Annotated in this window: 104 protein-coding genes, 1 tRNA gene and 2 rRNA genes (1 of these 107 running past the window's edge); 35 read left to right on the forward strand and 72 right to left on the reverse strand. The window is 66.9% G+C overall.

What is annotated here, in order from left to right; genetic code table 11:
* The 5 genes from leuS to QZM15_RS08050 all read right to left on the reverse strand — a co-directional run.
* Positions 1-1550, reverse strand: partial view of a leucine--tRNA ligase gene (gene leuS, locus QZM15_RS08030; protein WP_302106153.1) — the 5' portion only. 1045 nt of this gene lie to the left of the window's left edge; only the first 1550 of its 2595 coding nucleotides appear in the window; its start codon is at positions 1548-1550; the stop codon falls past the left edge of the window.
* Positions 1551-1732: 182 nt separating this feature from the next.
* On the reverse strand, positions 1733-2188 hold the full coding sequence (locus tag QZM15_RS08035) for a biopolymer transporter ExbD (RefSeq protein ID WP_302106154.1): 456 nt from the start codon (positions 2186-2188) through the stop codon (positions 1733-1735).
* Between the two features lie 24 nt (positions 2189-2212).
* Entirely contained in the window at positions 2213-2881 is a 669-nt protein-coding gene (locus QZM15_RS08040; protein ID WP_059581034.1) for a MotA/TolQ/ExbB proton channel family protein, read from the reverse strand.
* A 19-nt stretch (positions 2882-2900) separates the two neighbouring features.
* Positions 2901-3698, reverse strand: coding sequence for a 4-hydroxy-tetrahydrodipicolinate reductase (dapB, locus tag QZM15_RS08045; protein WP_059581032.1), 798 nt, complete (start codon positions 3696-3698; stop codon positions 2901-2903).
* Positions 3699-3763: 65 nt separating this feature from the next.
* Positions 3764-4561, reverse strand: coding sequence for an outer membrane protein assembly factor BamE (locus QZM15_RS08050; protein ID WP_059581029.1), 798 nt, complete (start codon positions 4559-4561; stop codon positions 3764-3766).
* 141 nt (positions 4562-4702) lie between these two features.
* Between QZM15_RS08050 and fur the strand changes: the two genes are divergently transcribed.
* Positions 4703-5131 (forward strand): ferric iron uptake transcriptional regulator, encoded by a 429-nt coding sequence (gene fur, locus QZM15_RS08055; RefSeq protein WP_006400349.1) that lies wholly within the window; start codon positions 4703-4705, stop codon positions 5129-5131.
* A gap of 88 nt (positions 5132-5219) precedes the next feature.
* Here fur and QZM15_RS08060 read toward each other — a convergent pair whose 3' ends face one another.
* From QZM15_RS08060 to QZM15_RS08070, 3 genes are all read right to left on the reverse strand, one after another.
* A complete protein-coding gene (locus QZM15_RS08060; RefSeq protein WP_059581027.1) occupies positions 5220-5753 on the reverse strand; it encodes an ureidoglycolate lyase in 534 nt (177 codons plus the stop codon).
* A 14-nt stretch (positions 5754-5767) separates the two neighbouring features.
* Positions 5768-6775, reverse strand: coding sequence for an allantoicase (gene alc, locus QZM15_RS08065; RefSeq protein ID WP_059581025.1), 1008 nt, complete (start codon positions 6773-6775; stop codon positions 5768-5770).
* Positions 6776-6905: 130 nt separating this feature from the next.
* The gene (locus QZM15_RS08070) at positions 6906-8225 is read right to left on the reverse strand and encodes a C4-dicarboxylate transporter DctA (protein ID WP_059581022.1); all 1320 of its coding nucleotides are present in this window, start codon (positions 8223-8225) and stop codon (positions 6906-6908) included.
* Between the two features lie 210 nt (positions 8226-8435).
* On the opposite strand from QZM15_RS08070, the gene QZM15_RS08075 reads away from it, so the two are divergent.
* On the forward strand, positions 8436-9158 hold the full coding sequence (locus tag QZM15_RS08075; protein WP_179231710.1) for a FadR/GntR family transcriptional regulator: 723 nt from the start codon (positions 8436-8438) through the stop codon (positions 9156-9158).
* 240 nt (positions 9159-9398) lie between these two features.
* Here the strand turns inward: QZM15_RS08075 and QZM15_RS08080 are convergent, their stop codons facing one another.
* Together QZM15_RS08080 and QZM15_RS08085 are read right to left on the reverse strand one after the other, a co-directional pair.
* The gene (locus tag QZM15_RS08080) at positions 9399-10457 is read right to left on the reverse strand and encodes an L-idonate 5-dehydrogenase (RefSeq protein ID WP_302106155.1); all 1059 of its coding nucleotides are present in this window, start codon (positions 10455-10457) and stop codon (positions 9399-9401) included.
* 15 nt (positions 10458-10472) lie between these two features.
* Entirely contained in the window at positions 10473-11246 is a 774-nt protein-coding gene (locus tag QZM15_RS08085) for an SDR family NAD(P)-dependent oxidoreductase (protein WP_302106156.1), read from the reverse strand.
* 152 nt (positions 11247-11398) lie between these two features.
* Between QZM15_RS08085 and QZM15_RS08090 the strand changes: the two genes are divergently transcribed.
* On the forward strand, positions 11399-12265 hold the full coding sequence (locus QZM15_RS08090) for a LysR family transcriptional regulator (protein WP_302106157.1): 867 nt from the start codon (positions 11399-11401) through the stop codon (positions 12263-12265).
* Positions 12266-12446: 181 nt separating this feature from the next.
* Positions 12447-13136: a hypothetical protein gene (locus QZM15_RS08095; protein ID WP_302106158.1), complete on the forward strand. Its 690-nt coding sequence runs from the start codon at positions 12447-12449 to the stop codon at positions 13134-13136.
* 245 nt (positions 13137-13381) lie between these two features.
* On the opposite strand, the gene gap is transcribed toward QZM15_RS08095, so the two are convergent.
* Positions 13382-14392 carry a type I glyceraldehyde-3-phosphate dehydrogenase gene (gene gap / locus QZM15_RS08100; RefSeq protein WP_060312631.1) on the reverse strand — a complete coding sequence of 337 codons (1011 nt, stop codon included), beginning with the start codon at positions 14390-14392 and terminating at the stop codon, positions 13382-13384.
* 87 nt (positions 14393-14479) lie between these two features.
* Positions 14480-16552, reverse strand: coding sequence for a transketolase (gene tkt, locus QZM15_RS08105; RefSeq protein WP_059581007.1), 2073 nt, complete (start codon positions 16550-16552; stop codon positions 14480-14482).
* 217 nt (positions 16553-16769) lie between these two features.
* Between tkt and speE the strand changes: the two genes are divergently transcribed.
* From speE to QZM15_RS08120, 3 genes are all read left to right on the forward strand, one after another.
* The gene (gene speE, locus QZM15_RS08110; protein WP_104012447.1) at positions 16770-17627 is read left to right on the forward strand and encodes a polyamine aminopropyltransferase; all 858 of its coding nucleotides are present in this window, start codon (positions 16770-16772) and stop codon (positions 17625-17627) included.
* Between the two features lie 88 nt (positions 17628-17715).
* Positions 17716-18132, forward strand: a complete 417-nt coding sequence (locus QZM15_RS08115) for a glyoxalase/bleomycin resistance/extradiol dioxygenase family protein (RefSeq protein ID WP_059581002.1) — start codon at positions 17716-17718, stop codon at positions 18130-18132.
* A gap of 17 nt (positions 18133-18149) precedes the next feature.
* Positions 18150-18917 (forward strand): 16S rRNA (uracil(1498)-N(3))-methyltransferase, encoded by a 768-nt coding sequence (locus tag QZM15_RS08120; RefSeq protein ID WP_302106159.1) that lies wholly within the window; start codon positions 18150-18152, stop codon positions 18915-18917.
* A gap of 307 nt (positions 18918-19224) precedes the next feature.
* On the opposite strand, the gene QZM15_RS08125 is transcribed toward QZM15_RS08120, so the two are convergent.
* The 3 genes from QZM15_RS08125 to QZM15_RS08135 all read right to left on the reverse strand — a co-directional run bounded on the left by QZM15_RS08125 (position 19225) and on the right by QZM15_RS08135 (position 22954).
* Positions 19225-19788, reverse strand: a complete 564-nt coding sequence (locus QZM15_RS08125) for a barstar family protein (protein ID WP_059581000.1) — start codon at positions 19786-19788, stop codon at positions 19225-19227.
* A gap of 16 nt (positions 19789-19804) precedes the next feature.
* The gene (locus QZM15_RS08130; RefSeq protein WP_060312627.1) at positions 19805-20236 is read right to left on the reverse strand and encodes a ribonuclease domain-containing protein; all 432 of its coding nucleotides are present in this window, start codon (positions 20234-20236) and stop codon (positions 19805-19807) included.
* Between the two features lie 375 nt (positions 20237-20611).
* Positions 20612-22954 carry an NADP-dependent malic enzyme gene (locus QZM15_RS08135; protein ID WP_367033070.1) on the reverse strand — a complete coding sequence of 781 codons (2343 nt, stop codon included), beginning with the start codon at positions 22952-22954 and terminating at the stop codon, positions 20612-20614.
* A gap of 134 nt (positions 22955-23088) precedes the next feature.
* On the opposite strand from QZM15_RS08135, the gene thiL reads away from it, so the two are divergent.
* From thiL to QZM15_RS08150, 3 genes are read left to right on the forward strand one after another with little or no spacing between them, the layout of a single operon-like run.
* The gene (gene thiL, locus QZM15_RS08140; RefSeq protein WP_302106160.1) at positions 23089-24087 is read left to right on the forward strand and encodes a thiamine-phosphate kinase; all 999 of its coding nucleotides are present in this window, start codon (positions 23089-23091) and stop codon (positions 24085-24087) included.
* On the forward strand, positions 24077-24622 hold the full coding sequence (locus QZM15_RS08145; RefSeq protein WP_124658329.1) for a phosphatidylglycerophosphatase A: 546 nt from the start codon (positions 24077-24079) through the stop codon (positions 24620-24622). Before thiL ends, QZM15_RS08145 begins: the two co-directional genes overlap by 11 nt.
* A gap of 31 nt (positions 24623-24653) precedes the next feature.
* A complete protein-coding gene (locus QZM15_RS08150) occupies positions 24654-25154 on the forward strand; it encodes a CinA family protein (RefSeq protein ID WP_059580979.1) in 501 nt (166 codons plus the stop codon).
* 33 nt (positions 25155-25187) lie between these two features.
* Here the strand turns inward: QZM15_RS08150 and QZM15_RS08155 are convergent, their stop codons facing one another.
* From QZM15_RS08155 to mpl, 18 genes are all read right to left on the reverse strand, one after another.
* Positions 25188-26246, reverse strand: a complete 1059-nt coding sequence (locus QZM15_RS08155) for a haloacid dehalogenase-like hydrolase (RefSeq protein WP_302106161.1) — start codon at positions 26244-26246, stop codon at positions 25188-25190.
* Between the two features lie 198 nt (positions 26247-26444).
* Positions 26445-27272 carry an orotidine-5'-phosphate decarboxylase gene (gene pyrF, locus QZM15_RS08160; protein WP_006483119.1) on the reverse strand — a complete coding sequence of 276 codons (828 nt, stop codon included), beginning with the start codon at positions 27270-27272 and terminating at the stop codon, positions 26445-26447.
* A gap of 39 nt (positions 27273-27311) precedes the next feature.
* Positions 27312-28373 carry an aldose 1-epimerase gene (locus tag QZM15_RS08165; RefSeq protein WP_059580975.1) on the reverse strand — a complete coding sequence of 354 codons (1062 nt, stop codon included), beginning with the start codon at positions 28371-28373 and terminating at the stop codon, positions 27312-27314.
* Between the two features lie 50 nt (positions 28374-28423).
* Positions 28424-29233 (reverse strand): SDR family NAD(P)-dependent oxidoreductase, encoded by an 810-nt coding sequence (locus tag QZM15_RS08170; protein WP_059638071.1) that lies wholly within the window; start codon positions 29231-29233, stop codon positions 28424-28426.
* 23 nt (positions 29234-29256) lie between these two features.
* On the reverse strand, positions 29257-30273 hold the full coding sequence (araH, locus tag QZM15_RS08175) for an L-arabinose ABC transporter permease AraH (protein WP_089434525.1): 1017 nt from the start codon (positions 30271-30273) through the stop codon (positions 29257-29259).
* An 88-nt stretch (positions 30274-30361) separates the two neighbouring features.
* Entirely contained in the window at positions 30362-31873 is a 1512-nt protein-coding gene (gene araG / locus QZM15_RS08180) for an L-arabinose ABC transporter ATP-binding protein AraG (protein ID WP_302106162.1), read from the reverse strand.
* Between the two features lie 67 nt (positions 31874-31940).
* Positions 31941-32936 (reverse strand): arabinose ABC transporter substrate-binding protein, encoded by a 996-nt coding sequence (locus QZM15_RS08185; protein WP_302106163.1) that lies wholly within the window; start codon positions 32934-32936, stop codon positions 31941-31943.
* Positions 32937-33047: 111 nt separating this feature from the next.
* Positions 33048-33827, reverse strand: coding sequence for an SDR family oxidoreductase (locus tag QZM15_RS08190; RefSeq protein WP_059638179.1), 780 nt, complete (start codon positions 33825-33827; stop codon positions 33048-33050).
* Positions 33827-34504, reverse strand: a complete 678-nt coding sequence (locus QZM15_RS08195; protein ID WP_302106164.1) for a 2-dehydro-3-deoxy-6-phosphogalactonate aldolase — start codon at positions 34502-34504, stop codon at positions 33827-33829. The genes QZM15_RS08190 and QZM15_RS08195 overlap by 1 nt, the downstream gene beginning before the upstream one ends.
* 22 nt (positions 34505-34526) lie before the next feature.
* On the reverse strand, positions 34527-35552 hold the full coding sequence (locus tag QZM15_RS08200; RefSeq protein WP_099316058.1) for a 2-dehydro-3-deoxygalactonokinase: 1026 nt from the start codon (positions 35550-35552) through the stop codon (positions 34527-34529).
* On the reverse strand, positions 35549-36448 hold the full coding sequence (locus QZM15_RS08205; RefSeq protein ID WP_059580957.1) for an IclR family transcriptional regulator: 900 nt from the start codon (positions 36446-36448) through the stop codon (positions 35549-35551). Before QZM15_RS08205 ends, QZM15_RS08200 begins: the two co-directional genes overlap by 4 nt.
* Before the next feature lie 350 nt (positions 36449-36798).
* Complete coding sequence (locus QZM15_RS08210) at positions 36799-37197, reverse strand: EF-hand domain-containing protein (protein ID WP_099316057.1); 399 nt, start codon at positions 37195-37197, stop codon at positions 36799-36801.
* 76 nt (positions 37198-37273) lie between these two features.
* Positions 37274-38884, reverse strand: coding sequence for a S10 family peptidase (locus QZM15_RS08215; RefSeq protein ID WP_302106165.1), 1611 nt, complete (start codon positions 38882-38884; stop codon positions 37274-37276).
* A 423-nt stretch (positions 38885-39307) separates the two neighbouring features.
* Positions 39308-40045, reverse strand: a complete 738-nt coding sequence (mtgA, locus tag QZM15_RS08220) for a monofunctional biosynthetic peptidoglycan transglycosylase (protein ID WP_302106166.1) — start codon at positions 40043-40045, stop codon at positions 39308-39310.
* A gap of 12 nt (positions 40046-40057) precedes the next feature.
* Positions 40058-40924 carry a shikimate dehydrogenase gene (gene aroE, locus QZM15_RS08225; RefSeq protein ID WP_089464529.1) on the reverse strand — a complete coding sequence of 289 codons (867 nt, stop codon included), beginning with the start codon at positions 40922-40924 and terminating at the stop codon, positions 40058-40060.
* Positions 40921-43005 (reverse strand): RNB domain-containing ribonuclease, encoded by a 2085-nt coding sequence (locus QZM15_RS08230; RefSeq protein ID WP_060312609.1) that lies wholly within the window; start codon positions 43003-43005, stop codon positions 40921-40923. The genes aroE and QZM15_RS08230 overlap by 4 nt, the downstream gene beginning before the upstream one ends.
* Before the next feature lie 80 nt (positions 43006-43085).
* Positions 43086-43655 (reverse strand): YqiA/YcfP family alpha/beta fold hydrolase, encoded by a 570-nt coding sequence (locus QZM15_RS08235; protein WP_060965552.1) that lies wholly within the window; start codon positions 43653-43655, stop codon positions 43086-43088.
* Positions 43652-45037 (reverse strand): UDP-N-acetylmuramate:L-alanyl-gamma-D-glutamyl-meso-diaminopimelate ligase, encoded by a 1386-nt coding sequence (mpl, locus tag QZM15_RS08240; RefSeq protein ID WP_124861671.1) that lies wholly within the window; start codon positions 45035-45037, stop codon positions 43652-43654. Before mpl ends, QZM15_RS08235 begins: the two co-directional genes overlap by 4 nt.
* A gap of 248 nt (positions 45038-45285) precedes the next feature.
* Here mpl and QZM15_RS08245 point away from each other — a divergent pair, with 248 nt between their 5' ends.
* The 10 genes from QZM15_RS08245 (at position 45286) to QZM15_RS08290 (ending at position 53593) form a co-directional block, all read left to right on the forward strand.
* Positions 45286-45930, forward strand: a complete 645-nt coding sequence (locus tag QZM15_RS08245; protein ID WP_059580939.1) for a hypothetical protein — start codon at positions 45286-45288, stop codon at positions 45928-45930.
* A gap of 7 nt (positions 45931-45937) precedes the next feature.
* Positions 45938-46489 (forward strand): TlpA disulfide reductase family protein, encoded by a 552-nt coding sequence (locus tag QZM15_RS08250; RefSeq protein WP_059638048.1) that lies wholly within the window; start codon positions 45938-45940, stop codon positions 46487-46489.
* Positions 46490-46683: 194 nt separating this feature from the next.
* Positions 46684-47136, forward strand: a complete 453-nt coding sequence (gene aroQ, locus QZM15_RS08255; protein WP_040143361.1) for a type II 3-dehydroquinate dehydratase — start codon at positions 46684-46686, stop codon at positions 47134-47136.
* 66 nt (positions 47137-47202) lie between these two features.
* Positions 47203-47676 carry an acetyl-CoA carboxylase biotin carboxyl carrier protein gene (accB, locus tag QZM15_RS08260; protein ID WP_059638044.1) on the forward strand — a complete coding sequence of 158 codons (474 nt, stop codon included), beginning with the start codon at positions 47203-47205 and terminating at the stop codon, positions 47674-47676.
* Positions 47677-47761: 85 nt separating this feature from the next.
* Positions 47762-49129, forward strand: a complete 1368-nt coding sequence (gene accC, locus QZM15_RS08265; protein ID WP_059638042.1) for an acetyl-CoA carboxylase biotin carboxylase subunit — start codon at positions 47762-47764, stop codon at positions 49127-49129.
* Positions 49130-49131: 2 nt separating this feature from the next.
* Positions 49132-50034, forward strand: coding sequence for a 50S ribosomal protein L11 methyltransferase (prmA, locus tag QZM15_RS08270; protein WP_099316055.1), 903 nt, complete (start codon positions 49132-49134; stop codon positions 50032-50034).
* A gap of 45 nt (positions 50035-50079) precedes the next feature.
* The gene (locus tag QZM15_RS08275) at positions 50080-51501 is read left to right on the forward strand and encodes a zinc-ribbon and DUF3426 domain-containing protein (protein ID WP_302106167.1); all 1422 of its coding nucleotides are present in this window, start codon (positions 50080-50082) and stop codon (positions 51499-51501) included.
* 71 nt (positions 51502-51572) lie between these two features.
* Positions 51573-52076, forward strand: coding sequence for a thiol peroxidase (gene tpx / locus QZM15_RS08280; protein ID WP_050013872.1), 504 nt, complete (start codon positions 51573-51575; stop codon positions 52074-52076).
* Positions 52077-52161: 85 nt separating this feature from the next.
* Positions 52162-53100, forward strand: a complete 939-nt coding sequence (locus QZM15_RS08285) for a carbohydrate kinase family protein (protein WP_059580925.1) — start codon at positions 52162-52164, stop codon at positions 53098-53100.
* Between the two features lie 19 nt (positions 53101-53119).
* Positions 53120-53593, forward strand: coding sequence for a glycine zipper 2TM domain-containing protein (locus QZM15_RS08290; RefSeq protein ID WP_059580922.1), 474 nt, complete (start codon positions 53120-53122; stop codon positions 53591-53593).
* Positions 53594-53835: 242 nt separating this feature from the next.
* Here QZM15_RS08290 and QZM15_RS08295 read toward each other — a convergent pair whose 3' ends face one another.
* The 7 genes from QZM15_RS08295 to ccsA all read right to left on the reverse strand — a co-directional run bounded on the left by QZM15_RS08295 (position 53836) and on the right by ccsA (position 61767).
* Entirely contained in the window at positions 53836-54483 is a 648-nt protein-coding gene (locus QZM15_RS08295; RefSeq protein ID WP_081059044.1) for a histone H1-like DNA-binding protein, read from the reverse strand.
* A gap of 28 nt (positions 54484-54511) precedes the next feature.
* Entirely contained in the window at positions 54512-54838 is a 327-nt protein-coding gene (locus QZM15_RS08300; protein WP_081059043.1) for a hypothetical protein, read from the reverse strand.
* Positions 54839-54920: 82 nt separating this feature from the next.
* Positions 54921-56132, reverse strand: a complete 1212-nt coding sequence (locus tag QZM15_RS08305) for a ribonucleotide-diphosphate reductase subunit beta (protein ID WP_006476978.1) — start codon at positions 56130-56132, stop codon at positions 54921-54923.
* Positions 56133-56497: 365 nt separating this feature from the next.
* Positions 56498-59512: a ribonucleoside-diphosphate reductase subunit alpha gene (locus tag QZM15_RS08310; protein WP_059580916.1), complete on the reverse strand. Its 3015-nt coding sequence runs from the start codon at positions 59510-59512 to the stop codon at positions 56498-56500.
* Between the two features lie 452 nt (positions 59513-59964).
* A complete protein-coding gene (gene ampD / locus QZM15_RS08315; RefSeq protein WP_059580913.1) occupies positions 59965-60555 on the reverse strand; it encodes a 1,6-anhydro-N-acetylmuramyl-L-alanine amidase AmpD in 591 nt (196 codons plus the stop codon).
* A complete protein-coding gene (locus QZM15_RS08320) occupies positions 60552-60860 on the reverse strand; it encodes a PP0621 family protein (RefSeq protein ID WP_060965545.1) in 309 nt (102 codons plus the stop codon). The genes ampD and QZM15_RS08320 overlap by 4 nt, the downstream gene beginning before the upstream one ends.
* A 13-nt stretch (positions 60861-60873) precedes the next feature.
* Positions 60874-61767, reverse strand: a complete 894-nt coding sequence (ccsA, locus tag QZM15_RS08325; RefSeq protein WP_059580909.1) for an inner membrane protein YpjD — start codon at positions 61765-61767, stop codon at positions 60874-60876.
* A gap of 89 nt (positions 61768-61856) precedes the next feature.
* On the opposite strand from ccsA, the gene ffh reads away from it, so the two are divergent.
* Positions 61857-63224: a signal recognition particle protein gene (ffh, locus tag QZM15_RS08330; RefSeq protein WP_059580906.1), complete on the forward strand. Its 1368-nt coding sequence runs from the start codon at positions 61857-61859 to the stop codon at positions 63222-63224.
* A 94-nt stretch (positions 63225-63318) separates the two neighbouring features.
* Entirely contained in the window at positions 63319-63870 is a 552-nt protein-coding gene (locus QZM15_RS08335) for a hypoxanthine-guanine phosphoribosyltransferase (protein WP_059580903.1), read from the forward strand.
* 92 nt (positions 63871-63962) lie between these two features.
* Here QZM15_RS08335 and QZM15_RS08340 read toward each other — a convergent pair whose 3' ends face one another.
* Both QZM15_RS08340 and QZM15_RS08345 read right to left on the reverse strand, forming a co-directional pair.
* Complete coding sequence (locus tag QZM15_RS08340) at positions 63963-64565, reverse strand: MarC family protein (protein WP_059638023.1); 603 nt, start codon at positions 64563-64565, stop codon at positions 63963-63965.
* A 20-nt stretch (positions 64566-64585) separates the two neighbouring features.
* Complete coding sequence (locus QZM15_RS08345; RefSeq protein WP_059580899.1) at positions 64586-66322, reverse strand: proline--tRNA ligase; 1737 nt, start codon at positions 66320-66322, stop codon at positions 64586-64588.
* A 228-nt stretch (positions 66323-66550) separates the two neighbouring features.
* Here QZM15_RS08345 and QZM15_RS08350 point away from each other — a divergent pair, with 228 nt between their 5' ends.
* Complete coding sequence (locus QZM15_RS08350; protein WP_059580896.1) at positions 66551-67195, forward strand: RNA pyrophosphohydrolase; 645 nt, start codon at positions 66551-66553, stop codon at positions 67193-67195.
* 13 nt (positions 67196-67208) lie between these two features.
* Positions 67209-67817, forward strand: coding sequence for a CNP1-like family protein (locus QZM15_RS08355; RefSeq protein WP_059580894.1), 609 nt, complete (start codon positions 67209-67211; stop codon positions 67815-67817).
* Positions 67818-67913: 96 nt separating this feature from the next.
* Here QZM15_RS08355 and proB read toward each other — a convergent pair whose 3' ends face one another.
* The 4 genes from proB to rplU all read right to left on the reverse strand — a co-directional run bounded on the left by proB (position 67914) and on the right by rplU (position 71022).
* Positions 67914-69032 carry a glutamate 5-kinase gene (gene proB, locus QZM15_RS08360; protein WP_059580892.1) on the reverse strand — a complete coding sequence of 373 codons (1119 nt, stop codon included), beginning with the start codon at positions 69030-69032 and terminating at the stop codon, positions 67914-67916.
* Positions 69033-69123: 91 nt separating this feature from the next.
* Complete coding sequence (gene obgE / locus QZM15_RS08365) at positions 69124-70236, reverse strand: GTPase ObgE (RefSeq protein ID WP_059580889.1); 1113 nt, start codon at positions 70234-70236, stop codon at positions 69124-69126.
* Positions 70237-70422: 186 nt separating this feature from the next.
* A complete protein-coding gene (gene rpmA, locus QZM15_RS08370) occupies positions 70423-70686 on the reverse strand; it encodes a 50S ribosomal protein L27 (RefSeq protein ID WP_006476999.1) in 264 nt (87 codons plus the stop codon).
* Between the two features lie 24 nt (positions 70687-70710).
* Entirely contained in the window at positions 70711-71022 is a 312-nt protein-coding gene (rplU, locus tag QZM15_RS08375) for a 50S ribosomal protein L21 (protein WP_006025184.1), read from the reverse strand.
* A gap of 210 nt (positions 71023-71232) precedes the next feature.
* Here rplU and QZM15_RS08380 point away from each other — a divergent pair, with 210 nt between their 5' ends.
* From QZM15_RS08380 to QZM15_RS08420, 9 genes are all read left to right on the forward strand, one after another.
* On the forward strand, positions 71233-72228 hold the full coding sequence (locus QZM15_RS08380; protein ID WP_059580886.1) for a polyprenyl synthetase family protein: 996 nt from the start codon (positions 71233-71235) through the stop codon (positions 72226-72228).
* Between the two features lie 148 nt (positions 72229-72376).
* Positions 72377-72453 (forward strand) — tRNA-Pro (locus tag QZM15_RS08385).
* Between the two features lie 140 nt (positions 72454-72593).
* Positions 72594-73886, forward strand: coding sequence for an HlyC/CorC family transporter (locus tag QZM15_RS08390; RefSeq protein WP_081066450.1), 1293 nt, complete (start codon positions 72594-72596; stop codon positions 73884-73886).
* An 83-nt stretch (positions 73887-73969) separates the two neighbouring features.
* Positions 73970-75232 carry a GspE/PulE family protein gene (locus QZM15_RS08395; RefSeq protein WP_059580879.1) on the forward strand — a complete coding sequence of 421 codons (1263 nt, stop codon included), beginning with the start codon at positions 73970-73972 and terminating at the stop codon, positions 75230-75232.
* Between the two features lie 2 nt (positions 75233-75234).
* A complete protein-coding gene (locus QZM15_RS08400; protein WP_302106168.1) occupies positions 75235-76440 on the forward strand; it encodes a type II secretion system F family protein in 1206 nt (401 codons plus the stop codon).
* A 46-nt stretch (positions 76441-76486) separates the two neighbouring features.
* Complete coding sequence (locus tag QZM15_RS08405) at positions 76487-77398, forward strand: A24 family peptidase (RefSeq protein ID WP_302106169.1); 912 nt, start codon at positions 76487-76489, stop codon at positions 77396-77398.
* Position 77399: 1 nt separating this feature from the next.
* Positions 77400-78005 carry a dephospho-CoA kinase gene (gene coaE, locus QZM15_RS08410; RefSeq protein WP_124658339.1) on the forward strand — a complete coding sequence of 202 codons (606 nt, stop codon included), beginning with the start codon at positions 77400-77402 and terminating at the stop codon, positions 78003-78005.
* 109 nt (positions 78006-78114) lie between these two features.
* On the forward strand, positions 78115-78870 hold the full coding sequence (zapD, locus tag QZM15_RS08415; protein ID WP_059580870.1) for a cell division protein ZapD: 756 nt from the start codon (positions 78115-78117) through the stop codon (positions 78868-78870).
* Between the two features lie 28 nt (positions 78871-78898).
* A complete protein-coding gene (locus QZM15_RS08420; RefSeq protein ID WP_021159902.1) occupies positions 78899-79099 on the forward strand; it encodes a DNA gyrase inhibitor YacG in 201 nt (66 codons plus the stop codon).
* A 57-nt stretch (positions 79100-79156) separates the two neighbouring features.
* Here the strand turns inward: QZM15_RS08420 and QZM15_RS08425 are convergent, their stop codons facing one another.
* The 4 genes from QZM15_RS08425 to secA form a co-directional block, all read right to left on the reverse strand.
* Entirely contained in the window at positions 79157-79600 is a 444-nt protein-coding gene (locus QZM15_RS08425) for an NUDIX domain-containing protein (RefSeq protein WP_059580864.1), read from the reverse strand.
* Positions 79597-80466 (reverse strand): ATP-binding protein, encoded by an 870-nt coding sequence (locus tag QZM15_RS08430; protein ID WP_027783462.1) that lies wholly within the window; start codon positions 80464-80466, stop codon positions 79597-79599. The genes QZM15_RS08425 and QZM15_RS08430 overlap by 4 nt, the downstream gene beginning before the upstream one ends.
* A 19-nt stretch (positions 80467-80485) precedes the next feature.
* A complete protein-coding gene (argJ, locus tag QZM15_RS08435; protein WP_302106170.1) occupies positions 80486-81727 on the reverse strand; it encodes a bifunctional glutamate N-acetyltransferase/amino-acid acetyltransferase ArgJ in 1242 nt (413 codons plus the stop codon).
* Between the two features lie 144 nt (positions 81728-81871).
* Positions 81872-84670 (reverse strand): preprotein translocase subunit SecA, encoded by a 2799-nt coding sequence (gene secA, locus QZM15_RS08440; RefSeq protein ID WP_059580857.1) that lies wholly within the window; start codon positions 84668-84670, stop codon positions 81872-81874.
* Positions 84671-84926: 256 nt separating this feature from the next.
* Here secA and QZM15_RS08445 point away from each other — a divergent pair, with 256 nt between their 5' ends.
* Entirely contained in the window at positions 84927-85403 is a 477-nt protein-coding gene (locus QZM15_RS08445; protein WP_059580855.1) for a DUF721 domain-containing protein, read from the forward strand.
* Positions 85404-85483: 80 nt separating this feature from the next.
* Here QZM15_RS08445 and lpxC read toward each other — a convergent pair whose 3' ends face one another.
* The 18 genes from lpxC to coq7 all read right to left on the reverse strand — a co-directional run bounded on the left by lpxC (position 85484) and on the right by coq7 (position 105855).
* Positions 85484-86401 carry a UDP-3-O-acyl-N-acetylglucosamine deacetylase gene (gene lpxC, locus QZM15_RS08450; protein WP_059580853.1) on the reverse strand — a complete coding sequence of 306 codons (918 nt, stop codon included), beginning with the start codon at positions 86399-86401 and terminating at the stop codon, positions 85484-85486.
* Between the two features lie 240 nt (positions 86402-86641).
* Entirely contained in the window at positions 86642-87148 is a 507-nt protein-coding gene (locus QZM15_RS08455) for a peroxiredoxin (protein ID WP_059580848.1), read from the reverse strand.
* 188 nt (positions 87149-87336) lie between these two features.
* On the reverse strand, positions 87337-88533 hold the full coding sequence (gene ftsZ / locus QZM15_RS08460; RefSeq protein WP_021159911.1) for a cell division protein FtsZ: 1197 nt from the start codon (positions 88531-88533) through the stop codon (positions 87337-87339).
* Positions 88534-88649: 116 nt separating this feature from the next.
* The gene (ftsA, locus tag QZM15_RS08465) at positions 88650-89882 is read right to left on the reverse strand and encodes a cell division protein FtsA (protein ID WP_006487138.1); all 1233 of its coding nucleotides are present in this window, start codon (positions 89880-89882) and stop codon (positions 88650-88652) included.
* 26 nt (positions 89883-89908) lie between these two features.
* Positions 89909-90661, reverse strand: a complete 753-nt coding sequence (locus QZM15_RS08470; protein WP_034186356.1) for a cell division protein FtsQ/DivIB — start codon at positions 90659-90661, stop codon at positions 89909-89911.
* A 19-nt stretch (positions 90662-90680) separates the two neighbouring features.
* Positions 90681-91622: a D-alanine--D-alanine ligase gene (locus tag QZM15_RS08475; RefSeq protein WP_034206326.1), complete on the reverse strand. Its 942-nt coding sequence runs from the start codon at positions 91620-91622 to the stop codon at positions 90681-90683.
* A gap of 84 nt (positions 91623-91706) precedes the next feature.
* Positions 91707-93104 (reverse strand): UDP-N-acetylmuramate--L-alanine ligase, encoded by a 1398-nt coding sequence (gene murC, locus QZM15_RS08480; RefSeq protein WP_059580845.1) that lies wholly within the window; start codon positions 93102-93104, stop codon positions 91707-91709.
* Positions 93101-94204, reverse strand: coding sequence for an undecaprenyldiphospho-muramoylpentapeptide beta-N-acetylglucosaminyltransferase (gene murG, locus QZM15_RS08485; protein ID WP_059580842.1), 1104 nt, complete (start codon positions 94202-94204; stop codon positions 93101-93103). Before murG ends, murC begins: the two co-directional genes overlap by 4 nt.
* A 121-nt stretch (positions 94205-94325) precedes the next feature.
* Positions 94326-95609 carry a putative lipid II flippase FtsW gene (ftsW, locus tag QZM15_RS08490; protein ID WP_059580840.1) on the reverse strand — a complete coding sequence of 428 codons (1284 nt, stop codon included), beginning with the start codon at positions 95607-95609 and terminating at the stop codon, positions 94326-94328.
* The gene (murD, locus tag QZM15_RS08495; protein ID WP_089464521.1) at positions 95606-97114 is read right to left on the reverse strand and encodes a UDP-N-acetylmuramoyl-L-alanine--D-glutamate ligase; all 1509 of its coding nucleotides are present in this window, start codon (positions 97112-97114) and stop codon (positions 95606-95608) included. Before murD ends, ftsW begins: the two co-directional genes overlap by 4 nt.
* 28 nt (positions 97115-97142) lie before the next feature.
* The gene (mraY, locus tag QZM15_RS08500; protein ID WP_006477019.1) at positions 97143-98312 is read right to left on the reverse strand and encodes a phospho-N-acetylmuramoyl-pentapeptide-transferase; all 1170 of its coding nucleotides are present in this window, start codon (positions 98310-98312) and stop codon (positions 97143-97145) included.
* 16 nt (positions 98313-98328) lie between these two features.
* Complete coding sequence (gene murF, locus QZM15_RS08505) at positions 98329-99735, reverse strand: UDP-N-acetylmuramoyl-tripeptide--D-alanyl-D-alanine ligase (protein WP_302106171.1); 1407 nt, start codon at positions 99733-99735, stop codon at positions 98329-98331.
* Positions 99732-101270 (reverse strand): UDP-N-acetylmuramoyl-L-alanyl-D-glutamate--2,6-diaminopimelate ligase, encoded by a 1539-nt coding sequence (locus QZM15_RS08510; RefSeq protein ID WP_059580831.1) that lies wholly within the window; start codon positions 101268-101270, stop codon positions 99732-99734. Before QZM15_RS08510 ends, murF begins: the two co-directional genes overlap by 4 nt.
* Complete coding sequence (locus QZM15_RS08515) at positions 101267-103114, reverse strand: penicillin-binding protein 2 (protein ID WP_302106172.1); 1848 nt, start codon at positions 103112-103114, stop codon at positions 101267-101269. Before QZM15_RS08515 ends, QZM15_RS08510 begins: the two co-directional genes overlap by 4 nt.
* Positions 103111-103452 carry a cell division protein FtsL gene (gene ftsL, locus QZM15_RS08520; protein WP_059580826.1) on the reverse strand — a complete coding sequence of 114 codons (342 nt, stop codon included), beginning with the start codon at positions 103450-103452 and terminating at the stop codon, positions 103111-103113. Before ftsL ends, QZM15_RS08515 begins: the two co-directional genes overlap by 4 nt.
* Positions 103449-104390 carry a 16S rRNA (cytosine(1402)-N(4))-methyltransferase RsmH gene (rsmH, locus tag QZM15_RS08525; RefSeq protein ID WP_059581194.1) on the reverse strand — a complete coding sequence of 314 codons (942 nt, stop codon included), beginning with the start codon at positions 104388-104390 and terminating at the stop codon, positions 103449-103451. The genes ftsL and rsmH overlap by 4 nt, the downstream gene beginning before the upstream one ends.
* Before the next feature lie 23 nt (positions 104391-104413).
* A complete protein-coding gene (gene mraZ / locus QZM15_RS08530; RefSeq protein WP_006487094.1) occupies positions 104414-104842 on the reverse strand; it encodes a division/cell wall cluster transcriptional repressor MraZ in 429 nt (142 codons plus the stop codon).
* A 386-nt stretch (positions 104843-105228) separates the two neighbouring features.
* Positions 105229-105855, reverse strand: a complete 627-nt coding sequence (gene coq7 / locus QZM15_RS08535; protein WP_060312576.1) for a 2-polyprenyl-3-methyl-6-methoxy-1,4-benzoquinone monooxygenase — start codon at positions 105853-105855, stop codon at positions 105229-105231.
* Between the two features lie 276 nt (positions 105856-106131).
* On the opposite strand from coq7, the gene QZM15_RS08540 reads away from it, so the two are divergent.
* Positions 106132-107283 carry a porin gene (locus QZM15_RS08540; protein ID WP_302106173.1) on the forward strand — a complete coding sequence of 384 codons (1152 nt, stop codon included), beginning with the start codon at positions 106132-106134 and terminating at the stop codon, positions 107281-107283.
* Positions 107284-107569: 286 nt separating this feature from the next.
* Here the strand turns inward: QZM15_RS08540 and QZM15_RS08545 are convergent, their stop codons facing one another.
* The 4 genes from QZM15_RS08545 to QZM15_RS08560 form a co-directional block, all read right to left on the reverse strand.
* On the reverse strand, positions 107570-109243 hold the full coding sequence (locus tag QZM15_RS08545; RefSeq protein WP_302106174.1) for a long-chain fatty acid--CoA ligase: 1674 nt from the start codon (positions 109241-109243) through the stop codon (positions 107570-107572).
* Positions 109244-109380: 137 nt separating this feature from the next.
* The gene (locus QZM15_RS08550; RefSeq protein WP_302106175.1) at positions 109381-111456 is read right to left on the reverse strand and encodes a molybdopterin-dependent oxidoreductase; all 2076 of its coding nucleotides are present in this window, start codon (positions 111454-111456) and stop codon (positions 109381-109383) included.
* Positions 111457-111833: 377 nt separating this feature from the next.
* Positions 111834-111946 (reverse strand): 5S ribosomal RNA (rrf, locus tag QZM15_RS08555).
* A 227-nt stretch (positions 111947-112173) separates the two neighbouring features.
* A 23S ribosomal RNA gene (locus QZM15_RS08560) occupies positions 112174-112412 on the reverse strand; the annotation flags it as partial.

Consider the following 112412-nt stretch of genomic DNA (forward strand, 5'->3'; position numbering starts at 1 on the left):
ATGGTCTCGGCGTCCGGCGCCGTGTAGCGCGAGAAGTACCACGACGAATCGACGAAGGTGTCCATCGTGTCGGTTTCGCGCTTCGCCGCCGCGCCGCACTTGGGACACGTGCAGTTCAGGAACGCTTCGGACTTCGCGAGCGGGTTGCCCGTGCCGTCCGGCACGAGGTCTTCCGGCAGCACGACCGGCAGGTCGGCCTCCGGCACCGGCACGTCGCCGCACGACGGGCAGTGGATGATCGGGATCGGCGTGCCCCAGTAGCGCTGGCGCGACACGCCCCAGTCGCGCAGGCGCCACGTGACCTGCTTGTCGCCGAAGCCGCCGGCCTTCAGGTCGGCCGCGACCGCGTCCACCGCTTCCGTGTAGCGCAGGCCGTCGTACTTGCCGCTGTTCACGCAGACCGCGGTTTCCTTGTCGCCGTACCACTCCTGCCAGGCATCCAGCGAGTACGTCTGCCCTTCGCTCGCGATCACCTGCTTGATCGGCAGATCGTATTTCTTCGCGAACGCGAAATCGCGCTCGTCGTGGCCCGGCACGCCCATCACCGCGCCTTCGCCATAGCTCATCAGCACATAGTTGCCGATCCACACCTCGACCGGCTCGCCGGTCAGCGGGTGCTTGACCGAGAAGCCGGTCGCGACGCCCTTCTTCTCCATCGTCGCGACGTCGGCCTCGGCGACGCCGCCGCGCTTGCATTCGTCGATGAACGCGAGCAGCTCCGGCTTGTCCTGCGCGAGACGCGTGGCGAGCGGGTGCTCGGCCGCGATCGCGCAGAACGTGACGCCCATGATCGTGTCGGCGCGCGTCGTGAACACGCGCAGCAGCTTCTGCTCGCCGTCGAGTTCGTACGGGAAGCCGAAGTTCACGCCGAAGCTCTTGCCGATCCAGTTCTGCTGCATGATCTTCACGCGCTCGGGCCAGCCGAGACCCTCCAGATCGTTCAGCAGCTCATCCGCGTACTGCGTGATGCGCAGGTAGTACATCGGGATCTCGCGCTTCTCGACGAGCGCGCCGGAGCGCCAGCCGCGGCCGTCGATCACCTGCTCGTTCGCGAGCACGGTCTGGTCGACCGGATCCCAGTTCACGGTGCCCGTCTTCTTGTACGCGATGCCCTTCTCGAGCATCTTCAGGAACAGCCACTGGTTCCACTTGTAGTAGTCGGGCTTGCACGTCGCGATCTCGCGCGACCAGTCGATCGCGAGGCCCATCGACTGCATCTGGCCCTTCATGTAGTCGATGTTGTCGTAGGTCCACTTCGCGGGCGGCACGCCGTTCGCCATCGCGGCGTTCTCGGCCGGCATCCCGAACGCGTCCCAGCCCATCGGCATCAGCGTGTTGTAGCCGTTCATCCGCAGATAGCGGTACATCACGTCGTTGATCGTGTAGTTGCGCACGTGACCCATGTGCAGCTTGCCGGACGGGTACGGCAGCATCGACACGCAGTAGAACTTCGGCTTCTGCGAATCTTCCTTCGTCTTGTAGGCATCGGCTGCGCGCCAGTCGCCCTGGGCGGCGGCTTCGACGTCGGCGGGTACGTATCTCTCGTGCATGGTGTGGTTCGGGCTAGGCTTTAAGCGGCGCGACGGCTCGCGCGCAGGATTGGATCGAAATCGTGCGTGCCCGGCGCGGGAACGGGCTGAGCGGTTCCGGGCCGGGAAAAACGTCGATTATACCGCCCGTGCGGGCCCGCACGGCCGGTCTCTCGCGGGCCGGGGCCCGCAACGACGGCGTATCAGGGTTTCGCGCCGGCGGCGGGCGGCACGGCGCCGCCGGCCGGCGGCACGTCGGTCACGAAGCCGATCCGCGTGAGGCCCGCGGCCTGCGCGGCGCCCATCACTTGCGCGATCACGTCGTAGCGCGTCGCGGGCGACGCGCGCAGCCGCAACTCGGGCGGCGCGGCGCCCGCGGCGGCGGCCCGGAAGCGCGCGGGCAGCGCGTCGAGCGCCACGGGCGCGTCGTCCCAGTAAAGCTTGCCCGCGTCGTCGATCGACAGCGTGACGGATTGCGGCGTGTCGCGCGCGACGCTCGCCGCCACCTTCGGCAGGTCGAGCCGGATCGCGTGCGTCATCAGCGGCGCGGTGATGATGAAGATGACGAGCAGCACGAGCATCACGTCGATCAGCGGCGTCATGTTGATCTCCGCCATCGGCGCGGACGTCTTGTGGTGCTCGAGCCCGCCGAATGCCATGGTCGTTCCTCCGGGGCCGGCGCGTCAGGCGCCCTGCGCGCACACGAATACGTGCAGATCGCGCGCGAAGCCGTCGAGTTCCTCGGCGAGCTGCCGGACGAGCCGGCCGAGAATGTTGTACGCGAGCACCGCGGGAATCGCGACGACCAGCCCGAACGCCGTCATGATCAGCGCCTCGCCCACCGGGCCCGCGACGTTCTCGATCTGCGCCTGCCCGCTCGCGGCGATGCTGCCGAGCGCGTGGTAGATACCCCACACGGTGCCGAGCAGCCCGACGAACGGCGCGGTGCTGCCGATCGACGCGAGCAGCACCTGGCCGAATTCGAGGCGCCGCTGCGAGCGCAGCATCGCGTGCCGCAACGCGCGCAGCACGCGTTCGCCGCGCTCGACGCGCGCGGCCAGCGCGGCCGGATCGTGGTCGTCGGCCGCGTCGCGCGCGGCTTCGGCGAGCGGCACGAACACGCGCTCGCGATCGGCGCCGGCCAGTGCGGCGATGCCCGCGTCGAGCGACGGCGCGCGCCAGAACGCGGCGAGCGCGCGCGGCCCCTGCCGCTTCGCGCGGACGAGCAGCCAGGCTTTCATGAAGAGGAAGCACCAGCTGGCGACGGACATCGCCAGCAGCACATAGGCGACGGCGTGCGTGATCGCATCGCCGCTTTCGAGGTAGTGGACAACGCCGGTGGGAATCGCCATCGGAGTTTCCTCGCGGGTGTCAGCGCAGGCCGAGCACGTCCTGCATGTCGAACAGGCCGGCGCCGCGCGCCGACAGGAAGCGCACCGCACGCAACGCGCCCTGCGCGTACGACACGCGGCTCGACGACTTGTGCGTGATCTCGATGCGCTCGCCGATCCCGGCGAACAGCACGGTGTGATCGCCGACGATATCGCCGCCGCGCACCGCCGCAAAGCCGATCGACGACGGATCGCGCTCGCCCGTCACGCCGTGGCGGCCGTACACCGCGCAGTCGTCGAGCGAGCGGCCGAGCGCGCCGGCGACGGCTTCGCCCATCATCAGCGCGGTGCCCGACGGTGCGTCGACCTTGTGGCGGTGATGCGCCTCGATGATCTCGATGTCGTAGCCGTGCGAGAAATGCTTCGCCGCGAATTCGAGCAGCTTCAGCGTGACGTTCACGCCGACGCTCATGTTCGCCGCGAACACGATGCCGATCTTGCCCGCGGCGGCCTGCAACTCGGCCTTCTGCTCGGCGGTGAAGCCGGTCGTGCCGATCACGAGCTTCACGTCGTGGCGCAGCGCGGCCTCGATGTGGGCCATCGTGCCTTCCGGACGCGTGAAATCGATCAGATAGTCGGCCTGCGCGAACACGGCGTCGAGATCGTCGGTCAGCTTGATCCCGGTGTCCTTGCCGAGAAACGCACCGGCGTCCTGGCCGAGGAACGGCGAACCGGCGCGGTCGAGCGCGCCGACGAGCTGCGCGTCGGCATCGTTGAGAACGGCTTCGATCAGCATCCGGCCCATTCGGCCCGATGCGCCGGCAATCGCAATCTTCATGGCTTTCTACACGACAGGTCTAAAGGCGGGCGGCGCATGCCGCCCCGTTTCCGCACGCCGGCCGCTTACTGCGCCGGTGCGGTGAGCGGCTGGTTCTGCAGGTTGTCCGAGCCTTGCGGGCCGACCGGCGGCGACGCCTCGTTCGACACGTTCGGCTGCGGCGGACGATGGAACTGGAACTGCGGCTGGATCGCCGGCGCGGCGCCCGGCGGCTGGCCGCCCGGCACCGGCGCGCCGCCCGAGGCCTGCGCGGCCGGCGTGAACCGGCGCGACGCCGCACCCTGCCCCGACACCTGGTTGGTCGCGCGGTTCGCCGCGCGCGCCGCCTGGGCGTTCGCATCCTGGTCGACCACCGCGCCCGGCGCCGGCTCGGTGGCCGGGCTCGCGGCGGCGGCAGCCTGCGCGGCGCTCGCGGCCGCAGCGGCTTCGGACGCCTTCTTCGCCGCGGCAGCGGCCTTCGCCTTCTTGCCGCCGCGGTCGCCGTCGATGTCGGCCAGCAGGTCGAGCTCGGACGGCAGGTTGTCGGCGCCGCTCCAGCTCGCGACGCGATCGCCCGAGAAGTTGATGACGAGGTCGCGCTGCTGGACGATCGACGTCGAGCCGCGCTTGAAGTAGAAGAGGTAATCCCAGCGATCCGCGTGGAACATGTCCGCCAGCAGCGGCGTGCCGAGCAGCGCGCGGACCTGCTCGCGCGTCATGCCGACCTGCAGCTGGGCGGCCTTCTCCTGCGACACGAAGTTGCCTTGCACGACGGTGATCCGATACGGCGTGATGCTCTGCGCGATGCGCTGCGTCACGCTGTCGTACGACGAACAACCCGCCAGCGCGACAACGGCGGCGGCAGCGATGATGGCACTCCGCATGCGACTCCTCTGAAAGTGCGAAAGCGATTCTGGGATCATTTCCTTCACCGTGCTGGCCCGCGTACAGGCCGCGCGTATATCTGGAACGGCGAAAAGCCGGTAACATTGAAGCCCTGCATTGTACTCTAGGGATGCCTAGCCATGACCAATCCGACGGATCTCAAGAATATCGGGCTAAAGGCCACCCTACCGCGCCTCAAGATTCTCGAGATCTTCCAGCAGAGCCCCGTGCGCCACCTGACGGCCGAAGACGTCTACCGCAACCTGCTCAACGAACAGCTCGACATCGGGCTCGCCACCGTCTATCGCGTGCTCACGCAGTTCGAGCAGGCCGGCCTGCTGTCGCGCAGCAACTTCGAATCCGGCAAGGCGGTGTTCGAGCTGAACGAAGGCTCGCACCACGACCACCTCGTGTGCCTCGATTGCGGCCGCGTCGAGGAATTCTTCGACGCCGAGATCGAGAGCCGCCAGCAGGCGATCGCGAAGGAGCGCGGCTTCCGGCTCCAGGAGCACTCGCTCGCGATGTACGGTTCGTGCACGACCGAGAACTGCCCGCACCGCAAGCACTGAATCGCGCCACCCGCGCACGCGGCCCGGCCGGCATCTCGCCGCCCGGGCCGTGTGCTTTTTCGGCGCGCCTGCCGCGCGCCGGGAAGGCTTACGAAAGCCCTTCTACTCCCTCGCAGACCGGCTCGAACGCCAGCGTCCACGCGTGCTCCAGCGGGATCTCGTCGCAGTTCGGCTGCGGCCCGCCGCGATCGACGATCACGAAATCGCTGACCGCGTCGAGCGCGAGCAGCGGATGATGCCAGACGCCCTTCGCATAATTGACGCCCTGCCAGCCCTCGGCCAGGAACGCGCGCATCGCATCGGGCCGGAACTCGCCGGCCGGCGCGACGACGATCGCATAACGCGACACCGCCGCGAGCGGGATGAACGCCTGGCTGCCGTGCGGATGGCGCTCCATCAGCGTGATCGCCACCGGCAGCGCGCGCGGCTGCGCGCGAAACACGCTGACGAGCGGCCGGCCGCCGTCCGCGCACACGTCGATCGTCGCGAGATCGTGAAAGCGCTCGGTCGTGCCGCCGTTGATCGGGAAATGCCGCGCGCCTTCGAGCGCGATCACGTCGCCGAACGGCGCGAACGCTTCGCGGGTCAGGCGCTCGACGCGCAGGATCGGAGTTCCGCTCATGCCGCCCCCCTCCCTCAAGCCGGCTCGCCCCACAGACGCAGGCGCGACACGCCGCCGTCCGGGAAGATGTTGAACCGCACGTGCGTGACGGGGCCGAGCGCCGCGAGCGCGTCGAACGTGTGCACGTGGTCCATCTGCAGCTTCTGCTCGCCGAGCAGTTCGGCCCAGAACATCGCCTGCGTGACGAGCGAATCGTCGGTGCCGCCCGTGACGTGCGCGGCCTGCAGCGAGCAGCGGTCGGGGAAATTGCCCTTGAAGAACGCCGTATCGACCTCGACGCGCCGGATGATGCCCGGCCGCGCGAGCGCGACGATCGCCCAGTCGTTGCCGGGCTCGCGGCGGCGCCGCGTTTCCCAGCCGTCGCCCATGTTCGCGCCGCGCCCCGGCATCAGCATCTGCGAGGCCGGGCCGAAGTGCTGGTTGTTCGCGGCCACGAGATAACCGCCGTTCTCGATCGCCGCGAGATCGACGAGCTCGCCGGCCGGCACGTGGCGCCAGTCGCGCTGCGGCTGGCCGTACACACGCAGCCGCGCAAGCCCGCCGTCCGGGTACAGGTTCACGCGCAGATGCGTGACCGGCCGCGCATCGTCGACGCTCACGTAATGGTGCGAATTGCCCTGCAGCGTCGTCGCGGGCACGATCGTGCGCCATTCGGCGTCGTCGGGCGGCGTGTCGCCGTCCACCGCGCAGGCCTCGATCGACGCGGCCGGCGGAAAGTTGCCGGTGAAGTGGCTCGTATCGAGGTCGACGCCGTAAATCACGCCCGGCCGCGCGAGGCGCACCACGCAAAAGTCATGGCCGGTCGTGCGCTTGCGGCGCGTTTCCCAGCCGTCCATCCACTTGCCGTGGTCGTCGTACTTGCCGGGAATGAACACGGCCGGCTCGGGATTGAGCATGCGCTCCTTGGGCGCGAAGAATTCGTCGCTGGCAAAGAGCGCCTGCGCGCCCAGGCGCGGGTCGGCGAGGTTCATGTAGCGCCGCGTGAAAGCCGGCGCGTTCGGATCGAGGATGGGGGCTGCCATGTCGTCTCCATTGTTTTGAGAAGCGCCGGCGCGTCGGCGCGCCGGTCGCGTGAAGGTCGGTCGCACGGGGTGGCCGGGGGGCCGGCCAAGGGCGCCCGGCCAGGGAAGCCGCGCCGCACGAGCGTCGGGGTCAGAGCGCGTGGGCCTGGTCGCCGGCGACGGGGGCGGCGCTGCCGGGCGCGTCGGCCACGTAGCGCAGTTCGCGATTCAGCACGCGCGTCGCGCGGGCGCGGTCGATGTCGTTCTCCCACACCGCGACCACCACCGTCGCGACGCAGTTGCCGATCAGGTTGGTCAGCGCGCGGGCGATGCCGACGAACCAGTCGACCGGCAGGATCAGCACGAGGCCGAGCACGGGAATCGCGGGAATCGCCGACAGCGTCGCCGCGAGGATCACGATGGCCGAGCCCGGGATGCCGTGCGCGCCCTTCGACGTGACGAGCGACACGAGCAGCACGACGATCAGATCGTGCGTGGACAGCGGCGTGTTGGTGGCCTGCGCGATGAACAGCACGGCGAGCGTCAGGTAGATCGAGAAGCCGTCGAGGTTGAACGAATAGCCGGTCGGGATCACGAGGCCGACGGTCGAATCCTTGATGCCCATGTATTCGAGCTTGCTCATCACCTGCGGCAGCACCGCGTCCGACGACGCCGTGCCGAGCACGATCGACAGTTCCTCGCGCAGGTAGCGGATCAGCTTGAACACGGAGAAACCCGCGAGCCGCATCACGACGCCGAGCACGACGGTGACGAACACGAAGCAGCTCAGGTAGAACACCGCGACCAGATAGCCGAGCTGCTTGAGCGACGCGACGCCGTACTTGCCGGTCGTGAACGCGATCGCGCCGAGCACGCCGAGCGGTGCGAGCTTGATGATGAAGCCGATGATCCGGAAGAACACGTGCGACAGCTCCTCGATCAGCGAATTGACGCGCTGCGCCTTGTCGCCGAGCAGCGACAGCGCGGAGCCGAACAGCACCGCGAACACGAGGATCTGCAGGATGTCGCCCTTCGCGAACGCGTCGATCGCGGTGTCGGGGATGATCTTCATCAGGTAGCCGGCCGTGTCCTTCAGGCTTTCGGCGTTCTTCGCGTACGTCGACAGCGACGCCGCGTCGAGCGAGCGCAGGTCGATGTTCATCCCGACGCCCGGGCGCGTGAACCACGCGAGCACGAGCCCGATGCCGAGCGCGAGCGTCGTCATCACCTCGAAGTAGACGACGGCCTTCAGGCCGACCCGGCCGACCTTCTTCAGGTCGCCCGCGTTGGCCATCCCGCTCACCACGACGCAGAAGACGATCGGGCCGATCACCATCTTGATGAGCTTCAGGAAGCCGTCGCCGAGCGGCCGCAGCGACTCGGCGAAGTGCGGGAAGAACGCGCCGAGCGCGACCCCCAGTATCAAGGCGACGACTACCCGGCCAAACAGCGAATTAAGGAATTTCGACACGGCGCTCTCCCGATCCAACGGTTGCAGTTTCGTCTGTTCATACTGGTAAGACCAGTGATGTTATGGTGGATAGTAGGAAGCCGATATAGTGGCGTCAAGGACGGACAAAATAGGGATTTCCCGCCCCTGCGCGCGCGCTTCCGGGGCCCGAAAGGGGGCGGATCGTGGCTTTCCCGTACGGCCGCGTGCACCGCCTGCGTGCGGATTACAATGCCGGTCAGACCGGCCATCGTTCACATCATGAGAAATGTTCCGCATACCGTGACCGACGCCGCCATCGCGACGATCCGCGACCGGATCGAGGCAGGCGTGTATCCGGTCGGCAGCCTGCTGCCGGCCCAGCGCCAGCTCTCCGAGGAGCTGGAGATCAGCCGCGCGTCGCTACGCGAGGCGCTGTCGACGCTCGAGGCGCTCGGGATGCTGCGCATCCGCGCGGGCAAGGGCGTGTACGTCGAAAGCGCGCAGGCGTCGGCCGCGCATCCGTGGCAATTCGCCGAGCAGTCGTCGCCGCCCGACACCTACCAGATGCGCTATGCGCTCGAAGGCTTCGCCGCGCGGATGGCCGCGCACGTCGTCAGCGACGCAGACATCGCATGGTTCGAGGACAACCTCGCGGACCTGCACGTCGCGCTGACCGACAGCGCGCTCGACGAGGCATCGCGGCTCGACTTCGACTTCCACATGCGGATCATCCATCTGGCCGGCAACGCGGCGATCGAGTCGATCCTGCGCAGCAGCGCGGACATCATGAAGGAAAGCCAGCGCATGCCGTTCTACCGGCGCGAGCTGCTGCTGTCGACGTGGCACGAGCACCGCGCGATCGTCGACGCGCTGATCGCGCGCGACGCGGCCGCCGCCGGCACCGCGATCGAAACGCACATCGCGAACGCCGCTCAGCGCGCGGGCGTCTTCTTCCCGACACCCGGCGCGTAACCCTTCCGCGCCGCCGCGCGGCCGTACCGGTCACCGCTCTGACCGATCGCGATGCGCCAGCATGCGGTCGATGAACGCGCGCGCCGCGACGCTGCGGCACGCGGCGGGTCACGCAGTGATGCGGCGGGCCGGCAATCCGGCAGTCCGTTTCCACCGCACGACAAAAAGGCACGCACCGCGCATCGCGGGCGTGCCTTTTTGCCAAGGGCGCTGCTGCCGTCGCGCGCTAACGCTGCCCCGTCACGCGGCCTCGTTCGCGAAATCGATCAGCACCTTCATCGCGCGCTGCCGGTCGCCTGCCAGTTCGAACGCGCGGTTCGCGTCGCGCATCGGAAACACGCGCGTGACGGCCGGCCGCAGGTCGACGCGCCCGGCGTTGATCAGCTGCACCGCGAGCGCGAACTCCGCGTGGAAGCGGAACGAGCCGCAGATCGACAGTTCCTTCGCGACCACGACGTTCTGCGGCAGGCTCACGTCGCCGCCGAGCCCGAGCTGCACGACGACGCCGCGCGGCCGCATCACGTCCAGCCCGTCGCGCAGCGCGCGCGCATTGCCCGAACACTCGATCATCACGTCGAACGTGCCCTTGTCGGCGCTGTAGCGCTCGACCCAGCCGGCATCGGCGGCCGCGTTGATCGTGCGGTCCGCGCCGAGCGCGCTCGCCACCGCGAGCGGCGCGTCGACGACATCGGTCGCGACGATCTCCGCGGCGCCGTGCACGCGCGCGGCCGCGACCGCCAGCACGCCGATCGGCCCGCAACCCGACACGAGCACGCGCTTGCCGATCAGCGGGCCCGCGCGCGACACCGCATGCAGCCCGACCGCGAACGGTTCGGCGAGCGCCGCGAGCGACAGCGGCACGTGATCGGCGACCTTCACGCACTGCACCGCGTCGCACACGAGCGCATTGCGGAACGCACCCTGCACGTGCGGCATCCGCATCGCGCTGCCGTAGAAGCGCATGTCGAGACACTGGTTCGGCAGCCCTTCGAGACAGTAGCGGCAGGCGCCGCACGGCCGGCTCGGGTTGACCGCGACGCGATCGCCGACTTTCACCGACGTCACGTCCGGAGCCACCTCCGCGACGGTGCCGGCGACCTCGTGGCCGAGCACCATCGGCTGCTGCAACCGGATCGCGCCGAAGCCGCCATGTCGGAAGTAATGCAGGTCGGAGCCGCAGATGCCGCCCATCGCGACGTCGACGCGCACCTGGCCCGGGCCGATCTCGCCGGCATCCTGCTCCTCGACCCGCAGGTCGTTCGGCCCATGGATCACGACACACATGCAACGCATACGCATGACACGCTCTCCTCGTTAGACGGCGCTGGTCAGGCCGCCGTCGACGAACAACGTCTGGCCGTTCACGAAATCGGACGCGGCCGACGCGAGGAAGATCGCCGCGCCGCACAGCTCGTCGACCTGCCCCCAGCGGCCGGCCGGCGTGCGCTTGCACAGCCAGTCGGAAAACGCCGCGTCGTCGACCAGCGCGCGATTCAGCTCGGTTTCGAAATAGCCGGGCGCGAGGCCGTTCGCCTGGATGCCGTGGCGCGCCCAGTCGGCGCACATTCCTTTGGTCAGCATTCGCACCGCGCCCTTGGTCGCCGCATACGGCGCGATCGTCGGCCGCGCAAGCTCGCTCTGCACCGAGCAGATGTTGATGATCTTGCCGCGACCGCGCGCGATCATGTGCCGCGCGACCGCCTGCGCGACGTTGAACACGCCGTCGAGATTCACGCGCATCAGCGCATGCCAGTCGTCCGGGTCGAATGCGTCGAGCGGCGCACGGCGCTGGATGCCCGCGTTGTTCACGAGGATGTCGATCGCGCCGACGCGCGCCTCGAAGTCGTCGATCGCCGCGCGTACCTGCGCGTGCTCGGCCACGTCGAACACCGCATGGTCGGCCGCGACGCCTTCGTCGCGGAACTGGCGCGCGAGCGTCGCCGCCTTCTCTTCATTGCGATCGTTGATGACGATCGCCGCGCCGGCTTCCGCGAGCCCGCGGGCGAGCGTCAGCCCGATCCCGCGGCCGGAACCGGTAATCAGCGCGCGGCGGCCGTCGAGGCGGAACCGGTCAAGCGCGTTAGCCATGGATGTCTCCTCGTGCCGGTCGAGCCGGCTGCCCATCGCGGCCGGTCTCGCATCGACGGTATCTTCGGCCGCCGGCCGGGTCCGCGCCAATGGTCTTTTTTGATCCGGTTATCATGAAAACTGATTACCGCCTTCTCGTACCCGCCGCCCCAATGGAACTCAAGCAATTGCGCGCCTTCGTCACGCTCGCGGAAGAGCTGCATTTCGGGCGCGCCGCGCAGCGCCTGTGCATCGTGCAGCCCGCGCTGAGCATGCAGATCAAGGCGCTCGAGGCGGAGCTCGGCGCGCGCCTGTTCGAGCGCGACCGGCACAAGGTCGAATTGAGCGACACCGGGCGCGTGTTCCTGCCCGAAGCGCGGGCGACGCTGCAGCAGGCCGCGCGCGCGGAACAGATCGCGCGGCGGTCGAGCCGCGGCGAAATCGGCACGCTGCGGATCGCGTTCGTGTCGTCGGTATTGCCGGCACTGTTGCCGGCCGTGCTGCGCACGATGCGCGAGCGCTATCCGTTGATCGCGCTCGAGCTGAAGGACATGCCGACGCCCGACCAGATCGCCGCGCTGCGCGAGCGCCGGATCGATTTCGGGATGATCCGGCTGCCGGCCGCCTACGCGGGCATCGACACGCGCGTGGTGCTCGAGGAAGGGTTCGTCGTCGCGCTGCCGCTGGACCATCCGCTGGCCGCGCACGACGCGATTTCACCGGCCGCGCTGCGCGGCGAGCCAACGTTCGTGCTCGCGCGCCGCTACGCGCCCGGCTTTCACGACGACATGCTGCTCGCGCTGAGCCGCGCGGGCACGACGCTCGAGATCGCGCAGGAGTTCGGCGAATTCACGACGATGCTCGCGCTCGTCGCGGCCGGGATGGGGATCGGGCTGATCCCGGCGCAAGCCGCGAGCGCGCTGCCGCCGAACGTGCTCGCGCGGCCGCTCGACCTGGCCGGTCACCGCAGCGGCATCGGGCTCGCGTGGACGGATCTCGACAGCCCGCTCAAGCGCGCGTTCGTCGATGCGATCGGGTAGGTGACGGCGGATTCTCGGCCAGAAAAAGAGCGTGCTCAAATTTCCGTAGATGTCGCGCACCGATGCACGTCAATCGTCCAAGTAAGCACAAGTGTCGCCTACGCACGAAAACGGCCACGGTGCATATGAACTTCATTCGGTATCGGTACGGCGATCTCACTCGAAAAAGCATAGGTCTAACATGGCAACCAACGAAAACATCAGAGAGCGAAATTTTTACTCAGGTTCCGAATCCCAGTTACCGTATTTAGTTAAACAGTACAGTACGTTCCAACTTCCTCATCCCCCTAGCATCCCTGGCTTAATCAACGGCGTGCTGGTTGCAGTCGAAATCGAGAATCGCCTCCGACATCTGGCCATGTTAGTTGACGCGGCAACCGATGCCTATCAAGCCAAGGAAATATTCAAATACTTTTTCACGGTCGAAGCGGTGCTCCTGTCCATGCGCCGAGTAATCGACGATCTTGTGATGTCGCTTTACTGCAGATCCCGATCAGAAGAAATAGCGAGAACTCGGCGCATTGAGGTTGACGGATATGGGATGCTATTTCGTTCCGGCAGGCCGACCGCGTTTGGCGCTGAAATTATCCGTGAGTACATTCGACCGAATGAAGAAATCGCCGAGATCCTCATAGAGTTATCGAATTCGTATAAGCACAGCTATCTACTGCCCGAAGCACGCGCATGGGGCGCCGACGTTCCGACAGTACTTGCTATCCATGCCCATCGAAACGACTATTCAAAGTCCATAACCATTCACAATCACAGCTTGGGGCAACTGGTAATTGGTTTCAATTCACTAATTCAACGAATCGTACAAAACTCGCGCAAGCATAACGTCTCGGAAAATGGAGACAAGGACGCTATCTAACGCTTAGCTGTCAACCGATGCCGATGATTATCGGCAGACCTACGCCCCGTTTCTGTCCGCCGGTCACCTTGGCGTCAAATGTTCGTTCTTCTAGGCGACCACCATCAATTTTTGACCGAACGCGGACGACCAGCCCCATGCTCTCCGAGAGGTTACGCCGGGCAATAAAAAACCCGGCCGGGAAACCCCGGGCCGGGTTCGTTCGCCACGCCGGCCGCCTTGCGGCGGCCGCGCAACGTGCTGGATTACTTCGCGTTCGCGAATGCGATTGCCGTATCGAGCATGCGGTTCGAGAAACCCCACTCGTTGTCGTACCAGCTCGACACCTTCACGAGACGGCCCGACACCTTGGTCAGCGTCGCGTCGAACGTCGACGAAGCCGGGTTGTGGTTGAAGTCGATCGACACCAGCGGTGCGTCGTTGTAGCCGAGGATGCCCTTCAGCGCGCCTTCCGATGCTTCCTTCATGATCGCGTTGACTTCCTCGACCGTCGTGTCGCGCTTCGCGATGAACGACAGGTCGACGATCGACACATTGATCGTCGGGACGCGGATCGCGTAGCCGTCGAGCTTGCCGTTCAGTTCCGGCAGCACGAGGCCGACGGCCGATGCGGCACCCGTCTTCGTCGGGATCTGGCTGTGCGTGGCCGAACGCGCGCGGCGCAGGTCTTCGTGATAGACGTCCGTCAGCACCTGGTCGTTCGTGTACGCGTGGATCGTCGTCATCAGGCCGGTTTCGAGGCCGATCTTGTCGTTCAGCGGCTTGACGAGCGGCGCGAGGCAGTTCGTCGTGCACGATGCGTTCGAGATGACCGTGTGCTCGGCCTTCAGCACGTCGTGGTTCACGCCGTAGACGATCGTCGCGTCGACGTCCTTGCCGCCCGGCGCCGAGATGATCACCTTCTTCGCGCCGCCCTTCAGGTGCGCGCTCGCCTTTTCCTTCGTCGTGAAGAAGCCCGTGCATTCCATCACGACGTCGACGCCCAGCTCGCCCCACGGCAGTTCGGCCGGGTTGCGGTTCGCGAGCACGCGGATCTTGTCGCCGTTCACGACGAGGTAGTCGCCGTCGACCGACACGTCGCCCGGGAACTTGCCGTGCGCGGTGTCGTACTGGGTCAGGTGCGCGTTGGTCTTCGCATCGCCCAGGTCGTTGATCGCGACGATCTCGAGATCGTGCTTCTTGCCGTTTTCATAGAACGCGCGCAGCGTGTTGCGGCCGATACGGCCGTAGCCGTTGATTGCGACGCGAATCGTCATGGTCTATCTCCTGATGGCTGAAAAAATTCGTTTCGTGCAGCTTCACGGTGCGACGCGCGCAACGGGTGGCGCGCGTCGCGTATGCTTTCAGGCCAGCACGGCCTTCACGGTCTCGACGACGTGCTCGACGGTGAAACCGAAGTACTTGAACAGCACGCCGGCCGGCGCCGATTCGCCGAACGTGTCGATCCCGACGACGCCGCCCTCGAGGCCGACGTACTTGTGCCAGAAGCTCGTCACGCCCGCTTCGATCGCGACGCGGCGCACGCCGTGCGGCAGCACGCGTTCGCGGTATTCGGCGTCCTGGCGATCGAACACGTTGGTCGACGGCATCGACACGACGCGGGCCGCGATGCCCTGTTGCGCGAGCGGCTCGACGGCCTTCATCGCGAGTTCGACTTCCGAGCCCGTCGCGATCAGGATGATCTTGCGCGCGACGATTTCCTCGTCCCAGTCCTTCAGCACGTAGCCGCCCTTCTCGATGTTCGCGATCTGCGCATCGGTACGCGGGTTGAACGCGAGGTTCTGACGGCTGAAGATCAGGCTCGACGGACGATCGGCGGCGACCGCGTGGGTCCACGCGACGGCCGTCTCGACCGTGTCGGCCGGACGCCAGACGTCGTGGTTCGGGATCAGGCGCAGGCTCGACACGTGCTCGATCGACTGGTGCGTCGGGCCGTCTTCGCCGAGGCCGATCGAATCGTGCGTGAACACGAAGATCGACGGCACCTTCATCAGCGCGGCCACGCGCAGCGCGTTGCGGCTGTAGTCGGAGAACGTCAGGAACGTGCCGCCGAACGGCTTGTGGCCGCCGTGCAGCGCGAGGCCGTTGATCGCGGCGCTCATGCCGAATTCGCGCACGCCGTAGTTGATGTGGTTGCCGAGCAGCACGCCCGCGCCTTCCGGATTCGCGCGCACCGCCTTCGACGCCTTCCAGTTGGTCAGGTTCGAGCCGGTCAGATCGGCCGAGCCGCCGAGCAGCTCGGGCAGCGCGGCGGCGAGGCCTTCGATCGCCTGCTGCGACGCCTTGCGGGTCGCGACCGTCTCGGCGCGCTCGTTCGCGCCGGCGATGATCGCCGCGGCCTTCTCGGCCCAGTCGGCCGGCAGCTTGTTCGCCATCCGGCGCTCGAATTCGGCCGCTTCCGCCGGGAACTTCGCGCGATAGGCCGCGAACGTCGCGTCCCATTCGGACTCGGCGCGCTTGCCGGCTTCCTTCGCGTCCCAGGCCGCATAGACTTCCTGAGGAATCACGAACGGCTCCCACTTCCAGCCGAGCGCTTCGCGCGTCTTCGCGATTTCTTCTGCGCCGAGCGCCGCGCCGTGCACGTCGTGGCCGCCGGCCTTGGTCGCCGCGCCCTTGCCGATCACCGTCTTGCAGCAGATCAGCGTCGGTTTGTCCGACAGCTTCGCCTTCGCGATGGCCGCGTCGACCGCGTCGACGTCGTGGCCGTTCACGTTCGGGATCACGTTCCAGCCGTACGCTTCGAAGCGCTTCGGCGTGTCGTCGTGGAACCAGTTCACGACGTCGCCGTCGATCGAGATGCCGTTGTCGTCGTACAGCGCGATCAGCTTGTTCAGCTTCAGCGTGCCCGCGAGCGAGCAGGCTTCGTGCGAGATGCCTTCCATCAGGCAGCCGTCGCCGAGGAACACGTACGTGTGGTGATCGACGATCTTCGCGCCGTCACGGTTGAACTCGTCGGCCATCAGCGCTTCGCCGAGCGCCATGCCGACCGCGTTCGCGAGACCCTGGCCGAGCGGGCCGGTGGTCGTCTCGACGCCCGGCGTGATCCCGTATTCCGGGTGGCCCGGCGTCTTCGAGTGCAGTTGGCGGAAGTTCTTCAGCTCTTCGATCGGCAGGTCGTAGCCGGTCAGGTGCAGCAGCGAGTACAGCAGCATCGAGCCATGGCCGTTCGACAGCACGAAACGGTCGCGGTCGGCCCAGTGCGGGTTCGCCGGGTTGTGCTTCAGATGGCGCGACCAGAGCGCGACGCCGATTTCGGCCATGCCCATCGGCATGCCCGGGTGGCCGGAGTTCGCTTGCTGGACGGCGTCCATCGCGAGCGCACGGATCGCGTTGGCCATCAAGGTGGTGGAGGCGGGAGACGAAGTCGTCATGTCGAGTCCGGAGAACGAGTCGAGGAAACGGGGGCACGGCGGCATCCGGAAGCTCGAGCGTCAATCGTTCCCGGCGCGCGGTGCGGCGCCTGACGGACGCGAAGCGGACGGAGCCAACGGACGGGGCTGCAAAGCTCGTCATTTTAACAGATGGGCCGGCATTTCCCTTGTCGGCGCGTCGTGTTCCGGCACGGTTTTCCGCCAAACCGCCCGCCTCCTATAATTCAGGCGTCGGAACTGCCCGCCTCCCGCGGCCCCACCCGTGAGCACGACCCTTCTCTTCCATCCCACGCCCAACGCCGCCTACGGCTTCCCGAACGCGCGCCGGCTCGCGCACGTGGCGTCGCCGCACCAGCGCATCGAAGTGTGGGAAACGCCGCAGCTCGGCCGCCTGTTCACGCTGGACGGCCGGCCGATGACGTCGGTCGGCGACGAGTACGTGTATCACGAGTGCATGACGCACCCGGCCGCGCTCGCGCATCCGGCGCCGAAGAAGGCGCTCGTGCTCGGCGGCGGCGACGGCGGCGCGGCGCGCCAGTTGCTCAAGCACGCGTGCATCGAACGGATCGTGATCGCCGAGCTCGACCACGAGGTGGTCGGGATGGCGCGCCGCTATCTCGACGACGTGCACCAGGGCGCGCTCGACGACCCGCGCGTCGAGGTCGTGATCGGCGACGCCGCGCACTTCGTCGATGCGACGGTCGAACATTTCGATCTCGTCGTGTTCGACCTCACGCCGCCCGATTCGCCGGCGGCCGGCCTCTATACGCGTGCGTTCTACGCGCGGCTCAAGCGAATCCTCACGCGCTGCGGCGCGATCTCGATGCATCTCGGCTCGCCGGTGTTCCATGCCGCGCGCATCGCCGCGCTGCTCGACGATCTGCGCGCGAGCTTCGCGGTCGTCGACCCACTGTCGGCGCACGTGCCGCTGTACGGCTCGCAGTGGCTGATGGCGATCGCGAGCGACACGCTCGATGCGGCCGCGCTGTTCGCGCACGACGTGGACGAACGGCTCGCGGCCCGCCGCGTCGACGGCTTGCGCTACTACGATGCGCGGCTGCATGCGTCCCTCTTTGCCCTGCCGCGCGCGCTGCGCGATACACTGGGCGTTCGCCGCTGAACCTCGGCATGCCGCGCAACGTTCCGTCGTTCCAGCATGAGACCGGCGCAGGCGCCGCGGCGCCGATACCGTGCAACAGGAGATTTTCATGACCGATCCACGTCCGGCCAACGTGCCTTGGTTGACGCCCTACCTGACCGTGCGCAACGCGCGCGCGGCCATCGAGTTCTTCCAGGCCGCATTCGGCTTCACGGTACGCGACGTGCACGACGAGGACGGCGCGATCATGCACGTCGAGATGGCCTATCGCGGCCAGTTGATCGTGATGTTCGCGCCCGAGGGCGCGTTCGGCTCGCCCGCGCTCACGCCGAAGCGCGCGAACGCCACCGCGCCGCAATCGTTCTATCTGTATGTCGACGACGTCGACGCCACCTGGCAGCGCGCGCTCGACGCGGGCGCGAAATCGCTGAGCGCGCCGCAGGATCAGTTCTGGGGCGACCGGTTCGCGCAGATCGAGGATCTCGACGGCTACCGCTGGGCGCTCGGGTGCCGTCTCGACGCATGACCGAAACCGCCACACGCATGAATGAAGCCACCACCACCGCGGCCGTGCCGCGCTTTTTCGTCGACGCCGCGCCGCGCGCCGATGCCCCGCTCGCATTGCCGGCCGACGTCGCGCGCCACGTGCACGTGCTGCGCCTGCAGCCCGGCGACGCGCTCGCGCTGTTCGACGGCACGGGCGGCCAGTACCGCGCGCGGCTCGTCGAGGTCGACAAGCGCGGTGCGCTCGTGCAGGTCGATACGTTCGAGCCCGCCGAGGCCGAGCCGCCGTATCGCGTGACGCTCGCGCAGGGCATCGCCGGCGGCGACAAGATGGACTGGGTGATCGAGAAAGCCGTCGAGCTCGGCGTCGCGGCGGTCGTGCCGCTGTCGACCGCGCGCGGCGTCGTGAAGCTCGCCGGCGAACGGGCGGACAAGCGCGTCGCGCACTGGCGCGGCGTCGTGCGCGCGTCGTGCGAACAGTGCGGACGCAACCGCGTGCCCGACGTCGCGCCGGTGGCCGGCTTCCACGCATGGCTCGACGCGCTGCCGGCCGCGCCGGCCGACGGCGAACTGCGGCTGCTGCTGTCGCCGCGCGCGAGCATCCCGTTCGCGTCGCTGCCCGACGCGCCGCCCGCGGGCGCCGCCACGCTGCTGATCGGGCCCGAAGGCGGGCTGTCGCCCGACGAGGAAAATGCGGCCCGCGCACGCGGGTTCACCGCGTTGTCGCTCGGGCCGCGCGTGCTGCGTACCGAGACGGCCGGCGCGGCCGTGCTCGCGGCGCTGGCGGCACGCTGGGGCGGGTGGTGATCGGCGACCGCGAGCGATTCGCTCCGGCTCGACTTCAACGCGCGGATCGTCTCGGGTTCATTCCGCGGCGATGCATTGCGTTGTCGTGTACGAGACGATCCGTGCAAGCGCATGCTCGTCGCCGGCATCGCTGCAATGACGTGAAGTACGCCCATCGGGCGTACGGCGCACTCGCCGATTCAGTCGCCAGATGCACAAAAACCCGCGCAATGGCGGGTTTTCGAGACGCTGCGCACCTGATTCCGGTGCCGGCGGCGAACAACGACCGGAAGCTGCGACAACGCGGCGTGCCGGCCCGCCGACGCGCTTACGCGAACGAGTAGAACACGCGGAACGCGACCTTGCGCTCGGCCCAGAATTCGGCCGCCTCGCGGAACACGTCGAGCAGCGTTTCGCGCCCTTCCTTGTCGAATTTCTGCGCGATCGGCAACCCTTCGAGGACGATCACGAAACCAGGCTGCGCGCCGGCTTTGGCGACGAGATCGGTGAGGCAATCGTACAGCGCGTCGTAGTTCTTCCCGAAATGCTTAGGAAACAGGAACGAGGTCGCGATCGTTTCCATCACTTCCTGCTTCGACTGCGCGGCGCCGCAATACGCATACAGGAAATGCTGGCCGAGCCGACCGGCTTCGTCGGCGAGATCCTGCACGCGGAACGCGCGGATCGACTGCACGAGATTGGGTCGCACGGTCGTGAAAAGGCTCATAGGCTCCTCGTTCGATGAAAGCCCGGGCTCGGCTTCCTGTTGCTCCGGCGTGCCGCCGGCCTGCGCCGCCGCGTGCAGCTGAATCACACGCTGAAACAGATTGCCGTCGCCGGCCGCGAACAGATCCGCCGCCGCCGTATCGTGCGCGTAGATGGAGTCGCTCATGCCATTCGTCCCGAAGTCATTCAACAATACGTTTAAAACTGTTGTAGTGGTCGCCCGTGTAATAACAGTTGTCGATCCGGCGCAACGGCCCGCCACAGACGATCCGGCGCGCGCCGCGATTGCGCGCACGCGGCGTCGGCACCGTGTACTCATGGTAGTAGCCGCGCTTCGCCTTCGGCAGGATCCGCTCGCGGTTGCCGAACACGACGCCGTCTTTCTCGTACGGATAGGGGCCGCCGGCGCTGATCAGGCCCAGCGTGGTCACGGCCTCGCGCGGAAGACTGGCAGTCGGGATCGTATCGAGCCCGCTGGCGGCCACGTCGGCCGGAACGGCCTCCCGTGCGTAAGCGGCGGAAACCAGACTGCCCGTCGGCGTGCCGACGATACCCATCGCGAACATCGCGAAGACGGACGCGAGCGCGCCGTTGCGGAGCCACTTGCGTGCCATGAACCAGGGTTCCCGCTGTTAAATCAAGTAGTTGACGACCAACAAAGGCGTTAGCGTAGCGTTATTGGCCGCGCGAATCAATGTCCGTTTGGGAATCGAAAGCCACGCGACGCCCCGAATTCCGCATTTTTTACCGAAATTGCACTACATTTATCTTACATAGGATAAAATGCGTGCGGCATCTTTCGTATGGCAAGACCTGCCTCCTTGCCACACTCGCTACCCGGAGTGGAAAGATGCTGCTGTTGCTTATGGGAAGCGCGGTTGCGCCCTGCCCGCGGCGTGCCCCTTGCGGGCACGCCTCTTTTTGCCTTTGTTTACAATTTCGCCCGGCGCGCGGCCCCGGTTCGACCGGCGCCGCGCGTTCGTGTCGGCTCAGCGCGCGGCGTTGACGTCGGCCACCAGCAGCGCCGCCATGTTGACGATGCGACGAACGGTCGCCGATTCGGTCAGCACGTGCACCGGCTGCGCGGCGCCCAGCAGGATCGGCCCGATCGCGATGTTGTTGCCGGCGGCCGTCTTCAGCAGGTTGTACGCGATGTTCGCGGCGTCGATGTTCGGCAGGATCAGCAGGTTCGCTTCGCCTTCCAGCGTCGATTCCGGCAGGATCTCCTTGCGCAGCGCCGCGTCGAGCGCGACGTCGCCGTGCATTTCGCCGTCCACCTTCAGCTCCGGCGCGGTTTCCTGCAGGATCGCGAGCGTATCGCGCATCTTCTTCGCCGAAGGTGCGTTGCTCGTGCCGAAATTCGAGTGCGACACCAGCGCGACCTTCGGTTCGATGCCGAAGCGGCGCACTTCTTCGGCGGCCATGATCGTGATCTCGGCCAGCTCCTCCGGGGTCGGATCGACGTTCACGTGCGTATCGACGAGGAAAATCTGGCGGCCCGGCAGCACGAGGCCGTTCATCGCCGCGTACACGCTGCAGCCCGGGCGCTTGCCGATCACCTGGTCGATGAAGTGCAGGTGGCGGTGCGTGGTGCTGATCGTGCCGCAGATCATCCCGTCCGCTTCGCCCTTCTTCACCAGCATCGAGCCGATCAGCGTCGTCCGACGGCGCATTTCGACACGCGCGAGCTGCTCGCTGATGCCCTTGCGCGCCATCATCTTGTAGTACGTCTGCCAGAAGTCGCGGTAGCGCTCGTCGTGCTCGGTGTTGACGACCGTGAAATCGGTGCCCGGCGTCAGGCGCAGGCCGTAGCGCTGGATACGGTGCTCGATCACCGACGGGCGGCCGATCAGGATCGGCTTCGCGAGTTTTTCGTCGACGATGATCTGAACGGCGCGCAACACGCGCTCTTCCTCGCCTTCCGCGAACACCACGCGCTTCTTCTCTTCCGGCGCGGCGCGCGCGATCTGGAAGATCGGCTTCATCGTCGTGCCGCTGTGGTACACGAACTGCTGCAGGTGCTGCTTGTACGCGTCCATGTCCTCGATCGGGCGCGTCGCGACGCCGCCGTCCATCGCGGCCTGCGCGACGGCCGGTGCGATCTTCACGATCAGGCGCGGATCGAACGGCTTCGGAATCAGGTATTCGGGCCCGAACGACAGATCCTGGATGCCGTACGCGGTCGCGACGATGTCGCTCTGCTCGTGCTGCGCGAGCTCGGCGATCGCGTTCACGGCGGCGATCTCCATTTCGCGCGTGATCGTCGTCGCGCCGACGTCGAGCGCGCCGCGGAAGATGAACGGGAAGCACAGGACGTTGTTGACCTGGTTCGGGTAATCGGTGCGGCCGGTGGCCAGCACGGCGTCCGGGCGCACCTCGAGCGCGAGTTCCGGCAGGATTTCCGGCGTCGGGTTCGCGAGCGCGAGGATCAGCGGGCGCTCGGCCATGCCCTTCACCATCTCCTGCTTCAGCACGCCGGCGGCCGACAGGCCGAGGAAGATGTCCGCGCCGTCGATCACCTCGGCGAGCGTGCGGGCGTCGGTTTCGCGCGCGAAACGCTCCTTGTCCGGATCCATCAGCTCGGTGCGGCCCTTGTAGACCACGCCGGCCAGGTCGGTCACCGTGATGTTCTCGAGCGGCAGCCCGATGTCGACCAGCAGGTCCAGGCACGCGAGCGCGGCCGCGCCCGCGCCGGACGCGACGAGCTTGACCTTCTTGATGTCCTTGTTGACGACCTTCAGGCCGTTCGTGACGGCCGCGGCCACGACGATCGCGGTGCCGTGCTGGTCGTCGTGGAACACCGGAATCTTCATCCGCTTGCGCGCTTCGCGCTCGACGATGAAGCAGTCCGGCGCCTTGATGTCCTCGAGGTTGATCCCGCCGAAGGTCGGCTCCAGCGCGGCGATCACGTCGACGAGCTTGTGCGGGTCCGACTCGTTCAGCTCGATGTCGAACACGTCGATGCCCGCGAACTTCTTGAACAGCACGGCCTTGCCTTCCATCACCGGCTTCGACGCGAGCGGGCCGATGTTGCCGAGACCGAGCACCGCCGTGCCGTTCGTGACGACGCCGACCAGGTTGCTGCGCGCGGTGAAGCGCGCGGCGTTCAGCGGATTCTCGACGATCTCCTCGCACGCGTACGCCACGCCCGGCGAATACGCGAGCGCGAGGTCGCGCTGGTTGATCATCTGCTTGGTCGGAGCGATCGCGATTTTGCCGGGGGTCGGAAATTCGTGATAGTCGAGCGCGGCTTCGCGGAGCTTGGCTTTGGAGGAGGCTTGGGTAGACATGTGTCTCGTGACGGGCGGATTAGAATAACTGTTCGACGGCATTGTAGCGCCAATCACCGGCCGCCAGACCGGCGATTCGGGTGCGACAGTCGCGACAAAAATGAACTGGATGGTACAGGCGCGCCGCTGCCCGCCTCGTACAATGCCGTTCCTTCAACCGTTTCGGACCGCCCGCCGTGCCAGCCGCCCTCTCCGAGTTTTCGCTGATCGAACGCTTCTTCACGCGCCGCGCCGCCCGGGGCGCCCGCGCGTCGACGCTCGGCATCGGCGACGATTGCGCACTGATTGCGCCCCGATCCGGGAAATTGCTGGCCATTTCGACGGACATGCTGGTGGAAGGCCGCCACTTCTTTCCCGATGTGGCGCCCGACGCGCTCGGCCACAAGACGCTCGCGGTCAATTTGTCGGATCTCGCGGCGATGGGCGCCGAGCCGCGCGCGTTCACGCTCGCGTGCGCGCTGCCGCGCGCCGACGCGGCGTGGCTCGAAGCGTTCAGCAACGGGCTGTTCGCGCTGGCCGACCGATACGGCTGCGAGCTGATCGGCGGCGACACGACGAGCGGGCCACTGAACCTGTGCGTGACCGTGTTCGGCGAAGTCGCGCCCGGCGCGGCGCTGCGGCGCGATGCCGCGCGCGACGGCGACGACGTATGGGTGTCCGGCACGCTCGGCGATGCGCGCGCGGGGCTCGGCGTCGCCCGCGGCGAATGGACGGCGGGCGCGGATGAAGCCGCCGCGTTCCGGCGCGCGCTCGAGCGGCCCGAACCGCGCGTCGCGCTCGGCCTGGCGCTCGCGGGCGTCGCGCACGCGGCGCTCGACCTGTCGGACGGCCTCGCCGGCGATCTCCAGCACATCCTGACGCGCTCGAACGTGCGCGCCGAGATCGACGCCGACGCGGTGCCGCGCTCGGCCGCGCTCGCGACGCTGCCGGCCGACGTGCAGCGCCGCTGCACGCTGGCGGGCGGCGACGATTACGAACTGTGCTTCACGGCGCCCGTCGCGGCCCGCGCGGCGGTCGAAGCGGCCGGCGCCGCGGCCGGCGTGCCGGTCACGCGAATCGGTACAATACGCGCGTTGTCCGCGCCTTCGGCGCAGCCCGCCATCGCGTGGCGCGACGCCGCCGGCGCGCCCCTCGCTCTCACGTTGCACGGCTTCGACCACTTCCATGCAGACTGATCCGACGCCCGCACACGCCGCGGCCGAGTCCGGCGCCGCGCGGCCCGCGCCGACACGCGTGACGGCCCGCTTCATGCTGTCGCACCCCGCGCATATCGTGTCGCTCGGCTTCGGCAGCGGGCTCGCGCCGATCATGCCCGGCACGTTCGGCTCGCTGTTCGGCTGGCTCACGTTCGTCGTGCTCAATCGCTACCTGACGGTGCCCGAATGGTGGGCGCTGATCGCCGTCGGCTTCGCGGCCGGCACGTGGATCACCGGTTTCACCGCCAAGCGGGCCGGCGTGTCCGATCCGGGCGCCGTCGTCTGGGACGAGATCGTCGCGATCTGGCTCGTGATGCTGTTCGTCACGCCCGCGACCTTCGTCGGCCAGCTATGGGCGTTCGTCGCGTTCCGCTTCTTCGACATGCTCAAGCCGCCGCCGATCCGCTACTTCGACCGCCGCCTGAAAGGCGGGCTCGGCATCATGGTCGACGACCTCGTCGCCGCGTTCATGACGCTGCTCGTGATCGCGCTGTGGCGCTCCGTCGCCGGCTGACCGATTTCCCGACTCCCGTTTCCCGACGCGCATGCCAACCGATTCCGTCGTCCACCAGCTTGCGATCCGCGCAGGCAACAAGCTGCGTGACGAGCACCTCACGCTCGCCACCGCCGAATCCTGCACCGGCGGGATGATCGCCACGGCGATCACCGACATTTCCGGCAGCAGCCAGTGGTTCGAGCGCGGCTTCGTCACGTACTCGAACCAGGCCAAGATCGAGATGATCGGCGTGCCGCCCGACCTGATCGACAAGCACGGCGCCGTCAGCGAGCCCGTCGCGCGCGCGATGGCCGAAGGCGCGCTGCGCAACAGCCGCGCGCAGGTCGCGCTGTCCGTCACCGGCATCGCGGGCCCGGCCGGCGGCAGCGAGAAGAAGCCGGTCGGCACCGTGTCGTTCGGCTGGAGCAACCGGCTGCATACCGACGTCGAGACGCGCGTGTTCAAGGGCGACCGCGAACAGATCCGCACGCAGGCGGCCGCGCATGCGCTGCGCGGGCTGCTGAAGCTGCTCGACGAACACGAAGGCTGAGCGGCCCGGGCACGCGTGGCGCGCCGCGCCCGCTTATTGGATCGCGTCGGGCTTCACGACGATCCAGTTCTTGTCCGCCGTCACCGGCAGGCCGAGCGCCTTCTGCTTCGCGGCCGATTCGTCCGACCACGCGCGGATCTGCGTCATCTGCTTGTCCTTCTTGTTGACCCACACGCGCACGCCGCCGCGCGCGACGTCGGTCGCGTTCAGCAGCATGTAGCCGTCGGAGCTCGGCGTGTCGCCGGCGACAAGCACCGGCTTCTTCCACTGGTCGATCCAGCCGACGATCGAACCGAGCTTGCCTTCGTACCACGTCATCGGGTTCATCAGGAACGGCGTGATCACGAGGTTGCGGTTCGCGGCCTCGTCGTACTTGCCGGCCTTGATCTGCAGCCGCGACGTGGTCAGCGCGCCGGTGGCCGGGTCGCGCAGCAGCGTCGTCACGCCGATCACGTTCTGCGGCTTCACGTTGTAGCCGTACTTCGGGTCGGACAGCACGAGCCGCGCGAGTTCCTCGTGCGCGGCCGTCATCACGTAGACGTCGATGCCGTTCTCGCGCAGCGCGTTGTACAGCTCCTGCATCCCGCGGAAGAAGCGCGGCGGATTCACCGTGCCGTCGACCACCTTGTCGCCCTGCCAGTAGCGGATCGGGATCGGCTTGCCGTCGGCGAGCATCGCGTCGACGTGGCGCTTCAGGCTGGCGAGCGACTGCCCGGCGAACGCCTGCGCGATCCACGGATAGCAGACCAGATCGTCGATCTCGCACAACCGGTAGTAGTAGCTCGTCAGCGATTCCTTGTAGTCGGCGGAATCCTTGAACGGGATCAGCTTGAGCGACGGATCGAGCGAGTCGCGCGTCAGCACGCCGTGGTTCTCGAGATACGGCAGCAGCGATTCCTCGAGGTCGTAGCGGTAGGTCGTGTTGTCGGCGTCGAACACCGCGTAGTCGCCCCGGTTCGCGTGTGCGGCGATCATCGCGTTCAACGCCTTCGCGCTGTCGGCGGGCCAGTGCGACAGGTCCGCCGCATGGGCGAACGTCATGCACAGCGACGCGGCGAACGCGCTCAGAACACGGCGGGACAGCTTGGGCATGGCGTCGCTCCTTTTCTTGACATTTTCGTGACGGATCGGTGACAAACGGCAGCATGGCGCGACTAAATTGCGCACGTGCAATACGGAAGCGACGGGAAATTGTTCGTGTGCGCCAGGACGGCGAATACACGATGAAGGCGCGCGGCCCGCGAACGCGGGCGCGGCGGTCGAAGGCCGCCCGAGCGGGCGGCCGGTATTTCAGCGATGCGCGTTGATCGTGTCGCGCGTCTTCTGCGCGGCGAGCGCCGCGGCTTCGGCGAAATCCTCGCCCTTGCTCGCATACAGGATCGCGCGCGACGAGTTGATCATCATCCCGGTGCCGTCGGCCGTGCGGCCCGCGTTGACGGTCGCCTGCACGTCGCCGCCCTGCGCGCCGATGCCGGGGATCAGGAGCGGCATGTCGCCGACGATCCCGCGCACGATCTCGATTTCCTTCGGGAACGTCGCGCCGACCACGAGGCCGAGCTGGCCGTTCTTCGCGTTCCACTTGTTCGCCGCGAGATCGGCGACGACCTGATACAGCGGCCGCCCGTTCGTATCGAGGAACTGCAGATCCGAGCCGCCCGGGTTCGACGTGCGGCACAGCACGATCACGCCCTTGCCTTCATGCTCGAAGTACGGCTCGACCGAGTCGTAGCCCATGTACGGGTTCACCGTGACGGCGTCCGCGCGATAGCGCTCGAACGCCTCGCGCGCGTACTGCTCGGCCGTGCTGCCGATGTCGCCGCGCTTCGCGTCGAGGATCACGGGCAGGCCCGGATGCTGGAGATGGATGTGCGCGATCAGCCGCTCGAGCTGGTCTTCCGCGCGATGCGCGGCGAAGTACGCGATCTGCGGCTTGAACGCGCTCGCATACGGCGCGGTCGCGTCGACGATCTGCCGGCAGAATTCGAAGATCGCGTCGGGCTGGCCGTCGAACTGCACGGGAAAGCGCGACGGCTCGGGATCGAGGCCGACGCACAGCAGCGAATTCGTGCGCTGCCACGCGGCGCGCAGCGATTCGATGAAAGTAAGCGGGGAAGACATGGCGGATACTCGCGGCAAACCGTTGGTAGACCGCGTATTTTACCCGCGTCGCCGCGCCGCCTCGCGTGTCGCGCCATTGCCGCGCGCATCGGCGCGCTCGACGGTGAACGCGAAGCGCCGCGTGAGCCGCTCGCCGGGCGCGAGCAGCGTCATCCCGTGCGCGGCCGCGCCGCCCGGCAGGTTCACCGCATTGATCGGATGATCGACCGGCTCGAAGCAGAAGAAATCCTCGCCCGGCGGCGTATAGAGCACGTACGCGTCGGCGTCGGCCGCGACGGTCAGCGACAGCCGGCGGCGCGGCCAGCTCACCGTCGCGTGGCCGCCCCAGCCGGTGAACGCGTGATTGACGAGCGTGGCCGGCAGCGGATACGCGACGCCGAACTGCCAGGCCGGCGGCACGCTGACGTGCCGCACCGGCAGGAAATCGGCGCCCGACAGCCACAGGCCGCCCGCCGCCGCGGCCAGCTCGGTCTCCGTATCGCGCACGAGGAACGGATGCACGCCGAGCCCGAACGGCAGCCGCGCGCGGCCCGCGTTCTCGATCGTCAGCGCGATCGACAGCGTCGCGTCGTCGAGTTCGAACGACTGGATCGCGCGGAACGCATACGGCGCGCCGGCCGCACGATCGAGCGACAGTTGCAGCGACGTGTCGGTCGCATCGTCCACCTGCCACGGCGCGAGCCAGCCGTCGCCGTGGATCGGCAGCGGCTCGTCGCGGCGGTTGCGCGGCACCGCGACCTTGCGCCCGTCGCATTCGAAGCGCCCGCCGCCGATCCGGTTCGAGTACGGCAGCAGCGGGTAGCATGCGAGCTCGTTCGGGTCCGTCACCGTCTCCGGGTGCTCGCAACGGCGGAACACCGGCATCAGCGCGCCGTTGTCGCCGCGCCAGTCGAAGCGCGCGATGCCGCCGCCGAGGTGCGGCAGCACGTCGAGCCGCAGCGACGCGTTCGACAGCGTGACGGCCGCCGCATGCGCGGCGCCGACGCCCTGCGCGAACACGGCCGTCTGCGGGCCGGGGCTGACCGGCTGGGCGGCGGCGGCCAGGCGCGCGCGGCGCGACTGGCTGGCGGACGACGATGCGCGCGAGGACGTGGCGGTCATGGTGAGCTCCTTTCCTTCGTCGAAGAAACGATGCAGGTCGGTGCGAATGGTCAGGCCCAGCCGCCGTCGACGATCACGTCCTGCGCGGTGATCATCCGGCTGTCGTCGGCCGCGAGAAACAGCGCCATCCGTGCGAGGTCTGCCGGCAGCAGTTCGGCGTCGATGCACTGGCCGGCCTTGATCGCCGCGCGGCCCGCGTCGTCGAGCCACAGCCGGCGCTGCTTGTCGGTCATTACCCACCCGGGCACCAGCGAATTCACGCGGATGCCGAACGGGCCGAGGTCGCGCGCGAGGCCGCGCGTCAGGCCCTGCACGGCCGCCTTCGCCATCACGTAGACGGGATAGCCGCCATTCTTCAGCATCCAGCTGATCGAGCCGAGATTGACGATCGAGCCGCCGCCCTGCCGCTTCATGTCGTCGATCACCGCCTGCGCGGCGAAGAACTGATGACGCAGGTTCACCGCGATGCCCGCGTCGAACGACGCCGGCGTCACGTCGCCGATCGCATGGCGCGCGTCGTTCGCCGCGTTGTTCACGAGCACCGCGATCGCGCCGATGCGCGCACGGATCGCGTCGATCGCCCGGCGCAGCGCGTCGATGTCGGTCAGGTCGCAGGACAGGAACAGCGGCGCATGGCGCACGTGCGCGAGGCGTTCGGCCAGCGCGGCGCCGGCCGCCGCGTCGAGATCGACGAACGCGACGCGCGCGCCCTGTTCGGCGAAGTGCTCGACGAACGACGCGCCGATGCCGGTCGCGCCGCCCGTGATCAGCACCGCGCGATCCTCGAGGCTCGGGTAGCGCGCATAGCGCGCGTCGCTCGCCGCCGCGTGCGTGCCCTGCGCTGATGGGTCGATGGTCATGCGTGTCGTCTCCGTGGATTCGGTCAGTCGCGTACGCCGCGGTTCTTCAACTGGTCGAGCAGCACGGCCGCGAGCAGGATCGCGCCGCGCACGAGGTACTGGTAGAACGCGTCGATGTTCAGCAGGTTCATCACGTTCTCGACGGTGCCCATGATCAGCACGCCGATCACGACGCCCGAGATCGTCGCGCGGCCGCCCATCAGCGACACGCCGCCGAGCACGCACGCGGAAATCACGTTCAGCTCGAAGCCTTGCGCGGCGTTCGGCTGGCCCGACGTGATGCGCGACGCGAGGATCACGCCCGCGAGCGCCGTCACCGCGCCCTGGATCAGGAAGATGTACACGCGCGTGCGTTCGACGTTGATCCCCGCGAGCCGCGACGCTTCCGGATTGCCGCCGATCGCGAGCGTGTTGCGGCCGTACACGGTCTGGTTCAGCAGCACGCCGAACCCGATGAAGCACAGCAGCGTGACCCAGATCGGCAGCGACACGCCGAACATCGACAGCCCGCCGAGCGCGATGAACGTATCCGACGACACGCCGACCGCCTGCCCCTTCGACACGATGAAGCCGAGCCCGCGCACGATCTCCATCGTCGCGAGCGTCGTGATCAGCGCGTTGATGCGCAGGTACGCGATCACCGCGCCGTTCACGAAGCCGATCGCGGCGCCGGCCGCGACCGCGGCGACGATCGCGACGAACGTGTTGTCGGTCGCGTTCAGCACCATCGCGCACAGCACGCCGGAGAACGCGACGGTCGAGCCGATCGACAGGTCGAAGTCGCGCGACGCGAGACAGAACATCATCGTGCACGCGACCATGCCGATCTGCGAGATCGACAGCGCGAGGCCCAGCATGTTGTCGATCGAGAAGAAGTGATCGACGGTCAGCGACATCGTGATGAACATCACCGCGAAGATCGCGATCAGGCTGTATTCGGTCAGATGCTGCCACCACTTCTGGCGGTCGCTCTGCTGTGGAACCAGCGCGTCGGCCGACGGCTTCACGGCGGCGCTGGCAAGGTTTTCGTTGGCTTGCATGGTGTGTCTCCTGCTCCTGCATCGCGCGGCCCGCGCCGCGCGTGTTCGATTCGAATGTCCCGGGCTTGTCCGGACGTAGCCGGCCGCGTCAGGCAGCCTCGACCGCGCTCGTCTGCGGCAGCGCGAGGTTCAGCACCGCGTGCTCGTTCGCCTCGGCGCGCGGCAGCTCGCCTGCGATCCGGCCTTCGCGCATCACGACGATGCGATCGGATACGCCGAGCACTTCCGGCAGCTCCGATGACACCATCACGATCGCGCAGCCGCGCTCCGCGAGCCGGTAGATCACGTCGTAGATCTCGTGCTTCGCGCCGACGTCGATCCCGCGCGTCGGCTCGTCGAGGATCACGACCTTCAGGTCGGGCTCCGCGAGCCAGCGCGACAGGATCGCCTTCTGCTGGTTGCCGCCCGACAGGAAGCGGATCTTCTGGCGCCGGTTCGGCGTCTTGATCTTCAGCCGCTGGATGAAGCGGTCGGCCGTTTCGCTTTCGGTCTTGCCGTTGATGAAGAGCCCCGCACGCAGCGAATGGCGGCGGCAACTGATGTTGATGTTCTCCGCGACCGACGCGATCGCGATGATTCCTTCTTCCTTGCGGTCCTCCGGGCACAGCACGATGCCGTGGCGGATCGCGTCGCCGGTGCGCTTCACGTCGATGCGCTGGCCGTCGAGCGTCAGCACGCCCGCGCGCCGGCGGTCCGCGCCGTACACGAGCCGCATCAGCTCGCTGCGGCCGGCGCCGACGAGCCCGAAGAAGCCGACGATCTCGCCCGCGCGCACCGAAAAGCTCGCCGGTTCGCGCAGCGCCGGGCCGTCGACGCCTTCGGCGGAAAACCGCACGTCGCCGAGCGCGCGCGGCGCGTAATGGTAGATGTCGGCGATCTCGCGCCCCACCATCTCGGCGACGAGCCGCTCGCGCGGCACGTCGGCCAGCGCCTCGTGCGACGCGATCTTGCGCCCGTCGCGGAAGATCGTGCACGCGTCGCACAGCCGGTAGATCTCGTCCATCCGGTGCGAGATGTAGATCAGCGCACGGCCCTGCGCGCGCAGATCGTCGACCAGCTTGAACAGCACTTCCGTCTCGCGATGCGACAGCGAGCTCGTCGGTTCGTCGAGCGCGATCACGCGTGCATTGCGCATCAGCGCCTTGCAGATCTCGACCATCTGCCGCTGCGCGATCGACAGCCGCCCGAGCCGCGCGTCGGGGTCGAGATCGACGCCCATCTCGGCGAGCCGCTCGCGCACGTAACGCTTCGCCTCGCGCTTCCTGACCCAGCCGAACGCATTCGGCAGGCGGCCGAGCAGCAGGTTTTCCGCGACCGTCAAATCGGGCACGTACTGCAATTCCTGGTGAATCACCGCGATGCCGGCCGCGATCGACGCGGCCGCATTCGCGAACTGCACGGGCTGGCCGTCGACCAGCACGCTGCCCGCGTCGGGCTGGTATTCGCCGCCGAGAATCTTCAACAGCGTCGACTTGCCCGCGCCGTTCTCGCCCATCAGGCCATGCACCTCGCCCGCATGCACGTCGAACGAAATGCCGTCGAGTGCGCGCACGCCGGGAAATACCTTGCCGATATTGTCAAAACGCAGTGCCGCTGACACGTCGTCTCCCCACTTCCAGATCCATCGACCGCCGGCCGCCGCGTCGCCGCGGCAGCCGGCGGGCCGCTTACTTCGATGCGAGCCCCATCTCCTCGCGCACCTTCGACACGTTCTCGCGCGTCGCGAGCATGCCCGTCGTCAGCGTCAGCGGCGGCGGCGCCTTGCCCTGCGTGATCCACGCGTACATCAGGTCCGAGGTTTCCTCGCCGTGGCGCTTCGGGCTGATGATCACGGTGCCGTAGAAGCCCGTCGGCTGCGGCTTCTTGAACTCGTTCAACGCCGAATCGGAACCGCCGATGCCGATGCCGATCATGTTGTCGGCCTTGAAGCCGCGCCCTTCGGCCGCGCGCACCGCGCCGAGCACGGCCTCGTCGTTCAGGCCGTACGCGACCCAGTGCTTGAACTGCGGGTTCTTCGTGAGCGCGATGTTCGCCGCGTTGAACGCGTTCTCGGTGTCGGTCTTCGCCTGCGGCGCCGCGATCACGTTCGCCTTCGGGAAGCCGGCGGCCACCAGCGCGTCGGTCGCGCCGCTCGTGCGGTCGTGCGCGGTCGGCAACTGCTCGTAGGTGATGTCGATCGCACCGACCTCCTTCACGTCCCAACCGCGCTTCTTGATCTCGGCCGCGATGCCGTCGCCGACCTGCTTGCCGATGTTGTATGCGGAAATCCCCATGTGCGGCACCGACTCGATCGGCTTGCCCGCGCCGTCGACGAGGCGGTCGTCGACCGTCATCATCTTCAGGTTGTGCGACTTCGCCTTCGCGACGATGCCCGGCCCGAGCTTCACGTCGGGCGTGCAGATGATGAAGCCCTGCGCCTTCTGCGCGGACAGGTTGTCGATCGCGCTCATCACCTTCTCGCCGGACGGCGCGCCGATCTTCACGAGCGTGAAGCCCTTCTGCTTCGCGGCGATCTCGGCGAATTTCCACTCGTCCTGGAACCACGGCTCTTCCGGCTGCTTCACCAGGAAGCCGATCTTGACCGGGTCGGCCGCGTGCGCGACCGGGCTGCCCATCACCACCGCGGCCGCGGCGGCCAGCGTTACGAACGTTCTGCGTTTCATCTCCAGTGTCTCCTTGTTTTCATCGAACAGGATGCAGCCGCTTGTTGGTTTCGACGCAGCGTGCGCGCGGCCGTCGCACGTGCGGTCTTTCGAATCGTTACGTCAATCGTGTCAGTCGTGATACAGCGCCGCGCGCCCGCCATCGACGGTGATGCACGCGGCATTGATGAACGGCGCCTCGTCGGACGCCAGGAACACGGCCGTCATCGCGACCTCCTCCGGTTTCCCGATCCGCTTCATCGGCTGCAGCGCAAGCGTCTCGGCGCGCGCGGCGGCCGGATCGGGCTGCGCGTCCCACCAGTCGCGCGTCAGCTGCGTCTCGATGTAGCCCGGCGCGATCGCGTTCACGCGCACGTTGCGCGCCGCGTATTCGATGCCGAGCGCACGCGTGAGACCGAGCACGCCGTGCTTCGCGACCGGGTATGGAAAGCAGCCCGGAATGATCCTGAACGCGTGCGTCGACGCGATGTTCACGATGCTGCCGCGGCCGCGCTCGACCATGCCCTCCAGCGCCGCGCGGCAGCCGTGCCACACGCCGTCGAGATCGACCGCGAAGCAGCGCCGCCAGTCGTCGTCGGTCATCGTCAGCGGATCGGCGAACACGTTGATGCCCGCGTTGTTCACGAGCACGTCGAGCGGGCCGAACGCCGCTTCCGTCCGCGCGAGCGCATCGCGCACCGCCTGCTGCCGCGCGACGTCGGCCTGCAACGGCAGCACGCGCGCGCCGTCGCATTCGTGTGCGATCGCGGCGGCCGTGTGCTGCGCCTGCGGGAAGTCGAGATCGACGAGCGCGACGGCCGCGCCTTCGCGCACGAACGCACGCGCGATCGCGGCGCCGATGCCGCGGCCCGCGCCCGTCACCATCGCGACCTTGCCCGCGAGGCGGCCCATCATGCGGCTCCGCCGCGTGCCGCGCGCAAGCCGGCCTGGAACGCGCGCGCATTCGCCGCGGTCGTATCCGCCGACTGGCCGGGACGGTACAGCGCCGAGCCGAGCCCGAAACCGTTCGCGCCGGCGTCGAGAAACGGCCGCATGTTGTCCGGTGCGATCCCGCCGACCGGAACCAGCGGCACCGCACGGTCGATCACCGCGCGCCACGCCTTCACGACCGTCACGCCGAGCTGCTCGGCCGGGAACATCTTCAGCACGTCGGCGCCGTTCGTCAGCGCCGCGAATGCTTCGGTCGGCGTCGCGACGCCCGGCGCGCTCGCCAGCCCGCGCTCGCGGGCGCGGCGGATCACGGCCGCGTCGCTGTGCGGCATCACGATCAGCGCGCCGCCCGCGTCCTGCACGCGGTCGACGTACTCGGCGCGCAACACCGTGCCCGCGCCGACGATCATGTCGTCGGGCAACGCACGGCGCAGCGCCGCGATGCTGTCGAACGGCTCCGGCGAGTTCAGCGGCACCTCGACGATCCGGAAGCCGGCTTCGTAGAGCGCGCGGCCGTGGTCGGCCGCTTCCGCGGGCGTGATGCCACGCATGATCGCGATCAGCGGGCACGCATCGAACCCGCGCATCAATGCGGCGTGGGGCGTGTACGGCGCGGGCAATGTCAGGTCGGACGGCATCGAAGATTCCTCTGCAAGCAGTTCACTGGTCGGCGCAGACGGGCTCGCCGTCCGCGCGCACGAGCCCGGCGCGCGACGCGATCCGCCACAGGCCGCGCTCGGTCGCCTGCGCGGCGACACGCGCATGCGCATGGCCGAATACCTGGAGCGCATCGACGTAGCGCGAACACAGGCCGTCGTCGCCGATCAGCAGCAGCGGCTGGTCCGCGAGCGCGATGCCGCGCTCCGCGAGCATCGCGTCGAGCGCATTGAGCTCATGGCCGATCAGCAGGCCGGACAGGTAGTCGCCCTGCGCATCCGGCGCGAGCCGGTCGGTCAGGCCGAGCGTGCGCGTGCTGAAAATCGTCGCGAGCAGCCCCGTGTGCCGCGCGCCGCGCGCGACCGCCACGCCGCGCACGAACGCGCCACGGTCGGGCGACGCACCCGCGCGCATCGTGCGGCCGAGGATCGTGTGATCGCGCAGCACCGCGAACAGCTCGCCCGTCATGAAGGTCTGGAAGCGTTCGATCAGCCCGTCCTTCACCCACGCCCATTTCGCATGCGTGCCCGGCAAGCCGATCAGTACCCCTGAACGATCGGCGCCAAGCGTGGGATCGCTCGCGAGCGCGCCGACGATCTGCGTTTCTTCGCCGCGCATCACGTCGGGCAAGTCGCCCGTCGCGATCACGCCCGGCACGATCGAGACTGTCGCGCCGCGCGCCGTCGTCACCGTGATGAGGCCCGCGACGAGCGCGTCGGCGCCGGCCGGCACCGCGACGTACGGCGCTTCGCGCCAGCCCTGCGCGCTACCGACCATCCCGGCGGCGAGCACCGGCAGGCCGGGCGTGCGGTCGAGCCAGTCGCCGCACGCTTCCTCGAACACCGCGTCGAACGCACGCGCGCCGCCACCCGGCACGTGCATCACGCCGGCCGCCCGGCTGCGCGTGTCGATCGGCACGCCGTGCGCGTCGTACAGATAGGCGCGCAGCGACGTGGTGCCCCAGTCGAGCGCGATCAGCGACGGGGCGGCGGAACAGGCATCCGGAACGGGCCGGGTCGAAGTCGTCATCGTTTGATCCTGCGGGTACCCTGCGGCGGGCTCCAGCCCAGTTCCGCGGAAATGGCTCGCGCTTCGCGCTGCACGAGCGGAATCAGTTCGTCCATCCGGTCGTGCGGCATGTACGGAATCGTGCTCGCGACCGACACCGCCGCGACGATCGCGCCCGACGCGTCGCGGATCGGCGCGGCCACGCAGCGGATCGACGCCTCGTTTTCCTCGAGGTCGAACGTATAGCCGCCGGCCGCGTAATGGGCCATGCGCTGCAGGAACGCATTCGTCTCGGGCCGGTTGTCGGGCTTGAAGTTGACGCCGGCCAGCGCGCGCCGCGCGGCTTCGAACAGCGAGCGCCACAGCTCGGGATCGAGGTCGAGCATCATCGCCTTGCCGATGCCGGTCGATGCGAGCGGCATCCGGTGGCCGACGCGCGAGCGCATCTCGAGGCCGCGCGTGCCGGGAATCTTGTCGATGTACAGCACGTCGTCGCCGTCGCGCACGCCGAGATGGATCGTATCGAGCGTCGCTTCCGCGAGCGCCTCCAGATGCGGACGCGCCACCGCGGTGAGCGGCATCTGTTCGAGCGCGATCGTGCCGAGCTCGATCAGCTTCGGGCCGAGCAGGTAGCCGCCCTGCACCTGGCGCAGATAGCGCGCCTGCACGAGGCTGCTGACGAGGCGATGCGTCGTGCTGCGCGTCGTGCCGAGCGCGGCGCCGATCGCACGCATGTCGCGCGCACCGTTCGCGATCGCCTCGAGAATCGCGAGGCCGCGCAGCAGCGTCTGCGTGCCGGCCTGCTGCGCGGCGAGGTCGAGCGGCGTGCTGGTCGCGCCGATGCTGTCGGTCAGCGACGGTTCGGCCGGCATCGCGCGCCGGGCGTCGAGGGCAAGGGAGTCTGGCATCTTGGTCATGGGGCGGGGCTTCTTCAACGGAATCGGTGAAGCCGCTCGCGCGGCGCCGGAACTGCGTCCCGTGCTGCGGCGTGGCGGCGGTCGATGCACCGAGTAAAGCGCCCGGCGAACTTCATGGAAGGTGTCTCCGTGTGCGACGGGCGCCGCGCGATGCGTGGGTCCGAAGCTGTCGATGTGCTTCGGATTGTAGGAGCGCACGCACTCGGCTCCAATATTTGAATGCGTTGTCCAGATAATGAGAATTCAGGCGAGATCGACCCGGGGGCTCGCGCAACCGCCCGGCGATGCGCACGGGGGCGGAACCCGCCGTGCCGCAGGTTCCGCCCCCGTTTGCTCCCCGCGTCCCGCGCTTACTGCTGGCTCGTGCCGCGCGCCTGCATGTAGCGCTGTACGTCGGCGAACGACACGCGGCCGCTGCCGCCCGCATCGATCTGCCGGAAGTGGTTCGCGACGTAGCCGAGGCCGGCCGCGCGCGCCTGCGACTCGGTGATCGAACCCGTGTTCTGCGTGTCGGCCGCGCTGAACTGCCGCGCGAGCTTGCGCACCACCTGCGCATGCAGTGCGGCGCCGGTCGTCTGCGTGCCGGCGCTCGCGTGGCGCGCGGCCGGCGGCACGTACGGATCGCCGAGCTGCGCCTGGCGCGCACGCGCCGGCGCGACGGCGTCGCTCGCCTGTGCGAACGCGGAAATGGATGTGGCGGCGCAGACGCATGCAAGCGCCGCGGCAACGACGATGAAACGATTCTTCATGTCAGGCTCCAGTCTGGAATGAGGTCGACTGCCGGCGAGCGGCGCCGCCGAGGGCACCTGTCGCCGGCCTCGCGCATCAGTGCGCGGCCGCGTTGTAGAAGGTCACGAGGTCGGCTTTCTCCTGCGGACGCGACGTATCGTCGAGATAGACCATGTGCCCGCCCTGATAGTCCTTGATCGTCAGGTTCGGTTGCGTGCCGAGCCGCGCGAGGTCGAGCTCGGTCTGGTAGAACGGCGTCGCGATGTCGTGATACCCGTTCAGCGACAGCACCTTCAATTGCGGATTCAGCGTCAGCGCCGCGGCCAGATCGGGGATCGTGTCGGGCATCGCGAGGCCGTCGTGCGTCCAGTCCCACGTGTTGATCGCATTGCTGCTCACCGAGTAGGCCGACTGCGCGGTGTACTTGAGTTCGTTCGGCAGGTAGCTGCCGATCGTGTCGGTGAACGGCTTCGTGATGAACGAGCTGGACGGATCGCCGTCGGCCGCGAGCGGGCTCGACAGGGGCACGTTCACGCGTGCGTCGTAGCGGCCGATCAGCGTGCCCGGAACGAGCGACAACTGGAAGCTGTTGTCGAAGAAGGTCGGGACCACGTTGAAGTCCGCATTCCACAGCGCCTGCTTCACGCCGGTCGAATTCACCATCGTCGTGACCAGGTTCGGCGGCGGTGGCGTGTGGCTCGCGAGGTACGCGTTCACGGCGGGCGCGTAGCTGCCGGCCGTCAGCAGGCGCATCTGGTCCGCATACTGCGGCAGGTTCGACGGGTTCGGGTTGTCGAGCTGATAGTACGCGCCGACCGTGCCGTACGACGGCACGAAGCCCGCGCAGCTCACCGGGCTCGCGCCGTTGTTCGAGTTGCCGACATAGTCGCTCGCCATGTCGCAGTTGGTGTTGTAGTTCAGGATCGACGACTGCAGCACGATGCCGTCGAGCTTCACGCCGGCCGTCTCGAGCAGGTTCGCGAGCACGTCGGTGCGCGGCGTGCCGTACGACTCGCCGAACAGGTATTTCGGCGAAGCGCCGCGCTGGTTCACGTTCAGGTAGCGCGTCACGAAATCGCGGAATGCGCCGGCGTCCTGGTCGACGCCCCAGAACGTCTGGTTCGTGTTCGGCGCGATCGCCTCCGAAAAGCCGGTGCCGATCGCATCGACGAACACGAGGTCGGTCGTGTCGAGCAGCGTGTCCTGGTTGTCGACGAACGGGAACGTCGACGTGTTCGCGTTCGGGTCGCCGGTCTGGATCCGGCGCGGGCCGAACGAGCCGAGATGCAGCCACACCGAGGCCGAACCGGGGCCGCCGTTGTACAGCAACGTGACGGGCCGCTTCGCGGCGGGCTGGTTGTCGGCCGTGTAGGCGACGTAGAAGAACGACGCTTCGGGCGCGCCCGTCTGCGGATTGCGCGCGACGAGGTGGCCGGCGGTGGCCGTGTACCGGATCGTCTTGCCGTTCAGCGTGATCTGGTGGTGCGTGACGGCCGCCTTTTCGACCGCGGCGGCCGCGTCGAGCGACGCGGTGGCACTCGACGAATAACTGTTCGGATCGTTGTACGCGCGGTCGACCTGACCGGCGGGATCGGCTGAATTCGCGGCGCTCGCCGCAGCGGACGACGTCACGTCGTCGTTGCAGGCCGTCAGAATCAGCGAAGAACACACCACCCCCAACAACAGCTTCGCTTTGCTCGCTGGCATCGTTGCGTTCCTTCTCTCGGATGTTTTTCGTGTCGAGCAGCCGGATAAGCCGCCCCCCGCCTCGATTGCGGCCGATGAGCCGAGGCGCCGGCCAATATACGCGAGCCCGCCGGCTTTGAAAAATTTGGAAATATTTGGCGTGCGGCCGGTGCGGCGCACACCTTTCAGGAATGCTTCGATTCGCGAAACGTTGCATTTCACGTCGCTTTCGCCGACTTTCGCGTTGACGGGAAACGACTAAAAAAGCACCCGTTTCGTGCGATGTCGGTCAACAAAAGCAGGTAGTCGCCGATATTGCTCAGGAAATCGAAATAGACGGATTCGTCTAAAGGATCCGGCCCGACATGATTGCGACACGAATGCGCTGCGGTGCAGCAACCGTGCGCCAACGGCAGAACGGACAATGCAGCGGCGCGGCGCCGCTTACTCGGATTGCGGCAGCTCGGCCGCCCCCATCCGGCGCGCGATGACCGCCGCACGCTGCGCCTGGTAGGCCGAGCCGCGATGCGCGTCGAACCAGCGCGGCTTCGGCAGCATGACCGCGAGACGCGCCGACTGCCACGCGCCGAGCCGGCTCGCGGGAATCCTGTAGTAATAGCGTGCGGCCGCCTCGGCGCCGTACACGCCGCGGCCCCATTCGACCGAATTCAGGTAGACCTCGAAGATGCGTTCCTTGTCGAGCACCGTTTCGAGCATCCACGTGATGATGAGCTCCTGCCCCTTGCGGATGTAGCTCTTCTCGCGCGACAGGAACAGGTTGCGGGCGAGCTGCTGCGTGATCGTCGAGCCGCCCGCGACGATCCTGCCGCGCGCCTTGTTCTTCTCCCACGCCTGCAGGATCGCGTCGACGTCGTAGCCGTTGTTGGTCGCGAACGTCGAATCCTCGGAGGCGATCAGCGCCCGCTTCAGGTTGCGCGAGATCTGGTCGTACGGCACCCACTGGTGCCGGATCTGCGCGGGCGGCGTGTCGCGCGACAGCCACCACGCGTCGGTGCGCATGAATGCGGTCGAGCCCGGATTCACGAACGACCACAGCGCGATCTGCGCGAGATAGAACAGTTGCGTCGCGAGCCACGCGAGCGCGAACACCGACCCTGCGTAGACGAGCCAGCGAGCGACGCTCACCGTACGCGTGCGCTGCATGCCGCTCACCGCCACCACGTGCCGCTCCGTTCAGCTCGCCGCGAGCGCCTGGCGCAGCGCGGCCAGCACCGGCGCACCGTCCGGCCGCACGCCGCGCCAGATGAAGAACGATTCGGCGGCCTGTTCGACGAGCATCCCGAGCCCGTCGGCCGTGCGCGCGCCGAGCGACGCCGCGTGCTGCATGAACACGGTCGGCTGCGCGCCGTACATCATGTCGTACGCGAGCGTGCCCGTGCCGAACGCGGCCGCGTCGCATTCCGGCAGCGCGGCATCGAGGCTGCCGGCCGTCGCATTGATCACCACGTCGTACGGCTCGGCGCGCACGACGCCGGGGCCGCCGCCCGCGAGCGTGCAGCCCGCATCGTGCGCGGCCTGCATGAACTGGCCGACGAGCGCCTCGGCCTTGCTCGCGGTGCGATTCACGATTTCGATCGACAGCGGCGCGCGGTCGAGCAGCGGCAGCACGACGCCGCGCGCGGCGCCGCCCGCGCCGAGCAGCAGGATGCGCGCACCGGCGAGCGACACGCCGAGATTCGCCTCGATGTCGCGCACGAGGCCGACGCCGTCGGTGTTGTCGCCATGGAGGCGGCCGTCGGCGTCGATGCGCAGCGTGTTCACCGCACCGGCCGCCGCCGCGCGCGGCGACAGCGTATCGGCGAGCGCATGCGCGTCGAGCTTGAACGGCACCGTCACGTTCGCGCCGCGTCCGCCTTCGGCGACGAACGCGCGCACCGCGGCCTCGAACCCGTCGACCGGCGCGAGCCGGTGCGTGTACTCGATCGGCTCGCCGGTCTGCGCGGCGAACTGCGCGTGGATGAACGGCGACTTGCTGTGCGCCACCGGGTTGCCGAACACGACATAGCGGTCGACGCCGCTCATCGACGCAGTTGCGTTCATGATGCGCGCCCCGCTTCGCCGTCGTTACCGCCCGCGGCCTCGCCGCCCTCTGCCGCCGCGTCGCCCGATTCGGCCAGCGCCTCGGCCTCGGCTTGCGCCGACGCGTCTTGCGCGTCGACCAGCGTATCGTCGCCGCCTTCGGCGTCATCCTCTTCGTCGGCCGCGTCGCCGCTCGTCACGGTCGGCGCGTCGAGCACGTTCAAGAGCCGCACCGACGCCTCGATCGTCAGCTCGTCGAGCGACATCACGTCGAGCAGCACGCGCGTGCCGCGCGCATGCACGCCGAGCCCCGGCACGTGCAGCAGCAGCGGGATTTCCTCGAGGCGCACGAGATCGCCCTTCACGACGCTCGCGACCACCTGCTTCTTCTGCTCCTGCGCGAGCCAGCGCAGGCACCAGAAGTACTCCATCCGGCGCTGATAGTCGGCGTAGGCCGTATACGTATCGTCGAAGCCCTGCACGACCGCGTAGAGATCGGCGTCCTTCGGCTTGAACGGCGCGGCGAGCTTCGCGGTGACGCCGTGCTGCACGCACGCGAGCAGCTGCCACTGGTTCACGAGGTCGACGTAGCGGCGCAGCGGCGACGTGCTCCACGCGTATTGCGCGACGCCGAGGCCTTCGTGCGGCGCGGCCGTCGTCTGCATCCGCGTGCGCTTCGGGCCCGGCGCGCCGAAGCCGCGCTGCGACCGGTAGATGCCCGGCACCGTATGGTCGTGCAGGAACGCGCCCCAGGTCGAGTTCGCGAGGATCGCGAGCTCCGACACGATCAGGTCGAGCGGCGAGCCGCGGCGGCGCGGCGTGATCGTCACGTGCTCGCCTTCGACGTAGAAGTTGTAGTCGGTGTTGCGCTGCACCTCGCGCTTCAGCCCGTAGCCCGCGCGCGCGACCTGGCGCTTCTCGAACAGCGCCTGCGCGAGCGGCCACAGCACGGCGATGTCGTCCTTGTGCGGATAGTCGCCGGTGCCGGCCGCGAGCGTCTCTTCGTTGACGAGCTCGTCGAGCGTGTTGTGGCGCAGGTTGCTCTTCACGAACACGAGCTCCGCGCGCGTCTCGTTCGCGACGATCTCCTGCGTCTCGCGGTTGACGATGATGTACAGCGACAGCGCCGGGCGATAGTCACCCTCTTTCAGCGTGAACACGTCCACCACGTCGTCCGGCAGCATCGTGATCTTGTCGCCCGGCATGTAGACGGTCGACAGGCGCGCACGCGCGATCGCGTCGACCGGGTCGCCGCGCACGATGCCGAGCGCCGGCGCCGCGATGTGCACGCCGATCCGCACCCGGCCGTCGGACAGGTGCTCGACCGAGAACGCGTCGTCGATTTCGGTGGTCGTGATGTCGTCGATCGAGAACGCCTCGACGTTCGCGCGCGGCAGGTCGTCCGGCAGCGGGCCGACCGTGACGGGCGGAAAGCCCGTGCCGTGCGGGAAGAATTCCGCGAGAAAGCGCGCTTCGTGCAGCGCACGCGGCGACTCGATGCCGCCGCAGTCGAGCATCAGCCGCGCCGGCGACACGCCGCGCGCGCCGGCCGCCGCTTCCATCGCCTTGTATTCGATCGAATTCTTGTCCGGCCGCGTCAGCAGCCCGAGCACCTTGCCCGCGAACGCTTCCGGCAGCTTGCCGGCCTTCAGTTCCTCTTCATACTGCGCCTGCACGAGCGCCTGCTGGCGCTTGCGCTCGAGCGACGCGAGCGCCATCTTGAGCTGCTCTTCCGGCGCGCGCTGGTACTGGCCGCGCCCCTTGCGGCGAAAATAGACGGGCGAGCCGTGCAGCCGCAGCACCAGCGCGGCGCGCTCGACCGGGCCGTACGTCGCGCCGAAGTATTCGGCGGCCAGCGCCGTGTACGCGAACTCGTCGGCCGGCGCGCATTCCCACAGAAAATCCAGATCGATCTGCTGCGCGGCCGTGTCGGCCTCCTGCATCAGTTCGCTTGCGGCCGGCTTGTCGAATTCGATCAGCACGTCTTTCGCGCGCACCTTCGCGCGCCGCCCGCCGGGCAACTCGACCTGAAATGCGTCGCCCTGGCGCGACAGCACGCTGCCCGCCTTGAAACTGCCCGATTCCTCGAAGAAAACGTTCACTCAGTACTCTCGTTCAGACTGCCGGGCGCCGCGTCGGCGGCGCCGCATGATGTTGGGGATTCGATCGGCACGCGGCCGGTTTATGACGTCTTTCCGTCGCAAAACGCGAGAACGTCGTCGACATAGTCGGCAAATTCGCTGATCCCGTGATCGCTGCCGTCGATCACGCGGGTTTTCGCGCCCGGGTAATGGGCGAGCATCTCGCGATAATCGAGCACTTCGTCGCCGGTCGCCGCGAACAGATAGTAGCGGTCGGCGCGCGTGATCGCCGGCACGCGCAGCGCGTCGAGTTCGTGCAGGTGGCGGCGCTCGACGACGATCGTGCCGCCGCCGTGCCACAGCGGCTGCTCGCCCAGATGCTGTTCGAGATCGCGCTGCGGCACGATCGCCGGATTCAGCAGCACGGCTTTCCAGCCATGCTTTTCGGCGAGCCACGTCGCGTAATACCCGCCGAGCGAGCTGCCGATCACGGTCACGTCGCGCGCGCCCGCGACCTCGGCTTCCGCGATCGCGATCGCGTCGAGCGGCGACACCGACAGCGACGGGCACCGCCACTCGCCGGTGCGGCCGAGTTCGGCCATGCGCGCGGCGAGCAGCCGCGACTTCTGCGATTCCGGCGACGACCGGAAGCCGTGCAGATACAGGATCACGTGCGGCTCCCGAGCGCGTCGAGCAGCTTCTGGTGCACGCCGCCGAAACCGCCGTTGCTCATCACGAGCACATGGTCGCCCGGGCGCGCGGCCTCGACCACCGCCTTCACCAGCGCGTGCAGGTCGTCGAATGCGCGCGCACGCTCGCCGAGCGGCGCGAGCGCTTCGGCAAGATTCCAGCCGAGCGCATCGCGCCCGGTCGGTGCGCCGTAGCCGAACACGAGATCGGCGTCGGCGAGGCTCGACGGCAATTGCGACTTCATCACGCCGAGCTTCATCGTGTTCGAGCGCGGCTCCAGCACGGCGAGGATGCGGGCATTCTTGCGGCCGATGCGCGCGCGAAGGCCGGCGATCGTGGTGTCGATCGCGGTTGGATGGTGGGCGAAATCGTCATAGACGGTCACGCCGTCCACGCTGCCGCGCACTTCCATGCGGCGCTTCACGTTGCGGAACGAGGCGAGCGAAACGGCCGCCTGCGCGGGCGGCACGCCGACGTGGCGCGCGGCGGCGATCGCCGCGAGCGCGTTCATCCGGTTGTGGTCGCCCTGCACCTGCCACGCGACTTCGCCGACACGCTCGGCTTGGCGATACACCGCGAAGCGTTCGTCCACCGGCACGCCGTCCTCGGCCGGCAGCGCCTGCCAGCCGCCGTCGACGCCGAAGCGTTCGACCTCGCTCCAGCAGCCGCGCGCCAGCACGCGCTCGAGCGCGTCGGAGCGGCCGTTCGTGACGATCCGCCCGACGCCGGGCACGGTGCGCACCAGATGATGGAATTGCGTCTCGATCGCGGCGAGATCGGGGAAGATGTCGGCGTGATCGAATTCCAGGTTGTTCAGCACCGCGGTGCGCGGCCGATAGTGCACGAACTTCGAGCGCTTGTCGAAGAATGCCGTGTCGTACTCGTCGGCCTCGATCACGAAGAAGCTCGAATCGGTAAGCCGCGCGGACACGCCGAAGTTCAGCGGCACGCCGCCGATCAGGAAGCCCGGGTTGAGCCCCGCGTCCTCCAGCAGCCACGCGAGCATCGACGACGTGGTCGTCTTGCCGTGCGTGCCCGCCACGGCAAGCACCCACTTGCCGGCCAGCACGTGCTCGCCGAGCCACTGCGGGCCGGACACGTAAGGCAGGCCGCGATCGAGGATCGCCTCCATCAGCGGATTGCCGCGCGTGACGACGTTGCCGATCACGAACAGGTCCGGCTTCAGGTCGATCTGCTCGGCGCCGTAGCCGTCGATCAGCGTGATGCCCTGCGCCTCGAGCTGCGTGCTCATCGGCGGATAGACGCCCGCGTCGCAACCCGTCACCGTGTGGCCCGCCGCGCGTGCGAGTACGGCGAGACCGCCCATGAAGGTGCCGCAGATGCCAAGAATGTGGATGTGCATAGATGAATGCTTTCGCGCCGCCGGGGCGCCGTCGATTCGGAAAGGATGCGTGCGCGGCGCGCCGGCGAGGCCGTGCGGCCGGCGCCCGGCCAACGACCTGGCCGCGACACAAAAGAGCACTATTGTAACTGACGGCCTGCGATGCCCGGCGGCCCGAACGATGCGGGCGAACGGCGCCGCCACCCTCGGGCGGCGGGCCGCCGCACCCGTGCTCGGGCGCCGCGACGATCGAGTATGATTGCCGGATCATGTCTCGCAAACCTCTTGTCGACCCGCGGCGCGTCCGCGAGGAAATCGCCCAGTCCGCCGCCCGCCTGATCGCGGAGGACGGGCTGGACTACGCCGGCGCGAAACGCAAGGCCGCGCGCCAGTTGCTGGGCGATTCGCGCGTTGCGGGCGAATGGCTGCCGGATAACGACCAGATCGAGGAAGAACTGCGCGAGTACCTCGCGCTGTTCCAGAGCGACACGCAGCCGGACGAACTGCGCCGCCTGCGCGAGATCGCGCTCGACTGGATGCGCCGGCTCGCCGAGTTCCATCCTTACGTGACGGGCGCCGTGCTGAACGGCACCGCGAACGCGCATTCGGATATCCATTTGCAGGCGTTCACCGACAACCCGAAGGACGTCGCGATCTACCTGCTGAACCAGAACGTCCAGTACGACGTGTCCGAGACGCGGCATTTCGCGGGCCGCGGCGACGTCGAGACGCTCAGTTTCCTGTGGCGCCCGCGGCGCGACGTGGACGCGATCGGCATCCATCTCGCGCTGTATGCGAGCGACGACCTGCGCGGCGCGGTGAAGGCCGACGCGCGCGGCCGCGTCGCCCGCGCGGACGCCGCCGCACTGCGCGCACTCGTCGCGGCAGGCGAGGCCCCTTCCGAACCGGAATGATTCAACGATGATGATGAAACGCATGTTGGCGCTCGCGGTGGTCGCGGCCGCCGCCGTTGCCGGCGGGATCGCCGCCGGCCACTGGTTCCGCGGCACGACCGACGACGGCGTCGCCGTCGCCGCGCCGGCCGCCCACGGCAGTCCGGTCGACCAGCTGTGGGCGTCGTCGCTCACCGGCGTCGACGGCAAGCCGGCCACGCTGGCCGCCTTCAAGGGCCAGAAAGTCGTCGTCAATTTCTGGGCGTCGTGGTGCGGCCCGTGCGTCGAGGAGATGCCCGAGCTCGTCGCGCTGTCGCATCAGTACAAGCAGAAAGGCATCCGCTTCGTCGGAATCGGCGTGGATTCCGAGCAGAACGTGAAGAATTTCCTGCAGAAGGTGAAGGTCGATTACCCGGTCTTCGTCAGCGGCTATGCGGGCGCCGATCTGGCCCGCAATTTCGGAAATACCGCCGGCGCGCTGCCGTTTACCGTCGTCATCGACGAAACCGGCAAGATCCGCGAGACAAAATTAGGACAAATCCAGCCGGCCGAGCTGAAAAAGACGCTCGACGCGCTGTAATCCGCGCAAGCGGCGGCCTGCGCGTTCGTGGTGATTTGCCGTTCATTCGCCGCAATTTCGCGTGAATTCGCCGATACTTTGCATCCGCACCGGTAATTCTTGCGGGTCCGACGCGTCTGGCCGTTCGGCAAAACTAGACAAATTTCTCTAAATAGCGCTAAAGTTCGCGCAATTCCGCAGAAATAGAAGCGACCATGACACGATTGCTGGTGTTGCACGGCCCCAACCTGAACCTTCTCGGCACCCGGGAACCGGAGGTGTACGGCCGCGTCACGCTCGCGCAGATCGATCAGGCGCTTGCCGCGCGCGCCCAGGAGGCCGGCGCCGAACTGTCGTCGTTCCAGAGCAACCATGAAGGTGCGCTGGTCGACCGCATCCAGGCCGCGCGGGAGGAACAGACCGACTTCATCCTGATCAACCCGGCCGCGTACACGCATACGAGCGTTGCGATCCGGGACGCGATCGCCGGCGTTGGCATTCCGTTCGTCGAGGTTCACCTGTCGAACGTGCATCGCCGCGAAGCGTTCAGGCACCACTCCTACTTTTCCGACCAGGCCGAAGGCGTGATCTGCGGGCTCGGCTGGAAAGGTTATCTGTACGCGCTCGAGTACGCGCTGGACAAGCTGCAAGGCGCGTCGCGCGGCTGATTTCGCGATCTAGATTCAGCGCCGGCCGCTCACCGGCGCTTTCACGTATTGAAAGGGGAATTCCCGATGGATCTTCGTAAGCTGAAAACTCTGATCGACCTCGTTTCCGAATCCGGCATCTCCGAGCTGGAAGTGACGGAAGGCGAAGGCAAGGTGCGTATCGTCAAGAACGCGCCGCCGGTCTACGTGCAGCCGACGGCTGGGTATGCCCCGCAAGTCAGCGCGCCCGCGCCGTCGGCCGCGCTGCCGGCCGAAGGCGCCGCCGCGCCGGCCGCCGGCGCTGCAGCCGCACCGGCCGCTCCGCAGGGCCACGTCGTGACGTCGCCGATGGTCGGCACGTTCTATCGCGCGCCGTCGCCGGGCGCCGACCCGTTCGTGCAGGCCGGCGACACGGTCAAGGAAGGCCAGACGATCTGCATCATCGAAGCGATGAAGCTGCTCAACGAGATCGAGTCGGACAAGGCCGGCGTGATCAAGGAAATCCTCGTCGAGAACGGCCAGGCCGTCGAATACGGCCAGCCGCTTTTCGTGATCGGCTAAGCCCGCCGCGCGGCCCAGCCGGCCGCGCGCCGCCGATGCTCGCCAGGCGCCGTTCGCGCGCCCCTCGAAGAGACGAATACTCGCTATGTTTGAAAAAATCCTCATTGCCAACCGCGGTGAAATCGCGCTGCGCATCCAGCGTGCGTGCCGCGAACTCGGCGTCAAGACGGTGGTCGTCTACTCGGAAGCCGACAAGGAAGCCAAGTACGTGCGCCTCGCGGACGAAGCCGTCTGCATCGGCCCGGCCCCGTCGAACCTGAGCTACCTGAACATGCCGGCGCTGATCAGCGCCGCGGAAGTCACCGATGCCGAGGCGATCCACCCCGGCTACGGCTTCCTGTCGGAGAACGCCGATTTCGCGGAGCGCGTCGAGCAGTCGGGCTTCACGTTCATCGGCCCGCGTCCGGAAACGATCCGCATGATGGGTGACAAGGTCACCGCGAAGCAGACGATGATCAAGACCGGCGTGCCGTGCGTGCCGGGCTCGGAAGGCGCGTTGCCGGACGATCCGAAGGAGATCGTCAAGATTGCGCGCGCGATCGGCTATCCGGTCATCATCAAGGCGGCAGGCGGCGGCGGCGGGCGCGGGATGCGCGTCGTGCACACCGAAGCCGCGCTCGTCAACGCGGTCAACATGACCCGCGAGGAAGCCGGCCGTGCGTTCGGCAACCCGCAGGTGTACATGGAGAAGTTCCTCGAGAACCCGCGCCACATCGAGATCCAGGTGCTGTCGGACGCGCACAAGAACGCGATCTGGCTCGGCGAGCGCGACTGCTCGATGCAGCGCCGCCACCAGAAGGTGATCGAGGAAGCGCCGGCGCCCGGCATTCCGCGCCGCCTGATCGACCGCATCGGCGACCGCTGCGCGGACGCGTGCAAGAAGATGGGCTACCTCGGTGCGGGCACGTTCGAATTCCTGTACGAGAACGGTGAGTTCTACTTCATCGAGATGAACACGCGCGTGCAGGTCGAGCATCCGGTATCGGAGCTGATCACGGGCGTCGACATCGTGCAGGAACAGATCCGCATCGCGGCCGGCGAGAAGCTCGCGCTGCGCCAGCGCGACATCCAGTTCCGCGGGCATGCGATCGAATGCCGGATCAACGCCGAAGATCCGTTCAAGTTCACGCCGTCGCCGGGCCGGATCACGTCGTGGCATACGCCGGGCGGCCCCGGCGTGCGCGTCGATTCGCACGCGTACAATGGTTATTTCGTCCCGCCGAACTACGATTCGATGATCGGCAAGCTGATCACCTACGGCGCGACGCGCGAACAGGCGATCCGCCGGATGCGCATCGCGCTGTCGGAAATGGTCGTCGAAGGCATCCAGACCAACATCCCGCTGCACCGCGAGCTGATGATCGACTCGAAGTTCGTCGAAGGCGGCACCAGCATCCACTACCTCGAAAACCGGCTCGCGCAGAAGCAGCAGGTCGCACCGGAAGAAGCGTAAGCATGAGTTATCGCGAACTCGTCGTCGAACTGGCCCGCGAGCATGCGGAGGCCCTGTCCGACGCGCTGCTCGAGCTCGGCGCGCTGTCGGTGTCCGTCGAGGACGCCGACGCCGACACGCCCGACGAACAGCCGCTCTTCGGCGAGCCGGGCCTCGTGCCCGATCGCACCGCGTGGCAGCGCTCGCGCGTGGTCGCGCTGCTGTCGGCCGACCACGAGCCGGCCGTGCTGCTCGCGGCGGCCGCGAACGAGATCGGCATCGCCGAGACGCCGAAGTTCGTCGTGCGCGAAGTCGAGGAGCAGGACTGGGTGCGGCTCACGCAGTCGCAGTTCGAGCCGATCCCGATCGGCGAGCGGATCTGGGTCGTGCCGTCGTGGCACGACGCGCCCGATCCCGATGCGCTCGTCCTCGAGCTCGATCCCGGCCTCGCGTTCGGCACCGGCAGCCACCCCACTACCCGGCTGTGCATGGAATGGCTCGAGCAGTCGGTGAAGCCGGGCCAGTCGGTGCTCGACTACGGCTGCGGCTCGGGCATCCTCGCGATCTTGGCGAAGAAATGCGGTGCGAACCCCGTGATCGGCATCGACATCGATCCGCAGGCGGTCGAATCGGCGCGCCAGAACAGCGAACGCAACCGCGCGGAAGTCACGTACGGGCTGCCCGACGCCTGCCCGGACGGCGAATTCGACATCGTCGTCGCGAACATCCTGTCGAACCCGCTGAAGCTGATGGCCTCGATGCTCGCGTCGAAGGTCAAGCCGGGCGGGCGCATCGCGCTGTCCGGCGTGCTCGCGCGCCAGGCCGACGAAGTGGCGGCCGTCTATGCGCGCTACGTCGACATCTCGGTCTGGCGCGAGCACGAAGGTTGGGTATGCCTCGCCGGAACCCGCCGCGAAAGCCATTAGAATAGCGCTGTCCTTCACTCTGGCCAGCAGGCCGCCCGGCTCGACATGCTTCTTGCGACGCGCTGCCCTCATTGCGAAACCGTCTTCCGGCTGCAGCAGGAACAGCTCTCGCTGCACCACGGGCTCGTGCGCTGCGGGCATTGCCACGAAGTCTTCAACGCCGCCGAATCGCTCGTTCCCGAGTACGCGCGGCAGCCCGAGCCGGCCTTGACCGAACCGGCTGCCGCGCCGCAGGGCGGCGACGCACGCCAGCAAGCCGCCCCGGCGCGGCTGTTCACCTCCGACGCGCCGCCCGAATTGCCGACCGGCGCCGATTACAAGCCGGAAGGCTGGGACATGTGGGCGCCGTGGCTCGACGGCGGCGTCGATCCGTCGCTGCAGCACAGCGCCGTGACCGTGCGCACCGAACCGCTGATACCGCTCGCGCTTCCGTCCACGGAAGCCGGCGTCGTCCATCTGTCGGGTACGCCCGAGCCGTTCGCGTCGTCTCCGGCCGAACTCGATGCCTCGGCAGCCGTCGAGCAACCGGCCGAACCGCATTCGCCGCAACCGCACGAACCGCACGAAACCGGGGAAGCCGCGTCGTCGCCCGCGCCCGTCGAGCGCGATCCGCGCGAGCCGCGCTTCGTCGCTCACCTGCCGCCCGAAACGGAAACCGCCGCCGAACCGGTCGAGCCCGTCGTGCCCGCGCACTTCGCGGCGCCCGACGACGAACGCGCGCCGCGCGAACCGCGCTTTGCGTTCAGGCCCGCGCCCGCCGTTACCGAAACCGAAACCGCATCGGAACCCGATACCTTCTCCCGGCACGACAAGGCCCCGACGACAGCAGCGGCCGACGAACCGATCATCCAGCCAGACGCCCAGCCGGCCGTCCAACCGGCCGTCCAACTGGCCGTCCAACCGGCCGTCCCGTTCCCCGCCGCACCGACCGATGACGATCGTCCACACTTCGCCGTCACGCGCGAGACGCGCGCGCCGCAGCGGCGCGGGATGCTCGGCGGCTTTTTCGGCGGCCTCGTCGCGGCCGCGCTGGTCGCGCTGCTCGCCGCGCAACTGGCGTGGTGGCAGCGCGAAACGCTGATGATCTCCTGGCCCGCCACGCAGGGCTGGTTCCGGCAGGCGTGCGCGCCGCTCGGCTGCACGGTCGCGCCGCCGCGCGCGATCGACGGATTGCGGCTCGACGCGACCGACCTGCGCCAGCTCGACGGCCCGCGCGAGCTCGAACTGAAGGTGCCGCTGACGAACCGCTACCGCGTCGCGCTCGCGTACCCGTCGCTCGAACTCACGCTGCTCGACGACACCAACCACGTCACCGTGCGCCGCGTGCTCGCGCCGCGCGACTACGTGCGCCCGGGCACGCCGATCGACGCCGGGCTGCCGCCCGGCACGACGCAGACGATGGTCGTCCGCCTCGAAACGAACGGCACGCCGGCCTCGAATTTCCGCGTCCAGATCTTTTATCCGTGACGCGCCGCGGCGCGCTTGCGCGCCCGTCTCAACCCGCGCGCCCGAGCGGCGCGCTATTTCGGAGCACGAACATGAGCAAAGTTACGCTGGGTGGCAACCCGATCGATCTCGCCGGCACGTTCCCGGCTGTCGGCGCGCAAGCCGCCGATTTCAAGCTGGTCGGCAAGGATCTCGCCGATCTGACGCTCGCCAGCTTCGCCGGCAAGCGCAAGGTGCTGAACATCGTGCCGAGCCTCGACACGCCGACCTGCGCGACGTCCACCCGCAAGTTCAACGAAGCCGCGTCGTCGCTCGACAACACGGTCGTGATCGTCGTGTCCGCCGACCTGCCGTTCGCCGCCACGCGCTTCTGCACGACCGAAGGCCTCGCGAACGTCGTGACGGCATCGACGTTCCGCACCGGCCGCGCATTCGCGAACGCGTACGGCGTCGACGTGACGAGCGGCCCGCTGAACGGCCTGACCGCGCGTGCGGTGGTGGTGCTCGACGCGCAGGACAAGGTGATCCACGCGGAACTCGTCGGCGAAATCAAGGACGAGCCGAACTACGATGCAGCGCTCGCCGCACTGAAGTAAGCTTTCTTCCGCTTTCCCCTGCCGCGCCGCGCCCTTCGCGCGGCGTTGTCGCGCAGGGCCCCTCATTTCTACAGGAACGCACACCTTGGCTACGCTGATTTGCGGCTCGATCGCCTACGACTCCATCATGACCTTCGAAGGGCGGTTCCGCGAGCACATCCTGCCCGACCAGGTGCACCTCATCAACCTGAGCTTCCTCGTGCCGACGATGCGCCGCGAATTCGGCGGCTGTGCGGGCAACATCGCGTACGCGCTGCACCTGCTCGGCGGCGATGCGCGCATCATGGCCACGATGGGCGCGTTCGACGCGCAGCCGTATCTCGACCGGTTCGACCAGCTCGGCCTGCGCCGCGACCATGTGCGCGTGCTGCCCGATACGTACACCGCGCAGGCGATGATCACAACCGATCTCGACAACAACCAGATCACCGCATTCCACCCGGGCGCGATGATGCAGTCGCACCTGAACCATGCGGGCGACGCGCCGGACATCAAGCTCGCGATCGTCGGCCCGGACGGTTTCGACGGAATGGTGCAGCACGTGGAAGAACTCGCCCGCGCCGGTGTGCCGTTCGTGTTCGATCCGGGCCAGGGCCTGCCGCTGTTCGACGGTGCGACGCTGCGCCGCAGCATTGAACTTGCGACCTATGTAGCGGTCAACGACTACGAGGCCAAGCTGGTGAGCGACAAGACGGGATGGTCCGAAGACGAAATCGCCAGTCGGGTCGACGCTCTCGTCATTACGCGCGGCGAGCACGGCGCGACCATCCGCCACAAGCAGGGCACGGAGCAGATTCCGGTCGTGCCGGCCGAGCGCATCGCCGATCCGACCGGCTGCGGCGACGCCTTCCGGGGCGGCTTGCTGTACGGCATCGAGCACGGTCTCGACTGGGCAACCACGGGCCGCCTCGCGAGCCTGTTGGGCTCGCTCAAGATCGCTCATCAAGGGCCCCAGACTTACGTACTGACGCGCGAGGAAATCGACGCACGCTTCGAGACTGCATTCGGTTACAGTCTCAAATGAATATTGTGGGAGAGCAAAGATGTTGACCAGAAAAACCCTCACGCTCGCGGCCATGCTGACGGCCACGCTGACCCTCGCCGGCTGCTTCACGGCACCCGGTTCGGCGGATGTCTATAGCGTCGGCCAGGCGCAGCGCGAACAAACTGTCCGCATGGGCACGGTCGAAAGCGTCCGCGCGGTGCGCATCCAGTCCGACGGCGGCGGCAGCGCGATCGGCACGCTCGGCGGCGGCGCACTCGGTGCGGTCGCGGGCAGCGCGATCGGCGGCGGCAAAGGTTCGATCCTGACGGCGATCGCCGGCGGCCTCGTCGGTGCGGTCGCGGGCAACGCGGTCGGCGAAAACCTCAGCACGGCGAACGGTGTCGAAATCACCGTGCGTCTCGACAACGGCGACCTGCGCTCGATCACGCAGGCAGCGAGCGGCGAAGCGTTCCGCGCCGGCGAGCGCGTACGCCTGCTGTCGAGCGGCGGCGTCACGCGCGTCACGCACTAACCGATATCCTCAGCACGCGGCGCAAGCCGCGGTCGAACGCATGTGCGAAGCCGCGCATGCGTTTTTTTTCGTCCGCCCGTTTTCGTCCGCGCTCGCGTCGGCCCGCCGATCGATGACCCATACGGACGAATACGGACGAAAAAAATCCCGCCACCTGAGCTGAGCCAGATGGCGGGACTGATTGAGTAGCGCTACTCAACCCACGGACACATGAGTGTCCGGGTGATGCTGCTCAGCCGCGATTACGGACGGCTGCCGGTCGGGAACGGCCATGCTGCTGCCGGGTTGAGCGCGGTCTTCACGCCCGATGCCGGCGCAACCGATGCGGTCGACGCGGTCGTTGCCGGCGCGGCCTTCTTCACGACGGCCTTCTTCGGGGCAGCAGCCTTCTTCGCCGGTGCGGCAGCCGTCTTCGCAGGGGCAGCCTTCTTGGCGGGCGCAGCCTTCTTCGCGGCAGCCTTCTTCGCCGGTGCGGCCTTCTTCGCGGCAGCCTTCTTCGCGGGCGCGGCCTTCTTCGCAGCAGCCTTCTTCGCCGGTGCGGCCTTCTTCGCGGCAACCTTCTTCACCGCGACTTTCTTGGCTGCAACCTTCTTCGCGGCGGCCTTCTTGGCCGGTGCTGCCTTCTTTGCAGCAACCTTCTTCACCGCGACCTTCTTCGCTGCGACTTTCTTGGCTGCAACCTTCTTCGTTGCGACCTTCTTGGCTGCAACCTTCTTTGCAGCGGCCTTCTTCGCCGGTGCTGCCTTCTTCGCGGCAACCTTCTTCACCGCGACCTTCTTCGCGGCAACCTTCTTCACCGCGGCCTTCTTCGCCGGAGCAGCAGCCTTCTTCGCAACGGTCTTCTTTGCAGCAACCTTCTTAGCAGCCGGTTTCTTCTTGGCAGTAGCCATGTTGTTCTCCTTCAGGTTCAGATGAGAGTCAGTTCAAACTACACCCTTCGTCAAAACCCGCTTCCCGCGGACGCTGTTCAGGACGTGCGCTTCGAAGCGGGCTATTCATCGGCGTACGCAGATACCGCGCGCTTACGCTAATGAATACGGTATGGCGCGCGTGACCACCCGGCCTCGCGCGCCAAATCAAGTCGGTAGCCGGCGCACCTCGCGCCGCTACCCCTAATCGCTTGATCAAGCGGACCGCCACACGGCCGTCCGCTTTTTCCGGAGGGAAGTTTGCCCATCCCACTGAAGGGTTCGCAAAGTGCCTGTCGTATCGTTGGGCCGCTAAGGCACCGGGCATGCTTTGCATCAGGCGTTCTTGCTCCTAAACCTTGGGCCGGGGCCGAGAGGCCACCGGCTGCTCCATCATGTAACGGGTTCGCTGCTGCGGGTTATTCCCAGGACAGCGCGCCCCCCGTCTGATACTCGATCACACGCGTCTCGAAGAAGTTGCGTTCCTTCTTCAGGTCGATCATCTCGCTCATCCACGGGAACGGGTTTTCCTCGTTCGGGAACAGCGGGTCGAGGCCGATCTGCTGGCAACGGCGGTTGCTGATGAAGCGCAGATAGCTCTTGAACATCGACGCGTTCAAACCCAGCACGCCGCGCGGCATCGTGTCCTCGGCGTAGCGGTATTCGAGTTCGACAGCCTGCTTGAACAGCTCGCGGATCTCGGCGCGGAATTCCGCGGTCCAGAGATGCGGGTTCTCGAGCTTGATCTGGTTGATCAGGTCGATGCCGAAGTTGCAGTGCATCGACTCGTCGCGCAGGATGTACTGATATTGCTCTGCAGCACCCGTCATCTTGTTCTGGCGGCCGAGTGCGAGGATCTGCGTAAACCCGACATAGAAGAACAGGCCTTCCATGATGCAGGCGAACACGATCAGCGACTTCAGCAGCTTCTGATCCGCTTCGAGCGTGCCGGTCTTGAAGGCCGGGTCCGTCAGCGTATGAATGAACGGGATCAGGAATTCGTCCTTCGCGCGGATCGACGTGACCTCGTGATACGCGTTGAAGATCTCGCCTTCGTCGAGGCCGAGCGATTCGACGATGTATTGGTACGCGTGCGTGTGGATCGCTTCCTCGAACGCCTGGCGCAGCAGGAACTGCCGGCACTCGGGCGCCGTGATGTGGCGGTACGTGCCGAGCACGATGTTGTTCGCCGCGAGCGAATCGGCCGTCACGAAGAAGCCGAGGTTGCGCTTCACGATGCGGCGCTCGTCCTCGGTCAGACCGTTCGGGTCCTTCCACAGTGCGATGTCGCGGGACATGTTGATTTCCTGCGGCATCCAGTGGTTCGCGCAACCGGCCAGATACTTTTCCCACGCCCACTTGTACTTGAACGGCACCAGCTGATTGACGTCAGTCTGGCCGTTGATGATGCGCTTGTCGGCGACATTGACCCGCGCTTCCGTACCGCCGGCGGGAACAGCCGATGCTTGCGGCGGCACCGCAAGATCGCCTTCGAAAATGTCACGGACCTGATGGGCGGCAGGCGTTGCAGCCTGCATTCCGACAGCCATCCCGGCGGAGGTGCGCATCGCGTTTTGCTGCGCTCCGCTCGCGGGGGTTACGGCAGTCTTCTCGTCATCCCAGTTGAGCATAAATTCTCACCATCAATTTAGAACGGTTTGTACCATCTTTTCCTGAGCGATAAAAGGGTTCGCTCACGAAAAATCCTTTTTTCGATTCGCGTTGCGACCTCGATACAACACTTTGAGCAACGCATCGTCATTCATGCAGCGCGCGACGTGAGTCGCGCTTGTATCGCGAGGTGCGCTCGACGCGTCGAACGCTGATCGAAACGCGACGTCGTCGGGGCTGTTTCGATCGCTTGTCACTGCCTGCAACGCAGGTGTCGCGTTACAGATTCCTTATCATTTTTTTAGTTGAGAGCGGCGCACACTTCAACCTCGATCGGTCGTCGTGCGCGCCGCCCAGGCCTGCTTCTCAGGTCAGGCGCACTGCGTTACTGGCACGCTTCGCACTCGTCGAAGCCGGGGTCGCCCGGACGCATCGTGCACACCGGACCGTCTGCTTCCACCGGCGCGAGCGCCGGCGCCGCGTTGACCGTACCCGACGATGCAGCGCCGCCTGCCGCACCGAAGCCGCCCGCCGCGCCTTGCGCGCCGCCGCTGCCCGAACCGCCTGCACCGCCGCTGCCCGCACCGCCCGTCGGCACCGCGTTCAGCGCGCCGTGCGCGACCGTCGACTTCTCGACGTGCGTCGCCGCCATCGTACGGAGGTAGTAGGTCGTCTTCAGGCCGCGCAGCCATGCGAGCTTGTACACCTCGTCGAGCTTCTTGCCCGACGCGCCGCCCATGTAGATGTTCAGCGACTGCGCCTGGTCGATCCACTTCTGGCGACGCGATGCCGCTTCGACCAGCCACGTCGGGTCGACCTCGAACGCGGTCGCGTAGATCGCGCGCAGGTCGGCCGGGATGCGGTCGATGCGCGACAGCATGCCGTCGAAGTACTTCAGGTCGGCGACCATCACTTCGTCCCACAGGCCGCGCTCCTTCAGGTCACGGACGAGATATTCGTTCACCACCGTGAATTCGCCCGACAGGTTCGACTTCACGTACAGGTTCTGGAAGGTCGGCTCGATACAGGCCGACACGCCGATGATGTTCGAGATCGTCGCCGTCGGCGCGATCGCGACGCAGTTCGAGTTGCGCATGCCGTGCGTGGCGATCCGCGCACGCAGCGTCGTCCAGTCGAGCGATTCCGACGTGTCGACCTCGACGTAGCCGCCGCGCGCTTCCGTCAGCAGCTTCAGCGTGTCCTGCGGGAGGATGCCGCGATCCCACAGCGAGCCGCGGTAGCTCGAGTAGCGGCCGCGCTCCTCGGCCAGCTCGGTCGACGCGTAGTACGCGTAGTAGCAGACGGCTTCCATCGAACGGTCGGCGAACTCGACCGCCGCTTGCGACGCGTACGGCGTGCGCAGCAGGTGCAGGCAGTCCTGGAAGCCCATGATGCCCATGCCGACCGGGCGGTGCTTCAGGTTCGAGTTACGCGCCTTCGGCACCGCGTAGTAGTTGATGTCGATCACGTTGTCGAGCATGCGCATCGCGACGCTGATCGTGCGCTTGAGCTTGTCGTGGTCGAGCGCGTAGCTGCCGTCGGCCTGCTTCACCAGGTGGGCGACGAGGTTCACCGAGCCGAGGTTGCACACCGCGATTTCGGTGTCGCTCGTGTTCAGCGTGATTTCCGTGCACAGGTTCGACGAGTGGACGACGCCGACGTGCTGCTGCGGCGAGCGCACGTTGCACGGATCCTTGAACGTGATCCACGGGTGGCCCGTCTCGAACAGCATGCCGAGCATCTTGCGCCAGAGCTGCTGCGCCGGGATCTTCTTGAACAGCTTGATCTCGCCGCGCGCGACCTTGTCTTCGTAAGCCGTGTAAGCCGCCTCGAATTCCGCGCCGAACTTGTCGTGCAGGTCCGGGCAGGTCGACGGCGAGAACAGCGTCCAGTCGGCGCCTTCCATCACGCGCTTCATGAACAGGTCGGGAATCCAGTTCGCCGTGTTCATGTCGTGCGTGCGGCGGCGATCGTCGCCGGTGTTCTTGCGCAGCTCGAGGAACTCCTCGATGTCGAGGTGCCACGATTCGAGGTACGCGCAGACCGCGCCCTTGCGCTTGCCGCCCTGGTTCACCGCGACGGCCGTGTCGTTCACGACCTTCAGGAACGGGACCACGCCTTGCGACTTGCCGTTCGTGCCCTTGATATGCGAGCCGAGTGCGCGCACGCGCGTCCAGTCGTTGCCGAGGCCGCCGGCGAACTTCGACAGCAGCGCGTTTTCCTTCAGCGCTTCATAGATGCCGTCGAGATCGTCCGCGACCGTCGTCAGGTAGCACGACGACAGCTGCGAGCGGTGCGTGCCCGAGTTGAACAGCGTCGGCGTCGAGCTCATGAAGTCGAAGCTCGACAGCACGTTGTAGAACTCGATCGCGCGCGTTTCGCGGTCGATCTCGTTCAGCGACAGGCCCATCGCGACGCGCATGAAGAATGCCTGCGGCATTTCGATGCGGGTGCCTTCGACGTGCAGGAAGTAGCGGTCGTACAGCGTCTGCAGGCCGAGGTAGCCGAACTGCAGGTCGCGGTTCGCGTCGAGCGCTTCGCCGAGGCGCTTCAGGTCGAACTGCAGCAGCTTGTCGTCGAGCAGGCCGGCGTCCACGCCGCGCTTCAGGAACTGCGGGAAGTATTCGGCGTAGCGGGTCGACATCTCGGCCTGCACGACTTCCTCGCCGAGGATCTCGCGACGGATCGTGTGCAGCAGGATGCGGGCCGTGACCTGGCTGTATGCCGGATCCTTTTCGATCATCGTGCGCGCCGCGAGGATCGCCGAGTCGTAGACCTGGCTCATCGGCACGCCGTCGTACAGGTTCTTCACCGTCTCCGCGACGATCGGGTCAGGGTTAACCGCAGCGCCGAGGCCGTCGCACGCCGACACGATCAGCGCGCGCAGCGCGTTCAGGTCGAGCGGGCGCGTGACGCCGTTGTCGACGACGTTGATGCCGGTGGTCGACTCGCCGCCCGCTGCCGCCGCTTCCTCGCCCGCATGCTGGCGCTCGAGGTGACGCTTCTCGCGGTACAGCACGTACGCACGCGCGACGTTGTGCTCGCCGCCGCGCATCAGCGCGAGTTCGACCTGATCCTGGATGTCTTCGATATGGAACGTACCGCCGTTCGGGCGGCTGCGCACGAGCGCGCGAACGACGTTGTGCGTCAGTTGCTCGACCTGCTCGCGTACGCGCGCCGATGCCGCGCCCTGCCCGCCATTGACGGCCAGGAAAGCCTTGGTCACCGCGATCGCGATCTTCGAGGGTTCGAACGACACCACGCTGCCGTTGCGGCGGATCACCTTGTAGTCGGCGAACGTGGCCTGCGGCGCGAGCGCCTTCGCGCCCTGTTCGGTCCCGCCGAGCGGACGGCTCGAGGCGCTCTCGTACTGGGACGTCGCGTTGTCGGTGGTTTGCATGTGCAAAGCTCCTGGTGTTGGATGGTGCGGAGAGAACCGCGGATTAAAACGAACGCTGCGCAATGCGGTGCGCGAGCGGTAAGAGGCGAGCGATGCGCCGGGGAAGCCGGTTCGGTCGATGCGCGACAACCCGGCCGGTCGTGTGCTTCGTCATGTGTACCCTGCCCCGTCGATGTTCGCTGCGCTGGTCGCGACGCCCGGACCGCCCGGCCTGACGCGCCGCCTTGAGAACCCTGTCCGCCGACGTTGCCCGCCGGCCGGTGCCGCTCGGGTTTTCCCCTGCGACACACACTATATCTAGTACAGAACCGCTCAACTGGCACCAAGTATAGTGGACATTCGGAGGACGTCCAAACGGATAATTTGCGATAGAGGTCTTGACATCGCTCACGCGCAGACACGGCAAGGCATTGGTCGGAGAAAAAACTTTCTCCGATCAAAAAACCCCGCGATCAGTGCTGACGGAAAGGAAAGTATTCGGCGGAAAAACCGGCATCGCTCGCGAAGCGTTGCCAATCGAAATGCGGGCCCGGGTCGGTCTTGCGGCCCGGCGCGACGTCCGAATGCCCGGCGAACGCATCGACCGGGTAGCGCGCGGCGAGCGCGCGCGAGAGCGCGGCGAGCACCGCGTATTGCGCATCGTCGAACGGCACGTCGTCGGCCCCCTCGAGCTCGATGCCGATCGAGAAGTCGTTGCAGCGCGTGCGGCCGAAGAACTCGGACGAGCCCGCATGCCATGCGCGCTCGTCGCACGACACGAACTGCACGAGCTCGCCGCCGCGACGGATCAGGAAATGGGCTGACACGCGCACGCCGCGCAGGTGGCTCTGGTAATAGGGGTGCGCATCGCAGTCGAGACGATTCAGGAACAGCGCCTCGATCGCGTCGCCGCCGAATTCGCCGGGCGGCAGGCTGATGTTGTGGACGACCACGAGCGTCGGCACCGCACCCGCGGGCCGCGCCTCGAAGTTCGGCGACGGCGCATGGCGCGCTTCGCGCACCCAGCCGTTCGCGTCGACCGACAACACCGGCGCGTCGCTCATCGGGCGTCGCGGCCGTTCACGCGCGCGGCGTGGCGCTGCGCATGCTCGGCGCTGCAGAAGTATTCGCCGCTCGCGGCGATGGCATCGCCCTTCGGCGCATGCACGCCGCACTCGGCGCAGCGCACCATCGGTTCGGGCAGCGAGCGTGCATCGCCGTTCGGGCGCGCGGCACCGGCGCCGGGCGCACCGCCGTTACCGGCGCCGCGACCGGCGCGCGCCTGCGCCTGTTCCTGCGCGTGGCGCAGCTTGCGCGCGAGCCACGAACCCGCGAAGAAGAGAAGAATCAGGAGAAGAATCTGTCGCATCGGAAACCTGCGGTCAAACCACGGAGCGGTGCAGCAGCACCTCGAAAACGAACCGGCTGCCGACATACGCGAGCAGCAGCGCGGCGAACGACACGAGCACCCAGCGCGCGGCCCCGCGGCCACGCCAGCCCGACGTCTTGCGGGCGACCAGCAGGCCGCCGAACATCAGCCACGACAGGATCGCGAACACCGTCTTGTGATCGAGCCGCAACGCGCGCGCGTCGACCTGCTCGCTGAACAGGATGCCCGACGCGAGCGTCAGCGTCAGCAGCACGAAGCCGGCGCCGATCAGGCGGAACAGCAGCTTCTCGAGCGTGAGCAGCGGCGGCAGCGTTTCGAGCCAGCTCGCGATCCAGCCCGTCGAGCCGTCGCGCCCGCCGCTCCTGAGCGACTGCAGACGCCGCTCGACCATCAGCATCAGGATCGCGTGCAGCGCGGCGATCGCGAAGAGGCCGTACGCGATGTTCGCGATCAGGAAATGCAGCTTGAACAGCGGCGCCGCGGCATAGGGCAGCACCCGCACGCCGCCGAATATCAGCGGCAGCAGCGACGCGCCGCACGCGAGCGGCAGCACCAGCAGGCGCAGGCTGTCGAGCGGGAAGAAGAAGCTCTCGATCCAGTAGATACCGGCGCCGAGCCAGAACATCGCGGACAGCGCGAACGCGAAGCCGAACACCATCGCGTCGTTCGGAAAGATCGTCATGTGCAGCAGCACGCCGTGCGCGACCAGCGCGGCGAACAGCAGCGCGCGGCCGGCCCCGCTCATCCCGGACGCGGCGGACGCCGGGACCGGCACGGCCGGCACGCTCGCGACGAGCGGCGTCGCACCCTGGCGGTGCGCACGCCAGCCTGCGACGGCGAGGCCGCCGTACAGGAATGCGGTGAGGGCATACAGTACAATATCCATGTTCGAAGTTTACACTAGGCCCCCTCCCCGCGACGGCTCCCTTTGTTCGGTTCCGCCGCGCCTTCGGGCCCCACTGTCCATCGCTCCCCATGCTCGACAATCTCACTCAACGGATGGCGCGCGTCGTCAAGACGCTGCGCGGCGAGGCCCGGCTCACCGAGGCGAATACGCAGGAGATGCTCCGCGAGGTGCGTCTCGCGCTGCTGGAAGCCGACGTGTCGCTGCCGGTCGTCCGCGAATTCATCGCCAAGGTCAAGGAAAAGGCGCTCGGCGAAGAGGTGATCAGCAGCCTGTCGCCGGGCCAGGCGCTCGTCGGCGTGGTCCAGAAGGAACTCACCGCCGTGATCGGCGGCGATTACGAAGGCAAGGCCGCCGAGCTGAACCTCGCGGTCACGCCGCCCGCGGTGATCCTGATGGCCGGCCTGCAGGGCGCGGGCAAGACCACGACCGCCGGCAAGCTCGCGAAGCTGCTGCGCGAGAAGTACAAGAAGAAGGTGCTGACCGTGTCGTGCGACGTGTATCGCCCGGCCGCGATCATGCAGCTGAAAACGGTGAGCGAACAGGTCGGCGCCGATTTCTTCCCGTCCACGCCGGACCAGAAGCCCGTCGACATCGCGCTCGCGGCCGTCGACTGGGCGAAGCGCCACTACCATGACGTGCTGATCGTCGACACGGCCGGCCGCCTCGGCATCGACGAGGCGATGATGCAGGAAATCGCCGCGCTGCACGGCGTGCTGAAGCCGGCCGAAACGCTGTTCGTCGTCGACGCGATGCTCGGCCAGGACGCGGTCAACACCGCGAAGGCGTTCAACGACACGCTGCCGCTCACTGGCGTCGTACTCACCAAGCTCGACGGCGACTCGCGCGGCGGCGCCGCGCTGTCGGTGCGGCACATCACGGGCAAGCCGATCAAGTTCGTCGGCGTCGCCGAGAAGCTCGACGGCCTCGAGGTGTTCCACCCCGACCGGATGGCGAACCGGATCCTCGGCATGGGCGACATCCTCGCGCTCGTCGAGGAGGCGCAGCGCGGCGTCGACGTCCAGGCCGCGCAGAAGCTCGCCGACAAGGTCAAGAAAGGCGGCGACTTCGACCTGAACGATTTCCGCGCGCAGATCTCGCAGATGAAGAACATGGGCGGCCTGTCGTCGCTGATGGACAAACTGCCCGCGCAGTTCCAGCAGGCGGCGGCCGGCGCCGACATGGGCCAGGCCGAGAAGTCGATCCGCCGGATGGAAGGCATCATCAGCTCGATGACGCCCGCCGAGCGCGCGAAACCCGAAATCATCAAGGCGACGCGCAAGCGCCGCATTGCAGCCGGCGCGGGCGTGCCGGTGCAGGAAGTCAACCGGATGCTGAACCAGTACGACCAGATGCGTACGATGATGAAGAAGCTGAAGGGCGGCAACATGCAGAAGATGATGCGCGGGCTGAAGGGCATGATGCCCGGCATGCGCTGATTTCGCCCGTCGGCCGGCGCGCGGGTTTTTGCCGTAGCGCGCGCCGGCCGTTCTGCTTCATCCTTATTTGTATACCGACTGCCCGCCAGAACACATGAACCGCGAAGAAGCCCTCCACATTTTCGACCACTCCGAAGAGATCGTCTCGGCCGACGCCGTCAACGCGTCGATCTCGAAGATGGCCGACGCGATCCGCGCCGAGATCGGCGACGCGTTCCCGCTCGTTCTCTCGGTGATGGGCGGCGCCGCGGTGTTTACCGGGATGCTGCTGCCGCATCTCGATTTCCCGCTCGAATTCGACTACATCCACCTGACCCGCTACCGCAACACGACGCAGGGCAGCCCGGAGATGCACTGGCGCGTCGCACCGCGCGAATCGGTGAAGGACCGCATCGTGCTCGTACTCGACGACATCCTCGACGAAGGCGAGACGATGGCCGCGATCCGCGACCGCATCCTCGACATGGGCGCGAAGCGCTTCATGTCCGCCGTGCTGTGCGAGAAGACGCTCACGAAGGCGAAACCGCTGCACCCCGACTTCTGCGGCTTCTCGGTGCCGGACCGCTACGTGTTCGGCTGCGGGATGGACGCGAAGGGCTACTGGCGCAACCTGCCGACGATCCGCGCGCTGACCGCGAACGTCTGATCGCCGCGCTGTCCGCCATATACCCGCCATATAAATAGAAAGCGGCGCGCCGGTTGCCCGGAGCGCCGCTTTTTTGTTTCCGCACCGCCTGCTTATAACTGGTGCACGAACGCGCGGATGCCGGCCAGCAGCATCTCGACCGAGATCGCGACGAGCACGAGCCCCATCAGCCGCTCGAACGCCGCGACCGTCCGCTCGCCGAGCCACTGCTGGATCCGTTCGGCCAGCACCAGCGTGATCGCGCAGACGAGCATCGTGACCGTCAGCGCGCCGACCCACTCGAGCATCTTGCCGGGCGCCTGCGACGTCATCAGCATCACCGTCGCGAGCGCGGACGGCCCCGCCAGCGCCGGAATCGCGAGCGGCACGATGAACGGCTCGCCGCCCGCGCGCGGATCGCTGCCCAGCGCGCCGTCCGGATGCGGGAAGATCATCCGCAGCGCGATCAGGAACAGCACGATCCCGCCGCCGAGCCGCAGCGACAGGTCGGTGAGGCTCATCATCCGCAGAAAGCGATCGCCGACCAGCATGAAGAACAGCAGGATCACGAACGCGATCCCTACTTCGCGCAGGATCAGCTTCACGCGCCGCTCGCGCGGCACATCCCGCATCGCCGAAATGAACAGCGGGATGTTGCCGAGCGGGTCCGTGATCAGCACGAGGAGCACGGTGGCGGACAGGAACGTGTATTCCATCGTGTCCCCGGTCGCCGCGCTCAGTGCGCGAGCGCGGCGCGGATCTTCTCGGCGACCGTCGCCGCGGCCGCGTCGGCCGGCAGCAGCGTCGCTTCGGCGTCGCGGCGGCCCTGGTATTCGACCTTGCCTTCCTTCAGGCCGCGCTCGCCGATCACGAGACGATGCGGCACGCCGATCAGCTCCCAGTCGGCGAACATCACGCCCGGGCGCTCGCCGCGATCGTCGAGGATCACGTCGATGCCGGCGGCGACGAGTTCCGCGTACAGCTTGTCGGCCGTCTCGCGCACCATGTCGCTGCGGTCGTAGCCCATCGGGCACAGCACGACCTCGAACGGCGCGATCGACTCGGGCCAGATGATGCCGCGGTCGTCGAAGTTCTGCTCGATCGCCGCACCGAGGATACGCGTGATGCCGACGCCGTAGCAGCCCATCAGCATCGGCTGCGGCTTGCCCGACTCGTCGAGGAACGTCGCGCCCATCGCTTCCGAGTACTTGGTGCCGAGCTGGAACACGTGGCCGACTTCGATGCCGCGGCAGATGTCGATCACGCCCTTGCCGTCCGGCGACGGATCGCCCTTCTTCACGTTGCGCACGTCGGCGACTTCCGGTTCCGGCAGGTCGCGGCCCCAGTTCACGCCCGCGATGTGATAGTCGACCTCGTTCGCGCCGACGACGAAGTCGCTCATGTTCGCGACCGTGCGGTCGGCGATCACCTTCACCGGCTTCTTCGTGCCGACCGGGCCGAGGTAGCCCGGCGGCGTGCCGAACCACTCGACGATTTCCTGCTCGGTCGCGAAGCGGTGGTTCTTCAGGCCCGGCAGCTTCGACACCTTGATCTCGTTCAGGTCGTGATCGCCGCGCAGCATCACGAGCCAGATGGTCGGCTCGGCGCCTTCATTGTCGGTCGCGAGCACGATCGACTTGATCGTGCGCTCGAGCGGGATCGACAGCAGTTCGGCGACGGCCTCGCACTTCGCCTTGCCGGGCGTCGCGACCTTTTCCATCGTTTCGGCCGGCGCCGCGCGCTCGGCAATCAGCGGCAGCGCTTCGGCCGCCTCGACGTTCGCCGCGAATTCGGACGTCGGGCAGTACGCGATCGCGTCCTCGCCGGTGTCGGCGATCACGTGAAATTCGTGCGAGAAGTTGCCACCGATCGAGCCGCTGTCGGCCGCCACCGCGCGGAACTCGAGGCCGAGGCGCGTGAAGATGCGCACGTACGCGTCGTACATCTTGCGGTACGACTCGTTCAGGCCCGCCGCATCCTTGTCGAACGAATACGCGTCCTTCATGATGAATTCGCGGCCGCGCATCACGCCGAAGCGCGGACGGATCTCGTCGCGGAACTTCGTCTGGATCTGGTAGAAGTTCACCGGCATCTGCCGGTAGCTCTTGATCTGGTTGCGCGCGATGTCGGTGACGACTTCCTCGTGCGTCGGCCCGATCACGAAATCGTTGTCCTTGCGGTCCTTGAAGCGCAGCAACTCGGGGCCGTACTGTTCCCAGCGGCCCGATTCCTGCCACAGCTCGGCCGGCTGCACGGCCGGCATCAGCAGCTCGATGGCGCCCGCCCGGTTCATTTCCTCGCGCACGATCGCCTCGACCTTGCGAATCGAACGCAGGCCGACCGGCAAATAGTTGTAGATGCCGCCGGCGACGCGACGGATCATGCCGGCGCGGACCATCAGCTTGTGGCTGACGATCTCTGCGTCGGCGGGTGCCTCTTTCAGGGTGCCGATAAAGAAACGGGAAGCTTTCATGCGGACGGTTCCAAAAACGGCGCCCCCAGGCGGGGCGCCCGAAAAAGTTTCAAGGTGAAAAAGCTGCGCGCGGCGAACAACGAGGGACGACGATGGCGCAGACGACGTAGCAGACTAATCAGGGACAATTCAGCCGGCGTACCCCGCGCGGATTCGCTCCGTCACGGTGCGCAGCGCCCGTTATCTGTTTATAATCAAAGCAATTTTAAAGGATTCGAAGGTGGTTGTATGCTGGATCGTGAAGGCTTTCGCCCGAACGTCGGCATCATCCTCTTGAACGCGCGCAACGAGGTGTTTTGGGGCAAGCGGCTCCGCGAGCATTCCTGGCAGTTTCCTCAAGGTGGGATCAAGTACGGCGAGACCCCCATGCAGGCGATGTACCGGGAACTGCACGAGGAAACGGGCCTGCATCCGGAACACGTCAAGATAATCGGCCGCACTCGCGACTGGTTGCGTTACGAGGTGCCTGACAAGTTCATCAAACGCGAAGTACGCGGTCATTACCGCGGCCAGAAGCAGATCTGGTTCCTGCTGCGGATGGTCGGACGCGATTGCGACATTTGCTTGCGCGCGACCGATCACCCGGAGTTCGATGCGTGGCGCTGGAACGAGTACTGGGTGCCGCTCGATGCGGTGATCGAGTTCAAGCGGGATGTCTATCAGTTGGCGCTGACGGAACTGTCGCGCTTCCTGCGCCGCCCGGCGCAGCGAGCCGAGAAGCCGCGCGGGCCGCGTGTGTCGCGCTATCCGCGCGTCATCGGCGCACAGGCCCAGACGCTGACGATTGTCGACGCATCGGTAGTCTGTTCGGAGGTCGAAGTGGAAGCGAGCACGCTCGACGAGATGCCGCCCCGCGTGATCGTCGGCAAATGACGAGTTGGACTGCATGACCGGGCGCGACCTTGGTGTCGCGCCCTTTTTTTACGAGGAATGCATATTGAAAGCGATTGCTCTCGCGCTCGCATCGATCGCCGCGATGGCCGCCCTGGCCGGTTGCGCGAACTCGAAAGCGCCGTCCAACAAGGATGACAGCGAGTTCGTGTACCTGCTCGACCGGCAGGGAACCTGGAAGGAAAACGCCGTCGACACGCTGCCGCCGCTACCGCAAACGGGCGATCTGCTGCCATTCAACGTGTCGCAGAACACGCCGCTCAAGTTCTTCGTCGATGCGAAGTCGCTCGACGTCGGCACCGACGGCGTCGTGCGCTACGCCGTCGTGATCACGAGCCCGGCCGGCGCGCGCAACGTGAACTACGAAGGCATCCGCTGCGACACCTACGAATGGCGCCAGTACGCCGGCCTGAACGCGGACCACAACGGCTGGGATCGCACCGTCGAGAACGACTGGCGGCGCATCGAGAACGGCGAGTTGAACGCCTACCACTCCGCGCTCTACCAGGACTACTTCTGCTCGAACAAGATGCCCCAGGGCTCCACCCGGCAGATCCTCGAAAACATCCGGTTCCACCGCACCGCGATGACGCAGCTGCGCTGACGGCGCGCGGGGGCCCGTCGCCCGCATCGCCCCGCTGCAACGAAAAGCCCGCGCGATGCGGGCTTTTTCATTTCGACGACGAAAACCGGCTGGCGATCACACCAGCACGAGGTTGTCGCGATGAATCAGTTCGGGCTCCAGCATGTAGCCGAGCACGGCCTCGATCTCGCCGCTCGGCTTGCGGTGAATCAGCTTCGTTTCCGCGCTGCTGTAGTTCGTGAGCCCGCGCGCCACCTCGCGCCCGTCCGGGCCGACACACGCGATCACCTCGCCGCGCGCGAACGCGCCCTGCACGTCGGTGACGCCGATCGGCAGCAGGCTCTTGCCGCCGGCCGTCAGCTTCTCGACCGCGCCGGCATCGATCACGACATGGCCGCGCACCTGCAGATGATCGGCCATCCATTGCTTGCGTGCCGCCATCCGCGCGGTCCGTGCGATCAGTTGCGTGCCGATCGCCTCGCCGGCCGCCAGACGCACGAGCACGTCGGACTCCCGGCCGCTTGCGATCACGGTATTCGCGCCGCTGTGTGCCGCCCGCTTCGCCGCGAGGATCTTCGTCAGCATTCCGCCGCGGCCAAGACTCGAACCGGCCCCGCCTGCCATCGCCTCGAGCTCCGGTGCGCCCGCGTTGGCCTCGCCGACGAGCGTCGCATTCGGGTCCTTGCGCGGATCGGCCGTGAACAGCCCCGACTGGTCGGTGAGGATGATCAGTGCATCGCCTTCGATCAGGTTCGCGACGAGCGCGCCGAGCGTGTCGTTGTCGCCGAACTTGATTTCGTCGGTGACGACCGTGTCGTTCTCGTTGATGATCGGCACGACGCCGAGCCGCAGCAGCGTGAGCAGCGTCGAACGCGCGTTCAGATAGCGCTCGCGATCCGCCAGGTCGGCGTGCGTGAGCAGGATCTGCGCGGTGCGGATGCCGTGCTCGGTAAAGCGGCTTTCGTAGACTTGCGCGAGCCCCATCTGGCCGACCGCGGCCGCGGCCTGCAACTCATCGATTTCCCGCGGCCGCTTGCTCCAGCCGAGCCGCTGCATGCCTTCGGCAATCGCGCCCGAACTGACGAGCACGACTTCCTTGCCCTGCGCACGCAGCGCAGCGATCTGGGCTGCCCAGCGGCCGATTGCAGCATGATCGAGCCCCTTGCCGTCGTTGGTCACGAGGCTGGAGCCCACCTTCACCACCAATCGCTTCGAATCCGCGATGATCGAACGCATCCTGCACTGTCTCCTGTATCTGATGCCCGCCACGGCCGGGCCCGATGGAACGCCAACGCCGGGCGGCACGCCCGGCGCGTCAGCGAACCGTTCAGGCGTCGTCGCCCGGCGCCGCACCACCCTTCGCCGACGGCGCCTCGCGGAAACGCACGTCCGCCGCGAGATCCTCCGCCTCCGCCGCGCGATGCGCGTCCGAATGTTCGGAGAGGTAGTCGTAGATCGCGTAGCACAGCGCTTCGCAGCCCTGGCCCGTCAGCGCCGAGATCTCGAACACGGGGCCGTCCCAGCCGAAGCGGTCGAGGAAATCCGCGACGCGCGCCTCGCGCTCGTCTTCCGGCACCATGTCCAGCTTGTTGAGCACGAGCCAGCGCGGCTTCTCGTAGAGCGCCTCGTCGTACTTGCGCAGTTCGCCGACGATCGCCGTCGCTTCCGCGACCGGATCGACGCTTTCGTCGAACGGCGCGAGATCGACCAGATGCAGCAGCACGCCGGTACGCTGCAGGTGGCGCAGGAATTGATGCCCGAGGCCCGCGCCTTCGGCCGCCCCTTCGATCAGCCCCGGGATATCGGCGATCACGAAGCTCTTGCTCGGCCCGACACGCACCACGCCGAGATTCGGCGCGAGCGTCGTGAACGGGTAGTCGGCGATCTTCGGCTTCGCGTTCGACACCGACGAGATGAAGGTCGACTTGCCCGCGTTCGGCATGCCGAGCAGGCCGACGTCGGCGAGCACCTTCAGCTCGAGCTTCAGCATGCGCCGCTCGCCCGGCTTGCCGTCCGTCTTCTGGCGCGGCGCGCGGTTCGTGCTCGATTTGAAATGCAGGTTGCCGAGGCCGCCGGCGCCGCCCTGCGCGAGCATCACCCGCTGGTCGTGCTCGGTCAGATCGGCGATCAGCTCGCCGGTATCCATGTCGCTGATGATCGTGCCAACCGGCATGCGCAGCGTGACATCGTCGCCACCCTTGCCGTAGCAATCCGAGCCGCGGCCGTTTTCGCCGTTGCGTGCGAGATGCTTCTTCGCGTAACGGTAGTCGATCAGCGTGTTGATGTTGCGGTCGGCGATCGCGTAAACGCTGCCGCCCCGGCCGCCGTCGCCGCCGTCCGGCCCGCCGAACGGGACGAATTTCTCGCGGCGCATCGACGCGCTGCCATCGCCTCCGTCGCCGGCGATGACTTCGATTCGTGCTTCGTCAATGAACTTCATTCGCCACTCCGCCCAGTATTTCCGCTATTGTGCCGCGCGCCGACACGCTTGAACAATCTGCCGTTCGGCCGATCGTACGCCGGTTGCGCGAGGGTCGCCGGCGCGCATTTGCGGCCGGCGACCCAATAAAAAAGGCCCCGCGAAGACTGCGGGGCCTTTCGGCTACGAAGCCCGTGGGTGCCTGACTCAGGCAGCCGCCGGGACGACGATGACCAGATGCTTCTTGTCCGCGCCCTTCGTCGCGAACTTGACGTGACCGTCGACCAGCGCGAACAGGGTGTGATCCTTGCCCATGCCGACGTTCTCGCCAGCGTGCATGCGCGTGCCGCGCTGACGCACGATGATGCCGCCAGCGTTGATTGCCTGGCCGCCGTACACTTTCACGCCGAGACGTTTCGACTCGGAGTCGCGGCCGTTCCGGGAAGAGCCGCCTGCCTTTTTGTGTGCCATCTGATTGCTCCTTTACCGAGGCGCTTACGCGTTGATCGCGTCGATGCGCAGCTCAGTGTAGTTCTGGCGGTGGCCGCCGTGCTTTTGGTAGTGCTTCCGGCGACGCATCTTGAAGATGGTGACCTTGGCATGACGACCGTGCGACACGACGGTGGCCTTGACGGAAGCCCCACTGACCAGCGGCGTACCGAACTTAATCGATTCGCCTTCGCCCACTGCGAGAACCTGGTCGAGCGTGATTTCAGCGTCAATGTCAGCCGGTATCTGTTCTACTTTGAGTTTTTCGCCAACGGCAACCTTGTACTGCTTGCCGCCGGTTTTTATGACCGCGTACATTGAGAACCTCACTCTGGATCCAATTTTTCCGCACACCACGCGCGGAAAACACGTGATTATACATGGGGTTAGCACCCAAGTCAAAGCCGATCGACGATTGCCGCGCGCGGGCCTCGGCCGGACGGCCAAAATCGCGCCACGGGTATGTCTGACAGACCGGCATATCGCGGATTCGACTTATAATCCGCCGCATCACCCAATTCCATCATCATGTCGTCGTCCACCGCCTCCCCCACCCTCAGCGCCGCCCACCTGCTCGCCCCGATCACCAGCGACATGGAGCAGGTGAATCGCGTTATCCGGCAAAGCCTCGCGTCCGACGTGCTGCTGATCAACCAGATCGCCGAGTACATCATCGGCGCGGGCGGCAAGCGGCTGCGTCCGGCGTTGCTGCTGCTCGTCGCCGGCGCGCTCGGCGAAACGTCGCACCAGCGGCACGTGCTGGCCGCCGTCGTCGAGTTCATCCATACGGCCACGCTGCTGCATGACGACGTCGTCGACGAATCCGAGCTGCGTCGCGGCCGCCAGACCGCCAATGCGCTGTTCGGCAACGCGGCGAGCGTGCTGGTAGGCGATTACCTCTACTCGCGCTCGTTCGAGATGATGGTCGGCGTCGGCAAGATGCGCGTGATGGAGATCCTGTCCGAAGCGACGACGATCATTTCGGAAGGCGAGGTGCTGCAACTCCTGAACATGCACGACGCGGACGTCGACGAGACGCGCTACATGCAGGTGATCCGCTACAAGACGGCGAAGCTGTTCGAGGCGTCGGCCCGCCTGGGCGCGGTGCTCGCGGGCGCCGACGCGCCGACCGAGGCCGCCGCCGCCGAATACGGCCGCCGGATCGGCACCGCATTCCAGATCATGGACGACTGGCTCGACTATGCGGGCACCGCCGAGGCGATGGGCAAGAATGCCGGCGACGACCTGCGCGAAGGCAAGCCGACGCTGCCGCTCATCTATCTGATCGAACGCGGCACGCCCGACCAGTCGGCGCTCGCCCGCGAGGCGATCGAACACGGCGGCACCGATCGCTTCGACACGATTTTCGAAGCGATCACGCGCTCGGGCGCGCTCGACCACACGCTCGAATGCGCACGCCAGGAAGCGCAGGCAGCGGCGGCGGCGATTGCCGCGTTCCCCGATTCGATCTACAAGGAAAGCCTGCTCGGGTTGTGTTCATACTCGACGTCGCGGCAGTCGTAAACACGCGGCGAACGGGAAGCGCCGCCTTGTCTCGAAAAATTTCTTCACCAAAGTATTCCCTTTTAGAAAAAACATCGTTATAGTTACGTTCTTGCTTGTGACGACGCAGCGATCTTCAAGAAGACGGCAAAGTCCGAAGAGCAAAAATCGGGGTGTAGCTTAGCCTGGTAGAGCGCTACGTTCGGGACGTAGAGGCCGGAGGTTCGAATCCTCTCACCCCGACCAGATTTAAAAAAACCGTGCACCTTGTGCACGGTTTTTTTTCGTCCGGCCGCCGCGGGCCCTCGTGTCGCGCGCGACACATCGCGGCCGCCGGCCTCTGCTATATTTGCCCCATCCCTGTCCTTCACTGCCCTTTCCAACGCGTGGACCAAATTCCCTTATGGGCGCAAATCGGCGCCGTCTTCCTGCTTCTCCTCTGTTCCAGCTTCTTTTCCATTTCCGAGACCGCGATGATGGCGCTCAATCGCCATCGGCTGAAGCATCTCGCCGGCCAGGGCGTGCTCGGCGCGAAAACCACGCAGGGGCTGCTCACGCGCACTGACTTGCTGCTCAGCGTGATCCTGATCGGCAACAACCTGTTCAACACGATCATTCCGGTCCTCACGACGTCGCTCGCGCTCCATACGTTCGGCCGCAACAACCTCGCGCTGTCGATCGCGACCGGCGTCGTCGCGTTCCTGATCATCGTGTTCGCGGAAATCGCGCCGAAGATCGTCGGCGCGACGTTCCCCGAGCGCATCGCGCTGCCCGCGAGCCTCGTGATCGCCCCGTTGATGCGCGTGTTCAAGCCGGTCGTCTGGTTCGTCAATGCGCTCGCGAACGGCGTGCTGTGGGTGCTGCGCATCAACACGAAGAAGGGCCGCGACCAGCGAATGTCAGCCGACGAGCTGCGCGCCATCGTGCTCGAATCGAGCAGTTTCATGCCGACCAAGCACCGCAGCATCCTGCTCAACCTGTTCGACCTCGAGAACATCACGGTCGACGACGTGATGGTGCCGCGCCGCCAGATCGAGTCGCTCAACTTCTACGCGCCGCTCGACGACATCCTGCATCAGCTCGAAACCTGCTATCACAACCGCCTGGTCGTCTACGAAGGCGACATCGACAAGGTGCTCGGCGTGCTGCACGTGCGCAAGACGCTCACCGGGCTGCACAACCAGGATTTCGACCGCGAGACGCTGCGCACGCTGCTCGCCGAGCCGTACTACGTGCCGTCGGGCACGCCGGTGGTCCAGCAGCTCCAGTTCTTCCAGGAAACGCGGCAGCGCACCGCGCTCGTCGTCAACGAGTACGGCGAGCTCGAAGGACTCGTCACGCCCGAGGACATCATCGAGGAGCTGATCGGCGAATTCACGACGTCGATGCCGCGCAGCGAACGCGCGGGCGGCTGGGACGAGAACGGTGAATGCATCGTGTCGGCCAGCATGCCGCTGCGCGAACTGAACCGCTGGCTGCACCTGAAACTGCCGACCGACGGGCCGAAGACGCTGAATGGGCTGGTGCTCGAGATCCTCGAGGAAATTCCGGAAGACGACGTGTGCCTGAAAATCGGCGACGTGATGCTCGAAGTGATGCGCAGCGACGATCAGGCGGTACGCACCGTCAAGCTCTTCAAGCCGCGCGGCACGCGCAGCGGGCGCGCCGCCTCCCGCTAGCCGAACGGCCGACTGCCGGCGCCGCCCGCGACGCGCGATCATCTGCGCATCACGGTCAACAGGCGGCCAGCGTGCCGGCTCACATGCACTTCCCTTCCTCCGGGGCGTCGCCGCACACGCAGTCGGCGCCCGCGCACGCCGCCGCGCCCCATGCACTCGATGCGGCCCAGCTCGACGATGCCCCCGCCGTACGGCTGCTGACGGACACGCTGCACGCGGCGCGCGTGCGCGACGCGTCGGACATCCACGTCGAGCCGTTCGAAGCCGGCTGGCGCATCCGTCTGCGCATCGACGGCGTACTGCATGAACATGCGCGACCGCCGCTGCACCTGCGCGATGCGCTCGTGACGCGGATCAAGGTGCTCTCGCGCATGGACATCGCCGAGCGGCGGCTTCCGCAGGACGGCCGGCTGCGCATCGCGATCGACGGCGGCACGCGCGGCGACTACCGCGTCAGTTCGCTGCCGACGCTGTTCGGCGAAAAGCTCGTGCTGCGGCGGCTCGAAACGCTGCCGCCCGATCTCACGCTTGCCAACCTCGGCTTCGACGCGCGGCAGGCCGCCGCGATGGAGGCCGCGATCCGCGCGCCGCATGGCCTCGTGCTCGTCACCGGCCCGACCGGCAGCGGCAAGACGCTGTCGCTCTACTGCGCGCTGCAGATGCTCGATCGCGACGCGCACAACGTCTGTACGGTCGAGGATCCCGCCGAGATCCAGCTCGACGGGATCAACCAGGTCGGCGTCGCCGACAAGGCCGGTCTCACGTTTGCGACCGCGCTGCGCGCGCTGTTGCGACAGGATCCCGACGTCATCATGGTCGGCGAGATTCGCGATGCGGAGACGGCCGATGTCGCGATCAAGGCCGCCCAGACAGGCCATCTCGTGCTGTCGACGCTGCATACGAACGACGCGCCGGCCGCCGTCGCGCGGCTGCTCGACATCGGCGTCGCGCCGTACAACCTCGCGGCCGCGCTGCACCTCGTCACCGCGCAGCGCCTCGTCCGGCGCCTGTGCGTCGCCTGCCGCGTGCATTCGGACGCATCGGCGCGCGCGCTGCGGGAAGCCGGCTGCGACCCGGCGGCGCTGGCAACCGGCTGGCGGCCGTTCGTCGCGCGCGGCTGTTCCGCCTGTCACGGAATCGGCTATCGCGGCCGCATCGGCCTGCATCAGACGATGCCGGTATCGCCCGGGCTGGCCGAGCGCATCGTCGCGCGGGCAAGCGTCCGCGAACTCGCGCAATGCGTGGCGGCCGAGGGCGTGCGTACCCTGCGCGACGCGGCATTCGCGCGCGTGCTGGACGGCACGACGAGCATCGCTGAAGCCGTCGCCGCCACGCCCGCGGCGTGAAGATGCGCACGCCACCGCGCGAAACCCGCTTTGCATGGCGCGGCCGCCATCGCGACGGCGCGCCGCGCCGCGGGATCGTCATCGCCTTCGACGCGGCGGCCGCGCGTGCCACGCTCGCGCGCGACGGCATCGCGGTACTGTCGCTCGACGTCCGCGGGCCGGCCCGCCCGCCGGCGGCCGGCGCCCGTGACATCACGTGCTTCACGCGCCAGCTCGCGAGCCTGTTGCAGGCCGGCCTGCCGCTTGCACCGTCGCTCGAGATGCTCGCGCGCACCCGCACGCGCGACGGCGTGCCGCGCATCGCCGCGGGGCTCGCCCGCGAGATCGTCGGCGGCCGGCGCTTCGCCGACGCACTCGCACGTTATCCCTCGCAGTTCGGTACGCTGTATCGTCAGTTGATCGAGGTCGGCGAGGCGTCCGGTTCGCTCGGCATCGTGCTGACGCGGGTCGCGGAACACCGCGAGCGCGCCGACGCGCAATGGCGCAAGCTGCGTGCCGCGCTCGCGTATCCGGCCGCCGTCATCCTGTTCGCGCTCGCGATCTCGGCAGCATTGATGGTGTGGGTCGTGCCGACCTTCCGGCAGATCTTCGACGGTTTCGGCGCCGCCCTGCCCGCACCGACCCGCGCGCTGCTCGCGCTGTCCTCCGCGCTGTCGGCGTGGGGCGGCGTGCTGCTGGCCGGCGCGGCCGCCACGGGGCTTGCCGCGCAGCACGCGCTTCGGCGCTCGTCCGCATTGCGCCATGCGCTCGCGCGACACCTGCTGCGCGCGCCGCTCGCGGGCAGCGCGCTGGAGCGGTTCGCCGCCGCACGCTGGTGCCGCTCGCTGGCGACCCTGCTCGGCGCCGGCGTGCCGCTCGCCGATGCGTTCGCCACGCTCGAGCGCACGGCCGGCCACCCGGTGTTCGCGCAGGCTACCGCGCACATCGCCGCACGCGTGTTGCGCGGCGTGCGCCTGGCCGATGCGATGCATTCGGCCGGCTGCTTTCCGGACGACGTCGTGCAACCGATCGCCGTCGCCGAGGAAACCGGTGCGCTCGACACGATGCTCGCCGACATCGCCGCGTTGTGCGAACGTCAGCTCGACGCGCGCCTCGATGCGCTCGCGGCGCTCGGCGAACCGTTGATCGTGATCGTCCTGGGCGCGCTCGTCGGCGGCCTCGTGATCGCGATGTACCTGCCCATCCTTCAGCTCGGCAACGTGGTGTAGCATCGCAACCGACTCTGTCGCCTTTTTGTCCCGAACCTTGATCCTCATGACGCCAGCGCTCCTGCCCGCCGTTTCCGATTCGCCCCAGAGCACGCTGCTCGCGCTGGCGATGCTGCCGCCCGCGCTGCAGTATGCGTTCGCGATCGTCATCGGCCTGTGCGTCGGCAGCTTCCTGAACGTGGTCGCGCACCGGCTGCCCGTGATGATGCAGCGTGCGTGGCAGGCCGAAATCGCCGAAGCGACGGGCACCGAGCCCCCGCCGCCCGACGACGGTTATCCGCCGCGCTACGATCTGTGGCGCCCGCGCAGCGCCTGCCCGCATTGCGGCCACGTGTTGCGCGCCTGGGAGAACATCCCGCTCGTCAGCTACCTGGTGCTGCGCGGGCGCTGCCGGCGCTGCGGCCATGCGATCGGCATCCGCTATGTGCTCGTCGAACTCGCGTGCGCGCTGCTCGCCGCCGTCTCGCTCGCGGCGTTCGGCCCGACCGTCGCCGCGCTTGCCGCGTTCGCGCTGTGCGCGGCGCTGCTCGCGATGAGCGCGATCGACATCCGCACCGGCTACCTGCCCGATTCGATGACGCTGCCGCTGCTGTGGGCCGGGCTCGCGCTCAACCTCGGCGGCACCTTCACGTCGCTGCGCTCGGCCGTGATCGGCGCGATGGCCGGCTACCTGTTCCTGTGGTCGATCTACTGGCTGTTCAAATGGCTGCGCGGCATCGAGGGCATCGGTTTCGGCGACCTGAAGCTGCTGGCCGCGCTCGGCGCATGGATGGGCTGGGCCGCGCTGCCGCAGGTCGTGCTGTTCGCGGCGGTGACCGGCGCGATCGTCGGGCTCGTCGCGACCTGGCGCGGCCGCATGCGCTTCGAGGAGCCGATTCCGTTCGGCCCGTTCCTCGCGGCCGGCGGCGTCGCCACGCTGTTTTTCGGCACCCCTTTCTATGCGGCGCTCGGAGGCTGACATGTTTTCAGTAGGACTCACGGGCGGCATCGGCAGCGGCAAGACGACCGTTGCCGACCTGTTCGGCGCCCGCGGCGCATCGCTCGTCGATACCGACCTGATCGCCCACCGCATCACCGCGCCGGGCGGTCTCGCGATGCCGGCGATCGAGCAGGCTTTCGGCCGCGGCTTCGTGGCCGCCGACGGCTCGCTCGATCGCGCGAAGATGCGCACGCTGATCTTCAGCGACGACGACGCGCGCCGGCGCCTCGAAGCGATCACGCATCCGCTGATCCGCGCGGAGACCGACCGCGAGGCGCGCGAGGCGCGGGGCCCGTACGTGATGTTCGTCGTGCCGCTGCTCGTCGAGTCGGGCACCTGGAAGGCGCGCAGCGATCGCGTGCTCGTCGTCGACTGCCCGGTCGAAACGCAGATCGCGCGCGTGATGCGGCGCAACGGCTTCACGCGCGAACAGGTCGAAGCGATCATCGCGCGACAGGCCACGCGCGAGGCCCGCCTCGCGGCGGCCGACGACGTGATCGTCAACGACGCGGTCACGCCCGACGCGCTCGCCGCGCAGGTCGATGCACTGCACCAACGCTACGTCGAATTCGCGGCCGCGCACTGAGCATCGCATGCAATCCTGATGGTGTACGAAATTGGCGCGTTGCTAGGGTAGAGAGGGGGCATTAGAATGTCCTTCATTGTTTCAATCCCTACCCAAGAGGCGAGCGCGCTTGATTCTTTACGAGTATCCGTTCAACGAGCGAATTCGCACGCTGTTGCGTCTCGAAGATCTGTTCGAGCGCTTCGCGTTCTTTTTGGCTCAGGAGGACCCGCGTGAGCACCACGTCGCGCTGACGACGCTGTTCGAAATCGCCGAGGTGACGGGCCGCGCGGACCTGAAATCGGATCTGATGAAGGAGCTCGAACGCCAACGCCAGACGCTCGCCCCCTTTCGCGGCAATCCGGGCATCGAGCAGAACGCGCTCGAAGCCGTACTCGGCGAAATCGAGCAGACGCTCGCGAATCTCGCGCAGATGCAGGGCAAGACCGGCCAGCACCTCGTCGACAACGAGTGGCTTGCCAGCATCCGCAGCCGCGCGGTGATCCCGGGCGGTACGTGCAAGTTCGACCTGCCGTCGTACTACGCGTGGCAGCAATGGCCGGCCGAGCAGCGGCGCCAGGACATCGCGAAGTGGATCCTGCCGTTGCTGCCGTTGCGCGACGCAGCGGCGATCGTGCTGCGGCTCGCGCGCGAATCGGGTCAGGCGTCGAAGGTCATGGCGATGCAGGGCAGCTACCAGCAGATGCTGTCCGGGCGCAGCTATCAGTTGATGCAGGTGCGGGTGTCGCCGGAACTGCGCGTGATTCCCGAGGCGAGCGCCAACAAATACATGCTGTGGGTGCGGTTCACGATGCAGGACGGCGACGTGCGGCCGCGCGCGGTGGACATCGACGTGCCGTTCCATCTGACCCTGTGTAATCTGTAACGGCCGCGTGCCGGTTCAACGCTTTCGTATGACTACCGTCGTGAAATGTCCTTCGTGCGGCGCAGAAGTGCGCTGGACGCCTGAAAACAAGTTCCGTCCCTTCTGTTCGGCCCGCTGCAAGCAGCTCGACCTCGGCGCATGGGCCGCGGAAAAGTATCGGATCGGCGGTTCTTCCGACGAGGGCCCGTCATCGGAAGAAGACGGCACGGACAATCGCCGCGACAGTTGAGCGGCGCGCGGCGCCGTCCGCCAATATGGCCTGCGTTTCAGGCAGGCCGCCGCGGCGTCACTGCGACGCCGCTTCCTTCTCGAGCAGTTCGAGCACCGGCAGCGCCGCCGGCAACAGCGGCGCGACCTCGACCGGCAGTTGCTGCCACACGAACGCCTGTCCTTCCTTGCTGTGCGGCTCGCCCGTCCAGCCCGTCACCTTGCAGAAATAGAGCCGCACATACGCGTGCGGATAATCGTGCTCGAGCGTGTGCCAGCGGTGGCTGGCCGTGACTTCGATGCCGAGTTCCTCGTGCAGCTCGCGCGCCAGTGCGTCCTCGACGCTTTCGCCGGCCTCCAGCTTGCCGCCCGGGAACTCCCAGTAACCTTCATACGGCTTGCCCTGCAGGCGTTGCGCGAGCAGATACCTGCCGTCCGGCTGCACCATCACGCCGACCGCGACTTCGGTCACCTTGCGGCCGTCCGGCGCCCGCACGGCGCCTTGTGCCTGATCCGCGCTCATGCCTGCTCCTTGCGGCCCGACCAGTCTCGCGCGAACTGCCACGCGACGCGGCCCGAGCGCGAGCCGCGCTCGAGCGCCCATACGAGCGCGTCGCCGCGCGCGGTCTCGATCTCCGCATCCGGACAGCCGAAGTGACGCAGCCAGTGCGCGACGATGTCGAGGTAGTCGTCCTGCTTGAACGGATAGAAGCTGACCCACAGGCCGAAACGCTCCGACAGCGAGATCTTCTCCTCGACGACTTCGCCGGGGTGAATCTCGCCGTCCGGCAGATGCTTGTACGACTCGTTGTCGCTCATGTACTCGGGCAGCAGGTGACGGCGGTTCGACGTCGCGTAGATCAGCACGTTGTCCGATTGCGCGGCGATCGAGCCGTCGAGCGCGACCTTCAGCGCCTTGTAGCCCGATTCGCCGTCCTCGAACGACAAGTCGTCGCAAAACACGATGAACCGCTCCGGACGCTGCGAGATCAGGTCGACGATGTCGCCGAGATCGTGCAGGTCGTCCTTGTCCACTTCGATCAGGCGCAGCCCGTCGTTCGCGTACGCATTCAGGCACGCCTTGATCAGCGACGACTTGCCGGTACCGCGTGCGCCGGTCAGCAGCACGTTGTTGGCCGGCTTGCGCTGCACGAACTGGCGCGTGTTCTGGTCGATCAGCGCTTTCTGGCGGTCGATGTTGTGCAGGTCGCCGAGCGTGATCGACGACACGGCCGGCACCGGCTGCAGGTAACCGCGCCCCTGGCGCTTGCGCCAGCGGAACGCGTGCGCCGCGTTCCAGTCGATGGCCGCCGGCGCGGGCGGCAGCATCCCTTCGAGACGGCCGAGCAGCGCTTCAGCGCGTGTCAGAAACTGTTCAAGCTTGTCCATGTCGTTCGAGCGCTCCCGATCAGGAGCGGTAATCCGCGTTGATGCTCACGTAATCGTGCGACAGGTCGCACGTCCAGACGGTGGCCTGCGCATCGCCGCGCCCCAGCAGCACGCGGATCGTGATCTCGCTCTGCTTCATCACGCGCTGGCCGTCTTCTTCCTGGTAGGCCGGATTGCGGCCGCCCGCCTTCGCGACCAGCACGTCGTCGAGATAAAGATCGATCTTGCCGACGTCGAGATCCGCGACGCCCGCATAGCCGATCGCCGCGAGAATCCGGCCGAGGTTGGGGTCGGATGCGTAGAAGGCCGTCTTCACGAGCGGCGAATGGCCGATCGCGTACGCGATCTGGCGGCATTCGGCGACGCTCCTGCCGCCTTCGACCTGCACCGTCATGAACTTCGTCGCGCCTTCGCCGTCGCGCACGATCAGTTGCGACAGCACCTGCGCGACTTCCGTCACCGCGTCGCGCAGCGCCGCATAGGCGGGCGAATCGGTCGACGTGATCGCCGGCAGCGTGCTCTTGCCCGACGCGATCAGGATGAACGAGTCGTTCGTGGACGTGTCGCCGTCGATCGTGATGCAGTTGAACGAGCGGTCGGCGACTTCCTTCACGAGCGTGTCGAGCACCGGCTGCGCGACGTTCGCATCGAACGCGAGGAAGCCGAGCATCGTCGCCATGTTCGGCTTGATCATGCCCGCGCCCTTGCTGATGCCCGTCAGCGTGACCGTGTGGCCGTCGATCGTCACCTGGCGCGACGTCGCCTTCGGCAGCGTGTCGGTCGTCATGATCGCCTGCGCGGCGTCGAACCAGTTCGCGGCCTTGCGGTTCGCGAGGGCGGCCGGCAGGCCGGCCTTCAGGCGATCGATCGGCAGCGGCTCGAGGATCACGCCGGTCGAGAACGGCAGCACCTGCGCCGGCTCGATGCCGGCCAGACGCGCGAGTTCCGTGCAGGTTTCGCGTGCGTTCACGAGGCCCGGCTCGCCGGTGCCCGCGTTCGCATTGCCCGTATTCACGACCAGCGCGCGAATGTCCGCGCCGCCGGCACGCACCTTCGCCAGGTGCTCGCGGCAGACGGTGACCGGCGCTGCGCAGAAACGGTTTTCGGTGAACACGCCCGCGACCGTCGCGCCTTCATCGACGGAGATGACCAGCACGTCCTTGCGATTCGGCTTGCGGATGTTCGCTTCCGCCCAGCCGAGCGTGACGCCGGCGACGGGATGGAGTTGGGCGGGATCGATCGACGGAAAATTGACAGCCATGGGGCACACCTGCCGGATGGAAAATGCCGGCACGTGCCGGCATCGATTGGAAGAACCGGCGGCCGCACGCGCGGGCCGCCACAACTCACGTCACTGACTGGAAGCTGCGAACGACGCGGCGCGCGTGATGCGCGCCGCCGCCGATCATGACAGCTTCCCGTGACATTGCTTGTACTTCTTGCCGCTGCCGCACGGGCACGGATCGTTGCGGCCGACCTTCGGCATTTCGCCGCCGGGCCCGCTGTGCGTCATCGCGCTGCCGACCATGTCGGCCGTCGCCGTGGCCGCCGCGGCTGCCGTGACGTTCGCCACCGGCGCGCCGGCATCCGCGTAATCGGCATGCTGGTATTCGACGTTCTCGAGATGACCGCTGCGCTCCTCGATCTGCTCGGCGGCTTCCTCGAGCTGCTCCGGCGACTGGATCTGCACGTTCATCACGATGCGCGTGACTTCCTGCTTGATCGCGTCGAGCATCGCGGCGAACAGTTCGAACGCCTCGCGCTTGTACTCCTGCTTCGGGTTCTTCTGCGCGTAGCCGCGCAGATGAATACCCTGGCGCAGGTGGTCGAGCGCCGCGAGGTGCTCGCGCCACAGGCGGTCGACCGTCTGCAGCATCACCGAGCGCTCGAACGCGCTGAACGATTCGCGGCCGACCATCGCGACCTTCGCCTCGTACTGCTCGTCGGCGGCCGTCGTCACGGCGTCGAGGATCTCGTCGGCCGTGATCGACGACGACTCGTTCACCATTTCCTGGATCGCGAGATCGAGCTGCCAGTCGTTGCGCAGCGCTTCCTCGAGCTCCGGCACGTCCCACTGCTCCTCGATGCTGCCTTCCGGCACGAACTGGCGGACGACTTCGGTGATCACCCCGTGACGCATCGCGGTGATCGTCTCGGTGATGTCGTGCGCTTCGAGCAGTTCGTTGCGCTGCTGGTAGATCACCTTGCGCTGGTCGTTCGACACGTCGTCGTATTCGAGCAGCTGCTTGCGGATGTCGAAGTTGCGCGCCTCGACCTTGCGCTGCGCCGATTCGATCGACCGCGTGACGATGCCGGCCTCGATCGCCTCGCCTTCCGGCATCTTCAGGCGATCCATGATCGAGCGCACGCGGTCGCCCGCGAAAATGCGCAGCAGCGGATCGTCGAGCGACAGGTAGAAGCGCGACGAGCCGGGGTCGCCCTGACGGCCCGCACGGCCGCGCAGCTGGTTGTCGATCCGGCGCGATTCGTGGCGCTCGGTGCCGATGATGTGCAGGCCGCCCGCGGCCTTCACCTCCTCGTGCAGCGTTTCCCACTCGTCGTGAAGCTGCTTGATGCGGCGTGCCTTCTCGTCGGCCGGAATCGAATCGTCGGCCTCGATGAACGCCGCCTGCTTCTCCGCGTTGCCGCCGAGCACGATGTCGGTACCGCGGCCGGCCATGTTGGTCGCGATCGTGATGCGCTTCGGACGGCCGGCTTCCGCGACGATCGCCGCTTCACGCTCGTGCTGCTTCGCGTTCAGCACTTCGTGCGGCAGCCCCGCCTGCTTCAGCAGGTGCGACAGCAGTTCGGAGTTCTCGATCGACGTCGTGCCGACCAGCACCGGCTGGCCGCGCTCGTAGCAGTCGCGAATGTCGCGGATCACCGCGTCGTAGCGCTCCTTGGCCGTCTTGTAGATCTGGTCCTGCTTGTCGATCCGCTTCGGCGGGCGGTTGGTCGGGATCACGACCGTCTCGAGGCCGTAGATCTCGTTGAATTCGTACGCTTCGGTGTCCGCGGTACCGGTCATGCCGGCCAGCTTCGCGTACATCCGGAAGTAGTTCTGGAACGTGATCGACGCGAGCGTCTGGTTCTCGCTCTGGATCTTCACGTGCTCCTTCGCCTCGACCGCCTGGTGCAGGCCGTCGGACCAGCGGCGGCCGGCCATCAGGCGGCCCGTGAATTCGTCGACGATCACCACTTCGCCGTTCTGCACGACGTAGTGCTGATCCTTGTGGAACAACGTGTGGGCGCGCAGCGCCGCGTACACGTGGTGCATCAGCGTGATGTTCTGCGGCGCGTACAGGCTCTCGCCCTCGCCGATCAGGCCCCATTCGGCGAGCAGGCGCTCGGCCTTCTCGTGGCCCGATTCCGTCAGGAACACCTGGCGCGACTTTTCGTCGAGCGTGTAGTCACCCGGCTTCTCGACGCCCGTGCCGTCGGCCTTCTCTTCGCCGATCTGGCGCTCGAGCAGCGGCGGCAGTGCGTTCATCCGCACGTACAGCTCGGTGTGATCCTCGGCCTGACCCGAAATGATCAGGGGCGTACGCGCTTCGTCGATCAGGATCGAGTCCACTTCGTCGACGACGGCAAAATTCAGCGCCCGCTGCACGCGCGCGTCGGTCTCGTAGACCATGTTGTCGCGCAGGTAGTCGAAGCCGAATTCGTTGTTCGTGCCGTACGTGATGTCCGCCGCGTACGCCTGCTGCTTCTGGTCGTGCTCCATGCCGGACAGGTTGATGCCGACCGACAGACCGAGGAAGTTGTAGAGGCGCGCCATCCACTCGGCATCGCGCTGCGCGAGGTAGTCGTTGACGGTCACGACGTGCACGCCGCGGCCGGCCAGCGCATTCAGGTACACGGGCAGCGTCGCGACGAGCGTCTTGCCCTCGCCGGTGCGCATTTCCGCGATCTTGCCGTAGTGGAGCACCATGCCGCCGATCAGCTGCACGTCGAAGTGGCGCATCTTCAGCACGCGGCGGCTTGCCTCGCGACAGACCGCGAACGCTTCGGGCAGCAGCTTGTCGAGCGACTCGCCGGCCGCGACCCGCTGGCGGAATTCGTCCGTCTTGCCGCGCAACTGGTCGTCCGTCAGCTTCTCGATCTGCGTTTCGAGCGCATTGATCGTCGCGACGGTCTTTTGGTATTGCTTGACGAGCCGCTGGTTGCGGCTGCCAAAAATTTTCTGGAGAAAACCGGTTGTCATCGGATCGGATCCTGCGTCGCAGCACTGGCGCCCGGCGCGTGTTGCGCGCCCCGGCGCCCGAGCCTCGGCGGCTTAGCGAATTAGTGGACTCAAACGTCGAATTTTAGCACGCGGGGACGCATGCGCCCGCGTCCCGGCCGGACGGCCATCGCGCGCCGGGGCCGGGCGGACAGGGGCGAAAGCCGCGCGTGCACGAGCCGGCGCGAGTACAATCGGCTGCAACCTCCGCGCGCGTGCGCGCTCGAAGAAAGCCTCGATGAACCGATTTTCCAAGCGTTTCGGCCCGCTCGCCGCCTATCGTCCGCAACCCGTGTCGGAAGTGCTCGGCCGCACCGACGCGTTCGCGGCGTTGCGCGCCGGCGTCGAGCAGATCGCGTCGCTGCAGCGCGACCTCGGCGCGTGCCTGCCCGATTATCTGGCGAATCACGTCGAACCGGGCTTCATCAAGGACGGCACCCTGACCCTCTTTGCCGCACACAATGCGCTGGCAGCACGGCTGCGGCAGGTCGAAATGCGGCTGCTCGGCGATCTCCAGAAGCGCGGCTGGCCGGTGACGACGCTGCGGGTGCGCGTGCGGCCGAAGGACGCGCCCGAACCGCCACATGTGAAGCAGGCGCGGATGACCTCGGCCGGCGCCGCCGCGTTGCGCGACCTCGCCGATCACCTCGAACCGTCGCCGCTGCAGGCGGCGCTCGCGCGGATGGCGGCACGGCACGGCGCGAAGCCGCGTTGATCGCCAGGGCCGCAGGCGGCGGCCAGCCAATAAAAAAGCGACCCGAGGGTCGCTTTTTTATCGCTTGCGCTGAACGCCGCTCACGCGAAGGCCGTCTGCGCGTCGAACGCGAACCCCTTCGGCGCCGCCTGCGGATCGTCGAACGTCACGATCTCGTACGCGTCTTCGTGCGCGAGCAGCTCGCGCAGCAACGCGTTGTTCAGCCCGTGGCCCGACTTGTACGCGGTGTACGACGCCAGCAGCGGGTGGCCGATCACGTACAGGTCGCCGATCGCGTCGAGCATCTTGTGCTTCACGAACTCGTCGTCGTAGCGCAGCCCGTCATTGTTCAGGATCCGGTACTCGTCGAGCACGATCGCGTTGTCCATGCTGCCGCCGCGGGCGAGACCCAGCTCGCGCATCATTTCGACTTCATGGGCAAAACCGAACGTGCGCGCGCGCGCGATCTCGCGTACGTACGACGTATTCGCGAAATCGACCTCCAACTCCTGGCCGGTCTTGTCGACGGCCGGGTGACGGAAGTCGATCGTGAACTTCAGCTTGAAACCGAAATACGGATCGAGACGCGCGAACTTGTCGCCATCGCGAATTTCGACCGGCTTCTTCACCTGGATGAAGCGCTTCGGCGCGTTCTGCTCTTCGATGCCGGCGGATTGAATCAGGAACACGAAGGACGCGGCGCTGCCGTCCATGATCGGGATTTCCTCGGCCGTCACGTCGACATACAGGTTGTCGATGCCGAGGCCGGCGCACGCCGACATCAAGTGCTCGACCGTCGACACGCGCGCGCCATCCTTCTGCAGCACCGACGCGAGCCGCGTGTCGCCGATCGACATCGCGGAGGCCGGAATATCGACGGGCGTGGGCAGGTCGACGCGCGAGAACACGATACCCGTGCCCGGCGCGGCCGGACGGAGCGTCAGTTCGACCTTGCGGCCCGAGTGGAGACCGATACCGACGGTCTTCACGATGGATTTGATGGTGCGCTGCTTCAACATGGTCTTCTTCGTCTTGATTGAGGATATCAATCAGGAGTTATATTCGATAGGCGCGATTATAGCGTAATTCCCAATTCAACGCTGTCTGAAACTGCGTATCAATCTGTTTCGACTGTTTACCCGCGCCGATACGGGACGGGCCGATGCCCGGAACGGAGGCGTTTCCGGTCATCGACCCGTGTTACAACTGCCCTGAGGCCGGCGAGCAGCGTTGCCGGAAGGCAACGGCGCGCCGCACGATCAGGACGTCAACGTCGCGAGCACACTCGCCGCATCGCTCACTTCGAATTTGCCCGGCGCCTCGACGGCCAGCGTCTTGACCACACCGCCGTCGATCACCATCGCGTAGCGCAGGGAACGAATTCCCATGCCACGCGCGGACAAATCCTGCGTCAGCCCCAGCGCATGAGTGAAAGCCGCGCTGCCGTCCGCCATCATGCGCACCTTGCCCGCGGTGTGCAGATCACGTCCCCATGCGCCCATCACGAATGCGTCGTTGACGGACACGCACCAGATCTCGTCGATACCCGCCGCGCGCAGTTGCTCGGCGTGCTCGACGTAGCCCGGCACATGCTGCGCCGAGCAGGTCGGCGTGAACGCGCCCGGCAATCCGAAGATCACCACCCGCTTTCCCGCAACCTGGTCGCGCACGCTGAAGGCATTCGGCCCCAGCGTGCACCCTTCGCGCGCGTCGTCGACGAACTCGAACAATTGCGCGTCGGGCAGCGCGTCGCCCACTTGAATCATGGCTGGTCCCTCATAGCGATACGGTTTTTCAGCGTGTCGCGGACAGCACGGCCCATCCCGCTCCGCTCAAGCGAAGAGGGCACCTTTCCCGGCCCGGCGTCGCATCCGACGCGGCCTGTCGTGGTCCGTGGCATCCGTCACGCCGGCGATACCGCGGCGGTGTCGCCGCGGCTTCGCCTGTGTTTGCGTCAGTCAGCCTGCTTGCGCAGGAAAGCCGGGATGTCGTACGTGTCGACCCCCTTCTCCTGCAGCGCCTGCACGTGCGATGCCGCGGTTTCGCGCGAGTTGCGCCACACCGCCGGCGTATCGAGCGCGCCGTAGTCGGCCGTGCTGACGTGATGCGCCGGCGCATAGCCGTGCGACACCGCGCTGACCGGCTGGTTGTCCGTACCCGTGCGCAGCAGCGTCATCGGTGCCGACTGCTGCTTCTTCGCCGCACGGCCCAGACCCGTCGCCACGACCGTCACGCGCAACGCATCGCCCATCGCGTCGTCGTACACCGCACCGAAGATCACCGTCGCATCTTCCGCCGCGTAGCTCTTGATCGTGTTCATCACTTCGCGCGTTTCCGACAGGCGCAGCGAACGGCTCGACGTGATGTTGACCAGCACGCCGCGCGCGCCCGACAGATCGACGCCTTCGAGCAGCGGGCTCGCCACGGCCTGTTCCGCCGCGAGGCGCGCGCGATCGACGCCGGCGACCGTCGCCGTGCCCATCATCGCCTTGCCCTGCTCGCCCATCACCGTCTTCACGTCCTCGAAGTCGACGTTCACGAGGCCGTCGACGTTGATGATTTCCGCGATACCCGCCACCGCGTTGTTCAACACGTCGTCCGCGCACTGGAAGCACTTGTCCATCTCGGCGTCGTCGCCCATCACGTCGAACAGCTTGTCGTTCAGCACGACGATCAGCGAGTCGACGTGATCCTCCAGTTGCTGCGAGCCTGCTTCGGCGACGCGCATGCGCTTGCCGCCTTCGAACTCGAACGGCTTGCTGACGACACCGACCGTCAGAATGCCCATCTCCTTCGCGATCTGCGCGACCACCGGCGCCGCGCCCGTGCCCGTGCCGCCACCCATGCCGGCCGTGATGAACACCATGTGCGCGCCGCGCAGTGCGTCGGCGATGCGCTCACGCGCCTCTTCCGCTGCCGCACGGCCCATTTCCGGCTTCGCACCGGCGCCAAGACCCGTGTTGCCGAGCTGGATCACCGACGATGCGCGCGAACGCGACAGCGCCTGGGCGTCCGTGTTCATCACGATGAAATCGACGCCCTGCACGCCGCGGTTGATCATGTGCTGGACGGCATTGCCGCCAGCGCCGCCAACGCCGACCACCTTGATGATGGTGCCGTTGGTCTCGGTTTCCAGCATTTCGAATTCCATGTTGCCTCCGTCAAGAGAATGACTGCTACTCGGCCGTTATTCGGCAGGAGATCGGGCAACCCCCTGTCGCGCGCCAGCCGCCGGCACCAGCGCGAATTTCGATTCGGTTCGACTCGTCAGAAGTTGCTCAGGAACCATTCCTTCATCCGCGAGAACACCTGCCCCGCGTTGCCGGACTGCACGGCGACCTTGCGGCCGCGCATGCGCTGCGCACTGCCTTCGACGAGCAACCCCATCGCCGTCGAGTAGCGCGGATTGCGCACGACGTCGGAGAGGCCGCCTGCATATTCCGGCGCGCCGATGCGCACCGGTTTCAGGAAAATGTCTTCGCCGAGCTCGACCATGCCCGGCATCATCGAAGCGCCGCCGGTAATGACCACGCCGGAGCTCAGGAGTTCTTCGTAACCCGACTCGCGCACGACCTGCTGCACGAGCGAGAACAGTTCCTCGACGCGCGGCTCGATCACGGCCGCGAGCGCCTGGCGCGACAGCGTGCGCGGGCCGCGTTCGCCGAGGCCCGGCACTTCGACCATTTCGTCCGGATCGGCGAGCGCCTGCTTCGCGATCCCGTAGCCGACCTTGATGTCTTCCGCATCCGGCGTCGGCGTGCGCAGCGCCATCGCGATGTCGCTCGTGATCTGGTCGCCGGCGATCGGAATCACCGCCGTGTGGCGGATCGCGCCTTCGGCGAAGATCGCGATGTCCGTCGTGCCGCCGCCGATGTCGACCAGCACCACGCCGAGATCCTTCTCGTCTTCCGTCAGCACCGCCAGCGACGACGCGAGCGGCTGCAGGATCAGGTCGTTCACTTCCAGCCCGCAGCGGCGCACGCACTTGACGATGTTCTGCGCGGCGCTCACCGCGCCCGTCACGATGTGCACCTTCACTTCCAGCCGGATGCCGCTCATCCCGATCGGCTCGCGCACGTCTTCCTGGCCGTCGATGATGAATTCCTGCGTGAGGATGTGCAGCACCTGCTGGTCGGTCGGGATGTTGATCGCCTTCGCGGTCTCGATCACGCGCGCGACGTCCGTCTGCGTGACCTCCTTGTCCTTGATCGCGACCATCCCGCTCGAGTTGAAGCTGCGGATGTGGCTGCCCGCGATCCCCGTAAACACGTTGGTGATCTTGCAGTCGGCCATCAGCTCGGCTTCCTCGAGCGCGCGCTGGATCGACTGCACGGTGGCCTCGATGTTGACCACCACACCTTTCTTCAGACCCTTCGACTCGCTCTGGCCGAGACCGATCACCTCGTAGTGGCCCTCGCCCTTCAGCTCGGCGACGATGGCCACTACCTTCGACGTGCCGATGTCGAGGGAAACCAGCAGATCCTTGTAGTCTTTGCTCATAAAGTGCTCTTGCGTGTGATCTCTCGTTACTTCTTGCGCTTGTCGGTATCGGTCAGGAACCGCATGCCCGCCGCGCGAATCGCGAATCCGTTCGGATAACGCAGATCCGCGTACTCGATGTCGTTGCCCCAACGCTCCGTGACGGCCGGCCACGCGGCCACCAGGCGCTGGCTCCGGTCATGCAGCGTGTCGCTGTTGCGTTCCTTGCCCAGCTCGACCTGCATGCCGTTCGACAGCTTCACCGTCCACGCGTACCGCGCCGACAGCGTCACTTCTTCCGGCGCCGCCTTCAGCGGCGCAAACCATTTCCCGAAGTCGCGATACCGCGTGACGACTTCCTTCGCACTGCCTTCCGGGCCGTCGAACGCCGGCAGTTCCTGCTCCAGCTCGCCCTGGTTCGCGGTGAACAGCTCGCCGTCGACGCTCACCAGCTGATCGCTGCCCCAGGTCCCGAGCGGCTTGTACTCCTCGAGCGTGACAGCCAGCGCATTCGGCCACACCCGGCGCACGCTCGCGTGACGCACCCACGGCATCTGCTCGAACGCGGCACGCGCCGCATCGAGATCGACCGTGAAGAAATTGCCCTTCAGCCGGCCGACCACGCCCGCGCGCACCGTCGGCGAGTTGATGTGCTCGGTGTCGCCGTCGATCCGGATTTCCCGCAGCGCGAACGTCGGGCGCTGGATCAGCCAGTAGCAGCCGGCCGCCGCCAACACGAGCAGCAGCAGCGCGTACAGCGCGCTGGCGGCAAGGTTGAGTTGGCGAACGTTGTTCCACATACGTCGTTCCGTTCCTGCGTCAGTCGTTGAGCGTGAGCGACAACACCTTCACGACCAGCTCCGAATAGCCGATGCCGACCGCGCGCGCGGCCTTCGGCGGCAGCGAGTGGTCGGTCATCCCGGGGGCCGTGTTCACTTCCAGGAAATACGCGTTGCCGGCCGCGTCGAGCATGAAATCCGCACGGCCCCAGTCGGTGCAGCCGAGCACGTCGAACGCGCGGCGCGCGATGCGCTTCAGTTCCGCCTCCTGTTGCGCCGGCAGGCCGCACGGGATCAGGTACTGCGTATCGTCGGCGACGTACTTCGCGTGGTAGTCGTAGAACTCGCCCGCCGGCACGATCTTGATCAGCGGCAGGTCGAGATCGCCGGCGATGCACGCGGTGTATTCGCCGCCGCCTTCGATGCTCTTCTCCACGATCACGATCTTGTCGTGCGTCGCGGCTTCCGCGAGCGCGGCCGGCAGCGCGTCGGCCGTCTTCACCTTCAGCACCGCGACGCTCGAGCCTTCGCTCGCCGGCTTCACGAACAGCGGCAGGCCGAGCTTCGCGACAATGTCGGTCGCGCGCGCGGCCAGATCGTCGCCGCGCATCACCGTCTCGAACGGCGGCGTCGGCACGCCCGTCTGCTGCCACACGAGCTTCGTGCGGAACTTGTCGAGGCCGAGCGCCGACCCGAGCACGCCGCTGCCCGTGTAGCGGATCCCGTAGAAATCGAGCGCGCCCTGGATCTGGCCGTTCTCGCCGTAGCCGCCGTGCAGCGCGTTGAACGCGCGCACGAAGCCTTCGTCCTTCAGCGCCGACAGCGGCCGCTCGGCCGGGTCGAACGGATGCGCGTCGACGCCCGCGTCACGCAGGCCCTGCAGCACGAGGCGGCCCGAGGTGAGCGACACCTCGCGCTCGGCGGATTCGCCGCCGAACAACACCGCCACCTTGCCGAAGCGTTTCGGATCGATTCCGCTCATGCCGACCTCCGCCGGGCCGCCCCAAGGAGGCTGACCGCCCCCGCGGGGGGCAGCGAACGAAGTAAGCGTGGGAGTCGTTTCATGTCATGCCTTCTGTTCAGTGTGTTGCACGAGCTTCGCCGGCACGCCGCCGATCGAACCCGCGCCCATCGTGATCACCACGTCGCCGTTCTGCGCGACTTTCGCCAATGCGTCCGGCACGTCGTCGACCGTCGCGACGAACACCGGGTCGACCTTGCCCGCCGCGCGCAGCGCACGCGACAGCGCGTCGCCGCTGGCTGTCGGGATCGCCGCTTCGCCCGCCGCGTAGACTTCCGTCAGCACCAGCGCATCGACCGTCGACAGCACGTTGACGAAATCGTCGAAGCAGTCGCGCGTGCGCGTGTAGCGGTGCGGCTGGAACGCCAGCACGAGGCGGCGGCCCGGGAACGCACCGCGCGCGGCCGCGATCGTCGCGGCCATCTCGACCGGGTGATGACCGTAGTCGTCGATCAGCGTGTACTGGCCGCCGTCCGCGCTCGGCACTTCGCCGTAACGCTGGAAGCGCCGGCCGACGCCGTTGAATTCCGCCAGCGCCAGCTGGATCGCGTCGTCCGACACGCCGAGATCGGTCGCGATCGCGATCGCCGCGAGTGCGTTCTGCACATTGTGCAGGCCGGGCATGTTCAGCACCACCGCGAGCGGCGCGCGACCTTCACGGATCACGTTGAAATGCATCCGGCCGTCGCGCGCGTCGATGTCCTCCGCGCGCACCTGCGCGTCCGGCGACAGGCCGTAGCGCACGACCGGCTTCGAAATGAACGGAATGATCTGCCGCACGTTCGGATCGTCGACGCACACCACCGCGCTGCCGTAGAACGGCAGGCGCTGCGTGAATTCGATGAACGCCTGCTTGAGCCGCGCGAAATCGTGGCCGTAGGTGTCCATGTGGTCGGCGTCGATGTTCGTGATGACTTCGATCACCGGATACAGGTTCAGGAACGACGCGTCCGACTCGTCGGCCTCGGCGACGATGAAATCGCCCGTGCCGAGCCGTGCATTCGCGCCGGCGCTGATCAGCCGGCCGCCGATCACGAACGTCGGGTCCAGCCCGCCCGCCGCGAGCACGCTCGCGACGAGGCTCGTCGTCGTGGTCTTGCCGTGCGTGCCGGCGATCGCGATGCCCTGCTTCAGGCGCATCAGCTCCGCCAGCATCACCGCGCGCTGCACGATCGGCACGCCCTGGTGGCGAGCGGCCAGCACTTCCGGATTGTCCGAACGCACGGCCGTCGACACGACGACCGCGTTCGCGCCCTCGATGTTCGCCGCGTCGTGGCCGATCGCGATCCGCGCGCCCAGCGCCGCGAGGCGATCGGTCACCGCGTTGCGCGACAGGTCCGAGCCGCTGACCGCGTAGCCGAGGTTGACGAGCACTTCGGCGATGCCGCTCATGCCCGCGCCGCCGATCCCGACGAAATGAATGTGTTTGACGATGTGTTTCATTGCAGTTGTTCCAGGTTCGCGCCGGCCGCCTTCGCGCACACACGCGCGACTTCGTCGGTGGCCTCGGGCTTCGCGAGCGAGCGCGAACGTTCCGCCATCTCCGCGAGCGATGCCCGCGACTGGCCGCGCAGCCAGTCGGCGAGCAGTTCCGCCGACAGGTCGCGTTGTTGCACCAGCACGGCCGCGCCCGCATCGGCGAGGAACGCGGCGTTGGTCGTCTGGTGATCGTCGACCGCGTACGGGAACGGCACGAATAGCGCCGCCACGCCCACCGCCGCGATCTCCGACACCGTCATCGCGCCCGACCGGCAGATCACCAGATCCGCCGCCGCATACGCGGCCGCCATGTCGTCGATGAACGGCACGAGCCGCACGTCTTCGCCGGCCGCGAAACCGGCCGCTTCGTAATTCGCCTTCAATGCATCGATGTGCTTCACGCCGGCCTGGTGCACGACGCGCGGGCGCTCGCCCGGCGCCAGCAGCGCCAGCGCGCGCGGCACGACTTCGTTCAGCGCGGCCGCCCCGAGGCTGCCGCCGACGACCAGCACGTTCAGCGGGCCGCTGCGCGACGCATAGCGCGCCTGGGGCGGCTCGGTGTGCGCAAGTTCCGCGCGAATCGGGTTGCCCGTCCATTCCGCGTGCGGCAGCGCGCCGGGGAACGCGACGAGCACGCGCTTCGCGAGTTTCGCGAGCACCTTGTTCGTCAGGCCCGCGATCGAATTCTGTTCATGCAGCACGAGCGGACGCCCCGACAGCGCGGTCATCACGCCCGCCGGGAACGTGATGTAGCCGCCCATCCCGAGCACGACGTCCGGCCGCACGCGGCGCAGCGCGCCGAGGCTCTGCCAGCATGCGCGCAGCAGGTTGACCGGCAGCGTCAGCTTGGTCTTCAGGCCCTTGCCGCGCAGCCCGCCGAACCGCACGTACTCCATCGGAATGCCGTGCTTCGGCACGAGCGTCGCTTCCATCCCGGCCGGATTGCCGAGCCATACGACGCGCCAGCCCGCCGCTTCCATCCGGTGCGCGACCGCGAGCCCCGGGAACACGTGGCCCCCGGTGCCGCCTGCCATCACCATCAGCGTGCGTTGCGACGCGGTCATACCTTCCCTCCCCGCATCAGCAAGAATGAACGCATGTTTTGGCTACGGCCGCTTCGCTTGACTTCGCGCGCTTCGCGCACGAAGTTAGCCTTCACCGAAATCGCGTACTGACGCGGGGAGGTCATACCTTCCCTCCCCGCATCAGTACGCGATTTTCGTAATCGACCCGCAGCAGCACCGCGAGCGCGACGCAGTTCAGCAAAATGCCCGAACCGCCGTAGCTCACGAGCGGCAGCGTCAGGCCCTTGGTCGGCAGCAGCCCAAGGTTCACGCCCATGTTGATGAACGTCTGCGCGCCGAACCAGATGCCGATGCCCTTCGCCATCAGGCCCGCGAACGTGCGATCGAGCGCGAGCGCCTGGCGGCCGATCTCGAACGCGCGGCGCACGATCCAGTAGAACAGCAGAATCACGACCAGCACGCCGATGAAACCGAGCTCCTCGCCGATCACCGCGAGGATGAAGTCGGTATGCGCTTCCGGCAGGTAGTTCAGCTTCTCGACGCTACCGCCGAGACCGACGCCGAACCATTCGCCGCGGCCGAACGCGATCAGCGAGTGCGTGAGCTGGTAGGCCTTGCCCTGCGCGTAGCGTTCGTCCCACGGATCGAGATACGCGAAGATCCGCTCGCGACGCCACGGCGACAGCCACACGAGCATCGTGAACGTGCCGACCGCCGTCGCGACGAGGCCGCCGAACAGCTTGCCGTTCACGCCGCCGAGGAACAGCACGCCCATCGCGATCGCGGCGACCACCATGAACGCGCCCATGTCGGGCTCGAGCAGCAGCAGCGCGCCGACGAGACCGACCGCGAACGCCATCGGCAGGAAGCCCTTCGCGAAGCTCTGCATGTATTCCTGCTTGCGCACCGTGTAGTTCGCCGCGTAAATCGTCACCGCGAGCTTCATGATTTCCGACGGCTGCATGTTCGTGATGCCGAGCGGAATCCAGCGGCGCGCACCGTTCACGCCCTTGCCGACGTGCGGGATCAGCACGATCACGAGGCCGACGAGCGCGATCAGGAAAAGATGCGGCGCGTATTTATCCCAGGTCGACACCGGCACGCGGAACGCGATCACCGCCGCGCCGAACGCGACGCCGAGCGACACGCAGTGGCGCATCAGGAACGCGTAATCGTGATACGACGCGTATTTTGGCGAATCGGGCATCGCGATCGACGCCGAATACACCATCACGACGCCGAGCCCGAGCAGCGCGATCGCGACCCACAGCAGCGAATAGTCGAAATCGAGCATCCGCGAACGGGTCGGACGCACGCCGTTGACGACGCTGGCGAGGCCGCCCGTCGCGGCGCGCGTGGCCGATGCGACGCGGCCGCCCGCGGCGTTGCCGCCGGTGTCGCGTCGGTCGTTGAAACGGGAGACGAGGCGATCGGACCAGCTCATGGCGTCGCTCCTTTGTCGATGGCGATGGCGTCGACCGCCGCGCGGAACACCTCCGCGCGATGGGCGTAGTTCCTGAACATGTCGAGGCTCGCGCACGCGGGCGACAGCAGCACCGCATCGCCCGGCTCGGCCAGCTCGGCCGCCGCGCGCACCGCGCCTTCGAGCGTCGCGTGGTCGGCGAGCGGCACGCCCGTTTCGGCGAGCGTGTCGCGCAGCGCCGGCGCGTCGCGGCCGATCAGCATCACCGCGCGGCACCAGCGCGCGACCGGCGCGACGAGCGGCGCGAAATCCTGTCCCTTGCCGTCGCCGCCCGCGATCAGCACGGTCTTCTGCGCGAGCCCGTCGAGCGCGGCCACCGTCGCGCCGACGTTCGTCCCCTTGCTGTCGTCGACGTAGTCGACGTCGTCGATCGTCGCGATCACTTCGACGCGATGCGCTTCGCCGCGGTATTCGCGCAGCGCGTGCAGCAGCGGCGCGGCCGGCAGATCGATCGCGCGAGCGAGCGCAAACGCGGCCAGCGCGTTCGCCGCGTTGTGCAGCCCGCGGATGCGCAGCGCGTCGACCGGCATCAGGCGCTTCTGCGCGATGTCGGGCGTGTGCGCGGCGTCGCGCTTGCGCCGGCGGGTCGTCGCCTCATCCGGCGCGTCGCGATCGACGGCCTCCACCAGCCACGCGATGCCGTTGTCGCGCGACAGCCCGTAGTCGCCGTCCTGCGTCGGCTCGTTCAGGCCGAACGTGACCGTGCGCGGCGCGTCGGCCGCGCCGGCTGCCGGCGCGAACTTCATCACGGCCGCGTCGTCGCGGTTCAGCACGCGCGTCGTCGTCGCGCCGAAGATCCGGCCCTTTGCCTGCGCGTACGCGTCGAAGCTGCCGTGCCAGTCGAGGTGGTCCTGCGTGATGTTGAGGATCGCGGCCGCATCGGGCGCGAACGTGCGCGCGGTCTCGAGCTGGAAGCTCGACAGTTCGAGCACCCAGACGTCCGGCAGCGCGGTTTCGTCGATCGCGCTCGCGAGCCGGTCGAGCATCGCCGGGCTGATGTTGCCCGCGACGGCGACCTTCTTGCCCGAGCGCTGGCACAGCAGGCCCGTGAGGCTCGTCGTCGTGGTCTTGCCGTTGGTGCCGGTAATCGCGAGCACCTTCGGCTGGTAGCCGCTCGTGCCGAGCGCGCGCAGCGCCTGCGCGAAGAATTCCAGCTCGCCCCATACCGCGATGCCGCGCTCGTTCGCGGCCGCGACCAGCGCCGCGAGCGCCGGCTCCAGCGGCGACAGCCCGGGGCTCAGCCCGACGATCTCGACGCCGCCGTCGAGCAGCGCGGGCGTGAACGCCCCGCCGACGAATTCCGCGTCGATGCCTTCGGCCTGCAGCGCGGCAAGGTTCGGCGGCGCCTCGCGGGTATCGGCAATACGCAGCCGGCACCCGTGCCTCGCGCACCATCGCGCGATCGCAAGACCCGATTCCCCGAGCCCCAGTACGAGCACCATCGGCCGTTGCCGATCTCCAAACATCTCGCCAGACATCCTTGTTACCTTTCCTTTACCGCAGCTTGAGGGTGGTCAGACCGAACAGGCACAGCATCAGCGTGATGATCCAGAAACGCACGACCACCTGCGTTTCCTTCCAGCCGGACAATTCGAAATGGTGATGCAGCGGCGCCATCTTCAGCAGGCGCCGGCCTTCGCCATAACGCTTTTTCGTGTACTTGAACCACGACACCTGCAGCATCACCGACAGCGTTTCCGCGACGAAGATGCCGCCCATGATGAACAGCACGATTTCCTGGCGCACGATCACCGCGACCGTGCCGAGCGCGCCGCCCAGCGCCAGCGCGCCGACGTCGCCCATGAACACCTGCGCGGGGTGCGTGTTGTACCAGAGGAACGCGAGCCCTGCCCCGCCCATCGCGGAACAGAAGATCAGCAGTTCGCCCGCGCCGGGGATGTGCGGAAACAGCAGGTATTTTGAATAGACCGCGCTGCCCATCACGTACGCGAACACACCGAGCGACGCGCCGACCAGCACGACCGGCATGATCACGAGGCCGTCGAGGCCGTCGGTGAGGTTCACCGCGTTGCTCGCGCCGACGATCACGAAGTAGGTCAGCACGATGAAGCCCCACACGCCGAGCGGGTAGCTGATCGACTTCAGGAACGGCAGCATCAGGTCGGCGCGCGCCGGCAGCCCCATCGACAGGCCGCTCCTCACCCACGCCATGAACAGGTCGAACACGCGCACGTTGTTCGCCTCGGACACGCTGAACGCGAGATAGACGGCCGCGAACAGTCCGATCACCGACTGCCAGAAATACTTCTCGCGCGACGACATCCCGCGCGGGTCCTTGTGGACGACCTTGCGGTAATCGTCGACCCAGCCGATCACGCCGAAACCGAACGTGACGAGCATCACGATCCAGATGAAACGGTTCGTCAGGTCGCCCCACAGCAGCGTCGCGACCGCGATGCCGATCAGGATCAGCACGCCGCCCATCGTCGGCGTGCCGGACTTGACGAGGTGGGTCTGCGGGCCGTCCTTGCGCACGGCCTGCCCGACCTTCATTTGCGTCAGCTTGCGGATCACCCACGGTCCGCACACGAGCCCGATCCCGAGCGCGGTGATGGTGGCCATCACCGCACGGAACGTGAGGTACGTGAACAAGCGCAAAAAGCTTGCGTCTCCTTGCAGCCATTGCGCCAGCGCCAGCAGCATGCTTCCTTCCTTCTACTCAGTGTGCGGCGGGCACCGTGCCCGCCGCGGGTTGGTTCGTCAGCGCGTCGACCACGCGCTCCATCTTCATGTACCGCGAGCCCTTCACGAGCACCGTCGCCTGCGCGCCGTAACCGGCCGCGAGCAGCGCCGACACGAGCGCGCCGACGTCGTCGAAATGGCGTGCGGTGTCGCCGTAGGCCGTGCACGCGTCGCGCGATGCGTCGCCGAGCGCGAACAGCGCGTCGATCCCGCGTTCGCGCGCGTACGCGCCGATCTCGCGGTGGAATGCCGGCCCTTCGTCGCCGACCTCGCCCATGTCGCCGATCACCAGCACGCGCGGCGCCGGATGCGCGGCGAGCACGTCGATCGCGGCGCGCATCGAATCGGGGTTCGCGTTGTACGTATCGTCGACGACCGTCGCGCCGGCGAGGCTGCCGACGCTCGCCTGCTTCACTTGCAGCCGGCCCTTGACCGGTTCGAACGATTCGAGCCCCTGCCGGATCGCCGACAGCGCGACGCCGGCGCCGAGCGCAGCGGCCGTCGCGGCGAGTGCGTTGCGCGCGTTGTGTTCGCCGAGCGCGCGCAGCCGCACCGTGACGGCACCCGCCGGCGTGTCGATCGCGAGTTCGCCGCCGTGCAGGCGACCGACGACCTGCGCGTCGTTCTGCCGTTCGGCGTCGTGCAGCGCGAAATCGAGGATCCGGTTGCCGGTCGCCGCGACGCGCCAGATGCTTGCGTACGCGTCGTCGGCCGGGAACACCGCGACGCCGTCCGGCGGCAGCGCATGGATCACGGCTGCGTGTTCGAGCGCGACGGCTTCGACCGTCGCCATGAATTCCTGGTGCTCGCGCTGCGCGTTGTTGACGAGCGCCACCGTCGGCGCGGTAAGACGCGCGAGGACTTCGGTTTCGCCCGGGTGGTTCATGCCGATCTCGATCACCGCGAGACGATGCGCGGCCGACAGGCGCAGCAGCGTCAGCGGCAGGCCGACATCGTTGTTCAGGTTGCCGGCCGTCGCGAGCCGCGCGTCGGCGCCTACCGCCGCCGCGAAGATCGCCGCGATCATTTCCTTGACGGTCGTCTTGCCGTTGCTGCCCGTCACCGCGACGAGCGGCAGCGGGAACCGCATCCGCCAGCCGTGCGCGAGCGCGCCGAGCGCGGCACGCGTTTCGCCGCCTTCGATCATCGGCATCGCGACGCCCGCCGGCGCGTGCGCGACGAGCGCCGCGGCAGCCCCGCGCGCGGCGACGTCGCCGAGAAAGTCGTGCGCGTCGAAGCGCTCGCCCTTCAGCGCGACGAACAGGTCGCCCGGGCCGACCGTGCGGCTGTCGGTCGACACGCGATCGAACGTGACGCCCGCGTCGCCGTGGACGGTGGCGCCGGGAATCACGCGGGCGGCTTCGCCGAGACTGAGCATCGTCATTCGGCGCCTCCCTTGCCGTGCGTCGCGCGCGCCGCGAGCGCGAGCCGCGCGTGATCCTGGTCGGAGAATGCGCGCTTCTTGCCCATGATTTCCTGCGTGGCCTCGTGGCCCTTGCCGGCCAGCACGACGACGTCCTCGCGTGCGGCGCCGCGCACGGCCTGCAGGATCGCGCTCGCGCGATCCTCGATACGGCGTGCGCGATCGGGTGCGGTCATGCCCGCGACGACCTGATCGATGATGCGCTGCGGATCTTCGCTGCGCGGGTTGTCGCTCGTGACGACTGCTTCGTCGGCAAGCCGCTCCACGATCGCGCCCATCAGCGGGCGCTTCGTCGCATCGCGATCGCCGCCGCAGCCGAACATGCAGATCAGCCGGCCACCGCGCGCCGCGGCGATCGGGCGCAGCGCATCGAGCGTCTTTTCGAGCGCATCGGGCGTGTGTGCGTAGTCGATCACGACGAGCGGTTCGTCGTTCTGCAGCCGGCCGCCAAGCCGCTGCATCCGGCCGTTGACCGACTCGAGCCGCTCGATCTCGGCGAGTGCCGCGTCGAACGGCACGTCGGCCGCGAGCAGCGAACCCAGCACGGCGAGCAGGTTACTGACGTTGAACGTGCCGAGCGTACCGACCTCGACGTCCGCGTCGCCCCACGACGAACGCAGGCGGAATGCGGTACCCGTCGCGGTGGCGCGCACGTCGAGCGCGACCAGCGCGCGATCGGCGTCGGGCGCCGGTGCGTCGCCGATTCCGTACGCGATCGTGCGCACGCGGCCGGCCAGTTTCTCGAGCAGGCGGCGGCCTGCCGCGTCGTCGCGGTTGATCACCGCCGCGCGCAGGCCGCGCCATGCGAACAGCTTCGCCTTCGCGGCCTCGTACGCATCGAACGTGCCGTGATAGTCGAGGTGATCCTGCGTGAGGTTCGTAAACACCGCGATGTCGAACGCCGTTCCGTTCACGCGCCCCTGGTGCAGCGCGTGCGACGATACTTCCATCGCCACGGCCTGCGCGCCCGCGTCGCGCAATTGCGCGAGGCTGCGCTGCAGCTGCGGCGCGTCGGGCGTCGTGAAGCCCGTCGGCACGAGCTGGCCGGGCATCCCGGTGCCGAGCGTGCCGATCACCGCGCACGGCTCGCGCAGCGCCGTCAGTGCGGTGGCGATCCATTGCGTGCACGACGTCTTGCCGTTCGTGCCCGTGACACCGATCGCGAGCAGGCTGTCGCTCGGATCGCCGTACCAGCCGCTGGCGATCTCGCCGGCGAGTTGATCGAGCGCCGGCACCGCGAGCGCGACGGGTACGGCCGGCGCGTCGACCAGCCCTTCCGGCTGATACAGCACGGCGGCCGCGCCGCGTGCGACGGCGTCGGCCATGAAAGCGCGGTTATCTGCCCCGTCGACCGCATACGCGACGAACACGTCGCCAGCCTCGAGGCTGCGCGTGTCGGCATGCAGTTGCGCCGCGGGGGCCACATGCTGACGCAGCCACGCGAGCGCGGCTGCGATCTGCTGATGCGCCGGATGGGAACTGCGGGCGGCGCTCATCGAACAACTCCTGGTGAATTACGGGTCGTGCTGGATACGATCATATGCTTCGCGCCGCCCCCCGTAGCCAGCTTTTGCGGGCCTTTTGCGGCAGCGGAATCCGCCGAATCGTCGGACACGACGAGCTGCTTGATCGGCATGTTCGGCGGGACGTTCAACGCGCGCATCGTGTCGCCGGCGATCGCCGAGAATACGGGGCCCGACACCTGGCCACCGAAGTGGCTGCCGGCCGTCGGCTCGTCGACCGACACCGCGATCACGACGCGCGGGTTCGGCATCGGCGCCATCCCGACGAACGACGCGCGGTACTTGCGCGTGTAGCCGTGGCCTTCGTGCTTGTACGCGGTGCCGCTCTTGCCGCCGACGCGATAGCCCGGCACGGCCGCATCCGGCGACGTGCCGCCCGGCGCGACGACCGTCTCGAGCATCGCGCGTACTTCGCGCGCGGTGGTCGGGTTGAACACCTGCGTGCCCGCGATCGGCTGGTTGGGGTCGGTCTTGAAAATGGTCACGGGCATCAGCTCGCCGTCGTGCGCGATCGCCGTATACGCCCGCGCGAGCTGGAACAGCGACACCGACAGGCCGTAGCCGTACGACATCGTCGCCTGCTCGATGCGGCGCCAGCTCTTCCACGGCCGCAGGCGGCCGGCCACCGCGCCCGGGAAGCCGACCTTCGGCGCCTGGCCGAGGCCGATGCTCGTATACATGTTCCACATTTCCTCGGGCCGCATCGTCATCGCGATCTTCGTCGCGCCGATGTTGCTCGACTTCTGGATCACGCCGCCGACCGTCAGCGTGCCGAAGCCGGCGTCATCGGTAATCGGCGCGCCGTCGAGCACGAAATGCCCGTTGCCCGTCTCGACGAGCGTGTTCGGCGTCACGCGGTGCAAGTCGAGCGCGAGCGATACCGTAAACGGCTTCATGATCGAGCCCGGCTCGAACACGTCGGTCATGATCCGGTTGCGCAACTGCTCGCCGGTCATGCGCGAGCGGTCGTTCGGGTTGTACGTCGGATAGTTGACGAGCGCGAGCACTTCGCCGGTACGCACGTCGACGACCATCGCCGCGCCGGCCTTCGCCTTGAACTTCTCGACGGCGGCCTTCAGGTTCGCGTACGCGATGTACTGGATCTTGCTGTCGATCGACAGGTCGACGTCGGTGCCGTTGTGCGGCGGGATCTGCTCGGCGACGTCCTCGACGATATGCCCCATCCGGTCCTTGATCACGCGACGCATGCCCGACGTGCCGGACAGCATCTTCTGGTCGCCCAGCTCGACGCCTTCCTGCCCTTCGTCCTCGACGTTCGTGAAGCCGATCAGGTGAGCGGTGATCTCGCCTTCCGGGTAGAAGCGCTTGTATTCGTTGCGCTGATAGATGCCGGGAATGTCGAGCGCGGCGACCTTGTCCGCGACGTCGATCGGCACCTGGCGCTTCACGTAGACGAAGCCCTTGTCTTCCGACAGCTTCACGCGCAGTTCCTTCGGCGTCATGCCGAGGAGCTTGCCGAGCTGGTTGATCTTGTCGGCGTCGAGATCGTCCGGCACCGCGTCGGGAATCGCCCAGATCGCGCGCACGGGCAGGCTCGTCGCGAGCACGAGCCCGTTGCGGTCGAGGATCTTGCCGCGCGTCGCTGGCAGTTCGATCGTGCGCTGGTAGCGGCTTTCGCCCTGCTTCTGATAGAACGCGTTGCCGGGCCCCTGGATCCAGAACGCCCGCGCGGCCAGCGCGACGAACGCCATGAACAGCAGGAACACGACGAGCTTCGAGCGCCACATCGGCAGATGCACGCCCAGCACCGGGCTCGACGAGAACTTCACGTTCTGGCGCTTCGGGGACGGCTTCATCGCGCGCCTCCCTTGCCCTTGCCGGCCGTGTCGGCCGACGCCGGGATCGGCGCGTCGATCGCCTTCGCGGCGCCCGGCGGCAGCGTCAGGTATTGCGTGCGGCCCGTCGAGATCGCCTGCATTTTCAGCGAATCGTTCGCGAGCTGCTCGATGCGCGACGTCTTCGACAGCGCGCTCTGCTGATATTGAAGCTGCGCGTAGTCCTGCTGGAGCTGACGCTCCTGCGACTGCGCGCGCTGCAGCTGGATGAAGATCTGGCGTTGCTGGTTCGTCGAGTTGACGACCGACAGCGCGCAACCCATCACGATGATCAGCAGGAAGATATTGAGGCGGCTCATGGCGTGACGCGCTCCGCGATGCGCATCACGGCCGAGCGGGCGCGCGGATTCGCGGCGACTTCCGCGTCGCTCGGAAACTGGCGGCTGATGATCTTGAGCGGCGGGCTCGGGAGATCGACGGCGCGGATCGGCAGGCGACGATCGACCGCAGGCGCACTCGCGTGCGCCTGCATGAATCGCTTGACGATCCGGTCCTCGAGTGAATGAAAGCTGATGACCACCAGCCGCCCCCCTTGCTCCAGCAACGACAGTGCCGCGTCTAGTACGACTTGCAGGTCCGCAAGCTCTTGATTGACGTGAATCCGTATAGCCTGAAAGGTGCGGGTTGCCGGATCCTTGCCCTTCTCACGGGTTTTGACGACGTGACCCACGATTTGGGCAAGCTCGCCCGTGGTGTCGAGAGGCCCAAGACGGTCGGACTCTGCCCGGCGAGCAACAAGCGCCTTTGCAATCTGAAAAGCAAACCGTTCTTCCCCATAATCCCGTATCACCTCCGTCAATTCCTGCACCGAAGCCCGCGCGAGCCATTCGGCCGCCGACTCGCCACGCGTCGGATCCATTCGCATGTCCAGCGGACCATCGGCGCGGAAACTGAAGCCGCGCGCCGGATCGTCCACCTGCGGCGAGGACACGCCCAGGTCCAGCAACACCCCCGACACCTTCTCGACGCCGCGCGCCGCAAGCGCGTCGCGCATCGATGCAAAGCTGTCATGCACGATCGAGAAGCGCGCATCCTCGATGCCCTGCGCCGTCTCGATCGCCCTCGGATCCTTGTCGAACGCGATCAGCCGCCCGGCCGCCGCCAGCCGCGCGAGCACCGCGCGGCTGTGGCCGCCGCGCCCGAACGTGCCGTCGACATACACGCCGTCCGGCCGCGTCACGAGCGACTCGACCGCCTCATCCAACAGCACCGTCCGATGCCGCAATTCATTTCCCATCGCGGGCGTCTCCGTCACCGCAATCAGAACGTGAAATTCTTCAGCGCGTCGGGCATGCCCTGCGCCATCGCTGCCTGCTCCTTCGCGTTGTAGGTCTGCGAATCCCACAGCTCGAAGTGACTACCCATTCCCAACAACATGACTTCCTTTTCCAGTCCGGCTGCCATGCGCAGCTCGGGCGATACGAGAATCCGGCCCGCGCTGTCGAGATCGACGTCCATCGCATTGCCGAGAAAAATTCGCCGCCACCAGTGCGCGTCCATCGGCAGCGCGGCGATCTTGGCGCGGAACACTTCCCATTCGGGGCGCGGAAACAGCAACAGGCAGCCGTCCGGGTGCTTGGTCACAGTCACCCGTCCTTCTGCCTGTCCTTGCAGCGCTTCGCGATAGCGAGCCGGCACCGACATCCGCCCTTTCGCATCGAGCGTCAGCGCCGACGCCCCTTGGAACACTTTCCGCTCTCCCGTTCAGGGCACCGAAGCACCCGCTCAATGCTGAGAATTTAGCCGGAACAGCCTGCTAAATCACACAAAAATACACTTTCTCACACTGTCTCCCACTTTAGTGGAAGGGTGTGGCACGGTCAAGGGAGCGGCCCGCTTTTTTGACGAATTTTGTTAGTTAGAACAAGGACTTACGCGCACAAGCTCATGCGACCCCTCATACCAAAAACCGTTATAAATGAATGAGCTAGTGCAACTTGTGAAGGTGATACGTGAGAAAGGCGGGCCAGACGGGCGTGCGGACGGGGCTTTCGGGGGCGGGAAAACGAGGAGTAAGCGGGCGATGCCGGAGGCGGCGAACCGGGGCGACGTCCCACGCCGCCCCGGCGCGAATCTCAGAGATAGTACGCGGTGCTCGTCATGACTTTCGACGCGGCACGCATCAGCATCCGCGCGGGCAGCGGCAGCTCGATCCCGCCGGCGTCGGTCGCGGCCTTGCCATGCTTCACTTCGTCGATCCGCATCTGGTCGACGATCGCGCGCGACGCGGCGTCGGTGGCCGGCAACTCCGACATGTGACCTTCGAGATGGCTCTCGACCTGCCGCTCCGTCTCGGCCATGAAGCCGAGGCTGACCTTGTCGCCGAGGGTGCCGGCCGCCACGCCGATCGCGAGCGCGCCGGCATACCACAGCGGGTTCAGCAGGCTCGGCCGCGAGTCGAGTTCCTTCAGCCGGTGCGCGGTCCACGCGAGGTGATCCTCCTCCTCGCGCGCGGCCTCCTCGAACATCGCCTTCGCCGACGCCGTGCGCGCGGTGAGCTTCTGCGCCTGGTAGAGCGCCTGCGCGCAGACCTCGCCGACGTGGTTCACACGCATCAGTCCGGCCGCGTGCGTGCGCTCGGCGGGCGTCAGTTCGACGTCCGGCGCATCGGCCGGCACGGGCACCGGCCGGCTCATCCGGCTAATGCCGGTCAGCGATCGCAGGCCACGATCGAATTCGCTGATCAGTTCATCCAACACCATCCTGTTCTCCTGGCTGCAGGTGCCGCTGCGCGCGGCAAAGGCACGAGTCCGCTGCGTAACCGACTTGATTATTCAGCGGAAATTGCGGTTAACCCGTGATTTTAACCATTGTTGCATAAAGGAAACATGGCGACCTTGAGCAGCAGCATTTCGCTTTGTGGCAAAAATCGGCTTTGCTACATTACGTCCGACTTCTTGCGAAGTTGATGGGGCTCGTCGACAGAACATAACTATCCGCCCCGTCAAAAAAATTCAGTGATTCTTGGAGATCCGCTAATGAAAAAGTCGCTTCTCGCGCTCGTCGCGCTGGGCGCGTTCGCTGGCGCTGCCCATGCGCAAAGCAGCGTGACGCTTTACGGCATCATCGATGAAGGCTTCCTCTTCAACAACAACGCAGGCGGCAAGCACCTGTACGGCCTCGCCAGCGGCGTGATGCAAGGCAGCCGCTTCGGCCTGCGCGGCACCGAAGATCTCGGTGGCGGCCTGAAGGCGATCTTCACCCTCGAAAACGGTTTCGACGTGAACAGCGGCAGGCTCGGTCAAGGCGGCCTGATGTTCGGTCGTCAGGCTTACGTCGGCCTGTCGAGCCCGTACGGTACGGTCACGCTGGGTCGTCAGTACGACTCCGTCGTCGACTTCGTCGGCCCGCTCGAGGCAGGCGACCAGTGGGGCGGCTACATCGCCGCTCACCCGGGCGACCTCGACAACTTCAACAACGCGTATCGCGTGAACAACGCGGTCAAGTTCACGAGCGCGAACTACGGCGGCCTCACGTTCGGCGGCCTGTACAGCTTCGGCGGTCAGGCGGGCCAGTTCTCGAAGAACCAGGTCTGGTCGCTCGGCGCCGGCTACACCAACGGCCCGTTGGTGTTGGGCGTCGGTTACTTGAACGCACGTACGCCGAACCAGTTCGGCGGCATGTTCAACAACGGCTCGACGTCTTCGTCGGTCTCGTCGCCGGTCTACGGCGCGTACGCGAACAACGCGAACACGTACCAGGTCATCGGCGCGGGCGGCGCCTACACGTTCGGCGCGGCGACGATCGGTGCGACGTACTCGAACACGAAGTTCAAGGGCTTCTCGGCAGGCCCGTTCGTGAACCAGACCGCGACGTTCAACAACGGCGAAATCAACTTCAAGTACCAGTTGACCCCGGCGTTGATCCTCGGCGCGGCGTACGACTACACGCAAGGCAGCAAGATCGACGGCAACTCGGCGGCCAAGTACCACCAAGGCTCGCTGGGCGTCGACTACTTCCTGTCGAAGCGCACCGACATCTACGCGATCGGCGTGTACCAGCACGCATCGGGCAACGTGCTCGATTCGAACGGCAACGTCCTGAAGGCAACGGCAGCGATCAACGGCCTGGCCGGGTCGAGCACGAGCAATCAGGTCGCGGCACGCGTCGGTATCCGTCACAAGTTCTAATCAGCTTGTCTGACAAGCCGCGGCATATTGAAGGCGCCTTCGGGCGCCTTTTTCTTTTCCGGGGCGGCGGGGAGGCCAGCGGGTGGCGGGGCGGCGGCGGTGGGTCGAGCGGGTCGACGGTAGACGCACGTCGCGGCGCGCCGTCCCTCCCGCGACCGTCAGGCCGAAACGCGAGGCTTGCCGCGGCCTCCCGCACGTAACGCGCGCTTCCGTCATCCAGCCCGCCCCACAGACAAAAAACCCGGCAAGTGCCGGGCTTTCTCGTTCGATCGCATCGTTGCGCGCATTACGCGCGTCCATCGCGCAGTTCACGCCGCAGGATCTTGCCGACGTTCGTCTTCGGCAGCTCCGTGCGGAACTCGACCAGCTTCGGCCGCTTGTACCCGGTGAGCCGCTCCTTGCAATAGGCGAGGATGTCCTTGTCGGTCAGCGCCGGATCCTTTTTCACGACGAACAGCTTCACGGCTTCGCCGGAATGCTCGTCCGGCACGCCGACCGCCGCCACCTCGAATACGCCCGGATGCGACGCCACCACGTCCTCGACTTCATTCGGATACACGTTGAAGCCGGATACGAGAATCATGTCCTTCTTGCGATCGACGATCTTCACGTAGCCGCGCGCATCCATCACGCCGACATCGCCCGTCTTGAAGAAGCCGTCAGCGAACATGACCTTCGCGGTCTCGTCGGGCCGGTTCCAGTAGCCGGCCATCACCTGCGGCCCGCGGATGCAGATCTCGCCGGGTTCGCCGAGCGGGACGTCGTTGCCGGCATCGTCGCGGATCGCGACTTCGGTCGACGGCAGCGGCAGACCAATCGTGCCGCTGTATTCGGTCGCCGTCACGGGATTGCAGGTAGCCACCGGCGACGTTTCGGACAACCCGTATCCTTCGATGATCGCGGTGCCGGTCTTTTCATACCAGCGCTTCGCCACGCCTTCCTGGATCGCCATGCCGCCACCGTTGGCGATCACGAGCTTCGACAGGTCGAGCTGACCGAATTCGGGATGGTTCAGCAGCGCGTTGTACAGCGTGTTGACGGCCGGAATCGTCGAGATCTGGTAGCCCTTCAGCTCCTTGATCATGCCGGCGATGTCGCGCGGGTTCGGGATCAGGATGCCCATGCCGCCCGTGCGCATCGTCAGGAAACCGCAGACGGTCAGCGCGAACACGTGATACAGCGGCAGTGCGACGACCGTCACGAACTGTTTCACGTCCGGGAATTTCTCATGAGCCGGACGGTGCCAGGCGCCCGCCTGCAGCACGTTCGACACGATGTTCCGGTGCAGCAGCGTCGCGCCCTTCGCGACGCCGGTCGTACCACCCGTGTACTGCAGGAACGCGACGTCGTCGGGGCCGATTTTCTGCGGCTTGAACGTCTGCCGCGCGCCTTCCGACAGCGCGGCCTTGAAGCGCGTGAACGACGGCAGTTGCCACGCCGGCACCATCTTCTTCACGTTGCGCACGACGTAATTGACGAGCCATCCCTTGATGCCCAGCAGGTCGCCCATCGATGCGACGACCACGTGCTTGACGGCCGTATTGGCGATGACGGCCTGCAGCGTCGACGCGAAATTCTCCAGGATGACGATCGCCTCGGCACCACTGTCCTTCAGTTGATGCTCGAGCTCGCGCGGCGTATAGAGCGGATTGACGTTGACCACGGTATAGCCGGCGCGCAATACCGCGGCGATCGTCACCGGGTATTGCAGCACGTTCGGCATCATGATCGCGACGCGCGCCCCGCGTGCCAGACCGCGGGATTGCAGCCACGCACCGAACTCGCGCGACAGCGTGTCGAGTTCGCCGTACGTGATGCCCTTGCCCATGCAGACGAACGCGGTACGGTCCCGATACTGACGGAAGCTCTCGTCGAGCAGGTCAGGGACAGACGGATAAGGCGAGGAGTCAATTTCGGCTGGAACGCCGGGTGGGTACGATTTCAGCCAAATTTTGTCCATACCGCGCGTCTCCTCACAGATTTTCGAATGGTCGTGCTAAAACGCATCCTAACGGCTCCCCCGCCCCGAGACAACAGGGTTAGATGTCCACTTCGAACTTCCCTATCGATATTGTCTGATCATACGGCAATATTCGATCAAATCCGCTCAACTTCCACAAGACAATCGTAAAACGTCGCCGAATTGCCCAGATCGGTCAGCGCCTGGCTCGTCACTTCGTTCGCGTTCCTGCCGTCCGGCGACAGCTTCTTCCACCATATCGATAACCCGACGACCAGCCCGGCACGCGCACGATCGGTAATTCGCGCGAGCGCCTGCATCGAGCCGCGGTCATTGAAGATCCGGACGACGTCGCCCTCCGCGATGCCGCGCGCGCGGGCGTCGGACGGGTGCATGTCGAGATGCGGCTCGCCTTCCGTCGAACGCAGGCTGTCGACGTTCACGAACGTGCTGTTCAGGAAGTGGCGGGCCGGCGGCGAAATCATCGCCAGCGGATAGCGTGCGGCGAGCTCGGGCGCGGCCTCGGCCGACTCGAACGGCGGCAGGTAGTCGGGGACGGGGTCCTTGCCCATCTGCTCGAGCCGCGGGCTGTAGAACTCGCACTTTCCCGAAGGCGTGCGGAAGCCGCCGTTCGCGAACGGCGCGTCCAGCAGCTTGAGCTTCAGCCAGCCGGCCTGCTTCAGCGTGTCCCAGTCGCTGTCGAGCGCCGGATCGTCCCAGCGAAGCGCCGCGCGCGCGACCTCTTCGTCGCTGTGATAGAGCGCGGGCTCGTCGAGCCCCATGCTGCGTGCGATCCCGCGAAAGATCTCCGTGTTCGGCCGCGCGTCGCCCACCGGCGGAATCGCCGGCAGGTTTGCCATCACGTAGGTATGGCCGTACGACTTATGGACATCCAGATGCTCGAGTTGCGTGGTCGCCGGCAATACAATGTCGGCGAAATCGGCTGTATCTGTCTTGAAGTGCTCTAGAACGACCGTGAACAGATCGTCGCGTGCGAAGCCTGCGGCGACCTTCGACGAATCGGGCGCGACCGCGACCGGATTCGAGTTGTACACGATCACCGCTTCGACTTTCGGCCCGAATGTCGCGTCGCCCGGGTGCAGCAACGCGTCGCCGATCGCATTCATGTTGATGATGCGCGGCAGCTTGTGCGGCCAACCCGGCATCAGATCCGGACGCAGCAGCGCCGCTTGGTTGACCGGTGCGGATTCCGACGACGAGAGCAGCAGCCCACCGGCCCGATCGCGCCATGCCCCGGTCAACGCCGGCAGGCTGGCGATCGCGCGCACGGCATTGCCGCCGCCGCGAACGCGCTGCATGCCGTAGTTGAGGCGGATCGAAGCCTTGCGGGTGGCGCCGTAGCGACGCGCAAGATCGATCAGTTCCGATGGGTCGATGCCGCAGATCTGCGCAACGCGTTCCGGCGGATAGGACATGGCGCGCGCCTTGAGCGCGTCGAAGCCGATCGTATGGTCGGCGATGTAACCGTGATCGAGAAGGTTTTCGGTAATCAGCACATGCATCATGCCGAGCGCAAACGCGCCGTCGGTACCGGGCTTCAATGCGATGTGCTGGTGGCATTTCTCCGCGGTCAGCGAACGATACGGGTCGATCGCGACAAGACGCGCGCCCCGGCGCTTCGCTTCCTGCGCGCGGGTCCAGAAGTGCAGGCTCGATGCAATCGGATTCGCGCCCCATATCAGAATCAGCTCGCTTTCCTCGAAGTACTCGAGATGCATGCCGACGTTGCCGCCGTACGTATATCGCAACCCCGCTGCGCCGGCTGCCGAGCAGATCGTGCGCTCGAGCCGCGAGGCGCCGAGCTTGTGAAAAAAGCGCTGCGCGATGCCCTCGCCTTGCACGAGCCCCATCGTTCCCGCATAGCTGTATGGCACGATCGCCTCCGGCGCGCGCGCGGCGATTTCACCGAGTCGACGTCCAATCTCGTCGAACGCCTCGCTCCAGCTGATTGGCACGAAACGCCCTTCCCCCTTGGCACCGACACGCTTGAGCGGGACAGTGAGGCGGTCGGGATGATGAACGCGATCCGCGTATCGGCTGACTTTCGTACACAACACGCCCTGCGTCGGCGGATGGTCGGGATCGCCCGTGACCTTGATCGCCTTGCCATTTTCGACGGTTACACGCATTGCGCATGTGTCCGGACAATCATGCGGGCAAACGGCCCGAGCTACTTGGGTGGCGGCGTTCATGGTCTTGAATGCAGAGATGGGGATTTGCAAATTTTACGTGGACAGGCGGAATAACGCGTTCATTTCGCACCGATTGGGGATTATCTGACCGAAGACCAAGTGGAGGTGCCGGGTGCGGTGGAGGGAAAGCAACCGCACTGGACTGCTTGCCGGTGAGGCGCTTCAAGGCAAATGCGACCTTGATCGGAGATACGGCCAGTATGCGGCTGAATCACTAGAGATGGCAGCCATTGGGAGAATCGACGCCGCGATCGATGTGTCGGACGGGAAGTTCACTCAGGTAGGTCACCTTGGCAACGCTTTGCCCGTCCGCGTGCATTTCCATCGCTAAAATGCAAAAACCCCCGCCTTTCGGGCGGGGGTTTCTGGCTTAGGGAGCCTGACGATTACCTACTTTCACACGGGAATCCGCACTATCATCGGCGTGGAGTCGTTTCACGGTCCTGTTCGGGATGGGAAGGGGTGGGACCGACTCGCTATGGTCATCAGGCAAAGGGGGTTGTTCTGCTGGCGTGGCCAACAGAACCAATCTTGGAAGAAGCAGTAATTTAGGTTGTGTGTATCACACACGAGAATCCAACTTGTCTCGTCTTGCTACGCAGGTCACCGGTACTTCAACCGGCGCGCCGCATCGATCAGCTTCGCTGCTCGACGCTCTGCGCGGGATGCTCGTAAGTGCTGAAGCACTAACGATCATCGACAAGGCAGACTTGTTATAGGATCAAGCCTTACGGGCAATTAGTATCGGTTAGCTGAACGCATTACTGCGCTTACACACCCGACCTATCAACGTCCTGGTCTCGAACGACCCTTCAAGGAGGTCTAGCCTCCAGGGATATCTCATCTTAAGGCGAGTTTCCCGCTTAGATGCTTTCAGCGGTTATCTCTTCCGAACATAGCTACCCGGCGATGCCACTGGCGTGACAACCGGTACACCAGAGGTTCGTCCACTCCGG

Origin of the sequence: Burkholderia sp. AU44665 (genome assembly GCF_030504405.1) — a bacterium.
In the GTDB taxonomy this organism is placed as follows: domain Bacteria; phylum Pseudomonadota; class Gammaproteobacteria; order Burkholderiales; family Burkholderiaceae; genus Burkholderia; species Burkholderia semiarida.

Bases quoted from the DNA above. Each gene is read 5' to 3' on its own strand.
- QZM15_RS08035 (WP_302106154.1), bottom strand. From the start codon at position 2,188: ATGGCATTCGGCGGGCTCGAGCACCACAAGACGTCCGCGCCGATGGCG.
- QZM15_RS08040 (WP_059581034.1), bottom strand. From the start codon at position 2,881: ATGGCGATTCCCACCGGCGTTGTCCACTACCTCGAAAGCGGCGATGCG.
- dapB (WP_059581032.1), bottom strand. From the start codon at position 3,698: ATGAAGATTGCGATTGCCGGCGCATCGGGCCGAATGGGCCGGATGCTG.
- QZM15_RS08050 (WP_059581029.1), bottom strand. From the start codon at position 4,561: ATGCGGAGTGCCATCATCGCTGCCGCCGCCGTTGTCGCGCTGGCGGGT.
- fur (WP_006400349.1), top strand. From the start codon at position 4,703: ATGACCAATCCGACGGATCTCAAGAATATCGGGCTAAAGGCCACCCTA.
- QZM15_RS08060 (WP_059581027.1), bottom strand. From the start codon at position 5,753: ATGAGCGGAACTCCGATCCTGCGCGTCGAGCGCCTGACCCGCGAAGCG.
- alc (WP_059581025.1), bottom strand. From the start codon at position 6,775: ATGGCAGCCCCCATCCTCGATCCGAACGCGCCGGCTTTCACGCGGCGC.
- QZM15_RS08075 (WP_179231710.1), top strand. From the start codon at position 8,436: ATGCCGGTCAGACCGGCCATCGTTCACATCATGAGAAATGTTCCGCAT.
- QZM15_RS08080 (WP_302106155.1), bottom strand. From the start codon at position 10,457: ATGCGTATGCGTTGCATGTGTGTCGTGATCCATGGGCCGAACGACCTG.
- QZM15_RS08085 (WP_302106156.1), bottom strand. From the start codon at position 11,246: ATGGCTAACGCGCTTGACCGGTTCCGCCTCGACGGCCGCCGCGCGCTG.
- QZM15_RS08090 (WP_302106157.1), top strand. From the start codon at position 11,399: ATGGAACTCAAGCAATTGCGCGCCTTCGTCACGCTCGCGGAAGAGCTG.
- QZM15_RS08095 (WP_302106158.1), top strand. From the start codon at position 12,447: ATGGCAACCAACGAAAACATCAGAGAGCGAAATTTTTACTCAGGTTCC.
- gap (WP_060312631.1), bottom strand. From the start codon at position 14,392: ATGACGATTCGCGTCGCAATCAACGGCTACGGCCGTATCGGCCGCAAC.
- tkt (WP_059581007.1), bottom strand. From the start codon at position 16,552: ATGCCGCCGTGCCCCCGTTTCCTCGACTCGTTCTCCGGACTCGACATG.
- QZM15_RS08115 (WP_059581002.1), top strand. From the start codon at position 17,716: ATGACCGATCCACGTCCGGCCAACGTGCCTTGGTTGACGCCCTACCTG.
- QZM15_RS08120 (WP_302106159.1), top strand. From the start codon at position 18,150: ATGAATGAAGCCACCACCACCGCGGCCGTGCCGCGCTTTTTCGTCGAC.
- QZM15_RS08125 (WP_059581000.1), bottom strand. From the start codon at position 19,788: ATGAGCGACTCCATCTACGCGCACGATACGGCGGCGGCGGATCTGTTC.
- QZM15_RS08130 (WP_060312627.1), bottom strand. From the start codon at position 20,236: ATGGCACGCAAGTGGCTCCGCAACGGCGCGCTCGCGTCCGTCTTCGCG.
- QZM15_RS08135 (WP_367033070.1), bottom strand. From the start codon at position 22,954: ATGCCGTCGAACAGTTATTCTAATCCGCCCGTCACGAGACACATGTCT.
- QZM15_RS08145 (WP_124658329.1), top strand. From the start codon at position 24,077: ATGCAGACTGATCCGACGCCCGCACACGCCGCGGCCGAGTCCGGCGCC.
- QZM15_RS08150 (WP_059580979.1), top strand. From the start codon at position 24,654: ATGCCAACCGATTCCGTCGTCCACCAGCTTGCGATCCGCGCAGGCAAC.
- QZM15_RS08155 (WP_302106161.1), bottom strand. From the start codon at position 26,246: ATGCCCAAGCTGTCCCGCCGTGTTCTGAGCGCGTTCGCCGCGTCGCTG.
- pyrF (WP_006483119.1), bottom strand. From the start codon at position 27,272: ATGTCTTCCCCGCTTACTTTCATCGAATCGCTGCGCGCCGCGTGGCAG.
- QZM15_RS08165 (WP_059580975.1), bottom strand. From the start codon at position 28,373: ATGACCGCCACGTCCTCGCGCGCATCGTCGTCCGCCAGCCAGTCGCGC.
- QZM15_RS08170 (WP_059638071.1), bottom strand. From the start codon at position 29,233: ATGACCATCGACCCATCAGCGCAGGGCACGCACGCGGCGGCGAGCGAC.
- araH (WP_089434525.1), bottom strand. From the start codon at position 30,273: ATGCAAGCCAACGAAAACCTTGCCAGCGCCGCCGTGAAGCCGTCGGCC.
- QZM15_RS08185 (WP_302106163.1), bottom strand. From the start codon at position 32,936: ATGAAACGCAGAACGTTCGTAACGCTGGCCGCCGCGGCCGCGGTGGTG.
- QZM15_RS08190 (WP_059638179.1), bottom strand. From the start codon at position 33,827: ATGGGCCGCCTCGCGGGCAAGGTCGCGATGGTGACGGGCGCGGGCCGC.
- QZM15_RS08195 (WP_302106164.1), bottom strand. From the start codon at position 34,504: ATGCCGTCCGACCTGACATTGCCCGCGCCGTACACGCCCCACGCCGCA.
- QZM15_RS08200 (WP_099316058.1), bottom strand. From the start codon at position 35,552: ATGACGACTTCGACCCGGCCCGTTCCGGATGCCTGTTCCGCCGCCCCG.
- QZM15_RS08205 (WP_059580957.1), bottom strand. From the start codon at position 36,448: ATGACCAAGATGCCAGACTCCCTTGCCCTCGACGCCCGGCGCGCGATG.
- QZM15_RS08210 (WP_099316057.1), bottom strand. From the start codon at position 37,197: ATGAAGAATCGTTTCATCGTCGTTGCCGCGGCGCTTGCATGCGTCTGC.
- QZM15_RS08215 (WP_302106165.1), bottom strand. From the start codon at position 38,884: ATGCCAGCGAGCAAAGCGAAGCTGTTGTTGGGGGTGGTGTGTTCTTCG.
- aroE (WP_089464529.1), bottom strand. From the start codon at position 40,924: ATGAACGCAACTGCGTCGATGAGCGGCGTCGACCGCTATGTCGTGTTC.
- mpl (WP_124861671.1), bottom strand. From the start codon at position 45,037: ATGCACATCCACATTCTTGGCATCTGCGGCACCTTCATGGGCGGTCTC.
- QZM15_RS08245 (WP_059580939.1), top strand. From the start codon at position 45,286: ATGTCTCGCAAACCTCTTGTCGACCCGCGGCGCGTCCGCGAGGAAATC.
- QZM15_RS08250 (WP_059638048.1), top strand. From the start codon at position 45,938: ATGATGATGAAACGCATGTTGGCGCTCGCGGTGGTCGCGGCCGCCGCC.
- aroQ (WP_040143361.1), top strand. From the start codon at position 46,684: ATGACACGATTGCTGGTGTTGCACGGCCCCAACCTGAACCTTCTCGGC.
- accB (WP_059638044.1), top strand. From the start codon at position 47,203: ATGGATCTTCGTAAGCTGAAAACTCTGATCGACCTCGTTTCCGAATCC.
- accC (WP_059638042.1), top strand. From the start codon at position 47,762: ATGTTTGAAAAAATCCTCATTGCCAACCGCGGTGAAATCGCGCTGCGC.
- prmA (WP_099316055.1), top strand. From the start codon at position 49,132: ATGAGTTATCGCGAACTCGTCGTCGAACTGGCCCGCGAGCATGCGGAG.
- QZM15_RS08275 (WP_302106167.1), top strand. From the start codon at position 50,080: ATGCTTCTTGCGACGCGCTGCCCTCATTGCGAAACCGTCTTCCGGCTG.
- tpx (WP_050013872.1), top strand. From the start codon at position 51,573: ATGAGCAAAGTTACGCTGGGTGGCAACCCGATCGATCTCGCCGGCACG.
- QZM15_RS08290 (WP_059580922.1), top strand. From the start codon at position 53,120: ATGTTGACCAGAAAAACCCTCACGCTCGCGGCCATGCTGACGGCCACG.
- QZM15_RS08295 (WP_081059044.1), bottom strand. From the start codon at position 54,483: ATGGCTACTGCCAAGAAGAAACCGGCTGCTAAGAAGGTTGCTGCAAAG.
- QZM15_RS08300 (WP_081059043.1), bottom strand. From the start codon at position 54,838: ATGCAAAGCATGCCCGGTGCCTTAGCGGCCCAACGATACGACAGGCAC.
- QZM15_RS08305 (WP_006476978.1), bottom strand. From the start codon at position 56,132: ATGCTCAACTGGGATGACGAGAAGACTGCCGTAACCCCCGCGAGCGGA.
- QZM15_RS08310 (WP_059580916.1), bottom strand. From the start codon at position 59,512: ATGCAAACCACCGACAACGCGACGTCCCAGTACGAGAGCGCCTCGAGC.
- ampD (WP_059580913.1), bottom strand. From the start codon at position 60,555: ATGAGCGACGCGCCGGTGTTGTCGGTCGACGCGAACGGCTGGGTGCGC.
- QZM15_RS08320 (WP_060965545.1), bottom strand. From the start codon at position 60,860: ATGCGACAGATTCTTCTCCTGATTCTTCTCTTCTTCGCGGGTTCGTGG.
- ccsA (WP_059580909.1), bottom strand. From the start codon at position 61,767: ATGGATATTGTACTGTATGCCCTCACCGCATTCCTGTACGGCGGCCTC.
- ffh (WP_059580906.1), top strand. From the start codon at position 61,857: ATGCTCGACAATCTCACTCAACGGATGGCGCGCGTCGTCAAGACGCTG.
- QZM15_RS08335 (WP_059580903.1), top strand. From the start codon at position 63,319: ATGAACCGCGAAGAAGCCCTCCACATTTTCGACCACTCCGAAGAGATC.
- QZM15_RS08340 (WP_059638023.1), bottom strand. From the start codon at position 64,565: ATGGAATACACGTTCCTGTCCGCCACCGTGCTCCTCGTGCTGATCACG.
- QZM15_RS08345 (WP_059580899.1), bottom strand. From the start codon at position 66,322: ATGAAAGCTTCCCGTTTCTTTATCGGCACCCTGAAAGAGGCACCCGCC.
- QZM15_RS08350 (WP_059580896.1), top strand. From the start codon at position 66,551: ATGCTGGATCGTGAAGGCTTTCGCCCGAACGTCGGCATCATCCTCTTG.
- QZM15_RS08355 (WP_059580894.1), top strand. From the start codon at position 67,209: ATGACCGGGCGCGACCTTGGTGTCGCGCCCTTTTTTTACGAGGAATGC.
- proB (WP_059580892.1), bottom strand. From the start codon at position 69,032: ATGCGTTCGATCATCGCGGATTCGAAGCGATTGGTGGTGAAGGTGGGC.
- obgE (WP_059580889.1), bottom strand. From the start codon at position 70,236: ATGAAGTTCATTGACGAAGCACGAATCGAAGTCATCGCCGGCGACGGA.
- rpmA (WP_006476999.1), bottom strand. From the start codon at position 70,686: ATGGCACACAAAAAGGCAGGCGGCTCTTCCCGGAACGGCCGCGACTCC.
- rplU (WP_006025184.1), bottom strand. From the start codon at position 71,022: ATGTACGCGGTCATAAAAACCGGCGGCAAGCAGTACAAGGTTGCCGTT.
- QZM15_RS08380 (WP_059580886.1), top strand. From the start codon at position 71,233: ATGTCGTCGTCCACCGCCTCCCCCACCCTCAGCGCCGCCCACCTGCTC.
- QZM15_RS08395 (WP_059580879.1), top strand. From the start codon at position 73,970: ATGCACTTCCCTTCCTCCGGGGCGTCGCCGCACACGCAGTCGGCGCCC.
- QZM15_RS08400 (WP_302106168.1), top strand. From the start codon at position 75,235: ATGCGCACGCCACCGCGCGAAACCCGCTTTGCATGGCGCGGCCGCCAT.
- QZM15_RS08405 (WP_302106169.1), top strand. From the start codon at position 76,487: ATGACGCCAGCGCTCCTGCCCGCCGTTTCCGATTCGCCCCAGAGCACG.
- coaE (WP_124658339.1), top strand. From the start codon at position 77,400: ATGTTTTCAGTAGGACTCACGGGCGGCATCGGCAGCGGCAAGACGACC.
- QZM15_RS08420 (WP_021159902.1), top strand. From the start codon at position 78,899: ATGACTACCGTCGTGAAATGTCCTTCGTGCGGCGCAGAAGTGCGCTGG.
- QZM15_RS08425 (WP_059580864.1), bottom strand. From the start codon at position 79,600: ATGAGCGCGGATCAGGCACAAGGCGCCGTGCGGGCGCCGGACGGCCGC.
- QZM15_RS08430 (WP_027783462.1), bottom strand. From the start codon at position 80,466: ATGGACAAGCTTGAACAGTTTCTGACACGCGCTGAAGCGCTGCTCGGC.
- argJ (WP_302106170.1), bottom strand. From the start codon at position 81,727: ATGGCTGTCAATTTTCCGTCGATCGATCCCGCCCAACTCCATCCCGTC.
- secA (WP_059580857.1), bottom strand. From the start codon at position 84,670: ATGACAACCGGTTTTCTCCAGAAAATTTTTGGCAGCCGCAACCAGCGG.
- QZM15_RS08445 (WP_059580855.1), top strand. From the start codon at position 84,927: ATGAACCGATTTTCCAAGCGTTTCGGCCCGCTCGCCGCCTATCGTCCG.
- lpxC (WP_059580853.1), bottom strand. From the start codon at position 86,401: ATGTTGAAGCAGCGCACCATCAAATCCATCGTGAAGACCGTCGGTATC.
- QZM15_RS08455 (WP_059580848.1), bottom strand. From the start codon at position 87,148: ATGATTCAAGTGGGCGACGCGCTGCCCGACGCGCAATTGTTCGAGTTC.
- ftsZ (WP_021159911.1), bottom strand. From the start codon at position 88,533: ATGGAATTCGAAATGCTGGAAACCGAGACCAACGGCACCATCATCAAG.
- ftsA (WP_006487138.1), bottom strand. From the start codon at position 89,882: ATGAGCAAAGACTACAAGGATCTGCTGGTTTCCCTCGACATCGGCACG.
- QZM15_RS08470 (WP_034186356.1), bottom strand. From the start codon at position 90,661: ATGTGGAACAACGTTCGCCAACTCAACCTTGCCGCCAGCGCGCTGTAC.
- QZM15_RS08475 (WP_034206326.1), bottom strand. From the start codon at position 91,622: ATGAGCGGAATCGATCCGAAACGCTTCGGCAAGGTGGCGGTGTTGTTC.
- murC (WP_059580845.1), bottom strand. From the start codon at position 93,104: ATGAAACACATCGTCAAACACATTCATTTCGTCGGGATCGGCGGCGCG.
- murG (WP_059580842.1), bottom strand. From the start codon at position 94,204: ATGACCGCGTCGCAACGCACGCTGATGGTGATGGCAGGCGGCACCGGG.
- ftsW (WP_059580840.1), bottom strand. From the start codon at position 95,609: ATGAGCTGGTCCGATCGCCTCGTCTCCCGTTTCAACGACCGACGCGAC.
- murD (WP_089464521.1), bottom strand. From the start codon at position 97,114: ATGTTTGGAGATCGGCAACGGCCGATGGTGCTCGTACTGGGGCTCGGG.
- mraY (WP_006477019.1), bottom strand. From the start codon at position 98,312: ATGCTGCTGGCGCTGGCGCAATGGCTGCAAGGAGACGCAAGCTTTTTG.
- murF (WP_302106171.1), bottom strand. From the start codon at position 99,735: ATGACGATGCTCAGTCTCGGCGAAGCCGCCCGCGTGATTCCCGGCGCC.
- QZM15_RS08510 (WP_059580831.1), bottom strand. From the start codon at position 101,270: ATGAGCGCCGCCCGCAGTTCCCATCCGGCGCATCAGCAGATCGCAGCC.
- QZM15_RS08515 (WP_302106172.1), bottom strand. From the start codon at position 103,114: ATGAAGCCGTCCCCGAAGCGCCAGAACGTGAAGTTCTCGTCGAGCCCG.
- ftsL (WP_059580826.1), bottom strand. From the start codon at position 103,452: ATGAGCCGCCTCAATATCTTCCTGCTGATCATCGTGATGGGTTGCGCG.
- rsmH (WP_059581194.1), bottom strand. From the start codon at position 104,390: ATGGGAAATGAATTGCGGCATCGGACGGTGCTGTTGGATGAGGCGGTC.
- coq7 (WP_060312576.1), bottom strand. From the start codon at position 105,855: ATGGTGTTGGATGAACTGATCAGCGAATTCGATCGTGGCCTGCGATCG.
- QZM15_RS08540 (WP_302106173.1), top strand. From the start codon at position 106,132: ATGAAAAAGTCGCTTCTCGCGCTCGTCGCGCTGGGCGCGTTCGCTGGC.
- QZM15_RS08545 (WP_302106174.1), bottom strand. From the start codon at position 109,243: ATGGACAAAATTTGGCTGAAATCGTACCCACCCGGCGTTCCAGCCGAA.
- QZM15_RS08550 (WP_302106175.1), bottom strand. From the start codon at position 111,456: ATGAACGCCGCCACCCAAGTAGCTCGGGCCGTTTGCCCGCATGATTGT.